The sequence below is a fragment of the Streptomyces sp. CB02980 genome (assembly GCF_014451325.2).
In the GTDB taxonomy this organism is placed as follows: domain Bacteria; phylum Actinomycetota; class Actinomycetes; order Streptomycetales; family Streptomycetaceae; genus Streptomyces.
On the sequence record NZ_JACSCH020000017.1, the window covers coordinates 56,709 to 170,483 of the forward strand.

Here is a 113,775-nt window from a genome sequence, read left to right on the forward strand (position 1 = left end):
CCCGAGGCGGGTCCCGAGCGGCCCGCGCTCGGCAGCTCCGTCGTCTTCGCGCCCGGCGTCCGCCCCGCCGGCCCCCGCGACTACTCCCCCGCCGAAGCGGACGACGCGCCCGGCGGCTCCGACGAGGGCCATTTCGTACCGCCGGAGCCGCCCCCGCTGCCCGAGGCGGACGTGACGACCAGGTTCGCCTGGCTGGCCGTGGTCGGCGGCCCGGTGCTGATGCTGGTCGCCGTGCTGCTCAGCTGGGACATGACCTGGTGGCTGACCACGCTGTGCATCGGCGGCTTCCTCGGCGGCTTCGCGACCCTGGTGGGCCGTATGAAGCACGACGACGATGACGACGGCTTCGACGACCCGGGCCGCGGCGCGGTCGTCTGACCGTCCTGACGCCGGACCCCGTCCGGCGTCAGGACGCCTTTCCCCCGGCCGACGGCGGTGCGGGCCTCAGGGCGCCGCGGGCACCCGCACCGCCGCCAGCACCGGAAGGTGATCGGTGGCGGCCCGCAGATCCGCCGGGTCGAGCTCCGTCGGCACCCCGCAGCCGAGGAACTCGACCCCCGGGGTGGCGAGGATCGCGTCGATCCGCTGGTGCGGATCGGCGGGGGTCGAGGTGTACGCGCCTCCCCAGGGGCTGACCTCCCAGCCGTCCCGGAGCTCCTTCGCCAGCCGCCGGAAGGCGGGCCCGTCGGGCCGCTCGTTGAGGTCCCCGGCGACCAGGGTGTACGGGGTCCCCAGGGCGGCGACCCGGTCGAGGACCATCCCGGCCTGGGCGTACCGCTCGTCCCTCCGCAGGCTCAGATGGCAGCTGATGAGACCGACCCGGGCCCCGGCGAAGCGGACGACGGCGGTCGCGAGACCGCGCCGGTGCAGGCCCGGGGTGAGCGGCAGCAGGACGTCCTCGGTGCGTTCCACCGTGGCCCGCAGGGAGCAGAGCAGCATCGGTCCGGCCGCGGTGGCACCGCCGCTCAGCATGACGAGCTCGCTCTTGGCCGCGAGCCGGGCGGCGTGTTTGCGCCAGCGGAAGAAGCGCGGGGCCTCCTGGACGAAGACGAGGTCCGGGTCGCAGGCCCGGATGACCCGGGCGAGGGCGTCCTCGTCGTCGCGCATCGAGCGCACGTTGTAGCTGAGGACCCGGAGGACGGCCGAACCGTCCTCCTCGGTGCGGGAGTTGGGCAGCTCACTGATCGCCATGACACGTAACGTACGACAACCGCCCGCCGCGTCCACAGGGACGCGACGGGCGGTTGCCGTACGAGGGACCGCTCAGCCCTGGCGGGCGAGGTCCGCCGCGCCGACCAGACCGGCCTTGTTGCCGAGCCGGGCCGCGAGGACCTGCGCGTGCGGGCGCCACTGGCCGCCGATCAGCCAGCGCCGGAAGGACTTCCGGATCGGGTCGAGGACCAGATCGCCCTCGTCCGAGACACCGCCGCCGACGATGAACGCCGAGGGGTCGAACAGCGAGGCCAGGTCCGCGAGGCCGGCACCGGCCCAGCGGGCCAGTTCGCGGAAGGAGTCGACGGCGACCGGGTCGCCGGCGCGGGCGGCCTGGCTGACGTGCCGGCCCTCGATGCCCTCGGGGGTGCCGTCGCCGAGCCCGAGGAGGACCTCGGCCCGCTCGGGGGTGGCGTTGGCGCGCTGCTTGGCGTAGCGGACGAGCGCGCGCCCGGAGGCGTACTGCTCCCAGCAGCCCTGGCTGCCGCAGCCGCACAGCAGACCGTCCGGGACGACCCGGATGTGACCGAACTCGGCGGCCACGCCGAAGCGTCCGCGGCGCAGCTTGTTGCCGATGATGATGCCGCCGCCGAGGCCGGTGCCGAGGGTGATGCAGATGACGTCCTCGTGGCCCTGGCCGGCGCCGAACTTGTACTCGCCCCAGGCCGCCGCGTTGGCGTCGTTCTCGACGACGACGGGCAGGCCGACCCGCTGCTCGACCTTGTCCTTGAGCGGCTCGTGCCGCCAGTCGATGTTCGGCGCGAAGAGGACGGTGGCGCGCTTGTCGTCGACGTAGCCCGCGGCACCGATGCCGACGGCCTCGATCGTGTGGCCCTTGCCGGCCTCGGACACGGCCGCGCAGATCGCGTCGACGATGCCTTCGGGGGTCGGCGGGGTGGGCACCTTGTGCGTGTCGAGGATGTTGCCCTCCTCGTCGACCACGCCGGCCGCGATCTTCGTGCCGCCGATGTCGACGCCGATGGTGAGTCCCATGTGTCCCTCAGTTTTCGGTCGAGCCCCGCTAAGGCCCACCGTACCCGAGGGGGACGGGCGTCCCGATCAGTCGAGGTCGATGTGCTGGCCGGTTCCCGGCCCCTCGTCGTCCTTGCGGTCCTCCGCACCGGCGTCGCCGTCGGTGCCCTTGTCCGCCTTGCCCCCCGCCCCGTCCGCGTCCCGGCGCGGGTCGCGCGGGTCGTCGGGGGTCACCTTCTCGTCGCGCGTCCACCGGGTCTCGTGGGACTCGACGGCGGAGCGGTAGGCGGCGAGCAGTTCGTTCCCGGCGGCGGCGAGGTGGTCGAAGACCTGCGGGTTGCGCTCGATGACGGGCTCGACGACCGACTTCGCCTGGTTGACGAGCTGCTGCACGGTCTGCGCGGCCTGGCCGGCGAGCAGCGGGTTCCCGAGGCCCCCGGAGACCTTGTCGGCGACGGCCTCGAAGAGCTTGCGGAACTCGTCGGCGGCGGAGCCGGTGTCCGCCCCGCGCTGCGCCCGACGGCGGGCCTTCTCCGCCTCCAGGTCCTCGGCGCACGCCTTGGCCCAGGCGTCCGAATCGCTCATGGCGTACTCCTCACTGGCTGGTACTTCGACGGTACACGCCCCCTCAGGGGGTACGGGGCCAGAGACCGGGGTCGGGGGTGAAGCGCACCCGGAGGTCCCCCTCGACGAGTCCCGCGCCAGTGACGGTGCAGCGGCGCAGGGCGGCCGGCAGGGGCACGTTGCGGCGGAAGGCGCCGACGGTCAGGAGCAGTTCGTCACCCCTGCGGACGAGGGACAGATCCTCCTTGACGGCCCCGGGGAGGCCGATGTGCCACACCAGGACGCCGTCCTCCTCCCGGCGGTCCTCGACGGACCACGCCGGTACGGGGTCGGGGACGGCCGCCGGGCGCCGGGCGGGCGCGAGCAGCACGAGGTCCTCGGGTCCGCGGGGGTCCCGGCCGAGGTGCGGTAGCACGTCGACCACGTCGAAGGCGGTACGGAGCTCCGCGAGGTGCCGGTGCTGCCGGGTGGTGAGTCCGGTGAGCCAGGGGTCCTCGGACTCGGCGGGCAGCAGCCGGTTGGCGACGACGGAGTCGAGGGCGAGGCGCTGGAGGGCGAGGCCGAGCCGGGCGGTGCGCAGGGCGCGGACGGCGGGGGGGCCGGGTTCGAGGACCAGCCGGACGCTGGTGGTGGGGGCGTCGACGACGGCCTGGACGGCGGCCAGCTCGGTCTCCCAGCGCCCGGTGGTCTCGTACAGCCACTGCGCGGGCATCGGGACCCCGGCGAGCTGGGCGAGCATCGGGCGCAGGGCGCGGGCGGCCTGCCGTTCCGGCGGCAGGAGGCGGCGCAGATAGCGGCGGAGCTGCTCGGGCAGGGCGAGGAGGGCGAGGGCCTCGGCGAGCGGCGGCAGGTCGACCACGGCGAGCTCGTGGTCGCCCTCGGCGGCGTCGCGCAGGGCGCGCAGCAGGGCGAACTGGCGGCTGCCGGGGAGTTCGGTGAGCTCGGCGTCCTCGAAGGGCGCGGCGCCCAGCAGGTCGAGGGCGGTGGATGAGCGGGCCTGGAGGGCGAGGAACTCACGGCGGAAGTCACCCGCCGGCCGGGGGCGCAGGACGCGGAGTCCGTCCTGGGCCGGCAGCGGCTCGACGTCCTCGGAGACGAGCAGGACCCGGCGGCCCGCCCGCGCCTCGGCGAGGGCGGTCGCGGCGGCGACGGTGGTGCGACCGGCGCCGCCGGACCCGGTGACAAGGATGATCCGCATGCGGAGGACGTTACCCGCGCCCTCCCGACGCTCGGACGGGAGGACGTGACCGGCCCCCTGCGGGGCTCACGCGCCGGATTCGACGCGCTTCTTCAGGCCCGCGAGCGCCCGGTCGATGATGACCTTCTCCGCCTTGCGCTTGATCATGCCGAGCATCGGGATCTTCACGTCGACCGTCAGCTGGTACGTGACCTCCGTGCGGTCACCGCCGCCCACCGCCGCCAGCCGGTACGACCCGTCGAGGGACCGCAGCATCTGGGACTTGACCAGCGTCCAGCTGACCTCGTCGCCTCCGGTCCAGGTGTACGCGAGGGTGTGGTCGTCCTTGATCGCGCCGGCGTCGAGGAGCAGCCGCACCTTCTCGGCGCGGCCGGCCTCGTCGGTCTCCAGGACCTCGGCCTCCTTCACCTCGCCCGTCCACTCGGGGTAGCGGGCGAAGTCGGCGATCACGCCCATGACGTCGGCCGGTGCCGCCTCGATGGTGATGCTCGAGCTGGTGTGTTCGGCCATCGTGGTGGCTCCTCCACTGTGCGGTCCGGCGGAAGTAAAAGGGGCACAAGCGTGCCGACGGAAGGCTATCGCGCTGTGACGCGGGGCCCGTCACCACTCCAGGGCGAAGGGCCTGCCCGTCGAGGCGAAGTGGCCGACGTTCACGCACTCGGTCGACGCGATCCGCATCCGCCGGGCCAGCGGCTGGTGGACGTGGCCGAACAGGGCGTAGCGGGGCCTGGTGCGCCGGATGGCGTCGAGCAGGGCGCGGCTGCCGCGCTCGAAGCGGCGGGCGACGGTGTCGTACGTCAGGTCCGGCACGTCGGGCGGGATGTGGGAGCAGAGCACGTCGACCTCGCCGAGCGCCTCGACCTTCGCCGCGTACTCCTCGTCGGAGATCTCGTACGGCGTGCGCATGGGGGTGCGCAGACCGCCGCCGACGAAGCCGAAGACGAGGCCGCCGACCTCGACCCGCTCGCCGTCGAGGACGGTCGTCCCGGGCCGGGCGAATTCGGGCCAGAAGCGGGGGATGTCGACGTTGCCGTAGGTGGCGTACGTCGGGGTGGGGAAGGCGGCGAAGAGTTCGGCGTACTGGCGGCGGACCGCGCCCTCGATCGCGGTCTCGCGGTCGACGTCGAGCTCGGCCCAGAGGCGACGTCCCAGGTCACGGGCCTCGTCGAAGCGTCGGGCAGTGCGCAGCTCGACCAGCCGGTCGGCGTTCTCGACGCCGAAGAGGTCGGGGAAGATCCCGCGGCTGTGGTCGGCGTAGTCGAGGAAGAGGACCAGGTCCCCCAGGCATATCAGGGCGTCGGCCCCGTCCCCCGCCCTGGCGAGGTCTCCGGCGTTGCCGTGCACGTCACTGACCACATGGACTCGCATGGGCCCACCTTAGGGGGTGTCACCTGCGGTTACTTCCGAGTCTGGAAACCTGTGGATTACTGTGCGGAGAGCACCGCCACACATGTGTGACGCACGGAACATCTGGCCGGAACCCCCTATCCGGAACCATGTACTGATGGGTAACGTCCGGGCAGTCCAGTCGTGCTCTCCCCCACGGAGCACCCGCCAGTTCTTGGACTTCACCGGTGCATCACACAGAGCCGTGGCGCCGGCGCCCGATGAGGAGCAGCAGTCTTGCGCGAGTTCAGCCTTCCGGCCCTGTACGAGGTCCCCGCGGACGGCAACCTGACGGATCTCATCCGCCGCAACGCCTCCCAGCACCCAGACGTCGCCGTCATGGGCCGCAAGGTCGACGGTGTGTGGACGGATGTGACCGCGACGCAGTTCCTCGCGGAGGTCCGCGGGGCCGCCAAGGGCCTGATCGCGGCCGGTGTCGAGCCGGGCGACCGGGTCGCACTGCTCTCCCGTACGCGATACGAGTGGGTCCTCCTCGACTTCGCGATCTGGAGTGCGGGCGGCGTGACCGTCCCCGTGTACGAGACCAGCTCGCCGGAGCAGATCCAGTGGATCCTCGGCGACTCGGGCGCGACCCTGGTGCTCGTCGAGAGCGGTGCGCACCAGGAGTCGGTGGAGTCCGTACGGGCGGACCTGCCGGAACTGAAGGGCATCTGGCAGATCGAGGACGACGCGGTCGCGCAGCTGACCGCGACCGGGCTCGACGTGTCCGACGAGCTGCTCGACGAGCGCATGTCGGCGGCGAACGCGGACGACCCGGCGACGATCGTCTACACCTCGGGCACCACGGGCCGCCCCAAGGGCTGCGTCCTGACCCACCGGGCCTTCTTCGCCGAGTGCGGCAACGTGGTGGCGCGGCTGAAGCCGCTGTTCCGTACCGGCGAGTGTTCGGTGCTGCTGTTCCTGCCGGCCGCGCACGTCTTCGGGCGCCTCGTCGAGATCGCGTCCGTGATGGCGCCGATCCGTCTCGGCTGCGTCCCCGACATCAAGAACCTCACGGACGAGCTGGCCTCGTTCCGGCCGACGCTGATCCTGGGCGTGCCCCGGGTCTTCGAGAAGGTCTACAACTCGGCGCGGGCCAAGGCTCAGGCCGACGGCAAGGGCAAGATCTTCGACAAGGCCGCGCACACGGCCATCGCGTACAGCAGGGCGCTGAGCACCCCGCAGGGCCCGTCCTTCGGCCTCAGGCTGAAGCACAAGATCTTCGACAAGCTGGTCTTCAGCAAGCTGCGGGCGGTGCTCGGCGGCCGCGGCGAGTACGCGATCTCGGGCGGCGCGCCGCTGGGTGAGCGGCTGGGCCACTTCTTCCGGGGCATCGGCTTCACGGTGCTGGAGGGCTACGGCCTGACGGAGTCGTGCGCGGCGACGGCGTTCAACCCCTGGGACCGGCAGAAGATCGGCACGGTCGGTCAGCCGCTGCCGGGTTCGGTGGTGCGGATCGCCGACGACGGCGAGGTGCTGCTGCACGGCGAGCACATCTTCTCGCGGTACTGGAACAACGAGGCGGCGACGGCCGAGGCGCTGGCGGACGGCTGGTTCCACACGGGCGACATCGGCACCCTCGACGAGGACGGCTACCTCGCGATCACCGGCCGGAAGAAGGAGATCCTGGTGACGGCGGGCGGCAAGAACGTCGCCCCGGCGGTCATCGAGGACCGGATCCGGGCGCACGCGCTGGTCGCGGAGTGCATGGTGGTCGGCGACGGCCGCCCGTTCGTGGGCGCGCTGGTCACGATCGACGAGGAGTTCCTGGGCCGCTGGGCCTCGGAGCACGGCAAGCCGGCGGGCTCGACGGCGGTCACCCTCCGGGACGACGCGGACCTGGTGGCGGAGGTCCAGCGCGCGATCGACGACGGCAACGCGGCGGTCTCCAAGGCGGAGTCGGTGCGCAAGTTCCGCATCCTCCCGGCGCAGTTCACGGAGGAGGCGGGCCACATCACCCCGTCCCTGAAGCTGAAGCGGAACGTGGTGGCGAAGGACTTCGCGGACGAGATCGAGGCGATCTACCGGGCCTGATGCGGTCCCTCGTACGTACGGCCGGAGGCCCGGGGCGATGTCGCCCCGGGCCTCCGGCCGTTTCCTCCGTCACACCCGGACGCTCGCTACAGAAGCTCCTTGAGACGCTCCGCGAGCAGGTCCCAGCGCCATTTCTCCTCGACCCAGGCGCGGCCCCGCTCGCCCATGCGGGCGCGGAGCTCGGGGTCGAGGAGGAGGGTGCTGACGCGGTCGGCGGTGTCCTCGGCGGACTCACCGCGGACGACCCAGCCGGTCTCGCCGTCGAGGACCGCGTCGGGGGCGCCGCCCGAGTCGCCCGCGACGACGGGAAGGCCGGTCGCGGAGGCCTCCAGGTAGACGATGCCGAGGCCCTCGACGTCGAGGCCGCCGCGCCGGGTGCGGCAGGGCATGGCGAAGACGTCGCCGGCGCCGTAGTGGGCGGGCAGCTCCGACCAGGGGACGGCGCCGGTGAAGCGTACGGATCCGGCCACCCCGGTCTCGGTGGCGAGGCGGTGCAGATCCTTCTCGTACGGGCCGCCGCCGACGATCAGGAGGACCGCGTCCGGCACCCGGCGCAGGATCTGCGGCATGGCCCTGATCAGGGTGTCCTGCCCCTTGCGCGGGACGAGCCGGGAGACGCAGACGACCACGGGGCGGTCGCTGAGCCCGAGGCGGGCGCGGACCTCGGCGCCGCCCGAGTCGGGGTGGAAGGTCTTCTCGTCGACGCCCGGCGGCAGCTGCCTCATGCGGTCCGCGGCGGCGGGCGTGAGGGCGGCCGCGATCCGGGAGCGGGTGTACTCGCCGAGGTAGGTGATGGTGTCCGTGCCCTCGCCGATCCGCCGGAGCAGCTGCCGGGAGGCGGGCAGCTGGGCCCAGCCGGCCTCGTGCCCGTGCGTGGTGGCGACGATTCGCCGTGCGCCGGCCCTGCGCAGCGCGGGGGCCATCAGGCCGAGGGGCGCGGCCGCGCCGAACCACACGGACTCACAGCCGTGCTCGCGCAGGAGCGCGGTGGCCCTGGCCGTGACCCGAGGTGTGGGCAACAGCACGGTGGTGCGATCCCGGACGACCGTGAAAGGCTGTTCGGCGTCGAACGCGGCCGTCGCCTCGATCCCTTCGCGGCTGCGCTTCCAGGTGGAGGCGTACACCACGATCTGGTCGGGATCCAGGCGGAGGGCCATGTTGTGCAGGAAGGCCTGGATTCCGCCCGGACGCGGCGGGAAGTCGTTGGTTACGATCAGGGTCTTGTGCATCGTGGCCGACAGTACCGCGAGCGCACCCACCGCCCAGCACCACCATCCCCCGCGGCAGCGGGCCGACAGGACAAGGAACAGGACAGGTATGACGGGCGCAGTGGGCACCGGATCACGCACGCGTCTCCGCCTCCCGCTGGGCCTCTGGGGCCTGACCCGGATCATCCTCCTGTTGTGTGTCTTCAAGGTCGTGGTGGTCCCCGGCCCGGACGCGACGCTCGAGGTCGAGCAGATCTACCAGAGCTGGTTCGACGTCCTGCGGACCGGCGAGTATCCCCGGGACGACGTGACCTGGCAGTACCCGCCGGCCGCCGCCCTCGCGATCCTCTCTCCCGTGCTGTTGCCCTTCCTCGGCTACGCGGCGGCCTTCTTCGTCCTGGCGCTCCTCTGTGACGCCTTCGTCATGGGCCTTCTCCTGCACACCGGCCGCCGCGCCGGCCGGTCGATGCGGGGCGCGTGGCTCTGGCTGGCCGCGGTGCCCCTGCTCGGCCCCACCGCGTACGCCCGCTACGACGTCATGGTGACGGCCGTCGCCGTGGCCGCCCTGCTGGCCGTCAGCCGCGACCCGCGCGTTCTCGGTGTGCTCGCCGGTTTCGGCGCCGTCCTCAAGGTGTGGCCGGCGCTGCTGCTCGCAGGCACCCCGAAGGGCGGGGCGACCTGGCGTTCCTGGCCCGTGGCGGCCGGCGCGGCGGCTGCGGTGCTGCTGCTCTGCGTGGCCTGGATGCCGGGGTCGCTGGCGTTCCTCTCGTACCAGAGCGAGCGGGGTACGGAGGTCGAGTCCCTGGGGGCGATGGTGTTCCACGTGGCCCGGCACTTCGGCTGGGAGGGCGAGGCCCGGATGAACTACGGCTCGATGGAGTTCCTCGGCCCCTACGTCTCGTGGGTGTCGTCCGGGGCGATGGCGCTGACGATCGCCGCGTTCGGATGGCTGGCGCTGTGGCGGTTCAAGGCGCGCCGGTTCTCCTCGTCGACGACGGCGGACGCGGCGTTCGTCGCCGTCCTGCTCTTCACCGTGACGAGCCGGGTGATCTCACCTCAGTACATGATCTGGCTGTTCGGTCTCGCCGCGGTCTGTCTCGCCTACCGCTCGACCGGCATGCGGCGCCCCGCCCATCTGGTGCTGTGGGCGACGGCCGTGACGCAGTTCGAGTACCCCGTCTGGTTCTCCCATGTGACGCAGAGCGATCCCCTGGGGATCGCTGTGCTGTTCCTGCGCAACGGTCTCCTGGTGGTCGCCGCCTTCTCCGCCTGCCGCGCCCTGTGGCGGCACACGGTGACCGAGGCCGGCGTCGTGCGCATCCCGGGGCAGACCCGCCGGCCCGAGCGGGAAAAGGTTCTGGCCGGTTCGGCCTGAGCCGTAGTGGCCCGAACACCGATACGCACTGGTGCTACCCTGGGGCACCTTTGCCTTCCCGTTAGGTTCTTCTGCTGACATGAACAACTCGATTCTCTCGGTCGACACGCTTCAGCGGCACGGGAAGAGCGGCGAAGGGGCCGCCGCGGAGGATGTACCGAAAGTCTCGGCGGGTATATCGGGGAAGTCTCTCCTCCTGGTTTCCTGCACTTTCTTCCTGATCTATCTCCTCCTGTCGGCACGGCGCCACGCGGCGAACCTCACGACAGGGTACGACCTGGGCATCTTCACCCAGATCGTGAGGTCCTACGCCGAGTTCTCCGCCCCGTACTCCGATCTCAAGGGGCCTGCATACAACACACTCGGGGATCATTTCCATCCGATCCTCGCGCTCCTTGCACCCCTTTACAAGGTATTCCCGTCCAGCTATACGCTGCTCGTCTGCCAGGCAGCACTCGTGGCGTTCTCCATAGTTCCCCTGATGAAGTGGGCGCACAAAGCCAGGGGACAGAACTTCGCCTATTGGGTCGGAATTTCCTACGGCGCTTCCTGGGGAATTGCCGCACTCATCTTCTTCGACTTCCACGAAGTCTCCTTCGCGGTGCCTCTCCTGTCCCTCTCGCTCTGTGCCGCCGGTCAGAAGAACTGGCGCGCGGCCGCCCTCTGGTCCCTGCCGCTGGTGCTGGTCAAGGAGGATCTGGGGCTCACGGTCGCCGCGATCGGCGCCTATGTGGCGTGGAAGGGGCCGCGGGTGACGGGGCTCGCCGTCGTCGCCTTCGGGGCCGGCGCGACGGCGCTGGAGATGCTGGTGATCCTTCCGTACTTCAATCCCCTCGGGCAGTTCGCCTATCTGCCGCCCGAGACCGCCGAAGAGGTCGGCATGCTGGCGCAGGCCGCCGGAGCCCTCTGGCCTCCGGTCAAGTGGCTGACCCTCTTCATGATCGTCGCCCCGACCGGCTTCCTGGCCCTCCGGTCGCCGATCCTGCTCGTCGCGCTGCCGACGCTGGCCTGGCGCTTCACGGGATCGAACCCCTTCTACTGGGGGATGGACTTCCACTACAGCGCGGTCCTCATGCCCATCGCCTTCGCCGCCGCCGTTCACGCGGTCGCGAACGGCGTGAGCGCGCGGAGAGTCATGCCCGCCTGCGTCGTCGGCGCGGTGGCCACGAGCGTCACGCTCTTCACCCATCCCCTGCACGAGGTCGTACTGCCACGGACATGGAGCGACTCCGCCTACGTCAGGACGTCGGACGCGCTGCTTGAGAAGATCCCCGACGGCGCGACCGTGGCCGCCTCGAACCGCCTGGCCGCCCAGCTCGCCGACCGGGCCTCCGTCAGCGAGATATGCCTGTTCCCCCGTTCCTTCCCCCCGAGGGAACGACCCGAGTGGCTGATATACGACGTCGCCGACAACTCCGACCCGGAGTGCCCGACCGGCAGGGCCTTGGAATCAGCCGACCCGGACGTCCCTGGATACCGCGTCGTCGAGGCGCGGAACGGCATAACCCTGCTCAGGCTGGCCGGCGACGAGAAGACCTCCCGGTAGCCCGCCCCCGGGAGGGCAGGTGAGACCGCCCCCGAGGGGGCAGGTGAGACCGCCCCCGGGAGGGCAGGTGCCGGATCATCCACATCGGCCGTCGGCTTCCGCCGGCGGCCGATGCGCGTGCGAGGAGTCCGCGCGGCCGGGCCGCTCCTGAGCGGCGCCGAGGGTGCGGCGGTACAGGAAGCCGAGGCCCGCGCACTGGGCCGCTGTCGCGAGGGCCATGGCCAGGCAGATGCCGGGCAGTCCGAGCCCCGAGAGACCGTGGGCGAGCGGCAGCTGGACGAGGACGCCCGCGATCGTGATCCGGGCGAGGTACGGGCTGCCGCCGGTGCCCTCGAAGACCCCCGCGAGCGCGATGAACCCGCCCGTCAGCAGCAGATGGGGGCCGAGGCAGCGCAGGAAGAGGGCGCCCGCCTCCGCCACCTCGGGTTCGGCGCCGAAGATCCGCATGACGGGTCCCGCGCCGAGGAACAGCAGCACGGCGGCACCCGCGCCGAGGACGCCCCCGAGCAACAGGGCCTGGCGTCCGACGGCACGGCGCTCGTCGCGGCCGGCGTCGGGGCGTGGCGCGTGCCCGAGCTCCTGAGCGGGTCCTCGCCCCGCCCCCTGCGCGCTCCCGAGCAGATGCGCGCTGTGGATGGCGGCGGCCTGCCGGACGGCGTAGAACGCCATGGTCGCGACGTACATGGCCTTGGTGGCGATGCCGTAGGCGGCGATCTCGGTGACGCCGAGCCGGGCCACGACGGAGACGAGCGCGAGAGCACCCGCCATCCGGACCGCGAAGTCGACGCCCATGGGGAGACCGGTTCCGACGGTGCGGCGCAGGGCGGCGGCCGTCCGCTCGGCCGGCCGGACCGCGCGGGCCGCCCTGACCAGCGGGTTGCGACGGAGGACGAGCAGCCCGACGGCGAGCGCGACGGCCCGGCCGGTGACGGTGGCGAGGGCGGCGCCCCGTACCCCGTACGCCTGGATGAGCAGCGGGTCGAGGACCAGGATCAGCCCGTTGGCGAGGAAGGCGAGCCGCATCGGGGTGCGGGTGTCGCCCGCGCCCTTGAGGATCCCGTCGAGGACGTTGACGGCGAAGAAGACGGCGGTGCCGGGGAGCGAGACGGCGAAGTAGGCGGTGGCCAGGGCGTGGGCGGGGTGGTCCTGGCCGCCGAGCAGCAGGGCGGCGAGCGGTTCGCGCAGCAGGTACCCGCCGACGGCCACGGGTGGCACGAGCAGGGCGCCGAGGGCGGCCCCGCCGCGGATGGCGGCGCGGACGGCGGCCGGGTCGTCCGCGCCCCGGGCGCGGGCGACGAGCACGGTGGTTCCGGAGCCCGCCACGAGGACGACGCCGAGGAGCAGGTTCTCGACGTTGGTGGCGACCGCGACGGCGGCGACGGCGTCCCCGCCGAGCCGGGCGACCCAGATGACGTTGATGACGCCGGCGGCGACGCCGGCGAGGAGTTCGAGATAGACCGGGCGGGCGAGCCGGACGAGCGTACGGCGGTGCGCGGACATGGACGACAGCCCCCTCTTTTCGATGTACCTCGATTCGAGGCACATCGAAAAGAGGTAACATGGCGACCGGTCCGAGGACAAGCACGGACGACGCGCACGAAGGAGGCCGCCCGGTGCTGGAGCTGTCGATCCTGGGCTTCCTGTACGAGAAGCCCCTGCACGGGTACGAGCTGAAGGAGCGCATCCACGGCCTCAGCGGTCATGTGCGCCCCGTCAGCGACGGCGCCCTCTACCCGGCGATCACCCGCCTGGTGAAGAACGGCCTGGTGGACAGCCGTACGGAACCGGGCGCGAGCGCGGCCCCGCGCCGGACCCTCTCGCTCACCGCCGACGGGCGCCGGGAGCTGCTCGCCCGGCTGCGCGCCCCCAAGGACGCCGAGATCACCGACGGCCAGCGCTTCTTCACGCTGCTCTCCTTCCTCGGCCGCCTGCCCGACCCGGCGGACCAGGCGGCCGTGCTGCGGCGCCGTCAGGAGTTCCTGAACACCCCGGCCAGCTTCTTCTACGAGGACGGGACCCCGGTCGTCGCCGAGCGGGAGCCGGACCTCTTCCGCCGGGGCATGCTGCGGATCGCCCGCGCGACGGGCACGGCCGAGAAGGCCTGGCTGACGGAGGCCCTGGCCGAACTCGAGGGCCGGGAGCCGCCGGCCCGCCCCTGATCCACCGGCCGGACCCCGACCACCCGATCCGCCCCTGATCCACCCGCCGGACCCCGACCACCCGATCCGCCCGATCCGACACACAGGCCCTACGCCAGCCGCTTCCCCAGGTACTCCCGCCAGTCGGCGGTGAACTCCTCCGGGGTGGTGTCGAGCACCTCCTGGAGGGCCTTCTCCACGGCACCCTCCCGGCCCGGGTGCGCGCCCACAGCCCGGTAGAAGTCGGTCAGCCTCGCCTCGCCCCAGCGGTCCGCGATCAGCTCGCAGGCCAGCCAGCCGCCCTCGTACGCCCTGGCCAGCGCCTCCGCGTCCCCACCGAAGGCGAAGTCGGGGTCGTCCGGGAGCCGGGCCGGGAGCTCACCCGCACGGACCGCGCGGCCCAGTTCGGGGGCGGCCTGGACGGCGGTGCGGTCGGCGTCCCGGTAGGCGACCCAGTCGGCGAAGCCCTCGGAGAGCCAGACCGGGGTCGACGGGGTGGTGGCGGCGCGGGTGGCGACATGGACGGTCTCGTGGGTGAGGACGAGCTGCCGGCCGAACTCGCCGAGGACCCCGTACGCCTCCGGGTTCACGATCACCCGGTCCGCGGGGGCGTCCGCGCCGCCCCGGGTCTCCCCCGTGGTGACGGCGGCGATGCCCCGGTAGGAGTTCCCGGGCGCCCCGAGGAGCTCGCCCATCCCCTCCAGCGACCCGGGGACGAGGACCACCACGTCACGGGCCCACGCGTCGGGCCAGGCGGCGGAGACGACGGGAACGGCCCGGTCGGCCGCCGCGGCGATCTCCCGGAGCCGCTCGGGCTTCTGGCCGACGCCGAGGACGAGCGAGCGGGCGCCCGGGACGCTCGCCACGTCGCCCTGCTCCCAGAGGTGCCGGGGCGCGCCCTGCGCCGGACGGTCACCGGTCATGTACCAGCGTCCGTCCCGCTCGGTCAGATCGAGGACCCGGGCCCCGGTGACGGGCCGCCTGTCGTGACCCGCGAGCCGGTAGCCGAGGTCGGCGCGGACGGTGACGCGGTCGGTGGCCGTGCGGTCGACACCGGTGAGCCGGTAGGTCCAGCCGTCGACGGGAACCTTCGCGAGCCGCCGGAAGACGGTGAGGGCGGTCGGGGCGTACGAGGGGTCGACGGCGGCGAGGTAGCCGGGCTGGTCGCGGTCGAGCAGCGCCCTGGCGTGCCGGTCGAGGAGCCCCTGTATCTCCCGGGTGGCCGTGTCGGCGGGCCGGTCGGCGCGCGCACCGCAGCCGACGAGCCCCACGAGCACGAGCAGCAGGGCCGTCAGGCAGGCCGTCGCCGGCCTCCGCGCTCCACACCCCTGACCTGCCACGCCTCCGATCGTACGGTCGGATCGGCGGGAACTGCTTCGGGTACGGTCCCGAACCGGGACCGGACCCGGCCGGAAGCGGGCTGGAACCAGGGCCGGACCCGCCGGAAGCGGGCTGGGAACCGGGCCGGACCCGGCCGGGGCCCTCCCGGGCCCGAGCCGGAATCCGCCTCAGACCCGGGTCACCGTCACGTGGGACATCATGTTCACCGGGTCGTAGCGGACCCGCGCGCCCGGGTAGGGGGCGTGGATGACCTGGCCGTTCCCGGCGTAGATCCCCACATGGCTGGCGTCGCCGCGGTACGTGACGAGGTCACCGGGCTGTGCCTGCGAGAGCGGCACCTGCCGGCCCGCGTACCGCTGCGCGGAGGAGGTCCGCGGCAGGCTGATCCCGGCCTTCCCGTACGACCAGACCATCAGGCCCGAGCAGTCGAAGGCGGAGGGTCCGGTCGCCCCCCACACGTACGGCTTGCCGACCGCGCTGCGGGCGGCGATCACCGCGGCGGCGGCCCGCGAGGAACCCGGGGCGGCCTCGGGCATCGGCGGCAGCTCCTCCGCGCGTCCGCCGGAGCGCGAGGCCCGGTCGAAGTCGGCGCGCTCCTCGGCGGTGAGGCCGGCGAGGACCCGGCGGGCCTCGGCGAGCTTGCCCTCGACGACGCGCTTGTGGCGGGCGACCTCGGCCCGGCTGCGCTCCAGCTCGACCAGGGCCGTCCGGGCCTCGGACCGCTTCTGGCTCAGCCGGCGCTGCTCCCGGCGGAGCTCGCCGAGCGCGGCCCCCTGACGGGCGGTGATCCGGTCGAGCGCGGAGGCCCGGTCGAGGTAGGTGTCCGGGTCGGAGGAGAGCAGCAGGGCGAGGGCGGGGTCGATGCCGCCGGAGCGGTACTGGGCGCCGGCGACCGAACCGAGCGCGCCCCGCATGTGGTTGATGCGCTCCTGGCCCCGGGCGAGGCTGTCCTGGGCCTGGGAGACCGTCCGGCGCAGCGCGTCCGCCTTCTCGTCCGCCCGGTTGTAGCCCTCGGTGGCCTTCTCGGCCTCCTCGAAGAGGCGGTCCACCGTGGCACGGGTGGCCGCGGACCCGGCACCGGGGTCGGCGCTCGCGGGGACGGCCCCGAGGGTCGCCGCGGCGGTGGCCGCGGCGGCGGTGAGGACGGTGACCCTGACGGGTCGGCGGTGGGACGCCACGAATCGCGCTCCGTTCGGCTCGACGCTGACTGGCGCGGCAGACAGTAGCCGCTGATCACTCCGCGTCCAACGAAGGCACCGGGCACACAAAGTGACGCCCCGCCGGAGATCACAGGTCACCGGCGGGGCGTCAGGTCAGCTCGCGTCGCGGCGAACCACCCGATTGGGCGGTACGGCTGCGCGGGTCGCGTCGCGGCGGGTCAGCCGCCGATGCGGACTCCGAACTGGAACGTGCCCATGTAGTTCATGGACTCGTAGCGGACGTAGGCGCCCGGCTTGGGGGCGTGGAGGATCGTGTTGTTGCCCGCGTACAGACCCACGTGCGACAGGCCGTTGAAGAAGACCAGGTCGCCCGGCCGGAGCTGGCTGCGGCCGATCTTCGTGCCGTCGTTCTGCTGGGTGTAGGTGGTGCGGGTGAGGTCGACGCCGGCCTTGCCGTAGGCCCACTGGGTCAGACCCGAGCAGTCGAACGAGCCGGGGCCCTCCGCGCCGGGGTCGTACGGCATGCCGATCCGGGTGGCGGCGGCGCTGAGCGCGGCGGCACCGAAGCCGGAGGCGGCGGCCTCGTTGCCGAGGTCGAGCCGCTCGCCGGCGGCGCGGCTGGCGCGCTGCTCCTTCGCCCGCTCCTCCTGCTCCACCTTGGCCCTCTCGGCCGCGGTGAGGGTGTTCAGGAGCTTCTTCGCGTCGGCCAGCTTGTTCTGGTAGCTCTTCTTCTTGGCGCCGAGGGCCTTGCGGACGTCCTCGAGGTCGGCGAGCTTCGTCGTGGCCTCGGCGCGCTGCTGCGCGAGGCTGCGCTGCTTGGACTGGATCGAGGTGAGGACGTCGGCCTGCTGGGCACTCAGCTGGTCGATCGCGGACGCCTTGTCGAGGTAGGTGTCCGGGTCGGCCGAGAGGAAGAGCTGGAGGGCAGGGTCGATGCCGCCGGAGCGGTACTGGGCGCTGGCCACCGAACCGATCTGGTCGCGCAGGGTGTTGAGCTCCTGCTGACCGCGGGCCACCTTGTCCTGGAGGTTGCCGACCTCCTGCTGCAGCTTCCCGCGGCGCTCCTCGGCCTGGTTGTACTGCTCGATGGCCTCTTCGGCCTCGTGATGCAGCTTGTCGACCTTCGACTTGACCTCGTCGATCTTGGGCTTGGCGGGGGCCGCCTGGGCGCCCGTCTGGGCGGTGAGCGCTACGGCGGCGGCCGCGGTCGCGGTGAGTACGGTCACGCGCATGCGGCTCGGCTGCTTGGGTCGACGGTGGGACGCCACGAAGGCGAGCTCCTTCTTCCTCAGAGCCGCCCAACCGGTAAGGGGCAGGCGGTTCCTCCGCCGCCACCCCGGATGGGTGATCAACCGCGCGAAGGTTCGAGCCCCGACCCTAGTGACCAACTTGTGATCAGTTCAAATCCCACTGGCAAAAATATCGCCCACGGACCACTTAATTTACACGCACCACACAGCCAGTGATGGGCACTTGACGGTCCGCCCTCCAGAATTCGGGCATAAGACTCAAGAGTTGCGATGTGTGGTGATGCCTCAGGAGAGCCGCGAAAGCCGCTTCAGCAACAAGGCGGACGCCACGGGGCGCGCCCCGGCCTTCGCCACCCCGTCGGCCACCTCGCGGTCGGTGGAGACCACCACGACCGGCCGGCCCGGCGGCTCGGCCCGCACCAGCTGACGGATCAACTCGTCGGCGGTCACACCCGGCTTGGAGAACAGCACCCGCACCCCGCGCGGCGGCGCGAGGAGCACCGGGGCCGCCAGCTCCGCCCCGTCGAAGACACAGGTGACCTCGGCGCCCGAACGGGCCGCGAGGGCCGACAGGCTGCCCAGCAGCCGCAGCCGCTGCTTCTCCAACGGCATCGTGGGATAGCCGGTCTTGGTGACGTTGTAGCCGTCGACGACCAGATGGGCCTGCGGCAGCGCGAGGAGCTGGTCCAGCAGCGCCGGGTCGGTCTCGGAGAGCGCCCGCGCCGCGATGTCCTTCGGGGACATCCGCCCCGGCTCCACCGCGTCCACGGTGTCCGCCGGATGCACCGACACGGGGGGCAGCGCGAGTTCGCGACGCAGCCCCTGGGCGGCGTCGAGCACGGTGTCGAGCAGCAGCCGCAGCCGCATGTCCTCCACCGAGCGCCCCTCACGGGCGGTCCTGCGGCTCGCCTCCAGGGCGGCCTCGACCTCGCCGAGCCGGGCCTTGAGCCGCCGGCTCTCGCTCTCGGCGGACGACACCTGGGCGGCCGCCTCCGCCTTCGCGGCGTCGATCTCGCTCTGGACGCGGCGCAGCGCCGCCTCGCCGCGCTTCACGTCGCTCTGGGCGCTGCGCAGCTTGCGGTGAAGCGATTCCGCTTCCTTCCGGGCCGCCTCCAGATCGTGGCGCAACTGCTCGGTCTCGCCGCGCGAGCGGTCCCGGGCGGCGACGAGTTCCTCGCGCAGCCGCTCCAGCTCGCGCCGGCCCGCCTCGTCGGCCCGCTCGGCGTCGACGCGCAGGGCCTCCTCGCCCGCGGCGGCCACCAGCTTGACCCAGCCCGGCGGGCGCAGCACATAGGCCGCGGCCGCCACGTCGACGGGGTCGGCCGCGGCGGGCGGGGTGCCGGTCTCGACGGCTCCGGCCAGCTCGGGCTGGCCCTGCTTGAAGCGCTCGCCGATCCGCTGCCGGAACAGCGGGTCGCTCTCCAGGGCCGCCGCCATGGCGTTCCCGGCGAACTTGGCGCGCCGGCTCGCGGTGAACCGGGCGTACTGCCTCAGGGGTGCGGGCAGCTCCGCGACGGTCAGCCCGCCGAAGGCGTCGGCGACCAGCGCGACGACCCGCCGCCGTACGCCTTCCGGCAGTGGGTGGTCGAGCGTCTCGGCAGCGTCACCTGCCGCGCCGGCCGGCTCTCCACCGTGCGCGGGCTGCTCCACGATCCGTCACCCCTATGTCGTCCGCGCCGTCCCTCAGGAGGCGGCGCCCGGCCTGTCCACCAGTTCGATCTGATCCACCGCGTTGCACCAGCGACAGCGGACCGACTCGATGGTCTCACTGACCACCTGCCGCTCCTCGACCGTCGGGTCACCCGCGAGGTCCAGATGGACGTACTCCACGACCTTGGAGGAGCGCGTCACGTCGAATCGGGTCAGGTTGCCGCAGAGCGTGCAGCGCCACCGGGTGTCGGCGGTCGGCAGGGGAACCGTCGTCATCGTGCCGTCCTTCTTCCTGTTGCGTGGTACCAGGTGCGGGAGCCGCGGTGCGCCGTCGAACTGCGGTCGTACTGCCCGTTACCCTACGGCCTCGCCGGTACGCGGGGGCACGGCGAGGCACTCTGTCCAGTTCGGCCCCGGTACGCCATGATCTGTCCATGATCGACTGGCGAGGTGCGGCCCGTGCTGTCCTGGGGTCCTGGCGGGTCACCCGCGGTGGCCCCACGGTGACGTACGGACTGATCGCCGCCTGCTGTCTGCTCTTCGTGATCGGCCCGGTCTCCGGACTCAACCCGGCGTACGGCACGGGGGACGAGCTCCTCGCGGCACAGGGCGAGTACTTCCGGCGCTGGGGTGTCCTCCCCACCGAGCTGATGAGCGGCGAGCCCCGCGCCCTGCTCACCCCGCTCACCGCGCTCTTCGTCCACGGCAGCTGGCTCCACCTGCTGGGAAACATGCTGTTCCTGTACGTCTTCGGGGCGATGGCCGAGGAGCGCATGGGTCCCGTCGAGTTCGCCCTCTTCTACCTGGGCACGGGCTACCTCGCGCTGCTCGGGTACGCGGTGGCGCACGCGAACAGCGAGCAGACCCTGGTCGGGGCGTCCGGGGCGATCTCCGGGGTGCTCGGGGCCTTTCTCTTCCTCTTCCCGCGCTCCCGGGTCACCAGTCTCTTCCCGTTCCTCTTCTTCCTGCCGCTGCGCTTCCCGGCCTGGATCGTGCTGATCTTCTGGTTCGTGCTCCAGTGGCTGGCCGCGCGGGCGGCGGGCGCCGGTCCCGGGGTCGCCTATCTGGCCCATGTGGTGGGCTTCTCCGTCGGCTTCCTCTACGCCTGGGGGCGCTACCGGGGTGGGGATAGAGTGAAAGCCCAAACCGCGGCGACCGAGGGAGAAAGCCAGCCGTGATCACCGCGATCGTGCTCATCAAGACCAGCGTGGACCGCATCCCCGAGATCGCCGAGTCGATCGCCGGGCTCGACAGCGTCAGCGAGGTCTTCTCGGTGACCGGCACCTACGACCTCATCGCCATGGTCCGCGTGCCCCGTCACGACGACCTGGCGGACGTCATCCCCGGCAGCATCAGCAAGATCCCGGGCGTCGAGGCCACGGACACGCATGTCGCCTTCCGTACGTACTCCCAGCACGATCTGGAGGCGGCCTTCGCCATCGGTCTGGAGTCCTGAGACCTCGTTCACGGCACGGGTGAAGGGGGCCTCCCGCTCGGGAGGCCCCCTTCACCCGTACGAGTGAGTGATCAGCCGCGGTCCGGGACGCAGCGACCGTCCTCGGTACGGTACTTCCACTGGGCGCCGTCGCGGACGAGCTCCTTCACCGCGCCGACGAACCGCTCCACGTGCTCGTCCGGCGTACCGGCGCCGAAGCTCACCCGGATGGCGTTGAGCGACCTCTCCCCCGGGGCCGCCTCGGGGGCGCCGCACTCGCCCGGGTCCTGCGGGTCGCTCCCGAGCAGCGTGCGGACCAGCGGGTGGGCGCAGAAGAGACCGTCGCGGACGCCGATGCCGTATTCGGCGGAGAGCGCGGCGGCGAAGTGGGAGCTGTTCCAGCCCTCCACGACGAAGGAGATGACGCCGACGCGCGGCGCGTCGTCGCCGAACAGCGAGAGCACCTTGACCTCGGGCACCTGGGCGAGGCCGGCGCGCACCGTGTCGATCAGGTGCTGCTCGCGGGCGACCAGCTGGTCGAAGCCGGCCTCGGTGAGCGCCTTGCAGGCGGAGGCGATGGAGTAGACGCCGATGACGTTCGGGGAACCGGCCTCGTGCCGGGCCGCGGTGGTGTGCCACTCCACGTCCACACCACCGTCGGCCCGACGGGCCACCTTGCGGGAGGCGCCGCCGCCCGCGAGGTAGGGCTCGGAGTCCTGCAGCCAGTCGGCGCGGCCCGCGAGGACGCCGGAGCCGAAGGGCGCGTACAGCTTGTGCCCGGAGAAGGCGATCCAGTCCACGTCGAGCTCCTGGACGGAGACCGGGTGGTGGGGCGCGAGCTGGGCGGCGTCGAGCACGATCCGGGCACCGTGGGCGTGCGCGGCGGCGGCGAGCTCCTTCACCGGCCACAGCTCACCGGTGACGTTGGAGGCGCCGGTGACGCAGACCAGTGCGGGACCGTAGGGGTCGCGGTCGGCGAGGGCCCGCTCCAGGCCGGCGACGGCCTGCTGCGGGGTGCGCGGCGCGTTGAGGTAGGTGACGCGGGCGTCCCGCCAGGGCAGCAGCGAGGCGTGGTGCTCGGTCTCGAAGACGAAGACCTGGCAGTCGGCCGGGAGCGTGGCGGCGAGCAGGTTGAGCGAGTCGGTGGTGGAGCGGGTGAAGACGACCTGGTCGCCGGGGCGGCAGTCGAGGAACTCGGCGACGGTGACGCGGCTGTTCTCGAAGAGGTCGGTGGAGAGCTGGGAGAGGTACCCGGCGCCGCGGTGGACGCTGCCGTAGTAGGGGGCGTACGCGGCGACGTCGTCCCACACCCGCTGGAGGGCCGGCGCGCTGGCCGCGTAGTCGAGCGCCGCGTAGGTCACCTCGCCGCCGGTGACGAGCGGGACGGTGACGTCCCGGCCGAGCACGGGGAGCGGGGCGGCGCAGCAGGGATCGGCGGACTCTGCGGCGGTCTCGGCCGCGGTGGTCTCGACGAGGGTGACGGCGGTCTCGACGGTGGCGACGGCGGCGTCAGGGCGTGCGGACATGGCGGTATCTCCCGGCGGGCGGTGCGGAATGGCTTCGGTGATCCCGTACGCGGCCGGAGACGGCGGGGTACGGGTGAGATGCCTCGGAAGACACGGGTGCACGGGGGCACGGGGAGACTCAGGGGTACACGGGGTACGCGGAAGTGACCCTGATCCGATGATCCGAGGGTGAAGAGGGGGCGTACTCGCCCTATCGCATTCGCTTGCTCACGGAAAAAGCTCCTCGAGAGACCAGGACCCCTGGTGTTCGAGGGGTCCGCGCTTGCCGTAGACCTCGCTGCCTACGGCCTGGTCATCACCCGGGGCACCCCGCCACGGACGGAGGGTTGCCGGACAGCAAGCCGGGGCCAAAACGCTGTCACTCGTGACCTGTAGAGCATCCTGCCACATGATCGCCGAAGCGCAAGACCCCGGTCCGCATGCTGGACCGGGGTCATGGGTGCACGACGTGCGAGGGTCAGGCGTTGCTGGCGGCGACCCAGCGTTCCAGGGCCCGGCGGGCCTCGCCGGAGTCGATCGCCTCCGCGGCCTTCTCGATGCCGGCGCGGATCTGCTCCACCAGGGTGCCGTCCCCCGGCGCGAGCGCGGTCAGCGCCGCCGCCGAGTTGAGCAGCACCGCGTCCCGTACCGGACCGGTCTCCCCCGCGAGCAGCCGGCGGGCCACGTCGGCGTTGTACGAGGCGTCCGCGCCGCGCAGCGCCTCCACGGGGACGAGGTCGATGCCGACGTCCCGGGGGTCGAAGGCCTCCTCCCGCACCGAACCGTCGCGGACCACCCAGACCCGTGAGGTGGCGGTGGTGGTCAGCTCGTCGAGGCCGTCGTCGCCGCGGAAGACGAGCGCGGAGGAGCCGCGCTCGGCGAGCACCCCGGCGACGATGGGCGCCACCCGGGCGTCGGCGACACCGGTCGCCTGGGACCGGACGCGGGCCGGATTGGTGAGCGGACCGAGGAAGTTGAAGACGGTCCGGATGCCGAGCTCCTTGCGGGCCGTCGCCACGTGGCGCAGCGCCGGGTGGAACTTCACGGCGAAGCAGAAGGTGATCCCGGCCTCTTCGGCGACCTCGACGACCCGCTTCGGGGTCAGGTTCAGATTGACGCCGAGCTTCTCCAGGACGTCGGAGGCACCGGAGGCGGAGGACGCGGCCCGGTTGCCGTGCTTGACGACCTTGGCGCCGGTGCCGGCCACGACGATCGCCGACATGGTGGAGATGTTGACGGTCTTGGCGCCGTCGCCGCCGGTGCCGACGATGTCGACGGTGGCGCCGGGCACCTCGATCGTGTTCGCGTGCTCGTACATGGTGCGGACGAGGCCGGTGATCTCCTCGACGGTCTCGCCCTTGGCGCGCAGGGCCACGACGAAGCCGGCGATCTGGGCGTCGGTGGCCTCGCCGCGCAGGATCCGGTCCATGGCCCAGGCGGTGTCCTCCGCGCTCTGGTCGCGGCCGGACAGCAGACCGTCCAGGACGACGGGCCAGGAGCGGCCCGCCGACGTAGGTCCTCCAGCGGGGGTCGCAGCGCTCATGGCAGCTCCTGGTCAGTCCGTAACGGCTAGGGCTCCACCCTATCGACCCCCGGGGACGGCAAAGAGCCCCGTCCATCGAATGGACGGGGCTCTCACCGTGGCGACTTGTCGAAAGTCAGGAGTTCAGGTGATCAGTGGTGGCCGTGGCCGCTCTGGATCTCCTTGTACTCCTCGACCGTGGGCTTGGCGATCTGGCTGTCGCCGCCGTAGTAGCCCTTGTTGAGCTTGACCCGGAGCTTCTCCATGCGCCCGATCTTGCGCTCCACGCCGTTCTCGTCGACGGCCGGCGGAAGCGCCGCCGCGTCGTACTGCTCGTGCGCGGTGAGACGGTGCAGCTCGCCCTGGCTGAGCGGCTCGTGGATCTCGACGAACTCACCGTGCGGCAGGCGCTTGATGATGCCGGACTCGCGACCGTGCAGCACCTTGTCCTTGTCGCGGCGCTGGAGGCCGAGGCAGATCCGCTTGGTGACGATGAACGCGATGACCGGACCGACGAAGAAGAAGATCCGCACGAACCAGGTGATCGAGTTGAGCGACAGGTGGAAGTGGGTCGCCCAGAGGTCGTTTCCACCACCCACGAGCATGATCATGTACGCGGTGATCCAGGCGACACCGAAACCGGTGCGCGTCGGAGCGTTGCGCGGGCGCTGCGCGATGTGGTGCTCGCGCTTGTCGCCGGTGATCCACGACTCGATGAACGGGTAGACCGCGATGGCCGCGAGGACCGCCGGGAAGATCGCCAGCGGGATCATCACGCCCAGGACGAGCGTGTGGCCCCAGAGGTTGATCTCCCAGCCCGGCATGACTCGGATCAGACCCTCGGCGAAGCCCATGTACCAGTCGGGCTGGGCGCCGGTGGACACCTGGTCCGGGCGGTACGGGCCGATGGCCCAGATCGGGTTGATCGAGGCGATCGCGGAGATGACCGCGATGACACCGAAGACCAGGAAGAAGAAGCCTCCGGCCTTGGCCATGTAGACCGGCAGCAGCGGCATGCCCACGACGTTCTTGTTCGTGCGGCCGGGGCCCTCGAACTGCGTGTGCTTGTGGAAGAACACCAGGATGAGGTGGGCCACCACGAGACCGAGCATGATGCCGGGCAGCAGCAGGATGTGGGCCGAGTAGAACCGGGCCACGAAGTCGCCGCCGGGGAACTCCCCGCCGAACAGGAACATCGACAGGTACGTGCCGATGACCGGCACGGACAGGATCGCGCCCTGCATGAAGCGGACACCGGTGCCGGAGAGCAGGTCGTCCGGGAGCGAGTAACCGGTGAAACCGGTGAACATGCCCAGGAAGAACAGCAGGAAGCCGAACAGCCAGTTGATCTCACGGGGCTTGCGGAACGCACCCGTGAAGAACACGCGCATCATGTGCACGAACATGCCGGCGAGGAAGATCAGCGCCGCCCAGTGGTGGATCTGCCGGATCAGCAGACCACCGCGCACCTCGAACGAGATGTGCATGGTCGAGTTGAACGCCTCGGACATCAGCTGTCCCTGGAGCGGGACGTACGGTCCGACGTACTCCACCTCGTTCATCGACGGGTGGAAGAACATCGTCAGATAGACGCCCGTCAGGATGATGATGAGGAAGCTGTAGAGGCAGATCTCGCCCAGCATGAAGGACCAGTGGTCCGGGAAGATCTTCCGCATGTTGGCCTTGGCCAGCGTGTAGATCCCCAGGCGACCGTCTGCCCAGTCGGCGACCCGCTCACCGGCGGGCGCTTTCTTCGTATCGGTCACGGTGCTCATCCGCGCTCCCAGAAGGAAGGACCGACGGGCTCGTCGAAGTCGCCGAGCGCCTCCAGGAAGCCCTTGTCGTTCACGCCGATCCGCAGCTGCGGGAGGGCGTGACCGGCCGGGCCGAAGATGACGCGGGCGCCGTCGGAGAGGTCGAAGGTGGACTGGTGGCACGGGCAGAGGACGTGGTGCGTCTGCTGCTCGTACAGGGAGATCGGGCAGCCCACGTGGGTGCAGATCTTCGAGAAGGCGACGATGCCCTCGTGCGACCACTCGAGCTCGCGCTTGTCCTTGATGTCCTCCGGCTGGATCCGGACGATCATCAGGGCGGCCTTGGCGATCTCGGTCTGGAAGTGGTGGTCGTGCTCCGAGAGGCCCTCGGGCATCGCGAAGGTCAGCGATCCGACCGCGACGTCCTCGGGACGCAGCGGCTCGTGCGTGTTCATGTTGATGAGCTGAAGCCCCTTGGCCCACATCGTGGTCCGGAGCTTCTTCTCGGGCAGCGGGCCCATGTCACGCAGCAGCACGATGCCGGAGAGCGGAACGAGCGACAGCGCGCCGAACATCGTGTTGCGGATGAGCTTGCGACGGCCCATGCCCGACTCGGCGGCACCGGCCGCGAAGTCCGACATGACCTTCGCCTTGGTCTCGGCGTCGGCCGCGATCGGGTGCCGCTCGTCCGCGATCTCGACGTCGGACATCAGGGTGCGGGCCCAGTGGACCGCGCCCGCGCCGATGAAGAAGAGCGCGAGACCCAGGGTCCAGCCCAGTGCGAAGTTGAGCGCGGACACCCGGCCGAAGGGCCAGATGTACACGATCTTGTCGACCGGGAAGATCACGTACGAGGCGATGAAGCCGATCGTGGCCAGCATCGACAGCGTGAACATGAACGCCACCGCGCGCTCGGACCGACGTGCGGCCCGCTCGTCGATGTCCTGGATGCGGGGCTTGTGGGGCGGGAGGCCCGGGTCGGCGAACGGGTCGTCGGCGACCTTCACCGCGCCGTGCGCGGTGTCCTGCCCTGCCGGCAGGTTCTCTTCTGGAATCTCTTGGCTACTCATGACTTCTTGGCCTTAGCGGTGTGGGCCGCGACCCAGACGGCAACTGCGATCAGCGCACCCAGGCCGAAGACCCAGGCGAACAGGCCCTCGGAGACGGGGCCGAGGCCACCGAGCGAGAGACCGCCCGGGCTGTCGGCCTTCTCGCCGTTGACGGCCTGGACGTACGCGATGATGTCCTTCTTCTCCTTCTCCGGCATGGTCGTGTCCGGGAAGGAGGGCATGTTCTGCGGGCCGGTCTGCATGGCCTCGTAGAGGTGCTTCGGGCTCACGCCTTCGAGGGTCGGGGCGTACTTGCCGTAGGTCAGCGCGCCACCCTCACCGGTGAAGTTGTGGCACTGGGCACAGTTGGTGCGGAACAACTCGCCACCCTTGGCGATGTCGGCACCGTCAGGGCTGTACTGGCTCTCGGTCGGCGTGATCGCACCGGCACCGAGAGAAGCGACGTACGCCGCGAGCTGATCGATCTCAGCCTGCGAGTAGATGGTCTTCTTCTTCGGGACCTGGGCGCCCGGCTGCTGGGCCGGCATGCGGCCCGTGCCGACCTGGAAGTCGACGGCGGCCGAACCGACGCCGACGAGGGAGGGGCCGTCAGTGGTGCCCTGACCGCCGGTTCCGTGGCAGCTGGCGCAGCCGACGGAGTAGAGCTTCTTCCCCTCCTCGATGGCGAGGGACTGGGCGGTTTCATCGGCCTTCGCCGTGCCCGCGGGCGCGAACGCGGCGTACAGCCCCCCAGTGGCCGCCAGCGCGAGAAGTAGGACGACGACCGCCGCCAGCGGATGGCGTCGTCGTGCGGAGAGCTTTTTCACGGATTACCCCGGTGTCAGGATCTTCTGCGTCGATGCTTGCTGGATGTCTCGGTCCGCCGTGTCGGCGGCGCCGACTACTTGATCATGTAGATCGTGGCGAAGAGGCCGATCCAGACGACATCGACGAAGTGCCAGTAGTAGGACACGACGATGGCGGCGGTTGCCTGCTCGTGAGTGAACCTCTTGGCGGCGTACGTCCGGCCGAGGACCAGCAGGAAGGCGATGAGACCGCCCGTCACGTGCAGGCCGTGGAAGCCGGTGGTCAGGTAGAACACGGAGCCGTACGGGTCCGACGAGAGCGAGAGGCCCTCGTGCTTCACCAGCTCGGTGTACTCGAAGACCTGTCCGCCGATGAAGATCGCACCCATCACGAACGTGATGATGAACCACGACCGGAGCTTCTTCACGTCGCCCCGCTCCGCGGCGAAGACGCCGAGCTGGCAGGTGAGTGAGGAGAGCACCAGGATCGTGGTGTTGGTCGCCGAGAACGGGAAGTTCAAGGCCGAGGCCTTTTCCGCCCAGAACTCTGCGCCCATCACCGATCGAAGGGTGAAGTACATCGCGAAGAGGGCCGCGAAGAACATCAGCTCGGAGCTCAACCAGATGATGGTTCCGACGCTGGTGAGGTTCGGTCGATTGACCGACGGGTGCGCGTGCCCTGTTTCTACTGTCGTTACTGTCGCCACGACCGACATTATGTCGGTCGCTTATCCCGCCCTCACTCCGGGGGGTGCCGTTCGGAGTGTCAGAGGGGTGTGTCCAGCCCGAACGGCCCAGTGCGCGGGCCCCCCGGCACCCTTCGAACAGGTGTTGAACGGGTGTTGACGGGGTGTGGACCGGAGTAGCATCCGCGCATCGGTCGACGACGACCCACCCGCCTTCCCAGCCGGAGGAACGATGCAGTCGAGTGCCACGGTCCTGGTCTACAGCGACGACGCGAACACCCGCGAGCAGGTACGGCTGGCGGCCGGGCGCAGGCCCGCGTCGGACGTCCCCCCGGTCGAGTTCGTGGAGTGCGCGACGCTGCCGGCGGTGCTGAAGCGCCTGGACGAGGGCGGCATCGACGTGTGTGTCCTGGACGGCGAGGCGGTGCCCGCGGGCGGCATGGGCGTCTGCCGGCAGATCAAGGACGAGGTCTTCCACTGCCCGCCGGTGCTGCTGCTCATCGGCCGCCCGCAGGACGCCTGGCTGGCCACCTGGAGCCGCGCGGACGCCGCGGTCACCCTTCCGGTGGAACCGGTCGAGTTCGCGGCGTCCTTGGCCTCCCTGATCCGCTCGCGCCTGTCGATCGACGCGTGAGCTGATCAGATCGAGGGCCTGAGGCGGGCCTTCTCCGTGGAGGCCACCGGGTTGCCGGCGGCCTCCACCAGGGCACTGCCCTCGCGCCACTTGGCCCACGGCAGGTTCCAGTCGCCGAAGCCGTTGCCGAAGGTGTCCATCGTGTTGCCGAAGCTGTTGACGACGCGGACGATGTCGCCGGGGCGGACGGTCTCGTAGAACCAGGCCGCGTTCCCCGTCGACATGCCGACACAGCCGTGGCTGACGTTCGCCACGCCCTGCGAGCCGACCGACCAGGGCGCGGCGTGGACGTACTCACCGCTCCAGGTGACCCGGGTGGCGTAGTAGACCGGCAGGTCGTACGACTCCGAGCTGCCCTCCGCGATGCCGATGCTGGTGCCCCGCATCCGGACGTAGTACTCCTTGCCGAGCACCACTTTGATGCCGTTTCGGGTGGAGAAGCCCGGCTTGCCGGTGGTCACCGGAATGGTATTGATCACTTCTCCGTTGCGCCGCACGGTCATGTAGTGCGACCCGGCGTCCGCGACGGCCTCGATCCGGTCGCCGATCGTGAGCTTCAGCGGCTTGGACGCGCCGCCGTAGAGCTTGTCGCCGACCTTGAGGCCGTCCAGGTTGCCGGTGACCGTGACGCTCGCGCCGGCCGGCCAGTACTCCTTCGGGCGGAAGTGCAGCTTCTTGTCGTCCACCCAGTACCAGGCGCCCTCGACGGACGGCGTGGAGCGGACCTTGAGCGCCCGCTCGACGACGGCACGCGCCTTGCGGTCCTTGACAGGGAGGCTGAGGTCGGCCGTGATGGGCTGTCCGACGCCGTATGTGCCCGTCTCCGGGCCGAAGGTCGCGGTCAGCGCCCGTTTGGCCGGGGCCGTCTCGAAGGTGAACGTACGGGCGCCTGGAGCGCCGTCCTCGTCCTCGGTGGCGACGCGGACCGTGTAGCGGGCGCCGGCCGCCAGGGCGGCCGTGGAGCGCCAGCGCTGCCCGTCCGCGGTGAGTTCGCCCGCCAGGTGGTGGCCGGACGCGTCTATGGCGGTGACGTCGGTGATCCTGCCGTCGTCGCCCTTGGTGGTGACCTCCAGGGCCTTCTCCGGGTCCGCCTTGGCGCCGTCCTCGGGGGCGCTGACCGCGAGCTGGTCCGCCGCGTCATACGCCCTCGCCGACAGCGGATGGCCGTCGGAGCCCGCACACGCCGAGGCGACTGCGGTGACGGTGACGGCCAGAAGAGTGCAACTCAGAACAGTCCGAATGCGCGGCGTGTCGTTCATGACTTCACGCTAAGGACAATCCTCGCTCCCAGCGCGCCGAGTGCTGCAAAAGAGGGGCCCGGACACTTCGGTGACGAAGTGTCCGGGCCCCTCGGGTGCTCCGGTGGGGAGCGGGGTACCGCTACTGGTTCTGGTTCTCGCCGCGGTAGAACTCGAAGACCCAGCCGAACAGGCCGACGAGGATCAGCGGGGCGGAGAAGTACAGGATCCACCAGCCCATCGCGATGGCGAGGAAGGCGAGCGCACCGCCGACGGCCAGCGACAGCGGCTGCCAGCTGTGCGGGGCGAAGAAGCCCACTTCACCGGCCTCGTCCGCGACGTCGGCCTCCTTGTCGTCCTGCGCCATCGCGTCGACACGCTTGGCCGTGAAGGCCAGGTAGTAGCCGATCATGATGGACAGGCCGAACGCCAGGAACAGCGCCGTCGTACCGACCGGCTCCTTCGACCACACGCCGTACAGGACGGCCATGGCAAGGATGAAGACGCTCAGCCAGATGAACATCTTGCCCTGGATCTTCACTTGCCGGCCTCCTTGCCGCCCGCGAGGGCCTCGGCCACGTGACCCTTGTTCTCGAGCTGGTCGAGAGCCGCGATCTCAGGGTGGTGCAGATCGAACGCCGGGGATTCCGAACGGATCCGCGGCAGGGTGAGGAAGTTGTGCCGCGGCGGCGGGCAGGACGTCGCCCATTCGAGCGAACGGCCGTAGCCCCACGGGTCGTCGACCTCGATCTTCTTGCCGTACTTGGCGGTCTTCCAGACGTTGTAGAGGAACGGCAGGATCGACAGACCGAGCAGGAAGGAGGAGATCGTCGAGATCGTGTTCAGCGCGGTGAAGCCGTCGGCGTCGAGGTAGTCCGCGTAACGACGCGGCATGCCCTCGGCACCGAGCCAGTGCTGCACGAGGAACGTGCCGTGGAAGCCGATGAACAGCGTCCAGAACGTCATCTTGCCGAGCCGCTCGTCCAGCATCTTGCCCGTGAACTTCGGCCACCAGAAGTGGAAGCCGGCGAACATCGCGAAGACCACGGTGCCGAAGACGACGTAGTGGAAGTGCGCGACGACGAAGTACGAGTCGGAGACGTGGAAGTCCATCGGCGGCGAGGCCAGGATGACACCGGTCAGACCACCGAAGGTGAAGGTGATCAGGAAGCCGATCGTCCACAGCATCGGTGTCTCGAAGGACAGTGAGCCCTTCCACATCGTTCCGATCCAGTTGAAGAACTTCACGCCTGTCGGTACGGCGATGAGGAACGTCATGAAGGAGAAGAACGGGAGGAGCACGCCACCGGTGACGTACATGTGGTGCGCCCACACGGTCACGGAGAGACCGGCGATCGCGATGGTCGCGGCCACCAGACCGATGTAGCCGAACATCGGCTTGCGGCTGAAGACCGGGATGACCTCGGAGATGATGCCGAAGAACGGCAGCGCGATGATGTACACCTCTGGGTGGCCGAAGAACCAGAAGAGGTGTTGCCAGAGCAACGCTCCACCGTTGGCCGCGTCGAAGACGTGTGCACCGAACTTGCGGTCCGCCTCCAGGGCGAACAGCGCGGCCGCGAGGACCGGGAAGGCGAGCAGGACCAGCACACCGGTCAGCAGCACGTTCCAGGTGAAGATCGGCATGCGGAACATCGTCATGCCCGGAGCGCGCATGCAGATGATCGTGGTGATGAAGTTGACCGAACCGAGGATCGTGCCGAAGCCGGAGAAGGCCAGACCCATGATCCACATGTCGGCGCCGACACCCGGCGAGCGGACGGCGTCCGACAGCGGGGAGTAGGCGAACCAGCCGAAGTCGGCCGCACCCTGCGGGGTGAGGAAGCCGGCCACCGCGATGATCGAGCCGAAGAGGTACAGCCAGTACGCGAACATGTTCAGCCGCGGGAACGCCACGTCGGGCGCGCCGATCTGCAGCGGCATGATCCAGTTGGCGAATCCGGCGAACAGCGGCGTCGCGAACATCAGCAGCATGATCGTGCCGTGCATCGTGAACGCCTGGTTGAACTGCTCGTTCGACATGATCTGCGTACCCGGACGGGCCAGCTCGGCGCGCATGAAGAGCGCCATGAGTCCGCCGATGCAGAAGAAGACGAACGACGTGACCAGGTACATCGTCCCGATCGTCTTGTGATCGGTGGTGGTCAGCCACTTGATCACGACGTTGCCGGGCTGCTTGCGCCGTACGGGCAGCTCGTTCTCGTACGAGTCCTCAGCTGCGGCGGCACCCTGGGTTTCGTTGTGGATGCTCACAGTTGGTTCTTCTCCGCATTCCTGGCCGGGTCCGTCTGCTCGATGCCAGACGGGATGTAGCCGGTCTGCCCCTTCTCGGCCAGCTCCTTCAGGTGCTGCTGGTAGCGCTCCGGGGAGACCACCTTGACGTTGAAGAGCATCCGGGAGTGGTCGACACCGCACAGCTCGGCGCACTTGCCGAGGAAGGTGCCTTCCTGCGTCGGGGTGACCTCGAAGGAGTTCGTGTGACCCGGGATGACGTCCTGCTTCATGAGGAAGGGGACCACCCAGAAGGAGTGGATGACGTCACGGGAGGTCAGGACGAACCGGACCTTCTCGCCCTTCGGCAGCCACAAGGTCGGGCCCGGGTTGCCGGTCTGCGGGTTGCGGTCACCGGGGATACCGGCGTCGTAGACGCCGCCGGCGTTGTCCGGGAACTGGTCCAGGAACTTGTCCGGAATGGCCGCAAGGTTCTTGTCCGTCTTGGCGTCGCCCTTCACACCGGGCACGTTCTCGACGTAGTTGAAGCCCCAGCTCCACTGGTAGCCGACCACGTTGACCGTGTGGGCCGGCTTCGGGGAGAGCTCGAGGAGCTTCGACTCGTCGCGCGCGGTGAAGTAGAAGAGCACCGAGACGATGATGAGCGGGGTGACCGTGTACAGCGCCTCGATGGGCATGTTGTAACGGGTCTGCGGAGGTACCTCGACCTTGGTCCTGCTCCGCCGGTGGAAGATGGCGGACCAGATGATCAGGCCCCACACCAGGATTCCGGTGATGAGCGCGGCCGCCCACGAGCCCTGCCACAGGGAGAGGATCCGAGGAGCCTCTTCCGTGACGGGGGTGGGCATACCAAGGCGGGGGAAGTCTTCCCAGTTGTACGAGCAGCCCGTGGCTGTCGCCAGGATCAGGCCCGCAGTCAGCACCTGCGGCAGCTTCCGCCGCATCGGGCGCCGCGACGAGCGGTCGGAGCCGTTGGGACTCACGTAGCGCCTTCCCGAGAGTCTCGGCCCGCGTTGGTCGGCCACGGCCGTCCGTCTCGCTGGTCGGTCGCCGCCCCGGCCGCGGGCAGGGGTTTGGATGTTTATGCGGACCAAACCCTACTGGACGCTATTTGGGGTCGCGCGGGGAGGGTGCCCAACGCGCCGTCCGAGTCCCCGAAGGGGTGGACTCCGGGGTTCCGGAGGGGGGCCGGACGCGTCCGTTCGGCGGTCTGCCGGTGTACGGCGACGCGGTTCTGACGAGGGCTCACGGAGGCGGGTGAGCAGGTGGGGCGGGGAGCGGTGGCGGCCGAGCGGGGGCATGCGGCGGACGGACCGGGGGTGCGCTGCGGGCGTGCGGCGGACGGGCCGAGGGGTGCGCTGCGGGCGCGCGGCGGACGGGCCGGGGGGCTCGCGACGGGCCCGGCCCGGGTCGGCCGCGGGCCCACTCCGGACCGGCCATGGGCTCGCCCCGGACCGGCCACGGACGTGCTGCGGCCTGGCCCCGGACGCACTGCGAGCCTGGCCGCGGGCGCGCTGTGAGCCTGGCCGCGGCCTGCCCCCGGCCGCGCAGGGGACTGAATCGGCGACCCGTCGCGGAGCTCTCCCCGGGTGGTCGAAGGGCGGCCGCGCCCAGGCCCTACCGTGGGCGGATGCCGTACTTCGACGCCGCGTCCGCCGCCCCGTTGCACCCCGTCGCCCGCCAGGCGCTGCTCGCCTCCCTCGACGAGGGCTGGGCCGATCCGGCCCGACTGTACCGGGAGGGGCGGCGCGCCAGGCTGCTGCTCGACGCCGCGCGGGAGGCCGCGGCGGAGGCCGTGGGCTGTCGCCCCGACGAGCTCGTATTCACTCCTTCGGGGACGCGCGCGGTTCACGCGGGAATCTCGGGAGCTCTCGCGGGGCGTCGGCGTGTCGGAAACCGGCTCGTGGTCTCCGCGGTCGAACACTCCTCCGTACTGCACGCGGCCGAGAGTCACGCGTCGGCGGGCGGAGCGGTGACGGAGGTTCCGGTGGCGCGGACGGGGGCGGTGGACGCGGACGTGTTCGCGGCCGCGCTCGACTCCGGGGACGCGGGCCAGGCCGCCCTGGCGTGTCTCCAGTCGGCCAACCACGAGGTGGGGACCGAGCAGCCGGTGGCGTTGGCGGCCGAGGCCTGCCGGGCGGCGGGCGTGCCGCTGCTCGTGGACGCGGCCCAGTCGCTGGGCTGGGGGCCGGTGGAGGGCGGCTGGTCGCTGCTCGCGGCGAGCGCGCACAAGTGGGGCGGGCCGGCGGGGGTGGGGCTGCTCGCCGTACGGAAGGGGGTGCGGTTCGCGCCTCAAGGCCCGTCGGACGAGCGGGAGTCGGGCCGGGCGCCCGGCTTCGAGAACCTGCCGGGGATCGTGGCGGCGGCGGCCTCGCTGCGGGCGGTACGGGCGGAGGCGGCGGCCGAGGGGGCGCGGCTGCGGGCCCTGGTGGACCGGATCCGGGCGCGGGTGCCGGAGCTGGTCCCGGACGTGGAGGTGGTGGGCGACCCGGTGCGGCGGCTGCCCCACCTGGTGACCTTCTCCTGTCTGTACGTGGACGGGGAGACGTTGTTGCACGAGCTGGACCGGGAGGGATTCTCCGTTTCGTCCGGTTCGTCGTGTACGAGCTCGACGCTGACGCCCAGCCATGTGCTGCGCGCGATGGGGGTGCTGAGCGAGGGGAACGTCCGGGTGTCGCTGCCGGTCGGCACGGCGGAGGAGGACGTGGACCGCTTCCTGGATGTGCTGCCGGTGGTGGTGGCGGGGGTACGGGAGCGGCTCGGCGCGCCGGCGACGTCGCCGGCGGCCGCGCCGGGGCCGGACTCCTTGGTGGTGGACGCGCTCGGCCGGCGCTGCCCGATCCCGGTGATCGAACTGGCGAAGGTCATCGGGGACGTGCCGGTGGGCGGGACGGTGACGGTCCTGGCGGACGACGCGGCGGCGCGGCTGGACATTCCGGCGTGGTGCGAGATGCGGGGGCAGGAGTATGTGGGCGAGTCGCCTGCGGCGGGGGGTGGGGTGGCGTACGTGGTGCGACGCGTGAGCTGACACGCCGCCCGCCCACCGCCCCGTGCCGGTTACTTGCCCCCGCCGCTTGCGGCGCCCCGCGCGCGCCGGTTGCTTGCCCGCCCGCCTGCGGCGCCCCGTGCGCTTCGCGGGGTGCTGCCCCCGCCACGCCGGGCCGCCCGTGCGGGCTGCGCCCGCGCCACCCCCACCCGCCGTGCGGGCACACGCCCCGCCTCGCCACCCGCCGTGCGGGCTGCGCCCGCCGCCCTCGCCACCCCCGTGTGGGCAATCGTCCCGCTGGGCGGGACGGGTGGGCACACGGGACGGCGCGCTCGGCGGCGCCTCCGCCCCTTGTGCCTGGACCCGCACCCCCTGTGCGCCGCACCTGTGGTGCGGGTTCAGGCGCGGAAGCCTAGGCCCGGCAAAGGGGCGCCGTTCCGTTGTGCCCACCCGTTCCGCCCCAGCGGAACGACTGCCCACAACGGGGTGGGCGGCGGGCGGTGCCCACCGTCCCGGGACGGTGGGCACCCCGGCAGGTGAGCTCCGCCTCGGCGGGGACGAACGCCCACAACGAGGTGGGCGGCGGGCGGGGGCGCGCGCCCGGCGGGTGGGCACCGCCTGGGGGTCCCCCGGGCGGAGTCTGGGGGAGGAACGAAGGCCCACAACGAGGGGCGGCTGAGGGCACCGCTCCGGCGGAGCGCGTGGCCGCAGCCGGGCGGGGCGCCCGGGTGCCGGCCGGCAGTGGGCGGGCGCGGGCCGGTGGGCGGCAGGCCCGCGCCCGGCCGGGGGCGTCAGGCCAGGTGGGACTGGACTTCCGTCGCCGCCTCTTCGCCGTACGCCTTCTTGAAGCGGTCCATGAAGTTCGTGCGCCGCAGCGTGTACTCCTGCGTGCCCAGCGTCTCGATGACCAGCGTCGCCAGCATGCAGCCCACCTGAGCCGCACGCTCCAGCCCCACACCCCACGACAGACCCGTCAGGAAGCCCGCGCGGAACGCGTCGCCGACGCCCGTCGGGTCGACCTTCGCCGTCTCCTCCGCGCAGGCGACCTCGATCGGCGTGTCGCCGACGCGCTCGATGCGCACACCGCGCGAGCCGAGCGTGGTGACGCGGTGGCCGACGCGGGAGAGGATCTCGGCGTCGGTCCAGCCCGTCTTGGACTCGATGAGGCCCTTCTCGTACTCGTTGGAGAAGAGGTACGTGGCGCCGTCCAGGAGCGTGCGGATCTCGTCGCCGTCCATCCGCGCGATCTGCTGCGAGAAGTCCGCGGCGAAGGGGATGCCCCGCGTCTTGCACTCCTCCGTGTGGCGGAGCATCGCCTCGGGGTCGTCGGCGCCGATGAGGACGAGGTCGAGCCCGCCCACCCGGTCGGCGACGGCCTTGAGCTCGATCAGCCGGGCCTCGCTCATCGCGCCCGTGTAGAAGGAGCCGATCTGGTTGTGGTCCTTGTCCGTGGTGCAGACGAAGCGGGCCGTGTGCAGGACCTCGGAGATGCGGACCGAGCCGGTGTCGACGCCGTGGCGGTCGAGCCAGCCGCGGTACTCGTCGAAGTCGTAGCCGGCCGCGCCCACCAGGATCGGGGTGCCGCCGAGCTGGCCCATGCCGAAGCAGATGTTGGGGCCGACGCCGCCGCGCCGGACGTCGAGGTTGTCGACGAGGAAGGAGAGGGACACCGTGTGCAGCTGGTCGGCCACCAGCTGGTCGGCGAACCGGCCGGGGAAGGTCATGAGGTGGTCGGTGGCGATGGAGCCGGTGACTGCGATACGCACGGCGGGGTGCTCCTGCGGGAAGGCGGCAATGACGGACATTCACGCTACCGGCTGGTGGCCTCACTGCCGAACAGTGGAAACTACCCCAGAGTAGGCCTTTTCCCCGGGGGCGTGCGGTGCATACGGTGCGCCCATGACCATCTACCCCGCTTCACGTGAGCGACACGAGTCCGAGCCGAGCCTCGCCGACCTGCGGGGCGACGGCGCACGGATGGCTCCGCACTGGGTGACTCCGGTCGCCCCCGCGCCCGCTCCGGTCTCCCCCGCGCTGATCCACGGGGTCGTCGTCCCGGCGGCCTCGGCACGGCTCATCGAGGCGACCACCGAATACGGCGGCTGACGGACGGAACCGTCCGCGCACCCGCTCCGTCCCATCGGCGTCCGGTCGAGACGAGGGAGCGTTGCGGTGAGCGGTACGGAGAACGTACGGAGGCGGCGGAGCGTCATCGCCGCCTCGGTGGCGGCGGGTGTGCTGCTCGCCGGGGGCGGTGGCGTCTACCTCGCCACCACGGCATCCGGTGACGGCACCGGCGCGGGCGCGGCCGCCAAGGCCGCCGACGCCGGTCCGCCGGCCCCGCTGCGCCTGGAGGGCGGCAGCGGCGACGCCACCGACGGTGGCGACACACGGGGCGGCCCGGGCATCGCGCCCGGCGAGCCTGACCCCGGGGGCGGCCCGAACGGGACCGTCTACACAGCCAAGGGCCCACTCCCCCAAGGGCCCTCCTCGGCCGCGGTCCACCGGCCCGAGGGCCTGGTCACCTCGGCGGAGGTGACCAGGCTGGCCGAAGCGCTGGGCATCTCCGGGAGTCCCTCGCTGGTGGGCGAGGTCTGGACGATCCGGCCCGAGAAGGACGGTTCGGGAGCCCGCCTCGACGTGGCGCGGAAGGCGCCCGGGAACTGGACGTACTCCTGGTACGACGGCGGTCCGGCCGGCGACGCCTGCCTCAAGGGCAAGGCCTGCCCGCCGCCGGGCGAGTCGAAGCCCGCGCCGGGCGGTACGCCGCTGAGCGAGGCGGCGGCGAAGGCGGCGGCCGCGCCGATCCTGAAGGCGCTCGGCCAGGACGACGCCAAGGTCACCGCGACCGGTGTGGTGAACGGTTCGGTACGGGTGGTCAACGCCGATCCGGTGGTGGGCGGACTGCCGACGTACGGCTGGTCGACGGGGCTGCACATCGCGCGGGACGGCCGGGCGGTCGCCGGGAGCGGGACGCTCAAGGATCCGGCCGAGGGCGCCGCGTACCCGGTGATCGGGGCGGCGAAGGCGCTCGCCGCGCTGAACGAGGACGCGAAGGGCACCGGCCCGATCGGCATCGGGCACTGCCCCACGGCCCCGCCCGGTGTGGACGGGAACGGGAAGACCGAGGACACCCGGACCGGCGGAAAGCCGGCGCCCGGGCACGTCGAGCCCACTCCGCCCTGCCAGACGATCGTGGACAGGGCCGCGCCCGACCAGGTGCCGGTGACCGCCGCGGTGTTCGGTCTGGCCGCGCGGGACGTGGACGGTGAGCGGCTGCTCGTACCGTCGTGGCTGTTCACCGCGGACCCGGCGGACGGCGCGCCGTACACGGTGGTGCGGACGGCGGTGGCCCCGGAGTACCTGGCGCCGCCGGCGAAGCCCTCGCCGGAGCCGACGCCCACGCCCACACCCCCTCCCGGGGACGGTACGGAGGCCGCGCGGGTCGTCGAGTCCGTCCGCGTCCAGGGGGACGGCAGGGAGCTGGCTGTCACCTTCTGGGGCGGGGTGTGCAGCACGTACACCGTGAAGGCCGACGAGCAGCCGGACCGGGTGACGGTGCGGATCGTCGAGAAGACCGACCCCGAGCGGATCTGCATCATGATCGCCAAGGACTTCACGAAGACCGTGACGCTGAAGAGTCCGCTGGGCGACCGGCCGGTGATCGACGCGGCGAGCGGGGAGGCGGTGCCGCGCCGCTGAGTCCGGCGGGCGGGCACGACCGAGGGCGGCGGCCCGGGATCTCTCCCGGGCCGCCGCCCTCAGGCACGTACAGCCGTGTGCGGCTTAGCTGAACGAGTCGCCGCAGGCGCAGGAACCCGTGGCGTTCGGGTTGTCGATGGTGAAGCCCTGCTTCTCGATGGTGTCGACGAAGTCGATCGAGGCGCCGCCCAGGTACGGGGCGCTCATGCGGTCGGTGACGACCTTGACGCCGTCGAAGTCCTTCACGACATCGCCGTCGAGCGAACGCTCGTCGAAGAACAGCTGGTAACGCAGGCCGGAGCAGCCGCCGGGCTGAACGGCGACGCGCAGGGCCAGGTCCTCGCGGCCTTCCTGGTCGAGGAGGGCCTTGACCTTGGCCGCGGCGGCGTCGGACAGGAGGATGCCGTCGCTGACAGTGGTCTTCTCGTCCGATACGGACATCTGCTTCTCTCCCGGTGTGTACGGAGACTGCTTGCCGACGGTTGCAACCGACGGTGCCCCGGATTCATTCCGGGCCGTGTGGGTCTTTCTCTCTTCATGCTCGCACACCCTGTCCAACTGCGGGGACGGCGAAGTCCAGCGACGGCGACGGCGAATTCGTCACATCGACACTATGGACATCGTCAACGTGACGTGAAGCGGTTATGATAGATAGCGTCATTTCGACGAAAAGGTTCCCCGAAGAAAGGGTGCGTGACGTGACCACGGCCCAAGCCCGTCATGATCTCGACGTCCAGCCGTCGCCGCTCGCCCTGCTTCTGCTCGGTCGCGAGGCCGACCCGAAGAGCGAGCGCGGCGTGGAGTGTCCCGGCGATCTGCCGTCACCCTCCGACCCTGACCTGGTGGAGCGCGCCCGCGCGGCCAAGGAGAAGCTCGGGGACAAGGTCTTCGTGCTCGGCCACCACTACCAGCGCGACGAGGTCATCCAGTTCGCCGACGTCACCGGCGACTCCTTCAAGCTCGCGCGTGACGCGGCGGCCAAGCCCGAGGCCGAGTACATCGTCTTCTGCGGTGTGCACTTCATGGCGGAGTCGGCCGACATCCTGACCGGCGACGAGCAGAAGGTCGTCCTGCCCGACCTCGCGGCCGGCTGCTCGATGGCCGACATGGCCACCGCCGAGCAGGTCGCCGAGTGCTGGGACGTGCTGACCGAGGCCGGCATCGCCGAGCAGGTCGTGCCCGTCTCGTACATGAACTCCTCGGCCGACATCAAGGCCTTCACCGGCAAGCACGGGGGCACGATCTGCACCTCGTCGAATGCCGAACGCGCCCTGAACTGGGCCTTCGAGCAGGGGGAGCCCGGCACGACGAAGGTGCTGTTCCTGCCGGACCAGCACCTGGGCCGCAACACGGCCGTCCGCGACATGGGCATGTCCCTCGACGACTGCGTTCTGTACAACCCGCACAAGCCGAACGGCGGGCTGACCGTCGAGGAGCTGCGCGCCGCCAAGATGATCCTGTGGCGGGGTCACTGCTCGGTGCACGGCCGCTTCTCGCTGGACTCGGTCAACGACGTCCGCGAGCGCATCCCGGGCGTGAACGTGCTCGTCCACCCCGAGTGCCGGCACGAGGTCGTCGCCGCCGCGGACTACGTGGGCTCGACCGAGTACATCATCAACACCCTGGAGGCGGCCCCGGCCGGTTCCAAGTGGGCGATCGGCACCGAGCTGAACCTGGTCCGCCGCCTGGCGAACCGGTTCGCCGACCAGGACAAGGAGATCGTCTTCCTCGACAAGACGGTCTGCTTCTGCTCGACGATGAACCGCATCGACCTGCCGCACCTGGTGTGGACCCTGGAGTCGCTGGCCGAGGGCAACCTCATCAACCAGATCCGGGTCGACAAGGAGACGGAGAGCTTCGCGAAGCTCGCGCTGGAGCGGATGCTCGCTCTGCCGTAACGGTTCTCCGTACACCTGCGTGTTCTCCGTACACCTGCGTACGGAAAGGGGCGCCCCGCCATCGAGCGGGGCGCCCCTTCCTTCTGCCGTACGGATCAGACCGCGGCCGGCTCCTTCGCCTGCGGCGGGACCGGCGCGTCGCCGGCCTTCGCGTCCCTCTTCGCCGCCTTCTTCTTCGCGCGGCGCTCCTTGCGGAGCTCCACCATCGCGTAGAGCGTCGGGACGAGGAGCAGCGTCAGCAGCGTCGACGTGATCAGACCGCCGATCACCACCACGGCCAGCGGCTGGGCGATGAAGCCGCCCTCGCCGGTGATGCCGAGCGCCATCGGCAGCAGGGCGAAGATGGTCGCCAGGGCGGTCATCAGGATCGGGCGGAGCCGGTGCCGGCCACCCTCGACCACCGCTTCGACGACGCCCAGGCCCTGCGCCCGGTACTGGTTGATCAGGTCGATCAGGACGATCGCGTTGGTGACGACGATGCCGATGAGCATCAGCATGCCGATCATCGCCGGGACGCCCATCGCGGTGTCGGTGACCACGAGGAGACCGATCGCGCCGGTCGCCGCGAACGGGATCGAGACCAGCAGGATCAGCGGCTGGATCAGCGACCGGAAGGTCGCGACGAGCAGCATGAAGACGATCGCGACGGCCGCGAGCATCGCCAGGAACAGGTTGAGGAAGGCCTCGGACTGGTCCTCGGAGACACCGCCGATGCTGGCGGTGGCGCCCTCGGGCAGGTCGAGCGCGTCGATCTTCTGCTGCAGGGTGGCGCTCACGGCGCCGGTGTTGTCGCCGACCGGCTTGGCCGTGATCGTCGCGGCGCGGGCGCCGTCGATCCGGGTCATGGACACCGGGCCGGGGACGAGCTCGACCGTGGCGATGTCGCCCAGCTTCACCGGGCCGAGGGGCAGCGCCTTGAGACCGGCCAGAGTGGTGACCGGCTTCGCCGAGGTGATGAGGACGTCCCGCTCGCTGTCGTCGAGGATCGCCTTGGCGGTCGGGGTGCCCCGGACGGCCTGGCCGACGATCATGCCGAGCGAGGCGGAGTCGAAGCCGGCATCGGCCGCCGCGGGCTTCGCCTTGACCGAGATGCGCGGGACGGACTGCGAGAGGTCGCTCTGGACGTCGGTGACGTCCTTGATGCCGGCGATCGCGGCCCGGACCTGCTCGGAGGCCTTCTGGAGGACCTCGGCGTCGGTGGCCTTGACGACCACGCTCAGGTCCTGGCTGCCGAAGCCGTCACCGGCGGCGAGCTTGGTGTCGCCGACGCCGTCGAGGGCCGCGAGGCCCTTCTCGATGGCGTCACGGGTCTTCTCGAAGTCGGCGGACTCCTCCAGGCTGACCTGGTAGGTGGCCTGGTTGGTGCCGGTGCCGCCGCCGAAGGCCGCCATGAAGCCGGACGAGCCGACGTTGACCTGGTAGTCCTTGACGCCGTCGGTGTCCGCAAGGAGCTTCTCGATCTTCTTCGCGGCCGCGTCGGAGGCGTCGAGGGCGGTGCCGGGCGCCAGCTCCTGCTGGATGCTGAGCACCTCCTGCTCGCCCTGGTCGAAGAAGTTCGTCTTCAGGAGCGGGGCCATGCCGAAGGTGACGATCAGGACGACGAACGCGATGGCGAGGCTGGTCAGCCGACGCCGGGTCGCGAACTTCAGGACCGGCACGTAGAGGCGCTGGAGACGGCTCTTCTCCTCCTTCTCCTCGGCCAGCCTGCGGGCCTCGGCCAGGTCCTCCGGGGTGCCCTTGGGGGCGCGCAGGAACCAGTACGAGAGGACCGGGACGACCGTCAGGGAGACGAGCAGCGAGGCCAGCAGGGCCGCCGTGACCGTCAGCGAGAACGAGCCGAACAGCTCGCCGATCATGCCGCCGGTCAGACCGATCGGCAGGAAGACGGCGACGGTCGTGAGCGTCGAGGAGGTGACGGCGCCCGCCACCTCGCGGACCGCGGTGAGGATGGCGGTCTGCCGCTCCTCGCCGTAGCCGAGGTGACGCTTGATGTTCTCCAGGACCACGATCGAGTCGTCGACGACCCGGCCGATGGCGATGGTGAGCGCGCCGAGCGTCAGCATGTTGAGCGAGAGGTCACGGGTCCACAGCACGATGAGCGCGAGGACGACCGAGAGCGGGATGGAGACCGCGGTGACCAGGGTGGAGCGGATCGACGCGAGGAAGACCAGGATCACCAGGACGGCCATGACGAGGCCGAGGGCGCCCTCGGTGGTCAGGCCGGAGACGGCCTTGGCGACGGCCGGGCCCTGGTCGGAGACCACGGTCAGCTCGGCGCCCGCGCCGAGGTCGGCGCGCAGCTCGGGCAGCTTCTCCTTGACGGCGTCGGAGATCGCGACGGCGCTGCCGTCCTTGTCCATGGTGGCCATGACGGCGAGGCTGGGCTTGCCGTTGGTCCGGGTGAGGGAGACGCGCGGCGACTCCTCCTGGCGGACGGTGGCCACGTCACCGAGGCGGACCGCCTTGCCCTTGCCGGGGGTGGCCGCCGGGATGCGGAGGTCCTCGATCTGCTTCAGCGAGGTGTAGCCGCCGCCGACCTGGATGGTGCGGCTCTTGCCCGTCTCGGAGAAGGAGCCGGCCGGGAGAACGCCGCCGCCGGAGCGGAGGGCCTCACCGAGCTTCATCGTCGTGAGACCGGCCGCGGCGAGCTTGCGGTCGTCCGGGGTGACGGAGACCTGGAGGTCCTGGACACCCGTGACGGAGACCTGGCCGACGCCCTCGATGTCCTCCAGGGCGGGCACGACGGTGCGGTCCAGCAGGTCGGCGAGCGCCTGCGCGTCCTGGCCGGAGGAGGCGGCGAGGACGACGGTCGGGATGTCGTCCGTGGAGCCGGCCACGACCTGCGGGTCGACGGCGTCGGGCAGTTCGGCGCGGGCCCGGTTGACGGCCTGCTGGACGTCGGCGACGAGCTGCTTCGTCGATTCGTCGCCGTAGTCGAAGGAGGCCATGATGAGCGCCATGCCCTCGGAGGCCGTGGAGGTGACCGACTTCAGGCCGTCGACGGCCTTGAGGTTGTTCTCCAGGGGCTCGACGACCTGCTTCTCGACCACATCGGGAGAGGCACCCTGGTAGGGGGCGAGGACCGAGACCATGGGCAGCTCGATCGAGGGGAACAGCTGCTGCTTCAGCTGCGGTATCGCAATCGCCCCGAACACCAGGGCGACGATGGAGATCAGCCCGATCAGGGCCCTTTGCGCGAGGCTGAATCTGGACAGCCAGGACATGGGGTCTCTCTTCTGTGGCGTACTCGTCGACAGGCGGGAGCAGCCAAGACCCCGGCCCGGATCCGCGGGATCCGCCGGAGGTGCCCCCCGTCTATACGATCTGCCATCGAGGACCGGAAGTCCTCGCCCCCCGGGTCCAGATCCTTATCCCGCGCATACCGCGTCTGGAGTACGCCGGAGCCCCTGGTCACTCCACCCTTGGACGTACCAGTCCCGATTCGTAGGCGGTGACGACCAGCTGGGCCCGGTCGCGGGCGCCCAGCTTGGCCATGGCCCGGTTGACGTGGGTCTTCACGGTGAGCGGGCTGACGTCGAGCCGCTCGGCGATCTCGTCGTTGGAGAGACCGCCGGCGACGAGGACGAGGACCTCGCGCTCCCGGGCGGTGAGCGCGGCTAGCCGCTCGGTACGGCCCCGGCCGCCGTCGCCCACGGCGTCCGTGCCGGGGCCCTGGGCCAGGAACGTGGCGATCAGGCCCTTGGTGGCGGCCGGGGAGAGCAGCGCCTCGCCGGCGTGGGCGATCCGGATCGCGCCGAGCAGCTCCTCGGGTTCGGCACCCTTGCCGAGGAAGCCGGAGGCCCCGGCGCGCAGCGACTGCACGACGTACTCGTCGACCTCGAAGGTGGTCAGCATGACGATCCGTACGTCGGAGAGCTCCGGATCCGCGGTGATCATGCGGGTGGCCGCGAGGCCGTCCGTGCCCGGCATCCGGATGTCCATCAGGACCACGTCGGCCCGCTCGGAGCGGGCCAGGGCCACGGCCTGGGCGCCGTCGGCGGCCTCGCCGACGACCTCCATGTCCGGTTCGGAGTTCACCAGGACCTTGAAGGCGCTGCGGAGCAGGGCCTGGTCGTCGGCCAGCAGTACCCGGATCGTCATGTGTCCTCCCCCGTACGGGACGTCACCGGCAGTATCGCCTGGACGCGGAACCCGCCGCCGTACCGGGGGGCCGCGGTCAGGGTGCCGCCGAGCGCGCCGACCCGCTCGCGCATGCCGAGCAGACCGTGGCCGCCGTTGGGCACGGGGTCGGGGGCGGGGGCGGACGTGCCGTTGTCGAGGACGGTGATCTCGACCGTGCGGCCCACCCGGACGACGCTCACCTCCGCCTTGGCGTCCGGGCCCGCGTGCTTGCGCACATTGGTCAGCGCCTCCTGCACGATCCGGTACGCGGCCAGGTCGACGGTCGCGGGCAGCGGCCGCTCCCCGTCGGTGCGGGCCAGGGCGACCGGGAGCCCGGCGTTGCGGAAGCTGTCGAGCAGCCCGTCGAGGACGGCGAGGCCGGGGGCCGGCTCGGTGGGGGCCTCCGGGTCGCCGGACTGGCGCAGCAGGCCGACGGTGGCGCGCAGCTCGTCGAGCGCGGACCGGCTCGCGTCCCGGACGTGCGCGAGGGCCTCCTTGGCCTGGTCGGGGCGCTTGTCCATGACGTGCGCGGCGACGCCGGCCTGCACGTTCACCAGGGCGATGTGGTGGGCGACGACGTCGTGGAGGTCGCGGGCGATCCGCAGCCGCTCCTCCGCGACCCGGCGGCCCGCCTCCTCCTCGCGGGTGCGCTCGGCCCGCTCGGCACGCTCCCTGATGGCGTCGACGAAGGCCCGGCGGCTGCGGACGGCGTCTCCCGCGGCCGCCGCCATGCCGGTCCAGGCGAAAAGGCCGACGTTCTCCTGGGCGTACCAGTGGGTGGGGCCGAAGGCCATGGCCGCGGCCGTCAGCACCGCCATGGTGACGAGGCCGACCCGCCAGGTGGTGGGCCGGTCGGTGCGGGAGGCGACCGTGTAGAGCGCGATGACGGCACTCATGGCGATGGTGGCGGGCCGGGTGTCGTTGACCAGCTCCAGGAGGCTGACCGCCACCGTGAAGCAGAGCACGTGGAAGGGGTAGCGCCGGCGCAGCACCAGGGCGGCGGCCGCCAGCACCATGAACAGCACGTTCGCCGCGCTGGGCACGCGGTCGCCGAAGGTCAGCCCGCCCGGGCTGCCGTGCGGGGCGGTGAAGGACCCGGCGATCATCGAGACGAGCACGCCGAACGCGAGCGTCGCGTCGAAGGCGAGCGGATGCGCGCGGAACCAGTCGCGGAGACGGGCGAAGAGCGTGCCGGTGGCGGGTCCGGTGTGGGTCACGGGCAACAACGGTACGGGGCGGGACGGGGCGGCCGTTCCCGCTCCGACGCGGCCCCGGCGGGAAACACACGGTCCCGCCCACCCCTAGGGGTGGGCGGGACCGTCGTTCAGGGTCGTCAGCCGGGGATGAGGCCGTCGTCGGAGAGCATCTCCTTGACCTCGTCCAGGCCCGCGTCCGGAGCGGGGAGGATCAGCTCCGAGGGTTCCAGCGCGTCGTCCGGCAGTGGCGCACCGAGCCGCCGGACCGCGTCCAGGAGGGCGTTCAGCGTGCGCCGAAAACCTTCCTCGTCCCCCGACTCCAGCTCCTTGAGCAGCTCGTCGTCGAGTCTGTTCAGCTCGGCGAGGTGGCTGTCGGCCAGCTTCCACTGGCCCTCCCCCATGATCCGTACGATCATGACGCGTCCTGTCTGTTCGCGGGCTGTCGCCTACGTGACGTCGGCGACGTGTCGCCGCCGACGTGTGCCGTCGCCTACTTCTCGAAGCGCGGGTGGGACTGCGGCTGCTGGTGCGGAGTGGCGTCCTGCGGCGCGGCCGCGCCGCCGCCCTCGATCGCCTGCTGCTGCGCCGACGGGCCGCCGGCCAGCTCCGCCTTCATGCGCTGGAGCTCCAGCTCGACGTCCGTACCGCCCGAGAGCCGGTCGAGCTCCGCCTGGATGTCGTCCTTCGCGAGCCCGGACTGGTCGTCCAGGGCGCCCGAGGCGAGCAGCTCGTCGATCGCGCCGGCGCGCGCCTGGAGCTGGGCGGTCTTGTCCTCGGCCCGCTGGATCGCGAGGCCGACGTCGCTCATCTCCTCCGAGATGCCGGAGAAGGACTCGGCGATCCGGGTCTGCGCCTGGGCCGCCGTGTAGGTCGCCTTGATGGTCTCCTTCTTGGTACGGAAGGCGTCCACCTTGGCCTGAAGACGCTGGGCGGCGAGGGTGAGCTTCTCCTCCTCGCCCTGCAGCGTCTGGTGCTGCACCTCCAGGTCGCTGACCTGCTGCTGGAGCGCGGCACGCCGGGACAGCGCCTCGCGCGCCAGGTCCTCGCGGCCGAGCGCCAGCGCCTTGCGGCCCTGGTCCTCCAGCTTGGCCGACTGGCCCTGCAGCTGGTTCAGCTGGAGTTCGAGCCGCTTGCGGGAGGTGGCGACGTCGGCGACGCCCCGTCGCACCTTCTGCAGCAGCTCCAACTGCTTCTGGTAGGAGTAATCGAGCGTCTCGCGCGGATCCTCGGCCCGGTCAAGGGCCTTGTTCGCCTTCGCGCGGAAGATCATCCCCATACGCTTCATGACACCGCTCATGGGCTTCGCGCGCCCCCTTCTGACGGACTTCGGCTCCAGCTTTTCGACAGGATCCACAGTACGGGCCCTGTCTCCATTACCGCACTGTTCGGAGCCGGATGCGCTCCTCCCAAAGGACGACTGCGCCCGGCGTCCCCTCCCGCGCAGGGAGTAGATGGATCTAGGGGATACCGCGCCTGTCCTGCGTACGTACCGCCGTAGACGCACTCTGTTAGCGGATCGTTCCCGCCCGGCATGGGGTTCATGCCCGCCACCCCGTACCCTTGGGTTTTGTGTTCCGTAGCCGTTCGAAGGACGAGAAGGCCCCCACCGACAAGGTGACGGCGGACCTTTCCAAGCAGCCCCGCGACCCCGAGGCCCCCAAGGGCCGCCCGACCCCGAAGCGGAGTGAGGCGCAGACCCAGCGCCGTCGCGCCGCGACGGTGCCGACCGACCGCAAGGAGGCCGCCAAGCGCCAGCGCGAGGCACGCCGCTCGGACCTGGCCCGTCAGCGCGAGGCGCTGGCCAGTGGCGACGACCGTTACCTGCCGGCCCGCGACAAGGGTCCGGTCCGCCGCTTCGTGCGCGACTTCGTCGACTCGCGGTTCGCGATCGCCGAGTTCTTCCTTCCGATGGCCGTGGTGATCCTCGTGCTGTCGCTGTTCGGCAACGCCAACCGGTCGCTGCAGAACATCTCGCTGCTGCTCTGGCTCGGTGTGATCATCCTGATCGTCATCGACTCGGTCGGCATCTGGATCCGGCTCCGGAAGCAGCTCAACGAGCGCTTCCCGAACGAGCCGAAGCGCGGCGCCATCGCCTACGGTCTGATGCGTACGCTCCAGATGCGCCGACTGCGACTGCCGAAGCCGCAGGTCAAGCGCGGAGAGCGGCCCTGAGCGCCGACAGTTCGGAGCCCGTCGAGCGCACTTTCGGCGCCGCGACGTCGGAGTCGGGCGGTCCCGTGCTGCCCGTCGTCGTGCACTGGCCCGCCGGTTCCGGCGGGCTGCGCGACACCATCCGTCAGGAGATCGTCGCCCGCCAGCTCGACGAGCAGATATCCGGCCGCTATCCCGTGGGACAGCGACTCCGGATCCTCGACGCCGGCATGGGCCAGGGCACGCAGGCGCTGCGCCTGGCCCGCGCGGGCCACACGGTGACCGGCCTCGAAGCCGATCCCGATCTTCTGAAAGCCGCCCGTGAATCGCTGGCGACCGAGCCCGCCGGGATCCGTGAGCGGGTCCGGCTGATCGAGGGCGACGGTCGCGAGACCGGGGTGCACTTCCTCCCCGGCAGCTTCGACGTGGTCCTCTGCCACGGCGTCCTCATGTACGCGGACGAGCCCGACGCGCTGCTCGCCGGCCTGGCCCGGATGCTCGCCCCCGGGGGGCTCCTCTCGCTGGTCGTACGGAACGCCGAGGCCCTCTCCATGCGGCCGGGGCTCGCCGGGGACTGGTCCGGCGCGCTGGCCGGGTTCGACTCGGACGTCTACACCGACGACAACGGCGTGAAGGTGCGGGCCGACCGCCTCGACGCGCTGACCGCGACGCTCGCCGGGATCGCGGCACCGCTGCACGCCTGGTACGGGGTACGGGTCTTCACCGACAGCGTCCCGGCCGAGGCGGGCCTGCCGGCCGCCGAGGAACTGGAGCGGCTGCTCGCCGCCGAGGACCGGGCGGGGCGGACGGAACCGTACCGGCGGGTGGCAGCGCTGCTGCATCTGTGCGGGGTACGGGGCTGACGGCCTCTGCTTTCCTCTGTCGTCCCTCTGCTTCCGCTCCCGGTGGTCGCGCACCCCTGATCGGGTGCGCTCGCCGGGCTCGGGGCGGGGCTGAAACGGATACTCCGGACATGGATGTATCGCGTGCCCGCACTCTCGGTCTCCTTCTGACCCTGGCCGCCGCCGCGTGCGCCGCCGCGCTCGTCGGCGGCTGCTCCGGCGGCGGAGGCACGCCCGCGCCGGAGCGCTCCACGCAGGCGGCGGCGCTCGCCGCCAACGACCTCGAGGACGACTACAAGGCCGTCATCAAGAACGTGCTGCCCTCGGTCGTGCAGATCGACGCGACCGAGAGCCTCGGGTCCGGGGTCGTCTACGACGGCAAGGGCCACATCGTCACCAACGCGCATGTGGTGGGCCGGGAGAAGTCCTTCAAGGTGACCGCCGCGACGGGTGGGCAGCCGGTCACCGCCCGGCTCGTCTCCTCGTACCCCGAGCAGGACCTCGCGGTGCTCAAGATGGATTCGCTGCCGCAGGGTCTGAAGCCGGCCAGGTTCGGCGATTCGGCGTCCGTCGACATGGGGCAGATCGTGCTCGCGATGGGCTCGCCGCTGGGTCTGTCCGGCAGCGTGACCCAGGGCATCGTCTCGGCGACGGGCCGCACGGTCAGCGAGGGGCAGACGGGCGGCGGCACGGGCGCGACCATCGCGAACATGGTCCAGACCTCGGCCGCGATCAACCCCGGCAACAGCGGGGGCGCGCTGGTGAACCTGGACAGCGAGGTGATCGGCATCCCGACGCTCGCGGCGATCGACCCGGAGATGGGCGGCGGTTCGGCCGCCGGCATCGGGTTCGCGATCCCCGCGTCGATGGTGCGGACGATCGCGGACCAGATCGTCAAGGACGGTAGGGTCACGGACTCGGGCCGGGCGGCGCTGAACATCACCGGCCGTACGGTCCTGAACGACGACTACGAGCCGGCGGGCGTGGCGGTGGTCGAGGCGCCGGCAAACGGGGCGGCGGGTGAGGCGGGGCTGAAGCCCGGGGATGTGATCACCCGGCTGGGCGACACGGAGGTCACGACGATCACGTCGCTGTCGGAGGCGTTGGCTTCGCTGCGGCCGGGGGACGAGGTGACGGTGACGTATGTGCGGGGGACGGCGACGGAGAAGACGCAGGTGACGCTGGGCGAGATGTAGGCCCTGAGCGCCTCCGCTGCGGCCCGCGCGTACCGCCCGTGCGGGCCCGGGGGCGGATCGGGGCGCGGGGGCTGGGCCCCCGCACCCCCGCCCACTGGCGGGCGCTCTAGCTCTCCGCGTTCAGGGGCATCGGGCCGTAGATCTTCGCCCCGTCCTCCGAGAGCGTCACCTGGTCCGCGCCGCCGCCCAGCAGGTCGCGCCAGTTTTCGCCGATCCAGCTCTCCGCGTCTCCCTGGGTGGTGAACTCCTCAGGCGTCACCACCGGCTCGACCTCCGTGCCGTCGGACTTCTCGAACCGCCACGTCCATGCCATGTCCGCCTCCTGGCGCTCACCGGATGATCGGTTTCCTGCCCGCAGAGTAGCCGGGCGCGCACGGCTCGCGGTGGCGCGGGAGGATCTGAGAGTGGAACTGACTCTGCTCGGCACCGGCGCCCCGCTCGGAATGCCCCGTCCCGACTGCTCCTGCGCCGTGTGCGCGCTCTCCCGTGGGCCACGGGTGCGCGCCGCGACGGCGCTGCTCGTGGACGGGGCCCTGCTGCTCGATCTGACCCCGGGGGCCGCTCTCGCCGCCGCGCGGTCCGGGCATTCGCTGGTGGGCGTGCGGCAGGTGCTGCTGACCCATCCGCACGACGGACCCCCGGTGGAGGTGCCCGCGGGGCTGCCCACCGCCGGGAGGGTGCCGGACGGACGGGAGTTGACGCTGATCTCCGGGCACCGGGTGCGGGCGGTGCCGATGGACTCCCCCGGTACCGGGTACGAGGTGACCTCGGCCGAGGGCGAGACGCTGCTCTATCTGCCGCCGGGCGGGTCCCCGGCCGGGCTTCCGGACGATCACCGGGTGCCGTACGACATGGTGGTCGCCGATGTGACGGGTCGGCCGGACGCGCTGGCCCGGCTGCGGGCGACCGGGGCCGTCGGGCCCGCGACCGATGTCGTCGCCGTCCACCTGGACCACGACGCGCCGACCGGCGCCGAGCTGGACCGGCGGCTCGCGGCGGCGGGCGCACGGGCGGTGCCGGACGGGACGACGCTGTACGTGGGCGAGTACCACGAGGTCCCGGACGTGCCCCGGCGGACCCTGGTGACCGGCGGGGCCCGGTCGGGGAAGTCCGTGGAGGCCGAGCGGCGTCTGGAGACCTTCCCCGAGGTGCTGTACGTGGCGACGGGCGGGAGCCGGGAGGGCGATCCGGAGTGGGCGGAGCGGGTGGGCCTGCACCGGGAGCGCCGGCCGGGGTCCTGGCGTACCGCCGAGACCTGTGACCTCGTACCGCTGCTCGAAGGGGACGGTCCGGCGCTCCTCGTCGACTGTCTGTCGCTGTGGCTGACCGATGCCATGGACCGGGTGGGTGCCTGGGACGACGAGACGTGGGCGGCCGGCGGGCAGAGCGCGCTGCGCGAGCGGACCGCCGAGCTCGTGGCGGCGGTGCGGGCGACCCGTCGTACGGTCGTCGCCGTGACGAACGAGGTCGGCTCGGGCGTGGTGCCGGCGACGGCGGCGGGGCGCCGCTTCCGTGACGAGCTGGGCCGGCTGAACGCGGCCTTCGCGGACGAGTGCGAGGAGGTCCTCCTCGTGGTCGCCGGTCAGGCGCTCGTGCTGCGCGGGTAGGGTGCGAGCACCGATGGCCCTCGCTGATTCACAAGGCGGAAACCCGTGAACCTGGACGACTTCTCCGATCTGATCGAGCGCCCCGACGGGGGGATCCGGCGTGACGCCGAGGAGCGCCGTGAGCGGCTGACCGTGCCGCCGGGGGCGCTCGGTCGGCTCGACGAACTCGGTGAGTGGCTGTCGGCCGCACAGGCCTCGGTCAAGGTGCGGGCGATCGAGCAGCCGAAGGTGGTGCTCTTCGCGGGCGACCACGGGGTGGCCTCGCTCGATGTGTCGGGGCGCCCGGCGGGCACCGCGCACGAGCTGGTGCGCGCGGTCCTGGACGGGGCGAGCCCGATCGCGGTGCTTGCCCGGTCGACGGACGTGCCGGTCCGGGTCGTGGACGCGGGTCTGGACTGCGATCCGGAGCTGCTCCCCGCCGAGGTGGTACGCCACCGGGTGCGGCGCGGCAGCGGCCGGATCGACGTCGAGAACGCGCTGACGGTCGAGGAGACCGAGGCGGCGGTCCGGCTCGGGATCGCGATCGCCGACGAGGAGGCGGACTCGGGCACCGATCTGGTGGTGCTCGGGGATCTGAGCGTCGGCGGGACGACGCCGGCCGCCACGCTGATCGCGGCGCTCTGCGGGACGGACGCCTCCGTGGTGACGGGCCGGGGCGGCGCCGGGATCGACGATCTGGCGTGGATGCGGAAGTGCGCGGCGATCCGGGACTCACTGCGGCGGGCCCGGCCGGTCCTGGGCGATCAGCTGGAGCTGCTCGCGGCGGTCGGCGGGGCGGATCTGGCGGCGATGACCGGCTTCCTGCTGCAGGCCTCGGTGCGGCGGATGCCGGTGATCCTGGACGGTGTGGTGGGCGCGGCGTGCGCGCTGGTGGCGCAGCGGGCGGCGTTCCGGGCGCCGGACTGGTGGCTCGCGGGTCAGGTGAGCGGGGAGCCGGCGCAGGCGAAGGCGCTGGACAGGATGGCGCTCAACCCTCTGCTCGACCACGGCGTCCATGTGGGTGAGGGAACCGGGGCATTGCTCGCACTCCCCCTCGTCAAGGCCGCGGCGGCGTTCGCCGCGGAGCTGCCCGAGCGTCCGGATCCGACCACTCCGGACGACGAGGGCGCTGCGGAGGCCTGAGAGCGGGGGACGGGAACGACCGACTCCGAGGCGGTCACGCGCGACGCGCGTGGCCGTCTCCGGCGTCTCCGCACAGCAAGCACTGCCCCATATGATCGCTTTTCATGGGAGAAGTTCGCTTGTCTGCCGAAGTAGCACCCCGGGGCACGACCGCCCGTTCACGGCGCAGCGCCGCGTTCGCCGTCTGGTACCTGCGGGTCGTCACGTTCATCAACTTCCTGAGTGCCGTCTGGGTCTCCTTCGGACAGGACCTGCGCCGCCACAACGAGGACAACTACTTCACCCCGTACATGCTCACGGCGGGCTTCGCCTCGGGGGTCTTCACCCTCTTCCTGGCGATCACCATGCGGCGGCGCAAGCGGGCCGCGTGGATCCTCAACATGGTGCTCGGCGGGCTCTTCCTGCTGCTCTTCGCGCTGGTGATGTTCTTCCCCGAGATCCGGCAGCACGCGCAGAACTGGATCTCGCTGGTCCTGACCGCGGCGTTCGTGCTCGCGCTGCTGCTGGGCCGCAAGGAGTTCTACGCGAAGGGCGACCGCTCCAACCCGTGGCTCGCCGCGATCGTCGCGGTCGGCGGACTGCTCGTCACCTCGCTGCTCGCGGCCGTCCTGGTCACCGTCACCAACACCTCCACCACCCACTCCACCTTCCTGGAGCGCTGGCGGTACGGCGTGATGCGGCTGATCACCCTGGCATCGGACGACTCGCGGTTCGCCGGGATCACCACCCCCGGCTGGGTCGACGTCACCATCAACGTCCTGTCCACGCTGCTGCTGTTCGCGGTGCTCTTCGCCGCCTTCCGCTCCCGCCGGGCCACCGACCCGCTGACCGAGGAGGACGAGGAGCGGCTGCGGGCCCTGCTCGACAAGCAGGGGGACCGCGACTCGCTCGGCTACTTCGCGCTGCGCCGCGAGAAGAGCGTCGTCTGGTCGCCGAGCGAGAAGGCCGCCGTCACCTACCGGGTGGTCGGCGGGGTCTCGCTCGCCTCGGGCGACCCGATCGGCGACCCCGAGGCCTGGCCCGGGGCCATCGAGCCGTGGCTGGCGGAGGCGCGCGAGCACGGCTGGATCCCGGCGGTGATGGGCGCGAGCGAGGAGGCCGGGGTCATCTACGCCCGGCACGGTCTGGACGCCCTGGAGCTGGGCGACGAGGCGATCGTGGAGACCGACGAGTTCACCCTGGACGGTCGGGCCATGCGAACGGTCCGGCAGGCCTTCAACCGGGTCAAGCGGGCCGGGTACGAGGTCCGGATCCGGCGCCACGAGGACATCCCGGCCGAGGAGATGGCCGAGCTGCTGCGGAAGGCCGACGACTGGCGGGACGGGGCCACCGAGCGCGGCTTCTCGATGGCGCTCGGCCGGCTCGGCGACCCGCGGGACGGGCGGTGCGTGATGCTGGAGTGCACCGATGGGCAGGGTGAGTTGCGGGCGGTGCTGTCCTTCGTCCCGTGGGGGCCGAAGGGACTCTCGCTCGACCTGATGCGCCGGGACCGCGAGTCGGAGAACGGCCTGATGGAGTTCATGGTCATCGAACTCCTCCAGCGCGCCAAGGAGATCGGGATCACTCAGGTCTCGCTGAACTTCGCGATGTTCCGGTCCGTCTTCGAACGTGGCTCGAAGCTCGGGGCGGGACCCGTGCTGCGCATGTGGCGTTCACTGCTCAGCTTCTTCTCCCGCTGGTGGCAGATCGAGTCGCTGTACCGCGCCAACGCCAAGTACCGACCGATCTGGGAGCCCCGATTCATGCTCTTCGAGAAGAGTGCGGACCTGCTGCGCATCGGCCTCGCGGCCGGTCGCGCGGAGGGGTTCCTGGAGGCCCCGGGGCTGCCGAAGTGGATGCACCGGCGGCATCTGGAGAGCGGCCGTTGACCCGCGCACTCCGGGAGTTCGCCCGCCGCGAGTGGGGCCCGCTGTTCTTCACCGTACGGACGGCGCTCCTCACGAAGAAGTGGAGGGCGGTCCCGATGACGCTCGCCGCCGTCTGTCTCACCGCTCTCTTCCAGCTGGTGCAGAACCAGGACTGGGGCTATCAGCCGGTCCAGAACATCGGCTCCGTACGGGCCGAGGACCCGTTCTGGCTGGCGCTGCTCCGGACCCCGCTCTCGCTGTTCGTGCCCGCGCTCGACCTGCCCGTGTGGGGCGCCCTCGCGCAGGTGCTGCTGGTCTTCGGGATCGCCGAGATCTGCCTGGGCCGCTGGCGCACCCTCGCCGTCGCCTATCTGGCGACCCTCTGCGGGACGCTGTACGCGCGCGTGGGCATCGCCCTCGGCCCGGACAACCCGTTCGGGCTGCCCGCCACCGACGCGCAGGTTCACGACACCGGGCCGTCGGCGGCCGTGGTGGGCCTCGCCGTCTACGTCTGCTGGCGGTACGGGGCCCGGTGGACGGGCACGCTCGTGGTCGTGGCGATGGTCGTCGAGGTGATCATCAAGCCGAACCTGGCGGGCAAGGAGCATCTGGCGGCCATCGCCGGCGTCCTCGTCCTGATGGCGGTCCAGGCCTGGCGCGAGCGCGGTCAGGAGGGCGTGGAGCCGCCCCGCCCGGGGACCCGCTCCTGGAAGCCGCCGATCAAGTCCTGAGCCCGGCGCCGGATCTTGGTCCAGCGCTTGTCGTGGCGGTACGTACGGATCCGGGAGCGGGCCCGGGCCCGGTGGCGGCGCCCGTAGAACCGGCGGGCCCACCAGGAGCCGGGGCGGGCGAGCCGGACGGCGCCGACGATCGCCACGAACGGGATCAGGGTCCCGATCACCGCCATCCGGAACTTCCCCTTCACCAGGGTGATCAGGATGAGGAGGAAGTTCAGCGCGAGGGTCAGGATGAAGGTGAACCGGTCCTGGCGTTCGTCGGCGGTCATGTCGTCGACACCCAGCGGCGAGAAGCCGCTCAGGGTGAGCCCGACCAGGGCGGCGGTGAGGACGACCACCTCGACGCTCTTGCGGCCCTCGTCGGACCAGTACACGTCGTCGAGATGGAGGATCAGCGCGAACTCGTCCAGGACGAGCCCCGCGCCGATCCCGAAGACCACGGCGAAGAGGGCGGCGCCGAATCCGTGCCGGTCGCTGCCCACCGCGCCGAAACCGCCGATGACGGTGAGGACCACGCCCGGTACGACGTGATGGATGTGGAGCCCGCCCGAGGAGACGTTCCCGAAGGGCCCCTTCCCCGCCCGGATGAGACGGACGATGGTCCTCGTGACCAGGAACGTCACGATGAACGAGGTCAGCGCGAGAAGCATCGGGAGCTTGCCCGGCTCGACGATGTTGCGGGAGAACCAGTGACCCATGCCACCCCGTTCCGATTTGCGCGGTATGCGCAATCTACCGTCCGGAGGCGGCGATTACCCTGCCCGGATGGACGGCCTGCGTTTCGCCTTCGGCACCCTCACCGTGTTCCCCGCCCGCATCACCCGCTGGGACCGGGACGCGGCACGCGCCGGCATGCTCTGCGCCCCGCTGGCAGGGCTGGTCGTCGGACTCTTCGCCGCCGGGCTCGGCGGCGCGTTCCTCGCACTCGGCTCGGGCCCGCTGCTCGCCGCCGTCGTCTCCACCGCCGTACCCGCCGTCCTCACCCGCGGCCTCCACCTCGACGGCCTCGCCGACACCGCCGACGGCCTCGGCAGCGCCAAGCCCGCCGAGGACGCGCTGCGCATCATGAAGCAGTCGGACGTCGGCCCGTTCGGCGTCATCGTGCTGCTCCTCGTCCTGTTCGCCCAGGTCGCCGCACTCTTCGAGCTGTACGGGGAGAGCTGGGCGCACGGCGCGGCCGGCGCCGTCCTCGCCGCGACCGTCGCCCGCCTCGCCCTCACCCACGCCTCCCGCCACGGCGTCCCCGCGGCCCGCCCCGAGGGCCTCGGCGCGATCGTCGCCGCGACCGTCCCGGTCCGGTCCGCGACCCTCTCGACGGCGGTCGTCCTGGTCCTCTGCGCCGCGTCCGGCCTGTTGTTCTCCCCGTACGACGCGATCCACAACGTCCTGGCGGCGGGTGCGGCCCTGGGCGCGGCGGCGGCGCTTCTGCGCCGGTGCGTACGGCGGTTCGGCGGCGTGACGGGAGACGTGTTCGGGGCGGTGGAGGAGACGGCGACGGCGACGGCGCTGGTGGCACTCGCCCTGGGGTGACACGGTGCCGTGCCCCGTCGCGTCCCAGCCGGTTCAGCGAGCCGGCTCCGGGAGGTGCGGCAGGGTGCCCCAGGGGTGCGCGCCCGTGCCGGGGACGGCACAGTGCACCGGGGTGACCGGGCGGACGCCGGGCGGAGCCGCGTACACGAGGTGGCAGTAGTGGGCGGCGACCGGCAGGTCGAGCGTCCGGTACGTGTCCCAGGGGCCCTCGAAGGTGACGAGGAGGTCGGCGAACTCCTCGTAGCCCGGGTCCGGATGGGCGCCGTGGTTGAGCACCAGGGTCGCCGCCCCGGCGGACCGGGCCGCGACCGCGACCCGGCGGTAGTGGGCGAGGGCGCCGGGCGCGGTGGACACCTGGTCGAGGAAGGCGCCGTCGGTGCCGTACCAGTCGCGGTGGCGGAGCAGGTCGGTGACGACCTCGGCGTGCGGGCGGCGACCGTAGGCGGTGTCCACGTAGCCGAGGAGCCGTACCCCGGCCCCCCGCAGCCGGTCGGCGGCCTCCGCGAACGCCGCGTCGGGGGCCTCGCCCGCGCCGCTCGCCGGGTTGACGACGACGCCGTACAGGGACGGCGCCGCGTCGACGAGGGCCGACCAGGCCTCGGGCCGGTCGGCCGGGTGCTCGTAGAACGGCACCAGGAGGAAACGATTCACGGGCCGAGTCCCCTAGACGCGGTGGGCGGTCGGTCGTACCAGCAGGACACCGGTGAGGACGGCGAGCACGGCCGCCGCTCCCCCGGCCGCCACCGGGCCCGCCGCGGGTTCCAGCGACTGCGCCGCCGCCGCGAACAGACAGACGGCGGCCGCGCTGAGCACCGCCCCGAAGGCCTGGAGCAGCAGCCCCAGCCAGAGCACGGTCCCGATCAGGAGCAGGGTGACGAGCCGCGGCGGCGTCGGCCAGGGCGCCCCGGGCCAGGCCAGCGTCACGGCGACGGTGAGCGTGACGAGGACGCCGAGGTAGCCGCCGAGACAGAGCACGAGGGTGCCGGTGACCGCGCGGCGGAACTCGCGCGCGGTGGCCAGGGTCCGCAGCCGGGTCAGGCTCTCGCCCCGGAAGCGGTGCAGCAGCCACTCGGCGGGCCCCATGGAGAGGGTGAGCGCGATGACGGCGCCCGCACCGCTCACCAGGGTGTCGCCGATGCCCGCGTGGAGCACGAGCAGACCGCTGCCGAGGCCGAAGAGGCCGTACGGGAGGGACCCCGCGCGCGGGGGTCCGCCGCGTCCCGCCGCGCCACGCCGGGCGCCCGGCCGGAGAACGAGCCCGGCGAAGGCGACGCTCGCGGTGAGCGCGGTGAGGAGGAGGCCGGCGCGCAGGAGGTCGGGCAGGTCCCAGCGGAAGGCGGGGACGGCTCCGGCGAGCGGCGCCAGCGCGTAGAGCAGGGCCCGTTCGCGGCCGAGGACCAGGAGCACGGTCGCGGCGGCGAGGTAGACCGACTGCCCGGCGGCGAACAGGGCCGCCGGGGTCTCGCCGGGAGCGGCCGCCGCGAGGGCGACGACCGTACCGGCGAGGGCGCCCGCCGGGGCCCCGAGGAGCAGGGCGCGGGCGGCGGCGGGCCGGTCGCCGAGGCCCAGCCAGGTGTACGCGCGGTGGGCGAGGGTCTGGTTCCAGACCCAGCCGGTGACGGCGCCGGCGAGCAGCGGAACCGTTCCGCCCGGGAGCCCGAACCGGCCCTGCTCCCCGGCGAGCAGGGGCGCGGCGAGGACGTACGCGAGGCCGGGCAGGGCGAAGACGAGCCCGCGCAGGAGACAGCCCGCGAGCCCGGTGTGCCAGGCGCCTCCGGGCGGCGCCTCCGGGGCGGGGTGGCGGCGCTCCACGCGCGCGTAGAGGTCCTCGGCGAGCTCGAAGGAGTCGGCGCGGCCGTAGGTGAGCCGGATGTGGTCGTCGGTCATGCCGTCGGACTCGAGGACGGCGGCGATCTCGTCGGGGTGCACGGCGACGGCGACGAGCCCCCCGAGCCGTTCGACGAGCTCGTCGAGCGGATCGTCGGCGAGTTCGCCTACGGCGGGGGCGGTCGGCCCCGCCGGGCGGGCGCCGGGGGCCACGGACGCGTCCCCGGCGGCACCGACCGGGGGCGGCGCCCCGGCGGAGCCGTCGGTCGGCGGGGTCGTGGCGCGCCCCGCACGGTCCTGACGGCGGGGCCGCGGGATCGCGGGGAGAGCGGCCTCCGTGGTCGGGGGCTTGAGCCAGAGCGAGCCGCTCATGCCGGGGTGCCTCCTGGTACGAGGGCCGTGGAGGTACGGCGCGGGGCGGGGATGCTCAGGCGGAGGGGCGTGGGGGCGAAGGCCGGGGCCGGGCGCGGCGCCGGGAGTACCCGGTCGCCGGCCAGTTCGCGGTAGATCTGGCGGAATCCGTCCACCGAGCGGTGCAGGGTGAACCGGTCGATGACCCGCTGCCGGGCCCGGCGGCCGAGTTCGGCGCGGCGGGCCCCGTCGCGGAGGAGTTCGGTGACGGCGGCGGCCATGACGGCCGGTTCGCGGGGCGGGACGACGATCCCGGTGTCGCCGACGGCCTCCCGTACCCCGCCGACGTCGGTGGAGACGGTGGCGCGGCCGCAGGACATGGCCTCGATGAGGGAGAACGGGAAGCCCTCGCTGATGGAGGAGAGCATCACCACGCTGCCGGCCGCGTAGGCGCTGGGAACGTCGGAGATCCGGCCCTCGAACGCGATCCCGTCGGTGACGCCGAGTTCGGCGGCGAGCTTCTCCAGGCGGGTGAGGTAGTCCTCGTTCCCGGCGGGGACCGGGCCGAACAACCGGAGCCGCAGCGCGGGCAGTTCGGCACGGCAGATGGCGTACGCCCTGATCAGGGTTTCGAGGTCCTTGATGGGGTCGACGCGGCCGCACCAGCTGAGCGTGGGGGTCTCGGGTTCGGGCCCGGCCTCGGGGAAGAGGGCCGGGTCGACGCCGTTGTAGACGGTGCGGATGCGGTCGGCGGGGGCGCCGCCGCGCTCCTCCCAGCGCCGGTTGTACTGGTTGCAGGGGGTGATGAGGTCGGCCTTGCGGTAGCCGAGGGTGTTGAGCTCACGGTAGAAGCCGAGCATGAGGGCCTTGACGGGCCAGCGTTGCGCCTCGGTGCGGTAGCCGAGATAGCGCTCGCGGAGGTAGATGCCGTGTTCGGTGAGCAGGAAGGGCACCCCTTCGAAGTGCTGTGCGACGAGCGCCGGAAGGGTGGCGAGGCCGCTGGAGACGGCGTGGGCGACGCCGTCGGCGGATATCCGGGCGGCCAGCGGCCGCAGGGCGTGTTCGAGCAGGTCGGTGGCGGTGAGCGCGTCGTGGACGGTGGGCCTTGCCGCGAGCGTCGGCAGATGCGGCATGGTCCAGATCCACATCAGGGAGCGCAGGGCGGCCTCGGAGCGCAGGGCGTTGGTCAGGCGACCCTGCCGGGCGAGTTCGGCGAGTCCGTACAGGCCGGCGCCGAAGTCGTAGCCCGCCTCCGGGTCGAGGAGGGCGAGGAGCAGGCTCTCGTAGGTGTCGAGGAAGCGGCGGCGCTCACGCCCCCGCAGGGGCCGGCGCGCTCCGGCGAACAGGCCGGGCGCGGTCGGCCCCTGCGGGAGTCCCCAGAGGGGGTAGGCGGTGTGCCGGGTGACGTTGGACGGCAGCTCCCAGGTGACGGGTTCGCGGCCGCTGCCGGTGAGGGCGAGGATCTCGAAGTCGACCTCGGGCATGCCGCGGACGAGCTGGTCGCACCAGGTGCTGACGCCGCCGTGGACATGCGGGTAGGTGCCTTCGGTGAGCATGGTGACATGACGGCCACTGCTCGGCATGTGCGGTTCCCCCCAGAACGTGCTGGTCAGGCGGTCGGGAGCGTGAGTGTGACGCTGGTCTGGAGCAGTTCGGGCGCGGTCCAGGCGGAGCGGGTCCCGGCGTACGGCGTGCCGAAGACGGCGGTGCCGAGGAGGAGGCGCTTGCGGGTGCCCTCGGGGGCGGTGACGGGCACGGTGAGGCCGGCGGGGGCCTTGACGGTGACCGCGGTGCCGATGCGGTAGGCGGTGACCTTTCCGGCGGCGAGTGCCTGGTCCCAGGCGGCGCGGCGGGTCAGTTCGGTGCCGACGTCCCGCTGGGCCGGGTTCACCAGGGGCGCGCCGGGTGCGAACAGGCCCCGGTAGTCGGCGAGTACCCGGTCGAGGACGGGGTAGAGCAGACGCTCCTCGGCGAGGTTCGACTGGTGCACGTAGTGCGGCCGGGGGTCGTTGCCGAGGACGTGGGAGAGGGCGGTGCGGGCTTCCTGCGGCACGATGTGGTCGGCGTAGCCGGTGGCCGTGGGGAGCGGGGCGGGCAGGCAGGTGGAGGCCGGGTTGGACTCGCAGATGCCGCTGCCGCCGTCGGCGCGGGAGGTGTAGATCCAGTTGTACTCGTCGGCCATCTCGGCGGCGGTGCCCACGTTGTAGTACACGTTCATGGGGTGGCGGGGCACGGTCTTCGCGGCGCCGGACGCGGTGCCGATCGAGCGCTGCTGGGGCTCGCGGGAGTTGTCGCTGCCGGTCCACTTGACGCCGTTGTCGGCGAGGGCGCCGGCCAGGTTCGGGTTGTCGACGGGCTGCTGGGGCAGGGTCCTGAGGCCGGAGTGCTCGCCGGTGACGAGTTCGGAGCGGTCGACGGAGATGCCCTTGCGGACGGCCCAGTTGTGGTTGTCGCGGATCTGGGCGGACAGCTCGGCGCGGCTGACCCAGAGGGTGTTGCCCTTGGTGTCCTTGGCGCACTGCCAGGGGACGACGGCGTTGTCCTGGACGCAGCCGAGGAAGGGATGGGTGTACGTGTGGTTGATCCACCGGTACTGGGCGCGGTCGGCGACGAGCCGGTCGGTGAGCGGGTCGGAGCCGGCGTGCTCGGTCTTCCACTGCTCGCCCTGGCCGCCGTTGTAGACCATGTCGAGGGTGAAGCCGGAGGACTTCTGCCAGGCGGCGGCGTACTGGGCGTCGGCGACCGTCATCCGGATCGGGTTGGCGCCCTCGCCGTCGTCGCCGACGCAGTCGAAGTCGCCGGGCGTGCAGTCGAGTCCGGTGTCCCAGCGGGCGTCGGGGGCGAAGACGTCGTCGACGTGCACGGAGAGGTAGTTGCGGCTCTGGCCGAGGTGGACGCCCTGGGTGAGCCATTCGACGATGCCGCGGGCGAGGGCCCGGAACTGCCGCTGGTACTGGTTGTACGCGAAGGTGACGACCAGTTCGCGGCGCCCGTCGGCGGTGTACTCGCCGACGAGGCTGGCCCGGCCGCCGTCGGCTCCGGCTCCGCCGATGGGGACGTCCACGTAGCTGGTGTAGCCGGCCCGGGGGCGGCCCGCGTAGCCGTAACTCTCGGCGATCGAGGGGTCGTTGTCCTCGAAGGTGAGCGCCCCGGCCAGGTACTGGAAGGGGCCCGCCTTCCCGGCGGGCGTGATGCCCGCGGTGGTCCCGTCGAGGACGCCGGACCAGCCGCCCTCGTTCGTGTAGTCGAGGCCGACGCCGGGGTGCGACCAGGTGTAGGCGTCGACCTGCGGGATCCCGAAGGTCCGTTCGTACGTCTGGAGGGCGGTGTGCTCGGCCGAGTCGGGGCCGAAGGCGCTCTCGTGGGGCAGGACGACGCCCTGGTACTTGGCGCGGGGGCGGCCGTCGAGCGTGTCGCTGAGGAAGGCCGTGTCGAGAACCGGCCGGTTCGGGTCGTTCAGGTCGATCCTGCGGTACGGGACGCCGGAACCCTTCAGCTCGGCGGTGATCGCCCCGACCGCGCTGCCGCCGTCGTCCACGACCAGGACGGTGAGGTCGACCCGGGGCACGGGGGCCGCGAGGGCCTGCGCGGACGGGACGACGGTGGCGAGCAGCGCGGCGGCGGCGAGGGCCGCGACGCGGGCGGTACCGGACGCGGTGCGGGCGCCGCCACGGGTGCGGAGCGCACTTCTGGGCGTACGGATTCGGCCGGAGTCCATCAGGTGGTGTCCCCCCTCTGCAGGTCCCCGCGCACCGGGGGCCGGGGCGGCGAACCTGTGGAGATGTTGCAGATGATGCGAAGACGAGTGGGTCGTCCTTGCGTGGCTGAGGCGAGTGTGAACGAGCGCTCCGAGCCTGAACGGTAAACATGAAAGAGACACCACGGATGAGTGAATCAACGCCGCCGTGAGCGAACCGGGTGAGCGAGCGTAGGCTCGTTCTCGGCGCTCTCCGGGCCGAAATACGATGCGGCGGGCACGGTCGGCCCATCCCTCGACCGCCACAGAACTCAATGGAAGCGAGATTTCACCACCGTGACTGCTCTCACTCTCAGCACTGCCGGCGCGGCGACGCTCCGTGCCGACGCCCTCGTCATCGGCGTCGCGAAGTCCGGGAAGACGCTCGTCGTCGCTCCGGGCGCCGAGGCCGTCGACAAGGCCTTCGACGGTCGGCTCGCCGCCGTCCTGGAGACGCTGGGTGCCTCGGGTGCCGAGGGTGAGGCGACCAAGCTGCCCGCCCCCGCCGGCCTCAAGGCCCCCGTCGTCCTGGCCGTCGGCCTGGGCTCCACCCCCGAGGACGGCGCGTCCTTCGCCGCGGAGACCCTCCGCCGGGCCGCCGGTGTCGCCGCCCGCACCCTGACCGGCTCGAAGAAGGCCGCGTTCGCGCTGCCGATCGACGACGCCGAGGACGCCGCCGCCATCGCGGAGGGCGCCCTGCTCGGCGCGTACGCCTTCACTCAGTACCAGGAGAACGGCAAGGACGCGAAGAAGCCGCTGGGCGAGGTCGCCCTGCTCGGCGCCAAGCCGCGCGACAAGGCCCACAAGGCCGCCGCCGAGCGCGCCCAGGCCGTCGCCGAGGAGATCAACCGCGCCCGCGACCTGATCAACATGCCGCCGAACGACCTGACCCCGGCCGCCTTCGCCGCCGCCGCCCAGGCCGCCGGCAAGGAGCACGGCCTCAAGGTCCAGGTCCTCGACGAGAAGGCGCTCGCCAAGGGCGGCTTCGGCGGCATCCTCGGTGTCGGCGTCGGCTCGGAGAACCCGCCGCGCCTGGTCCGCATCGGCTACACCCACCCGAAGGCGGAGAAGACCCTCGCCCTGGTCGGCAAGGGCATCACCTACGACTCGGGCGGCATCTCCCTGAAGCCGGCCGGCCACAACGAGACGATGAAGTGCGACATGAGCGGCGCCGCCGCCGTGTTCTCCACCGTCGTCGCCGCGGCCCGCCTCGGCCTCGAGGTCAACGTCACGGGCTGGCTCGCCCTCGCCGAGAACATGCCGTCCGGCTCCGCCACCCGCCCGGGTGACGTGCTGCGCATGTACAGCGGCAAGACCGTCGAGGTCCTGAACACCGACGCCGAGGGCCGGCTCGTCCTGGCCGACGCGCTGACCAGGGCCTCCGAGGAGCACCCGGACGCGATCGTCGACGTGGCGACCCTGACCGGCGCGATGGTCCTGGCGCTGGGCAACCGCACCTTCGGCATCATGGCCAACGACGACGACTACCGCTCCGCGATCCACGAGATCGCGGAGGAGGTCGGCGAGGCGTCCTGGCCGATGCCGCTCCCCGCGGACCTGCGCAAGGGCATGGACTCCCCCACCGCCGACATCGCCAACATGGGTGAGCGGATGGGCGGCGGCCTGGTCGCCGGTCTCTTCCTCCAGGAGTTCGTGGGCGAGGGCATCACCTGGGCCCACCTGGACATCGCGGGCCCGGCCTTCCACGAGGGCGCCCCGTACGGCTACACCCCCAAGGGCGGCACCGGCTCCTCGGTCCGCACCCTGGTGAAGCTGGCCGAGCGCACGGCGGCCGGCGAGCTCTGAGCAGGCGCGTGACGGCGACGGCCCCGGGCTGCGTGCCCGGGGCCTTCGTCGTCCGCCCGCGACGAAATCCGTAGGTTCGTACGCCCTGGTCCGCCCGCCGTACGGACGATCGGCCGTCTCAGAGCACGGCCCCGCGTCCCGCCATCCGTCAACAAGTGCGAAGATGGGTTCTCGGCAGGACAGGGCCCCCACCACAGGGCCGAAAATAAGCGGCCGAACACCAGCCGCCGCCCGGTCATCGAGGACCGGCGACGAGCGCACATGCATGGAGGACGTGACGTGGCGAACGACGCCAGCACCGTTTTCGACCTAGTGATCCTCGGCGGCGGTAGCGGCGGTTACGCCGCGGCGCTGCGCGGAGCGCAGCTGGGCCTGGACGTCGCACTGATCGAGAAGAACAAGCTCGGCGGCACCTGCCTGCACAACGGCTGCATCCCGACGAAGGCCCTGCTCCACGCCGGCGAGGTCGCCGACCAGACCCGCGAGGCGGAGCAGTTCGGTGTCAAGGCCTCCTTCGAGGGCATCGACATCAAGGCCGTGCACAAGTACAAGGACGACGTGATCTCGGGCCTGTACAAGGGTCTGCAGGGTCTCGTCGCCTCCCGCAAGGTGACCTACATCGAGGGCACCGGTCACCTGTCCTCCCCGACCTCCGTCGACGTCGACGGTCGTCGCGTCGAGGGCCGTCACATCCTCCTGGCCACCGGTTCCGTGCCGAAGTCCCTCCCCGGCCTGGAGATCGACGGCAACCGGATCATCACTTCGGACCACGCGCTGACCCTGGACCGGGTCCCGGAGTCCGCGATCATCCTGGGCGGCGGCGTCATCGGCGTCGAGTTCGCCTCCGCGTGGAAGTCCTTCGGCACCGACGTCACGGTGATCGAGGGCATGAAGCACCTGGTCCCGGTCGAGGACGAGAACAGCTCGAAGCTTCTTGAGCGCGCGTTCCGCAAGCGCGGCATCAAGTTCAACCTCGGCACCTTCTTCCAGTCCGCCGAGTACACCGACAACGGCGTCAAGGTCACCCTGGCCGACGGCAAGACCTTCGAGGCCGAGGTGCTGCTGGTCGCCATCGGCCGCGGCCCGGTCTCCGCCGGTCTCGGTTACGAGCAGCAGGGCGTCGCGATGGACCGCGGCTACGTCCTGGTCGACGAGTACATGCGCACCAACGTGCCGACGATCTCGGCCGTGGGCGACCTCGTCCCGACGCTCCAGCTCGCGCACGTCGGCTTCGCCGAGGGCATCCTCGTCGCGGAGCGCCTGGCCGGCCTGAAGGCCGTCCCGATCGACTACGACGGCGTGCCCCGGGTGACGTACTGCCACCCCGAGGTCGCCTCCGTCGGCATCACCGAGGCCAAGGCCAAGGAGATCTACGGCGCGGACAAGGTCGTCGCCCTCAAGTACAACCTGGCGGGCAACGGCAAGAGCAAGATCCTCAAGACCGCGGGCGAGATCAAGCTCGTCCAGGTCAAGGACGGTGCCGTGGTCGGCGTCCACATGGTCGGTGACCGCATGGGCGAGCAGGTCGGCGAAGCGCAGCTGATCTACAACTGGGAGGCGCTGCCGGCCGAGGTCGCGCAGCTCATCCACGCCCACCCGACGCAGAACGAGGCGCTCGGCGAGGCCCACCTGGCCCTGGCCGGCAAGCCTCTGCACTCCCACGACTGACGCTCACGTCATCACAGGGCGCGACGACCACTTCCCGCAATTCGTTAGGAGCAACTGAAACCATGTCGGTTTCCGTAACCCTGCCGGCGCTCGGCGAGAGCGTCACCGAGGGCACCGTCACCCGCTGGCTCAAGGCCGAGGGTGAGCGTGTCGAGGCCGACGAGCCGCTGCTCGAGGTCTCGACCGACAAGGTCGACACCGAGATCCCCGCCCCCGCCTCGGGCATCCTGGCCTCCATCAAGGTCGCCGAGGACGAGACGGTCGAGGTCGGCGCCGAGCTGGCCATCATCGACGACGGCACGGGCGCCCCGGCCGCCGCCGCGGCTCCGGCCGCCGAGCCCGCCGCGGCCCCTGCGCCGGTCGCCGAGGCTCCGGCCGCTCCGGCCCCCGTGGCCGAGGCCCCGGCCGCTCCGGCCGCCCCGGCCGGCGGTGCCACCGGCACCGACGTCGTGCTGCCCGCGCTCGGCGAGTCCGTCACCGAGGGCACCGTGACCCGCTGGCTGAAGTCGGTCGGCGAGACCGTCGAGGCCGACGAGCCGCTGCTCGAGGTCTCCACGGACAAGGTCGACACCGAGATCCCGGCCCCGGTCTCGGGTGTCCTCCTGGAGATCGTCGTCGCCGAGGACGAGTCCGCCGAGGTCGGCGCCAAGCTCGCCGTCATCGGTGCCGCGGGTGCGGCTCCGGCCGCCGCCCCGGCTCCGGCCCCGGCCGCCCCCGCCGCCGCTCCGGCCCCGGCCGCTCCGGCCCCCGCGCCGGTCGCCCCGGCTGCCCCGGTCGCCGCTCCGGCTCCGGTCGCCCAGGCCCCGTCGATCGCTCCGGCCGTCGTCACCCCGGTTCCGGCGGCGCCCGCGGCTGCTCCGGCCGCGCCCGCGGAGGACGGCGCGTACGTGACCCCGCTGGTCCGCAAGCTCGCCACCGAGAACGGTGTCGACCTCGCGGCCGTCAAGGGTTCGGGCGTCGGTGGCCGCATCCGCAAGCAGGACGTCCTCGCGGCCGCCGAGGCCAAGAAGGCGGCCGCCGCCGCCCCCGCCGCGGCTGCTCCGGCCGCCGCCGCCAAGGCTCCGGCCCTGGAGGTCTCCCCGCTGCGCGGTCAGACCGTCAAGATGACCCGGATGCGCAAGGTCATCGGCGACAACATGATGAAGGCGCTGCACGGCCAGGCCCAGCTGACCTCGGTCGTCGAGGTCGACATCACCAAGCTGATGAAGCTGCGCGGCCGCGCCAAGGACGCCTTCGCCGCCCGTGAGGGCGTCAAGCTCTCCCCGATGCCGTTCTTCGTGAAGGCGGCGGCCCAGGCGCTGAAGGCCCACCCGGTCATCAACGCCCGGATCAACGAGGACGAGGGCACGATCACCTACTTCGACACCGAGAACATCGGTATCGCGGTGGACTCCGAGAAGGGTCTGATGACCCCGGTCATCAAGGGTGCGGGCGACCTCAACATCGCCGGTATCTCGAAGAAGACCGCGGAGCTGGCCGGCGCCGTGCGCGCCAGCAAGATCACCCCGGACGACCTGGCCGGTGCGACCTTCACCATCTCCAACACCGGTTCGCGCGGCGCGCTCTTCGACACGATCATCGTGCCCCCGAACCAGGTCGCCATCCTGGGCATCGGCGCCACCGTGCGCCGTCCGGTCGTCATCAACCACCCGGACCTGGGTGAGACGATCGCGATCCGCGACATGACGTACGTCGCGCTGTCCTACGACCACCGTCTGGTGGACGGCGCCGACGCCGCCCGCTACCTGACCTCGGTCAAGACGATCCTCGAGGCCGGCGAGTTCGAGGTCGACCTCGGCCTGTAAGCCGTACGCCGAAAGGCATACGCCGAGGCAACGTAACGAGCCTCACCTGCGGCGCCCTCGTCCGGAAGTGTTTCCGGACGGGGGCGCCGCCGTATTGTCTTTAGAGTCAACACTCCCCGAGGAGCCGCTTCATGACCGTCCCCGTCGTCCACTCGCTGCGCGAGCAGATCCGCGAGCACATCGTGGAGGGGATCGTCAGCGGCCGCTGGAAGCCGGGCGAGCGGATCGTGGAGCGCCGGATCGCGACCGAGCTCGAGGTCAGCCAGACGCCCGTGCGCGAGGCGCTGCGCGAGCTGGAGTCGCTGCGGCTGATCGAGTCGGCGCCCAACAAGGGCGTCCGGGTCCGCAATCTGACCGCGGCCGACCTGGAGGAGAGCTACCCCGTACGAGCCGGTCTCGAGCAGATCGCGGCCGAGCTGGCGGCCGGCCGGCTCGCGGCCGACTGCTCGGCCCTGGAGCCGCACGTGGCGGCCCTGTACGAGGCGGACGCCACCTCCGACGGCACGGCCCAGGTGCGGCACACGGTGGCCTTCCACCGGGAGCTGGTGAAGGCCGCGGGGAACGCCGTCCTGCTGCACACCTGGGAGACGCTCGGCATCGAGGTCTTCACGGCCCTGTCGATCCGCTGGCTGGGCACGGTCCAGAAGTCCTACGCGGAGGAGCACCAGGAGCTGGTGGAGGCCTTCCGGCGGGGCGATCCGAACATCGGCGCGCTGGTGAAGGCGCATGTGCTGGGCTGCGCGCCGCGCGCCTGACCCCTTTTCTCGTCACGGACAGTGAGCGGGTCCACCTTCCGGTGGGCCCGCTCATTCGTGCGCGCACCCCCTCAGAAAGCGGCCCCTCCCCGCTCTCACCTGCGAAAACAAGGCACCGGGTGCCCCATTTCACGGCACCCTGTGCCGACTTTCTCGATCTGAAGAGGTTTTCCCCTTCAACCCTTTGATCGATCATCGATCGTCGGTTTAGAGTCTTCGGCGGGCCGCTACCCGGCCCTTCGCCCTGTCCTGCCAGACAAGGCACCCCTTCTCCACCCCCACCTGTCCGGAAGGCGGCGATCATGACCGATCCCGTAGGCAAGATTCCGAGCGAGCTCGACCAGCTCCCGGACCGTGACACCGAGGAGACCGCCGAGTGGGCGGCCTCCCTGGACGCCGTCACCAAGGCCGCCGGCCCCCACCGGGCCGCCTACCTGATGCGCCGCACGCTCCAGCACGCCGAGGGCGCGGGCCTCGCCCTGCCCAAGCTGCTGGAGACGGACTACGTCAACACCATCCCGACCTCCGCCGAGCCGACGGGCGCCGACTTCGACGGCGACGAGGCCATGGAGCGCCGGATCACCGCCTGGAACCGCTGGAACGCGGCCGCGATGGTCACCCGCGGCTCGAAGTACGGCGTCGGCGGTCACATCGCCACGTTCGCGTCGGCCGCCTGGCTGTACGAGACCGGCTTCAACCACTTCTTCAAGGGCAAGGAAGCCGACGGTTCCGGCGACCAGCTCTACATCCAGGGTCACGCCGCGCCCGGCATCTACGCCCGCGCGTTCCTGGACGGGCGCCTGAACGAGGCCCACCTCGACAACTTCCGGCAGGAGTCCGGCGGCAACGGTCTGCCCTCCTACCCGCACCCGCGCCGGCTGCCCTGGCTCTGGGAGTTCCCGACCGTCTCCATGGGTCTGGGCCCGCTCTCCGCGATCTACCAGGCGCGCTTCAACCGTTACCTGACCAACCGCGCCATCAAGGACGTCTCCGCCTCGCACGTGTGGGCGTTCCTCGGTGACGGCGAGATGGACGAGCCCGAGTCGACCGCGGCCCTCGCCCTGGCCGCCCGCGAGGGTCTGGACAACCTGACCTTCGTCATCAACTGCAACCTGCAGCGCCTCGACGGCCCGGTCCGCGCCAACTTCAAGATCGTGCAGGAGCTGGAGGCCCAGTTCCGCGGCGCCGGCTGGAACGTCGTGAAGTCGCTGTGGGGCAACGCCTGGGACGAGCTGTTCGCGCTCGACACCACCGGTGCCCTCGTCCGCCGCCTCCGCGAGGTGCCGGACGCGCAGGTCCAGACGTACCAGACCCGCGACGCCGCCTACATCCGCCAGGACTTCTTCGGCAAGGACCCGGCGCTCGTCGCGATGGCTCAGCTGCTGAGCGACGACAAGATCCTGGAGTGCTTCCACCTCTCGCGCGGTGGCCACGAGCCGCGCAAGGTGTATGCCGCGTACAAGGCCGCCGTGGAGTTCAAGGGCGCGCCGACGGTCATCCTCGCGCAGACCGTCAAGGGCTTCACCCTCGGTGAGGGCTTCGCGTCGAAGAACGCGAACCACCAGATGAAGAAGCTCTCGAACGACGAGTTCAAGAACATGCGTGACCTTCTTGAACTGCCCATCTCGGACGCGCAGTTCGCCGACGGCCAGGTGCCGTACGGCCACCCCGGCACCGACTCCCCCGAGGTCCGCTACCTGCAGGAGCGCCGCGCGGCGCTCGGCGGTCCGGCCCCGGCCCGTCGTACCCACGCGCTGGCCCCGCTGCCGGCCCCGGCCGAGAAGGCCTTCACCGCCTTCGACAAGGGCTCCGGCTCCCAGTCGATGGCCACGACGATGGCCTTCGTCCGTCTGATCAAGGACCTCATCCGTGACAAGGAGACCGGCAAGCGCTGGGTCCCGATCGTCCCGGACGAGGCCCGCACCTTCGGTATGGAGTCGCTGTTCCCGTCGCTCGGCATCTACTCGCCGAAGGGCCAGACGTACGAGCCGGTCGACCGCGACCAGCTGATGTACTACAAGGAGGCCGTCAACGGCCAGATCCTCAACGAGGGGATCACCGAGGCCGGTTCGATGGCCGACTTCATCGCCGCTTCCACCGCGTACTCCACGCACGGCGAGGCGATGATCCCGTTCTACATCTTCTACTCGATGTTCGGCTGGCAGCGGACCGCCGACCAGATGTGGCAGCTCGGCGACCAGCTCGGGCGCGGCTTCCTCGTCGGCGCCACCGCGGGCCGTACGACCCTGACCGGTGAGGGCCTGCAGCACGCCGACGGCCACTCGCCGGTGATCGCGGCGACCAACCCGGCGGCGCTGACGTACGACCCGGCGTTCGCCTACGAGGTCGCGGCCATCGTCAAGGAGGGTCTGCGCCGGATGTACGGCGAGGCCGCCGAGGGCGAGGACCAGAACGTCTTCTACTACCTCACCGTCTACAACGAGCCGATGCCGCAGCCCGCCAAGCCGGCCGGCATCGACGAGGGCATCGTCAAGGGCCTCTACCGGTTCAACACCGCCGAGTCGGCCGGTCTCGACCTGCCCTCCCCCAAGCTCTCGGCTTCGCTCGAGCAGGGAGGTGCCCCCACCGCCCCGCGCATCCAGCTCCTCTCCTCCGGTACGGCCATCCACTGGGCCCTGGAGGCGCAGAAGCTGCTCGCCGCCGAGTGGGGCGTGGGCGCCGACGTGTGGTCCGCGACCTCCTGGACGGAGCTGCGGCGCGACGCGCTCGAGGCCGACGCGGCGCTGCTGCGCGGCGAGGAGCAGGTGCCGTACATCCGCAAGGCCCTGGAGGGCGTCGAGTCCCCCGTCCTCGCGGTCTCCGACTACATGCGCCAGGTCCCCGACCAGATCGCGCAGTGGGTCGAGCAGGACTGGTCCTCGCTCGGTGCCGACGGCTTCGGCCTCTCGGACACCCGTGACGCGGCCCGCCGCCACTTCGGCGTCGACGCCCAGTCGATCGTCGTCGCGGCCCTCGCGCAGCTCGCCCGCCGCGGCGAGGTCCCGGCCTCGGCCGTGAAGGAGGCGCGCGAGCGCTACGGCCTGTAGGCCCTGCCAGGTTGTCGGTGCGGGCGCGCATGATGGGTTCATGCGCGCCGCCCGGCTGATCAAGATGGTCCTTCTCCTCCAGTCCCGTCCTTCGATGACGGCGGCCGAACTCGCCGCCGAGCTGGAGGTGTCGGAGCGCACCATCACCCGCGATGCCCTCGCCCTCTCGGAGGCGGGGGTTCCGGTGTATGCGGACCGGGGCAGGGCCGGTGGGTACCGGCTCGTCGGCGGCTACCGCACACGGCTCACGGGCCTGGCCCGCGGCGAGGCCGAGGCACTGTTCCTGTCCGGACTGCCCGGCGCGCTGCGGGACATGGGCCTGGAGGACGCGGCCTCGGCGGCCCGGCTGAAGGTGTCCGCGGCGCTGCTGCCTTCGCTGCGGGACGCCCCGGACTCGGTGGCACAGCGCTTTCTGCTCGACGCGCCCGGCTGGTACCAGGAGCCGGAGACCCCTGAGCTGCTGCCGCCGATCGCGGAGGCGGTCTGGGACGACCGGATGATCTCGGCCCGCTACCGGCGCGGTGACCGTGAGGTGGAGCGCGAGCTCGCCCCGTACGGCCTCGTCCTGAAGGCGGGCGTCTGGTACCTGTGCGCGCGGTCGGGTACGGCGTTCCGCACCTACCGGGTGGACCGCTTCGCCTCCGTCGCCCTCGCCGTGGAGCGCTTCGAGCGGGACGAGAGCTTCGATCTGTCCGCCTTCTGGGCCGAGCGCGCGGCGGAGTTCGCCCGGTCGATCCTGCGCGCCGAGATCGTCGTACGGCTCACGGAGGCGGGCGCCCGCCGGCTGCCGTACGTGACGGACCGCGCGGCGGCCGCGGAGGCCCTCGCGGCGGCGGTGTCCGAGGACGGCGGGCTCCGGGTGGTCCTCCCGGTGGAGAGCGAGGAGGTCGCGTTCTCCCAGCTGCTCACGCTCGGCCCGGAGGCCGAGGTGCTCGCCCCGGTCTCCTTGCGCGAGCGCTTCGGTGCGGCCGCCCGCGCGATGGCCTCGCGGTACGCCTGAGGGTCACCGGTAGTCGTTCACGTCCGGGCTGCCCTTCTCGTCGGCGAGCATGAAGCCCCAGGCGTCCGGCCGTGAGCCGTCCGCGTCGGTGAAGCCGTACTCCCCCGCGAGCTGACCGCTCGACAGCGACCGGCCGTTCCAGCGGTGCCGTTCGGGGTCGGCCGCGAGCGCCGCGATCGCCCTGCCCACGTACACCGGGGACTCGGCGATCGCGAAGCCGGGGATCTTCTCGACGGCGTCGCGCCAGTTCTCCTCCGTGACGCCGAACGCGGTGAGCATCTGCTCGGACCTGAGCCAGCCGGGGGTGACGGAGACCGCCGTGCCGCCGTACTCCGCGAGTTCCTTGCCGAGGCCGAAGGCCATCCGGATGGGCGCGTTCTTGGCGAGGTCGTAGAAGAGGTTCTCGCGGTAGCGGGTGCCGTTGTACTCGGACGTGCCGTCGGTGACCTCGACGACGAGGCCGCCCCGGTTCCGGATGAGCAGCGGGATCGCCGTGTGGGAGGTGATGGCGTGGGTCCGCACCCCGAGTTCCAGCATCCGCAGACCGCCGGCGAGGTCGTTCTCCCAGGTCTTCTTGCCGAAGACGAGGAGGTGCTCGCCGCCCCACACGTCGTTCACGAGGACGTCGAGCCGCCCGTGCTCCCGGTCGATCCGGTCGACCAGCGCCTTCACCTGTTCGACCTCCAGGTGGTCGGTGGGGACGGCGACGCCCTCGCCGCCGGCGGCCGTCACCAGTTCGGCGGTCTCCTCGATGGTCTCGGTGGCCCGGCCGACCTCGCTGAGCTTCGCGCGGGTGGTCCGCCCGGTGACGTACACCGTCGCCCCGGCCGCGCCGAGCTGGACGGCGATGCCGCGTCCGGCGCCCCGGGTGGCCCCGGCGACCAGGCAGACCCGTCCGCGCAGGCTGTTCGTCTGGTTCGTCTCGTTCGTCTCGTTCGTCTCCGTCGTCATGCGCATCAGACTCGCAGGAAAGTACGACATCTTCTGTCCGGATTCATTTCGGGCTTTCCGGGTGCGTCGCACCTCCCGAACCAGGATGCTGGTCCCGTGATGGACGAGACGGAGTTCTGGGAGATCATCGACGCCAGCCGCGAGGACGCCGAGGGCGACCCCGAGGAACAGGCCGACCTGCTCGTGGAACGGCTGACCCGGCTGGACCCCGACTCCGTGCTCGACTACGCACGCCATTTCGAGGCCCGCTACAACCGCGCGTACCTCTGGGATCTGTGGGGCGCGGCGGCGGTGCTCTTCGACGGGGCCGGCGACGAGACCTTCGATTCGTTCCGCTGCTGGCTCATCGGCCAGGGCCGTGAGGTGTACGAGGGCGCGGTGCACGATCCCGACGCGCTCGCGGAACTGCTCGGCGACTTCGACGTGGAGATCGACGGGGACGGCGAGGAGATCGGTTTCGCGGCGGACGAGGCCTACGAGCAGCTGACCGGCGCGGAGACTCCGGACCTGGGCATCCCGATGCCGGGCGGGGAGCCGCTGGGAGCCCCGTTCGACCTGGAGGACGACAAGGTCCTCGCGACCCGTTTCCCCCGGCTGTGGGAGCGCTTCGGGACGGTGTAGCGCGAACCCCGGGGGAAGGCCCCCGGGATCCGGTCCCGATCGGCGGCGCGACGCCGACCGAGGACGCCTTCGCCGCTCAGAAGTGCGTGCCGCCGTCGATGCGGACCTCGGTGCCGGTGATGAACCTCCCGTCCTCGGACGCCAGCATCGCGACGACGCCCGCGACGGTCTCGGGACCGGCGAAGCCCTGGCCGAGGGCGGGGGCGAGCTTCCCGAAGAGGGACCAGTCGGCGTCCTCGGGGATGCCGGGGCCGACGCTCTGACGGCTGGCGCCGGTGCCGTCGGTCATGCCGGAGGAGATGGAGCCGGGCTGGACGGCGGTGAAGCGGATGCCCTGCTTGGCGTACTCGGCGGCGAGCGCGTGGGTCATGGACTGGATGCCGCCCTTGCTGGCCGCGTAGGCCGCCATGTAGGGGTGCGCGAACATCGCGGAGGTGGAGGAGAAGTTCACGACGGCGGAGCCTTCGCCCTCCAGCAGCGCGGGGATCGACTCGCGGATCATCAGGAACGTGCCGGTGAGGTTGATCCGTATCACCTGCTCGAAGGAGTCGAGGCTCGTCTCGTGGGTGTGCGAGGAGCGCAGGATGCCGGCCGCGTTGACCAGGACGTCCAGGCCGCCGAGCGCCTCGACGGCGGCGGCGACGCCGGCGCGTACGGAGGCCTCGTCGGCGACGTTCAGGACGACGGTGGTGAGGCGGTCGGCGGCGTCGCCGGCCTTGGCGACGGTGTCCTTGAGGCCGTCCTCGCTGATGTCGGCGGCGACGACCCGGCCGCCCTCGGCGAGCACGCGCAGGACGGTGGCCTGGCCGATGCCGGAGCCGCCGCCGGTGATGAGCGCGCGGCGTCCTTCGTAACGGGTCAGCTGGTTCATGGCGGCAACCTCTCGATGTCGAGCTTCCGGGAATCCTGTTTCCGGGACGTCGAGGTTCCCGGGGAATGGTGCCACCGTACGCCTGAGTGGCACGTTTTGCCATAGCTGCACGATGTGCACCGTCGGCAGTCGCAGGCGTACGCTTCGTACGGTGAGCACCAAGCCCGCGGGCGCCACGCCCCCCACCCCGACGCTGACGGAGCGCCGCAAGGCCGCGACCCAGCTGGACATCGCGCGCGCCGCCGCCGAGCTCTTCACCGAGCACGGCCCCGACGGCACCACGGCCGAGGACATCGCCCTGCGGGCCGGGGTCGCGCTGCGCACCTTCTACCGGTACTTCCGCTCGAAGCAGGACGCCGTGGCCCCGCTGCTCGCGGGCGGCGGCGACCGCTGGCGCGCACTCCTCGCCGCGACGGCCACGACGGCCGCGGGTGCGGCCGCGGGTGCCGCTTCGGAACCGGGCGCGGGGCTGCCCGACGCCTTGGAACGCTCGATCGCCGCCTCGCTGACCCCCGCGGACGCGGCGGCCGAGGAAGGGCTGCGCTGGACGCGCGGGCTGCTGCGCGCGGCCGCCGAGGACCCGGCGCTGCGGGCCGTCTGGTACCGGGTCAACCAGGAGTCGGAGGAGCGGCTGCGCGAGGTCGTCGCCGGCCTCGCGGGGCCGGGCGCGGACCCGCTGGAGGTACGGCTCGCGGCCGCGGCGGCCACGGACGCGATCCGGATCGCCCTGGAGAGCTGGGCGGAGACGGACGCGCCGGTACGGGGCGAGGGCGCCCCCGCGGAGCTCGCGGTCCGGTGCCTGCGCGAACTGATGGGCGGGATGCGGCTGCTGAACCCGGACGTCAGCGGTGGGTCAGCGACCGGCCCATGAGGACGTCGTCCACGTACTCCCCGGCCAGGAACAGCTCCCCCGGCAGCACGCCCTCCACCGCGAAGCCCTCGGAGGCGTAGAGCGCGCGGGCCGGGGCGTTGTGACCGAGCACCCGCAGGGTCATGCGTACGGCGCCGTCCGCCCGGGCCTTCTCCATCGCGGCCCGCAGCAGCGCCCGCGCCACCCCGTGGCCCCGCGCGGCCTCGGCGACCACGAGGCCCTGGATCTGCCGCACATGGGCGGTGGCGGCGAGCCGGGTCGGGGGCACCAGCCGGAGGTAGCCGACGATCACGCCCTCGCGCACGGCGAGGAGATAGTCCCCGGGCAGGTGGCGGTCGTCGAAGAAGGGCTCGTACGGCGGGACCGGGGCGGGCAGCACCGCGTGCAGGGTCGACCAGGCGGCCCGGTCGAGCTCGGCGAGGGCGGCGTCGTCCGCGCGTTCGGCGGTACGTATCAGCGTCTCCGGCACGATCATGACCGCCACTGTGCCACGCGCCCGCCCGGGAGGGCAGGATGGTGCCCATGCAGCGTTCCGCCACTCGCAAGCGTGTCGCCGTCACCGGTGCCTCCGGGCTCATCGGCACCGCCCTCGTCCGCTCCCTGCGCGCCGACGGCCATGACGTCGTCCGGCTCGTCCGCCGGCCCGCCCGGACCGCCGACGAGGTCGAGTGGGACCCGAAGCGGCTGTACGTGGACGCCGCCGGGCTCGTCGGCGTGGACTCCGTCGTGCACCTGGCGGGCGCCGGGGTCGGCGAGCGCCGCTGGAACGAGGCGTACAAGCAGGAGATCCGCGACAGCCGCGTACTCGGCACGACGGCCATCGCCCAGGCCCTCGCCTCCCTCGCGGAGCCGCCGGAGAGCCTGGTGTGCGGCACGGCGCTCGGCTGGTACGGGGACACCGGCAGCCGTGCGGTCGACGAGAGCGCCCCGGCGGGTACGGGCTTCCTGCCCGAGATCTGCGTGGAGTGGGAGGCCGCCGCGGCCCCCGCCGAGGAGGCCGGCATCCGGGTCGCCTACGCCCGTACGGGCCTGGTGGTGGCGCGCGAGGGAGGGGCGTGGGGACGGCTGTTCCCGGTCTTCCGGGCCGGACTCGGCGGACGGATGGGCGACGGCCGCCAGTACTGGTCGTTCATCTCCCTCCACGACGAGGTGGCCGCCCTGCGCCATCTCCTCGACACCCCGGCGCTCTCGGGCCCGGTGAACCTGACCGCCCCCGACCCCGTCACCAACCGCGAGGTGACGGCGGCGATGGGCCGGGTACTGCGCCGGCCGACCCTCGTCACCGTGCCCGCGCCCGTGCTGAAGGTGGTGCTCGGGGACTTCGCGCAGGATGTGCTGGGGAGTCAGCGGGTGCTGCCGGGGCGGCTGTTGGAGACCGGATTCGACTTCGCGTTCCCGACGATCGACGACTCGATCAGGGCGGCCGCGCGCTGAACTCCGCGCCACTCCCCCTCCTTCGCTCCCCCCCTTGTGCTCCCCCGTGCCGCACGCACCCCGGTGCGCGCGGCTGGCACCCGTGGGAGCGCTGCCTAGGCTCGACGAGAACGGCGAACTCGGGCATTCCGGAGGCTCGTTGGGGGCATAGGCCTCCCACTGGCCGCGCCGACCTGGGGAGGGGCACGTGCTCAACAGCGCAGACAGCGCAAGGAACGCACAGCGTACGAACGTCGACGTCGATGTCGACGTCGACCTCGGCATCGCGCAAACCGTCGACGTCGTCATCGTCGGAGCCGGGGTCGCGGGACTCGCCGCGGCCCGTCGGCTGACCGACGCCGGGCTCTCCGTGGTCGTCCTGGAGGCGGAACCCCGCATCGGGGGCCGGATGGCGACCGAGGCCGTCGACGGCTTCCTGCTCGACCGGGTGGGACCGCTGCTCACCCTGTCGTACGAGGAACTCCGGGCCGTCCCGGGGCTCGACGGCCTGGTGCTGCGGCCGTTCGCCCCCGGGGTGCTCGTGCACAGCGACGGCCGGTACGCGCGGTGGGGCGCCCCGCACCCGCGCCGGACGGCCGGCGCGCCCCGGAGCGCGGGGCACCGGAGCGTGGGGGGAGCGTTCAGCGTGGCGCGCGCCCTCGCGAGCGCCCCCCGACATCCGGCCGCCTCGCTCGACCAGGCGCGGCTCGGCGCGTCCCTCGTCCGGCTCGCGGCGACCCCGACGCAGCGGATCCTGGCCCGCCCCGAGCGGACCGCGCGCGAGGCGCTGACCGCGCGGCTGCCCGCCAGGACCGTCCAGGGCGTCCTGCGGCCGCTGCTCGCGGCGCTCCTCGGCGACCCGGACCTCGGCATGTCGAGCCGCCGCGCGGACCTGGCGCTGCGCGCCTTCGCCCGGGGCAGGCTCGCGGTGCCCGAGGGCGGGGCGGCCGCGCTCCCGGAGCGGCTCGCGGCGACGCTGCCGCCGGGCACGGTCCGGACGGGGGTCCGGGTCACGGAGGCGTCGATCTCGCGGGTGACGACGGCGGAGCACGGGGTGTTCCGGTGCCGGTCGGTCGTCCTCGCGACGGGAGCCCGGACGGCCGCCGAGCTGCTGCCCGGTCTGCGCCGGCCGGCCTTCCACTCCGTGACGGTGCTGCACCACACGGCGCCGGTGGCGCCCACGGCGGACCCGACGCTGCTCCTGGAGGCGGACCCGGGCGGGCCGGTGGCCCACACGGCGGTGATGAGCGCGGTGGACCCGGGGCGGGCGCCGGAGGGCCGGACGCTGATCACCTCGACGGTGCTCGGAACGCCGCCGGACGACACGGAACGGCGGGTCCGCAAGCACCTCGCGACGCTGTACGGCACGTCGACGGACGAGTGGGAGCTGCTGGCCCTGCGTCACACGCCGGACGCGGTCCCCTCGATGCCCCCACCCCACGACGCGCACCGCTCGGTCCGCCTCCTCGCGGGCCTGTACGTCTGCGGCGACCACCGCGCGACGAGCACCCCTCAGGGCGCCCTGGCATCGGGCCACCGAGCGGCATCGTCCCTCCTGACGGACCTGGGGCTGCGACGGGGGGTGGACGAAGGGGGGGAGGAGGCGGCGTAGGGGCTCACGGGGCCCCGGCGGCGGGGCGGGGCGGGGCGGGACGGACCGCACGGCGGGGGGGCAGGCGCGGCGCGGGGGCAGGCGCGGCGGGGGGCAGACACGGCGCCCCCGCGCGGGCGCCGTGCGCGGGGTCCTGGACGCCGCCCGGTCCCGGGTGCCGGGTGGGGGTCAGCCGATGGCCGCTACTCGGTCTCTGTAGGTGCGGGCCGCCGCCGCGTCCCGGTACGGCTCCAGGCGGCGTTCGAAGTCGCGTACGTACTCCACCGCCCTCGCCGACCGCATCTCCGAGGCCTGCTGCGCGGCCTCCGCACCGAGTGCGCACGCCTGGTCCAGTTCCCCCAGGGCCAGGCGTGACGTCGCCAGGACCACCCGGCAGAAGAGGCGGCTGCGGGCGAAGCCGGGGGCCCGGAGCTGGAGGGCGCGTTCCGCGTGCTGGGCGGCCGGCCGGTACTGCTGGAGGTCGCGGTGGCAGTGTCCGAGCTCGTCGGCGAGCTGGGCCTCGTCGAACATCCGGGCCCAGTACGGCACCTCGTCGCCCGGCCGCGCCGCCTCAAGGGCCCGCTCGGCCCGCACGAGCGAGGCGCTGCACGCCCGCGCCTCGCCGAGGACCGCGTGTCCCCGCGCCTCCACCGCGTGCAGCATCGCCTGGACGACCGGCGGCGCGGCCGGCCCGACGCCCTGCTGGGCGACCCGGGCGAGCTGCACGGCCTCCCGCCCGTGGCCGAGGTAGACGGCCTGGCAGCTCATGGTGAGGAGCACGTACGAGCCGTACGCCCGGTCCCCGGCGGCCTGGGCGAGCCGCAGCGCCTGGACGAAGTAGCGCTGGGCGAGGCCGTGCGCGGCGATGTCGTACGACGTCCAGCCGGCGAGCCGGGTCAGGTCGGCGGCCGCGGCGAAGAGGCGCCGGCCCACGGACTCGCCGTACGTGCCGCGCAGCATCGGCTCGGCCTCGTGCTCCAGGTAGCGGACGAGGGCCTGCCGGGCGTGCCCGCCGCCGTAGGCGTGGTCGAGCGTGCGGAAGAGCTCGCCGACCGAGCGCAGGGCCGCGATGTCCCCGCTGGAGACCCGCTGGCCGGGCCCCCGGTCCGTACCGCGCTGCCGGGGCACGGAGAAGCGGCCCTGGGGCGGCACCCGGGGATCGTGCGCGAGCCGGGGGTCGTGGGCCAGGCGCGGGTCGTGCGCCAGGCGGGCCTCGGCCGTGGCCGCGGCGGTGACCGCGGCCGCCGACGAAGGCCGGGCGCCCTGCGGCGCGTCCCCCCGCGCCACCCGGTCGTCCGCACGGCCGATCAGCCAGTCGCGGCTGGGCACGACCAGACCCGCCGGGGTGAAGGCGATCTTGCGGAGTTCGGCGTGGCTGCCGGAGTCCTTCCGCCAGAGCCCGCTGACGATGTCGACCGCCTCTTCGGGGGTCGCCGCGAACTCCAGGCCCGCGTAGACCGGAGCGCAGGCGTCGAGGCCGAGGTCCTGGGCGGAGAGCCGGCGGCCGAGTCGACGGGTGAAGACCTCGGCGATCAGCGCGGGCGTGGTGCCGCGCGGCTGCTGGCCGCGGAGCCAGCGGGTCACCGAGGTCTTGTCGTACCGCAGGTCGAGACCGTGTTCCAGACCGAGCTGGTCCACCCGTCTCGCCAGGCCCGCATGGGAGAACCCGGCTTCGGCGATGAGCGCGGCGAGCTGGCGGTTCGGGATGCGCTGCGGTGGTCGTTCCGTCATCAGCTGTGCGGTCTCCTGCCTTCCGGGTCCGGGCGGCAGCCCCGTCGGACCCTCATGGAACGGCGCGAATTTAGCGGTCCTCACGGCCTGTACCGCCACCTTCGCCCCACATTCATCCGATCGTGTGAGGATTGACGGCATCGCTGACGTAGGTGCTCCCAGCCACCTGCCGGACGCGGTCCCCGTCCACCTGCCGGAGGTCCGTCCCCGGCACCGCCGTACAGTGGCATGGGCGCGAATGACGCATGGTGCCGCACCGGCCCGGGATGATCCCCGGATTCCGGACCCCGGCACCCAGGAGGAGGCATGGCCGTGAGTGAGCTGCGATTCGTCCGCCTTGGGTTCGGCGAGGAAGCCGTCGACTACCAGGTGGCCTGGGACAAGCAGCGCGAAGTGCACGCCGCGCGGTTCGCCGACGAGATCGACGACACCTGTCTGCTCCTCGAGCACCCGCCGGTCTACACGGCCGGCCGGCGTACGGCGGAGAACGAGCGCCCGCTCGACGGGACGCCCGTGGTGGACGTCGACCGCGGGGGCAAGATCACCTGGCACGGCCCCGGCCAGCTCGTCGGCTACCCGATCATGAAGCTGCCCCGCCCGGTGGACGTCGTCGCGCACGTCCGCCGGCTCGAGGAGGCGCTGATCCTCACCGCCGCCGAGTTCGGCGTGGAGACGAGCCGGGTCGAGGGCCGCAGCGGGGTGTGGGTGCTCGGCGAACCGCGACAGGCGGCAGAGCAGCGGCCGTCGCTGGGCGGCCTGTCGCTGGACTTCGACCCGCGTCTGAACGACGAGGAGTTCGACCCGCGCCTGAACGGCCCCGAGTACGCCCCCTCCAACGCCGGCCAGCGCCGCGAGGACCGCAAGCTCGCCGCGATCGGCATCCGGGTCGCCAAGGGCGTCACGATGCACGGCTTCGCCCTCAACGTGAACCCGGACAACGCCTGGTTCGACCGGATCATCCCGTGCGGCATCCGCGACGCGGGCGTGACCTCGCTCGCCAACGAGCTGGGCCGCGACGTCACGATCGAGGAGGTGCTGCCGGTGGCGGAGAAGCACCTGCGGGCGGTCCTTGAGCAGGCGGTGCTGAAGCCGCGCGAGATCGAGCGTCCGGTGGAGACGGCCTCGGTCTGAGGAGTGCCCGCAGGAATGCAGGGCGCTGGCCAGAGGTTGGCCAGACGTAGTAAGGCATGGGAAGCAACGGCGTACCCTGGTGTGCGCCGAAGAATCGAAGCTACAGGAGCCGATGTGTCCGCAGTCGCACCCGACGGACGCAAGATGCTGCGCCTGGAGGTCCGGAACGCCCAGACCCCCATCGAGCGCAAGCCCGAGTGGATCAAGACGCGGGCGAAGATGGGGCCCGAGTACACGAAGATGCAGAGCCTCGTGAAGAGCGAGGGGCTGCACACGGTCTGCCAGGAGGCGGGCTGTCCCAACATCTTCGAGTGCTGGGAGGATCGCGAGGCGACCTTCCTCATCGGCGGTGACCAGTGCACCCGGCGCTGCGACTTCTGCCAGATCGACACGGGCAAGCCCGAGGCGCTGGACCGGGACGAGCCGCGCCGCGTGGGCGAGTCCGTCGTCACGATGGACCTGAACTACGCCACCATCACCGGCGTCGCGCGCGACGACCTGGAGGACGGCGGCGCCTGGCTGTACGCGGAGACCGTGCGCCAGATCCACCAGCAGACGGCGGAGCGCGCCGACGGCCGCACCAAGGTCGAGCTGCTCGCGCCCGACTTCAACGCGGTGCCGGAGCTCCTGGCGGAGGTCTTCGCCTCCCGCCCCGAGGTCTTCGCGCACAACGTGGAGACCGTGCCGCGGATCTTCAAGCGGATCCGTCCGGGATTCCGTTACGAGCGTTCGCTCGACGTCATCACGCAGGCCCGTGACTACGGTCTGGTCACGAAGTCGAACCTGATCCTCGGCATGGGCGAGACCCGTGAGGAGATCAGCGAGGCGCTCCAGCAGCTGCACGACGCGGGCTGTGAGCTGATCACGATCACGCAGTACCTGCGCCCCTCCGTCCGGCACCACCCCGTGGAGCGCTGGGTGAAGCCGCAGGAGTTCGTGGAGCTCAAGGAGGAGGCCGACGAGATCGGCTTCTCCGGTGTCATGTCGGGCCCGCTGGTCCGTTCGTCGTACCGCGCGGGGCGCCTCTTCCAGCAGGCGATCGAGAAGCGCGGCGCGGTGGACAACGCCACACAGGCTGTGTGAATCGGAGCACAAGCAGTTACTGGTCAGTAATGGCCGGATTGGACGCGGCCCGTACGGCCCCGCAGCTCAGCGGGGATGTACGGGCCGCGTCGGCGTTTCCCGTGCCCTCCACATGGCCGCATCAACGTTTCATCAGTGTTTGACCACCGGGTCACGCCCTGGTAACACCAGTCTGTGAGCTTGGATTCACTCACCGCCACGACTCGCTCACATCCCCGCTCGCACCCCCCGCCTCGTCTCATCCGCAATCGAGGGAGGACCCCGACATGCCGGCCGCATCGACGCACGTCCGCGTCACCGCGATCCCGTCCGTCACCGACGCCCTGAAGGCCGTGGAGGCACTGCTCCTCGGCGCCGGGCAGCGAACCGCCCGGCGCAACGCCTGGAACTCCGTCCTGGAGGACCGCCGCCGCGCCAAGGACCGGGTCGAGGCCCAGCACGTGATGGAGGTCGCGTCGGGCCGGACTTCCCGGGCCACGTAAACTTCAGGACATGGCGAGGAAGGCAAACACGGGCAGCGCTGACGCTGCGAACCAGGGGCGGCTCAAGCAGATCGCCCTCACGTACAAGATGACCCGAAAGGCTGACCCGAAGGTCGGACTTGTCGTCGCAGGCGTGGGCATCGTCGTACTCGGTGTCCTCCTCGCGATCGGCTTCCTGATCGGTCACCCGGTCTACCTGGGCATCCTGGGCTTCGTCCTGGCGCTCCTGGCGGCGGCCATCGTGTTCGGGCGGCGCGCCGAGCGCGCGGCCTTCGGGCAGATGGAGGGCCAGCCGGGCGCGGCCGCGGCGGTGCTGCAGAACGTCGGGCGAGGCTGGACGACGACCCCCGCGGTCGCGATGAACCGCAGCCAGGACGTCGTGCACCGGGCGGTCGGCCGGGCCGGCATCGTGCTGGTGGCGGAGGGCAACCCGAACCGGGTGAAGCCTCTGCTCGCAGCCGAGAAGAAGCGGATGAACCGCGTCGTGGTGGACGTGCCGGTGACCGACATCATCGTCGGCGACGGCGAGGGCCAGGTGCCGCTCAAGAAGGTCCGTACGACCATGCTCAAGCTGCCTCGGGTGCTCACCGGCCCGCAGGTGACGGTGGCCAACGACCGGCTGCGGGCGATGGGTGACCTGATGAGCAACATGCCGCTGCCGAAGGGTCCGATGCCCAAGGGCATGCGGATGCCGCGGGGCGGAAAGATGCGCTGACGCGCCCGACCGGAAGCGATTGTTTCCAGAACTGCTTCATGAGGAAGGCCCCGGACCGTGTGACGGTCCGGGGCCTTCCTCATGAGGTTCTACGGTGAGGTTCTACGGGTTGCCCGGTGCCCGCGAGGGCCACAGGCGCCGCCAGGCGGGCCGCAGAGGGGCGCAGCCGGTCAGATGCGGACCTGTACGGCGCCGGCGAGGCGGTCGTGGAGGCCGCGGCCGTCACGGTCCCAGATGAGGGCCGGGATCGCCAGGCAGACGAGCAGGGAGCGGAGCGCCACGCGCAGGAGGCCGAGGCGGCCGCCGTTCACGGAGACGACCCCGAGGCCGAAGAGGCGCTTGCCGGGGGTCGAGCCGACGGTGCCGACGGTCAGCACGCTCAGGACGAGCAGGATGACGAGGGCCCAGTTGCCGGTGGCCTGGTTGTAGCCGTCGGTGATCAGGCCGTATGCGATCAGCGTGCAGAGGGCCCAGTCGACGGCGAGGGCGCCGAGACGCCGCCCGGGGCGGGCGATCGAACCGGGGCCCTCCTCGGGCAGCCCCAGCTGCTGACCGCGGTAGCCGAAGTCGACGCCTGCGTCCTCGGCCGCCGCGCGGGGGCCGGAGAGCCAAGATCCGAGTGCTTGCCTGTTGTCCACGCGACCACGGTACTGCGCCCGTTTTTGATCACTTCGGCCCGGGTCGGCGAAGGGTGTCGGCAGGCCGGGCGACACCCACCTCGGTTAACTTCGACGAAACAATTGGGTCATGCTTGAGAAATCCCGTCTGCCTATGGTCGGGTCCAGCGTGTGCCACCGCACTGGCCGCACGAACCAGCTGCAAACCCCGCCCCTCCCCGGGCCGGGAGTAGGAGGAGTGGGATGTCCGAGACGCACGGGTTCCAGAACGCCGACGAGGTCAAGAAGTACATCAAGGACAACGACGTCAAGATGGTCGACGTCCGTTTCTGCGACCTTCCGGGCGTGATGCAGCACTTCACGATCCCGGCGACGGCGTTCGACCCGTCGGAGGAGCTCGCCTTCGACGGTTCGTCGATCCGCGGCTTCCAGGCGATCCACGAGTCCGACATGGCGCTCCGCGCCGACCTGTCGACCGCCCGCGTGGACCCCTTCCGCCGCGACAAGACGCTGAACATCAACTTCTTCATCCACGACCCGATCACGGGCGAGCAGTACAGCCGTGACCCGCGGAACATCGCGAAGAAGGCCGAGGCGTACCTCGCGTCCACCGGCATCGCCGACACCGCGTACTTCGGCCCCGAGGCCGAGTTCTACGTGTTCGACTCGGTGCGCTTCGAGACCTCGGCGAACCAGGGCTTCTACCACATCGACTCCGAGGCCGGCGCCTGGAACACCGGTTCCGAGGAGAACAACCGCGGCTACAAGGTCCGCTACAAGGGCGGCTACTTCCCGGCCCCGCCGGTCGACCACTTCGCCGACCTGCGCTCGGAGATCTCCCTGGAGCTGGAGAACGTCGGCCTGCAGGTCGAGCGCCAGCACCACGAGGTCGGCACCGCCGGCCAGGCCGAGATCAACTACAAGTTCAACACGCTGCTCGCCGCGGCCGACGACCTGATGCTCTTCAAGTACATCGTGAAGAACGTCGCCTGGCGCAACGGCAAGACCGCGACCTTCATGCCGAAGCCGATCTTCGGTGACAACGGCTCGGGCATGCACGTCCACCAGTCGCTGTGGGCGAACGGCGACCCGCTGTTCTACGACGAGACGGGCTACGCGGGCCTCTCGGACACCGCCCGCTACTACATCGGCGGCATCCTCAAGCACGCCCCGTCGCTGCTCGCCTTCACCAACCCGACGGTGAACTCGTACCACCGCCTGGTCCCGGGCTTCGAGGCCCCGGTCAACATGGTGTACTCGCAGCGCAACCGCTCCGCCGCCATGCGCATCCCGATCACGGGCTCGAACCCGAAGGCCAAGCGCGTCGAGTTCCGCGCGCCGGACCCGTCCTCGAACCCGTACCTCGCCTTCTCGGCGCTGCTCCTCGCGGGCCTCGACGGCATCAAGAACAAGATCGAGCCGGCGGAGCCGATCGACAAGGACCTCTACGAGCTCGCTCCCGAGGAGCACGCGAACGTCCAGCAGGTCCCGACCAACCTGGAAGCCGTCCTCCACGCCCTCGAGGACGACAACGAGTACCTGCAGGCCGGCGGCGTCTTCACGTCCGACCTGATCGAGACCTGGATCGACTACAAGCGCACCCACGAGATCGCCCCGATCCAGCTGCGCCCGCACCCGCACGAGTTCGAGCTCTACTTCGACCTCTAAGCCGTACCGCGCGAGCGAGGTTCTCCCGAGGCCCGTCGTCCCCCTTCGAGGGGGCGGCGGGCCTCGCCGTGTCCGGCCGAGATCACAGGAATGCGAACAGGTGACGAACTCTCGTGCGTACCTACGAGTAGGGGGTTCACGCTCCGCGACTGATCGATAGCGTGTGGTCGTCGCCGCCGCCACACCCGGAGCACAGGGCTCCGCTGGGACTAGCTGGCGCGATGAGGACTGCCGACGTGACTCAGGCGGCTTTCGCCCCTGCAGAGACGCTCCGACTCCAGCCGTACACCGATCACTGCCGCGTCATCGCCGACGAAGGCGCGCACGTGGTCATCGGCGTCTCTCCGGGAAACAGTTATTTCACCGCCCAGCGGCTGCGCGAGCTGACGCGCTGGGGCTTGGACCACTTCGACCAGGTCGATCTCGTCTACACCGATCTGCATGTCTCCGACATGTACGAGGCACTGGGGTACGGGAGCGACGAGGCGCGACGGAAGGCCGTCAAGAACCTGCGGGGGGTGCGGGCGAAGGTCGGGGCGGCCGTGGCCGAGGCCGATCCCACGGGGGTACGGGTACGGGCCCGCGGGATGTCGGAGTTCCAGGCCCTCCCCGCGTACCAGGAGCTGCACCGCCAGGTCGTGACCGCCGTCGACGGGGATCCGGTGGTACGGGAGACCTGCGACGCGCTCACCGGGATCTTCCTGGCCGGGAAGCTGACACCGGGGCAGGAGGCGAGCGGGCTCCAGAAGGAGGTGTGCCGCGCGTACATCTGCGCCGAGGTGCCGCTGTTCCTGGACACCCCCGCGATCCTCGGGGTGCCGTCGTCGCTCAACTGCTACCACCAGGCCCTGCCCCTCGCCGATCTGCTCTACGCCCGGGGCACCGGGCTGCGTGCCTCCCGCAACCAGGGGCACGGCATCATCACGCCTGTCGAAGGAGATTCGCGATGACCGTGGTCACGACGAACGAACTGCCCGCGTTCCCCTTCGACTGGGACGGGACCCGGCTGCCCGCGGAGGTCGAGGCGCTCCGCGCCGAACCCGTACGGCGTGTGCGGACGATCGCCGGGGCCGAGGCCTGGCTGGTCTCCTCGTACGAGCTGTGCCGACAGGTCCTGGAGGACCCGCGGTTCAGCCTCAAGGACACCTCGGCGCCGGGCGCCCCGCGGCAGTACGCGCTGACGATCCCGCCGCACGTGGTGAACAACATGGGCAACATCACCGGGGCCGGACTGCGCAAGGCCGTGATGAAGGCGATCAACCCGAAGGCGCCCGGTCTGGAGGAGTGGCTGCGGGCGCGGGCCGGGGCCCTGGTGGACGCGCTGGTCGCCGAGGGGGCGCCCGGGGAGCTGCGGGGCGCCTACGCCGATCCGTACTCGGCGGGGCTGCACTGCCGGATGCTGGGCATCCCGGAGGAGGACGGGCCTCGGCTGCTGCGCAGTCTGGACGTGGCCTTCATGAACGCCCCGCACGAGATCGAGGCGGCCCGGCTCCACTGGGACCGGGACATCGCGTACATGGCCGGGCGCCTCGACGATCCGGCGACGGGTGGGCTGATGGCGGAGCTCGCGGCGCTGCGCGAGGATCCCGACTACGCCCATCTGACGGACGAGATGCTGGCGACGGTGGGCGTGACGCTGTTCGGTGCCGGGGTGATCTCCACCGCCGGGTTCCTGACGATGGCGCTCGTGTCGGTGCTGACCCGGCCGGACGTGCGGGAGGCGCTGACCGCCGGCGAGCAAGGGGTGGCCGGGGCGATGGACGAACTGCTGCGGGTGAACCTGTCGATCGGCGACGGGCTGCCCCGGCTGGCCCTGGAGGACGTGCGGCTCGGCGAGGTCGAGGTGCGGGCCGGTGAACTGATCCTGGTGCTGGTGGAGGCCGCGAACCACGATCCGGAGCACTTCCCGGACCCGCTGGCCTTCCGGCCGGACCGGGAGAACGCCGCCGAGCACCTCTCCTTCGGCGGCGGGCGGCACTACTGCCCGGCGACGGCGCTCGGCAAAAGGCACGCCGAGATCGCCCTGGAGACGCTCCTCGACCGGCTGCCGGGGCTGCGGCTCGCGGTGCCGGTCGAACAGCTGGTGTGGCGCACCAACTTCATGAAGCGGCTCCCCGAGCGGTTGCCGGTGGCCTGGTAGCGGGCGGGAATCCGACGACGGCGCTGCCCGGCCCTGGCCGGGCAGCGCCCCTCCGCGGTCAGCGGCCGTAGCGGATCATGGCTCGCACCATGCGGCAGGTGGTGTCCGAGGGCGGGTGGATGCCGATGTGGTGGGCCGTGCTGCGTATCGTCGCGTTCGTGGCCTTCGACGGGACGTAGACGCCGGCGTCGAGGAGGGCGATCGCGAGGCGCATGGCCTTCAGCCGGCGGTTGTGCGTCACGTACCACTCGCGGGGGCGGCCCGCGGGGAGCGGCTTCTTCCGGAGCGGCTTCCAGGGTTCGAGGGACGGTGTCCGGATCACGGCGAGAGCCATGGGCTACCTCCTGGCGAACGGCGGGATGCGGGCCCTCCCCGGGACCCTCACCTTCACCCCCCATTTTAGTGGCCCCCACTGACAATCGCCCCTGGCCAGAGGGGGTTTGGGGGGTGGTGGAGGGGGCTCTGGGGGGTACCGTGGGGGCATGGAGATCTGGATCAATCCCGCCTGTTCCAAGTGCCGCAGCGCCCTCACCCTTCTCGACGCCGAGGGCGCCGACTACACCGTGCGCCGATACCTGGAGGACGTGCCCTCCCCCGACGAGATCCGGCAGGTGCTCGACCGGCTCGGGCTCGAGCCGTGGGACATCACGCGGACACAGGAGGCCGTCGCCAAGGAGCTCGGGGTGACGGAGTGGGCCCGCGACGCCGAGAGCCGCGAGCGGTGGATCGAGGCCCTCTCCGCGCATCCCAAGCTCATCCAGCGGCCGATCATCACCGCCGAGGACGGCACGGCCGTCGTCGGCCGGTCCGAGGAGGCCGTGCGGGACGCGCTCTCCCGCTAGGAGCCTCGGCCCGGGCCCGATCGACACCCCCTAGGACACCAGGAAGCTCGTGAGGGCGGTCAGGGTCGCGGGCGGCAGAGTGGCCGGGAGGGTGTGGTGGGTCGCCTCCGGGACGAGCTCCGTTCGCAGGCCCAGAGCCGTCGCCCGCTTCGCCGCCCCGCGCGCGTCGTGCGGCCGGCTGCCCTCCGCAAGGAGGACCAGGGCCGGCGGGCGCAGGGCCGCGAGTTCGGTGGCGGTCGGGCAGGGGCCGGTGACCGGGCGGAGGCGCGGGAGTTCCGCCGCCAGGGTGTCCAGGCGGCGTACCCGGGGGTCGTGTTCCGCGCCGCCCGTCTCCCACGCCAGGAACGCCGCCGTCCGCGCGGCCGTCGGGCGCAGCAGCGTCGGGAGCGCCCGCAGCAGATAGCCCGGGCGGAAGCCGGCGAAACATCCGGTCGGGTCGAGCAGGACGAGGCGGTCCGTCCGGTCCGGGGCCGCCAGCGCGTACCGGAGCGCGATCCACCCTCCGTACGAGTGGCCGCAGAAGGCCGCCGAGGTCAGTCCGAGGCCGTCGAGCACGGCGTCCAGCCAGGCCGTCAGGTCGGCGGCCGTACGGATCGGGCGGCCGTCCGTCCGGCTGCGGCCCGGGCCGCCGACGAGGTCGACGGCGTGCACCCGGTGCGTCGCGCCGAGCGCCGCGGCCGTGGTGCGCCAGGAGCCGGCGGCCGACCCGCCGCCCGGCAGGAGGAGGACCGGCGGGCCGTCCTCGGCGCCGTGGTGCAGGAGGTGCGTGGTGCCGTAGGGGGTGGGGAGTTCCGAGGCCGTCGTGGGGTGCGGCCAGGCCGCGAGGAGTTCGTCGTACGCGGAATCGAAGGCGAGCGCGGAGTCGAAGGCGGAGTCGAAGGTTCGGGACGCGGGCATCTCCTGGTCCTCTCGTTCGGCGATACTCTCGCTCAGCGAGATAATAGGAGGACGCGGTGGCCGAGTCACCCGAGCTGCTCACCTTTCACCTGCTCCGCGAGGTCACCGTCGAATACGGCCTCCGGCAGGGCGAGTTCGCCGCCCGCAACGGCATGCACCCCACCGACGTACGCGCCCTGATCTGTCTCCTCGACGCCGAGCGCGCCGGCACCGACGCCACCGCCGGGTGGCTCGGCGAGCGGCTCGGACTCAACTCGGCCGGCACGACCGCCGTCGTCGACCGGCTCGAACGCCTCGGCCACGTGGCCCGCGTCCGCGACACCCGCGACCGGCGGCGGGTGCTCCTCACCGTGGAGGACCGGGCGAAGGAACTGGGGCGAGCCCACTTCGGGCCCCTCGTCGAAGGGGCCGTGGCCCTGCTCGACGGGTTCGAGGAGGGCGAGAAGGAGGCCGTACGGCGCTTCCTGACCGGCGTACGGGACCTCATGAGCGACGGTGAGGAGTCGTGACCGCATCGGACGACGGGCTCGGGGTCGATCTGCACCTGGAGCTGAGCGCCGCCGGCGGGCGGCGGGCCGTGCTCATCGCCGCCCTGCGCGAGGCCGTACGCGGCGGGCGACTGGCCCCGGGTACCCGGCTGCCGCCCTATCGGTCGCTCGCCGCCGACCTCGGCATCGCCCGGAACACCGTCGCCGACGCGTACGCCGAGCTCGTCGCCGAAGGCTGGCTCACCTCCCGCCAGGGCTCCGGGACCCGCGTCGCCGACCGGGTCGCCGCCCCCGCCCCCCGGCCCGTACGGACGACAGCGCCGCCCCCGCTCCCGTACGACCTCGTCCAGGGCAGGCCCGACCCCGGCGCCTTCCCCCGCGCCGCCTGGCTGGCGGCGGCCCGGCGGGCCCTGACCGCCGCGCCGCACGAGGCCTTCGGGATCGGCGACCCGCACGGCCGGATCGAACTGCGCCTGGCGCTCGCCGAGTACCTCGCGCGCGTGCGGGGCGTCCGCACCACCCCGGACCGGATCGTGGTCTGCTCCGGCGCCGCACACGCGCTGCGGCTCCTCGCGCGCGTGCTCGGCCCCGCGGACCCCTGGGCGGTCGAGGCGTACGGGCTGCCCTTCCACCGCGGGCTCCTCGCCGAGGCCGGAGTCACCACCCTGCCGGTGACCGTCGACGAGGACGGTGCGCGGGTCGCCGAAATCCCGGACCACGCGCGCGCGGTGCTGCTCACCCCCGCCCACCAGTTCCCCACCGGCGGGCCGCTGCACCCCGAGCGCCGGGCCGGGGTCCTGGAGTGGGCGCGGGCCTCCGGCGGTCTGGTGATCGAGGACGACTACGACGGGGAGTTCCGCTACGACCGGCGGCCCGTGGGCGCCGTCCAGGGCCTCGACCCCGAACGGACCGTCCTCATCGGCTCCGTCAGCAAGAGCCTCTCCCCCACCCTGCGGATCGGCTGGATGTGCCTGCCGTCCGCGCTGGTGGACCCGGTGGTCGCGGCGAAGGGCCAACGCGAGCCGTACGCCTCCGCGACGGACCAGCTCACCCTCGCGGACTTCCTCGCCTCCGGCGCGTACGACCGGCACGTCCGGCGGATGCGCCAGCGGCACCGCGGGCGGCGCGACCGGCTGACGGCGCTGCTCGCCGAACGGGTCCCGGCGGTACGGGTGACGGGCATCGCCGCCGGGCTGCACGCCGTCCTGGAGCTGCCCGCCGGCACGGAACGGGCAGCCCTCGCCGCGACGGCCCGACGCGGGGTCGCGGTGGAGGGCCTGGCCCCCTATCGCCATCCCGACGCCGGAGACCCGGCCCATCCGGACGACCCGGGTGACCCGGACAGCCCGGCACCCCCGGACAGCCCGGCACCCCCGGACTGTCCGGCACCTCCGGACGGCCCGGCACCTCCGGACGGCCTGGTCGTCGGCTACGCCACGCCGCCGGAGCGGTTGTACCCGCGTGCGCTGGAGGCGCTGTGCGAGGGACTGTCCGAGGCGCTCGGGTCCTGAAGGGCACCCTCCGTCGCCCTCGCCTCCGCCTTCGCTTCGGCCATCGCCTCCGCCGCCGTCAGGATCTCCGTGAGGCGGAGGCCGAAGCGGGCGTCACAGGCATCGGGTCCGCCCGTGCGGGCCGAGCCGATCAGGGCGTCCACCGCCGCGCCGAACGCCCCCACAGCCCCGTCCCAGCGGGGCAGTTCGGCCCGGCCCCCGGTGCCGTACAGGGTGAGGGCCGCCTCCGCCGCCTCCGGCGGCGCGCCGAGGGTGAGGGTGGCGGTGCTGCTCGCGCCCGAGGTGTGGCGGAGCACCAGGTGGTGGGTGTCCGCCGGGCCCCGCGCCGCGGTGATCTCCGTGACGTCTCCGAGGACCGGGAGGAGGACCGACAGGACGTGCGGGCCCACGTCCCACAGGCCGCCCTTCTCACGGCGCCAGGGCGAGGCCGCGTACTCGCTGGTCGACCCGGTCCCGTAGAGCGAGCCCAGCCAGTGCGCCTCGCCCAGGAACCAGCCGCCGACCGCCTCCTGTTCCTCGATCCAGCGGGCCGTCGGCTCCGCGAAGCGGAGCGTGCAGAAGACGACCGAGGCCACTCCCGCGGCCTCCACCGCCCCGGCCACCTCCCGCGCCCCGGCGACCGTCGTCGCGACCGGCTTGTCGAGGAGGACGTGGCAGCCGGCCTCGGCGGCCCGGACCGCCAGCGGGGCCTGGACGTCCGGCGGAAGCGCGAACGCGACGGCGTCGCTGGCCGCGAAGAGCGCGTCCACGTCGTCGTACGCGCGCGTGCCCGACGCGGCGGCGAGCGCGGCCGCCGCCTCGGGGCGTCTGCCCCACACCCCGCTGAACTCGATCCCCGGATGCCCTGCCAACGCGGGCGCGTGCGTGCGACCGGCCCAGGGGCCGGTGCCGAGGAGTCCGATACGGGGCTTCGCGCCCAGCTGCTTCGCCATGCCCCCAGTGTGCCGGGTGACTCCGACAACGGGCCTCCGCGGGATCCCGCCCGTGGCCCTCCCCGAAATCCGCTCGCGGCCCTCCCCCCGCCCGGTGCTAGCGTTTCCTGGCCGGCCGCGGGACTTCGGTGCGACTTCCGGAACCTGCCTCTGAAGCAACGTCTTCGCTGTTCGTGCCCTCATTCCCCGGCCGGCACCCACGCGGTACGAGAAGGAGAGACCCGTGTCCGAGCTCGTCGCCGCCGAGGACGTGCTCCTCTTCGTCAACGCCGCCGTGACCGCCACCGGCCAGCGCGAGTTCCGTTCCTCCGCCGCCGAGCAGCGGTTCTCGCTCCGCTTCGTCCACGAGTACGTACGGGTCAACTACCGGCCCGTGTACGCCGCTGCCCTCGCGCTCGACATCAACCACCACAACGCCGCCCTCATCGTCGAGCAGCTCCTGCGCACCGCCGACGAGGCGGGCGGACCCGAGGAGAAGCGGGCCGAGGGACGGCTGATCGGGGCGCGGCTCGCACTGCTGCCGCCGCAGCGGGTCTACCGGCTGTTCCGTACGCTGCGCGCCGCCGGCGTCAACAACCGGCGTACGCGCGCGATCGTGCGCGCGTGGCTCGCGGCCCGCCCCGATCCCGCCCTGGACGCGGTGAAGTACCGGAGCGGTCTGAAGGCCACCCTCCGGCACGTCCACGGGCGGCTGCCCGACCCCGAGACCGGGGACTTCCTCTTCGCGCCGGGGCGCCGGGTCCGGTACGAGAACCCGACGCTCGACGCCTTCCGCCGCGCCCGTTACGAGCAGGGCGCGCTGTACGAGCTGCCGTTCACCGTCGCCGAGGGTTTCGCCGCCAAGCACGGCGTACCGCGCGCGGTGTTCCTTGAGCGGATCGCGCCCCGGATGACCCGGCTCGAACAGCTCAGGACCGAGCGGGCCGCCGACCTGTCCGTGATGCCGCTGACCCGGCTCGCCCTGTACGTCCTCTCGCTGCCGTTCGGCGAGCGCGTGCAGCGGCGGGCCGAGCTGACGGGAGCGCTGCGGGCCGCGGCCCGGCGCGCGGCGGGGCCGTACGCGGGGAGCTGGGGGCGGGTCACGGCCGTGCTCGACGACAGCTTCTCCTCCTCGGGCTCGGCGGTGAAGCGGCGCCGCCCGCTGGCCGTCGCGCTCGGCTCCCACCACCTCCTGGAGGCCCTCGCGGCGCCGGGGGCGTACACCCCGCTCTGGACCTCGGGCGGCGACGACCCGCTGCTCGTCCGGCCGTACGGGCCGACCCCGCTGGGCCTGCGGATCCTGGACGGTCTGGAGACCGGCCCGGACCGGCTCGTGATCGTCTCGGACGGCTGGGACAACGCCCCGCCGGGGCTCGCGGGCGAGGTGCTGCGGGTGTGGCGGTCGCGTCTTGATCCGGAGCGCCGGACGAGCGTGGTGCACCTGAACCCCGTATACGACGCGCAGGGTTTCGACGTACGCCGGCTCGCCCCGAGCGTGCCCGCCGCCGGCATCCGGGACGCGGAGGATCTGGCGGCACTGGTGGAGATCGCGCAGTTCGCCGAGGGGCGGACGGGGTTCGCGGAGCTGCGGGCCTATCTGGACCGACGGGTGGAGCTGTTCCTGAAGGCGGCGGAGGAAGGGGGACGGGGATGACCCGGATCGATCTGACCGGGCTCGACGTCCGGCCCGCGCAGGTGTGGGGCGGGGTGCGGCTGGTGCCGCTGGTACGGGCCGAGCCGGTACCCGGGCTGCGGCTGCACCGGGAGGTGTACGGCGGCCTCGGCGCGGTGGACCTGCCCGACCGCACTACTTACACCTCGTACGTCCCGCACGGGTTCGTCGCCGACTGGACGCGGGCGGGGACGGGGTCCGAGCCGGACCCGGCGCCGGGGGCGGGCCGGGAGTCCGCCGCGTACGGGACCCGGCTCGGCGGCGGAGGCGGCGGGCGAGGAGACGGTGGCCGCGACGAGGCGCCGGACTGCGTGCCCGTGCGCCGGATCCACCGGATGGCCAAGCGGCGGCGCGACAAGGACGGGCGCGCCGGGTCGCGGCTCCGTTTCCTGCCGCTGCACCTCGCCCTGGAGGGCTATCTCGCGCTGCACTTCGGCGGTCCCTCGATCGTCTGGGACGAGTGGTCCCGCGAGGCGGTCCGGCACGGCCTCTCCCCGCGCGCCGAGGCGGCGTACGCGGGGTGGAGCGTGTCCGGGCTCACGGAGGCGCTGCGGATCTTCGAGGTCCACCCGGGCCAGTGCGGGCTGCTCCTGTACGTGGCCGACGCGCTGGCCGCCGCCTTCGTGGTGCCGCACCCGGACGACTACCGCCTGCTGCACCCGACGCTCGTCGAGGACCTGTACGGGGAGCTGGTCCACCAGTACGCGTACTACGGCGGCCCGGTGCCCGAGTTCACGGCACGGATCCGGGACGGGGCCGGTGGCATCCGTACCCTCGCGGACCTGCGGGCGGCGGCCCGGGAGCAGGAGCGGGCCTGGGCAGTGGCGCACGACGGGATCATGGCGCGGGACCTGCTGGAGACCTCGTACGCCTTCGAGCGGGCCTACCGGGCCGGGCCGTTCGATCTGCACCGGTTCCTGCCGCCGTTCGAGCGGGGCGGGCGGGAGCAGCACATCGGGGAGCTGATCACCGACCGCAAGGGACGGACGGCCTATCTGAAGACGTTCCGGCTCTCGGAGAACCAGATCCGGAAGGGGTACCTGCTGCGGCGGCTGGCCGACTGCGACTGGCACCTGGGGCGGACGGCGGAGGCCCTGGGGACCTCGTACGCGGAGGTCGTACGGCGTGTCCGGAGCGCGGGTCTCGGCACGTTCCTGAACGAGCACTCCGTCGCACAGCGGCTCCGCGAAGATCGGGAAAGCTGAGTAACACGGGGTTCACATTCGGGCAACCGACGGGAAATCCCGTGTTGCGAAGCTGCGACCGGACACAGACACCGCAGCTTCTCGCAGCGCCGCGAGCCGCCGCGACACCCGCAGCAGCACGCCCAAAGGATGAGGCCAGTGACCTTCAAGGCTGAGTACATCTGGATCGACGGCACCGAGCCGACCGCGAAGCTTCGTTCCAAGACGAAGATCATCGTGGGCGGGGGCGCCACGCTCGGCGAGCTGCCGATCTGGGGCTTCGACGGTTCCAGCACGAACCAGGCCAAGGGCCACGCCTCGGACCGTGTCCTCAAGCCGGTCTTCGTCTGCCCGGACCCGATCCGCGGCGGCGACGACGTCCTGGTGCTGTGCGAGGTCCTCAACACGGACATGACGCCGCACGAGTCCAACACGCGTGCCGCGCTGGCCGAGGTCGCCGCGAAGTTCGCCGCTCAGGAGCCGATCTTCGGCATCGAGCAGGAGTACACGTTCTTCGAGGGCACCCGCCCGCTCGGCTTCCCGGTCAACGGCTTCCCGGCCGCTCAGGGCGGCTACTACTGCGGTGTCGGCGCGGACGAGATCTTCGGCCGCCCGATCGTCGAGGCGCACCTGGAGAACTGCCTCAAGGCCGGTCTCGGCATCTCCGGCATCAACGCCGAGGTCATGCCGGGCCAGTGGGAGTTCCAGGTCGGCCCGCTGGCGCCGCTCGAGGTCTCGGACCAGCTGTGGATCGCCCGCTGGCTGCTGTACCGCACGGCCGAGGACTTCAACGTCTCCGCGACGCTGGACCCGAAGCCGGTGAAGGGCGACTGGAACGGCGCGGGCGCGCACACCAACTTCTCGACGAAGGCGATGCGCGAGGGCTACGACGCGATCATCACCGCCGCCGAGTCCCTCGGCGAGGGCTCGAAGCCGCTCGACCACGTCAAGAACTACGGCGCCGGCATCGACGACCGCCTGACGGGCCTGCACGAGACCGCCCCGTGGGACCAGTACTCCTACGGCGTCTCGGACCGCGGCGCGTCGGTCCGCATCCCGTGGCAGGTCGAGCAGGACCAGAAGGGCTACATCGAGGACCGCCGCCCGAACGCCAACGTGGACCCGTACACGGTGACCCGCCTCCTGGTGGACACCTGCTGCGAGGCCCTGGCGAAGGCCGGCCAGGTCTGATCCGCACGTCTTCACGTCGAGAGGCGCCCACCCTTCCCGGTGGGCGCCTCTCGGCGTTCGTGCCGGGCTCCTCCCGGCGCGAGAGGGGGCTCCTCACGGCGTACGGACCGGGGTGCCTCTCCCGGCATGTGGGAAGCACGACACGGGGTTTGGCCGACGAAGGGGTCGTCGGGGGCATTCCCTTCTGGTTCAATAGGGATATGGCCATCACACAGAACGACACCGCGACGGGTCGTCACGACCTCGAGCCGTTCTGGCCTTCCCGGCAGCATCACGACTTCGACCGGGTGTGTTGCCGCGCGAGGAACGCGTCGGCCCTCTAAAGCCCTGATCGGTTCGGTCCGATCCACGGCCTTCGGCCGACGCGCACGACGTATGACGTACGACTCCTGTCCGTCCGTTCCTCCGCGCGAAAGAGCTGACCTCCCATGGCCCAGACCGCTCACAGCACCCCCACCGCCGTTCGTCCCGGCCGTCACCGACTGCGTGCCGTCGATCCCAACGAGGTCGTCGACTTCGCGCAGGTCGCCGACTTCCTGCCGCCCGGTGCCACCCTGCTGCCCGCTCCCCCGCACACGCTGCCGACGCTGCCGGGCCGGCCGCCGATGGTCGGGTACCTCGTGCTCGTACCGGCCGATCAGCAGCCGCGGCTGCCCGTCGCCGCTCCCGCGCCCGCGCCCGTCGCCGCCGCGGTGGAGGACCAGGGGCCCGTGGTCATCGACGGCGTCCAGCGGATCGCCGTCGTGGACGGTCAGGCGCTCGACCTGACATATCTCGAGTTCGAATTGCTCGCCCATCTGGTGGCGCACCCCCACCGGGTCCACACCCGCGACCAGTTGGTCACCACCGTGTGGGGGTACGGCCACGTCGGCGACGGACGTACCGTCGACGTGCACGTGGCCCGGCTGCGGCGGAAGCTGGGCGCCGAGCACCGCCACACGATCCAGACCGTGCGGCGGGTCGGCTACAAGTACACGCCCTGACGGGCTGGTTCGGTCAGCTCGCCCGTGCCCTGCTCCTCGCCCTGGACACCAGTCCCAGGGCGAGGTCCACGGTCAGGAACAGCAGCAGGCTGATGCCGAGCAGCGGGACGAACCACCCCACAACGGCCGTCACCGCGAGGAGCGGGAGCAGCATCGTCACCGGGACCTTCCGCCAGGCCCCGCGGGCCGCCGGGCGGCCCGGGCGGCGCAGCCACCACATCCGGTAGCCCCACAGGATCAGCAGGATCAGCGCGAGCGCCAGGGCCGCGAGGGCCAGCTGGTTGAACAGGCCCAGGAACACGCCCGTGTGCGCGTCGATGCCTATCCGGGTGAGCTTCGCGAGGAGCGGGTAGTCGGCGAAGTGAAGCCGGTCGATGACCGCGCCGTCCGCCGGGTTCACCGCCACCGAGTCCAGCTGGAGCGGGAACTGCGCGTCCGTCTCCTTGACCACGTACCCCTTGCCCTCGCTCGGCAGGATCACCGAGATCTTCGGGCTGTCGATGCCGGCCGCCCGGGCCGACTCCAGGGCCTTGTCGAGGCCGATGTCCGGGCCCTGGGCGGTGGTGCCGCCGGTGTGGCCGCCGCCGTGGCCCTCGTGTTCGGAGGAGCCGCCGGCCGCGCCGCCGACGGTCGCCGTGAGCGTGGGCGTCGCTCCGCCGAGGCCGTCCTGGACGACGCCGATGTTCTCGCCCGCGTACCGCGACCAGGTCAGGCCCGTCGCCGACAGCAGGACGAGTCCGGTCACCGCCCACAGACCGACCGAGCCGTGCCAGGACAGCGTGCGGCGGCGCGAGGCCGGGCCGCCCTCCGGTACGAACAGGGCGCGGCGGTTCTTCCGGCGCCGGCCGAGCCACAGCAGGAGACCGCCGAGGGCGATGACCCAGAGCCAGCTCGCCGCCAGCTCGCTGTAGTTGCGGCCGGTCTCCCCGAGGTGCAGATCACGGTGCAGTCCGTCGATCCAGGTGCGCAGCGGGAGGGCTCCGGAGCTTCCGTAGCTGGGCAGCTGCCCGCGGACGTCCCCGGTGTACGGGTCCACGAAGACGGCCAGTGAGGTGCCCTCGGGGACGTCGGGGTCGGCCATCAGGACGCGGGTGGTCGCGCCGGGTTCGGCGCCCGGCCAGACGGCGGTGACGGTGCCGTTCGGGTTGACCTTGCGGGCGATGTTCACCTGCTGGGAGAGCGGCAGGGTCGTTTCGCCGACGGGGACTTCGAGCTCGTGTGCGTACACGACCTTCTCGGCCTGGAAGGAGAGCGCGTAGAGCAGACCGCTCGCGGCGGCCACGAGGAGGAACGGGGCGACGAGCACGCCCGCGTAGAAGTGGAGGCGGAGGACGAGGGGGCGGAGGGCGCTCCAGGTTCCCGCCTTCTGCGGGGTGGAAGGGGTGGAAGGGGTGGAAGGGGTCGCGGGGGAGACGGAGGTGGCGGGGGCTTCCGTGGTGGCCGCCGGGGCCGGGGCGGCCTGGATGGCCGTCGCGGCCGGGGTGGCCTGGATGGCCGTCGCGGCCGGGGTGGCCTGGGTGGCCGTCGCGGCCTGGGTGGCCTGGGTGGCCGTCGCGGCCTGGGTGGCCTGGGTGCGTTCCGACGGTGGCGCCTCGGGCGTTTCCGGGCGTGCGGGATCGTCGATGGTCATCGCTGTGACTGTCCTTGGAGTCGGTGCAGACAGGGGGAAGGGACCCCCGGGTCAGACGTGTGCTCCGAGGGTCGTGGCGCGGGGTACGGACAGCCGGGGCGGGCCGCGCCGGGACAGGGTGTGGGCGAGGACGACGGTGTGCGGGCGGTGGGCGCTCCGCCGGGCCCGCCGGACGGGGCGAGACGGCGCGTCGGGGACCTGCACGCGCGCGAAGAGCAGCCGCAGGGGGGTGAAGGCGTACGCGAGGGCGGCTCGGGCGAGCGTGAAGAACGCGGCCTCGCCGTGCGCGAGCCAGAGGCCGCAGAGGAGCGCGGCGAGGAGGTGGGCGGCGAGCATGCCGGTGCTCATGTCCATGAACATCGCGGTGGCGTCGCTCATGTCGTGCGGGCCGGTCATGCCGGCCGCACCGTCGGCGCCCGTCATCCCGTGCATCGCGGGCATGCCGTGCGCCGTGCGCGTGCCGTGCATGCCGGTCATGCCGTGCGGGGCCGTCGCCGCCGGGTGACCCGTGTCCCCCGCCAGGGAACCGGCCAGTGAGAAGAGCAGGTGCAGTGCGCCCTGGAGGACGAACAGTGCGCCCGCGATCGTCGGGGCGCCCCGGCGCCGGCCCGCGCCGGCCCACGCGGCGGTGGCCGTGACGGCGAAGGCGCCGAGCAGCGCGAGTGCCGGAAGCTGGTGCGCAGACATGGACGAATGCCCCACAGCTGCCAAGGTCACGCACACCACCGCGAAAAGGGCGGCTCGCAACGCGCGCAGGGGCGACCGGGCATTCGTCATCGCCCGTCATGGTGCCACCCCGCCCGAAGGCGCACGAGACCCCCTCCCCGATCGATGACGTTCCTCCCGCGCCGATGGCCTTCCTCCCTCGGCGGAATCCTCCGGCAGCGAAAAGCCCTGGTCCCGTGCCGCGCCGCGCGGCACGCTCCGATCATGAAACTGTTGATGCTCGGAGGTACGGAATTCGTCGGCCGCGCGGTCGTCGAGGCGGCGCTCGCCCGGGGTTGGGAGGTGACCGTCTTCCATCGCGGCCGGCACGCGGCACCGGCGGGGGTCACCTCGCTCATCGGCGACCGCACGACCGGCCCCGACGGTCTCGCCGCGCTCGCCTCGGGCTCCTGGGACGCCGTCGTGGACACCTGGTCGGCCGCGCCGTCCGCGGTGCGGGACGTGGCGCGGCTGCTCGCCGACCGGGTCGGGCGGTACGCGTACGTGTCGAGCCGTTCGGTGTACGCGTGGCCGGCGGCGGCCGGACTCGACGAGGACGGCCCGCTGGTGGAGGGTTCGGCCGACGACGGGGACGTGCCGTACGCCGAGGCCAAGCGGGGCGGCGAGCTCGCCGCCACCGCCGCGTTCGGCGCGGACCGGACGCTGCTCGTCCGCGCGGGTCTCATCCTCGGCCCGTACGAGAACGTGGGCCGACTCCCCTGGTGGCTGGGCCGGATCGCGCGCGGCGGCCCGGTCCTCGCCCCCGGGCCCGCCGCCCTCTCGGTCCAGTACGTCGACGCCCGCGACCTCGCCGAGTGGACGCTGGACGCGGTGGCCGCGGGGCTCTCGGGGCCGTACAACCTCGTCTCACCGCCCGGGCACGTGACGATGGGCGATCTGCTCGACGCGTGCGTACGGGTCACCGGCTCCGCTGCCGAACTCCGCTGGACCGAGCCGGAGGCACTGGTCAAGGCCGGGGTGGCGCCGTGGTCGGAGCTGCCCGTGTGGCTGCCGCCGGGCGAGATGTACGACGCGATGCACGCCGCCGACGTCTCCCGCGCCCTCGCGGCGGGGCTGCGCTGCCGGTCGGCGGCCGAGACGGTCGCGGACACGTGGGCGTGGCTGGAGTCGGTCGGCGGCACGGCACCTCAGCGCCCGGACCGGCCGCAGGTCGGCCTCTCGCCCGAGCGTGAGGCGGAGGTGCTGGCGGCGCTCGCGGAGGGGTGAGGCGGGTGCGGGGGTGAGACGGGGCGGGGGGCGGCGGGGGTCTGGGTGGAGGGCCGGAGCGGGGGCCGGGGTGGGGAGCCTGGGTGAGGAGCCTGGGTGAGGAGCCTGGGTGAGGGGACCCGGGCGTGGCCGCGCGAAACGTCTGGAACTGCTCGTATCGGGGCGATCCACTACCGTCGACACGAACGCGTACGTACCGGAGGAGTCGACGTCATGCCCGCCATCCCCGCGACCTCCGTCGCCAACCTCCGTGACCTGGGCGGTCTGCCGCTCGCTGCCGGGCGTTCCGTCCGTCCGGGCCTCGTCCTGCGTTCCGCCCAGCTCGACCGGCTCGACCCGGCCGAGCCGGTCGTGGCCGCGCTGGGCATCCGTACGGTCGTCGACTTCCGTACGGAGACCGAGCGCGCCGACCGGCCCGACCGGCTTCCCTCCGGCGCCCGGGGCCTCGTCGCGGACGTGCTCGCCGACCATCTGGCCACCAGCGGGCTGCCGCCCGCCGCCCGCCTCAAGGCGCTGCTCGCCGACCCCGCGCTCGCCGAGGAGCACCTCGGCGGGGGCCAGGTCCGGACGGCCTTCGCCCGGACGTACCGGACCTTCGTCTCCGGCGAGTCCGCCCGCGCGGCCTACGGGACCCTCCTCACCGAGCTGGGCGCTCCGGGCGCCGGTCCGCTGCTCTTCCACTGTTCGGCGGGGAAGGACCGGACGGGGTGGGCGGCGACCGTCGTCCTGTCGCTGCTCGGCGCGGACGAAGAGACCGTGCGGGAGGAGTACCTGTCGGTCAACACGGCCGTACGGCAGGCGTTCGCGCCGATGATCGAGGGGTTCACGGCGCAGGGCGGCAACCCTGATCTCGCGCTCGATCTGATCGGGGTCCTGCCGCAGTACCTGGACGCGGCGCTCGACGAAGTGGCGGTCCGGCACGGGTCGATGGAGCGGTACGTACGGGAGCGGCTCGGGGTCCCGGACCAGGTGACGGAGCGGATCCGTGAGCGGCTGACGATCCGAACGGGGTGAGCCGCGGGGGGAGTCGGACGGGGAGCAGGCCGCGGAGCCGGCCGCAACGTCTCCGTCCGGGCCGCCGGGGTGACCATCGGAAGAATCGCTCGTTCTGCTGAATGTGAGCACCAAGGATCTCGTTCCCCCGCCCGTGGGCCCCGTCGACGTCGAGCAGGCCGAGGCCGCGCTCGTCGAGCGCTATCCGCGTCTCGTCCGCATCGCCTACCTCGTGCTGCCGCCGTCGCTCGGCCGCAACCGCCGGGTGCTGACCGCGCACGCGCTCGTCCAGCGTTCGCTGCCGCGCCGCCGGGTCGCGGGTCCGGCCGCGCCGGAGCCGCGGCTCGCGGAGGACGCGGTCGATCCCGGGTACGCGTACGTACGGGGTGAGGTGCTGCGGCAGGCGCTCGTCGCGGGACTGCCGTTGCGGCGCCTCGCGCTGCCGCGCCGGGCGCAGTTCCCGCCGCTGCTGCCGCACGTGTGGGGGCTGCGGTTGTTCCCCCGGGTGGGGGGCGCGGACGAACTCGCCCTGGACCAGCGGCTGTCCCGGCTCTCCGGGCCGGGCCGTGCGGCGTACGTCCTGCGGGGCCTGGAGCGCCAGGGCGACGCGGAGGTCCTGCGGGTGCTGGCGGCGGCGGGGGTGGAGGACCCGACGTCGGCGCTGGCGGAGGCGGACGCGCTGGAGGCGGACGCGCTGGAGGAGGGGCCGGAGACGCCGGGTGACGGACCGGACGGGACGCTTCCCCCGGCCCCGGCCGGGGGCGGGGGCGGGGCCGGCGCTGCGGGCAGGGCCGGCGAGCAGGGGGGACCAGGCCGGGGCGGGACCGGTGGCCGCGAGGGCTTGCGGTCGGGTGCGGGACCGGGGGGCCCGGCCGGCACCCGTTCCGACGGCGGTGCCGGGTCCGCGAACCGCGCCGACGCCGCAGGTGCGGGGCCGCACGGCCGCAGCGACCGAGTGGGCGAACAGCCCGACCGGAGCGGAGCCGGAGGCGCGGGAGCAGGAGCAGGAGCAGGCGCGGGCACGGGCACGGGCGGAGGAGCAGGCACGCGCGGAGGCGCGGGCGCAGGAGCAGGCACGCGCGGAAGCGCGGGCGCAGGAGCAGGCACGCGCGGAGGCGCGGGCGGAGGCACCACGGGTCGCGGCACCGAACCCGCAGTCGGCAAGCGCCCCCAGGCCGTCCCGCCGGCCCGGCACGCCTTCGGTCCCGGTCGTCGCCGCAGTGGTGTCGCCCTGCTCGAGTCCGACGAGTTCGATCCCTGTGCGCTGCAGGCGCGGCCCACCGATCTGTTGCGGCGGCGGCAGCACGCGCGGGCCGGGATCGTCGCCGTCGCCGCGTTGCTCGTGTGCGGGGCGCTGCTCGGGTTGCCCGGGGACGGGTGGGGCAGAAACGGTGCTGCTGCGCCCTCGTACGCCCGTAACCCCGCCGCCGAGGCCGCGCTCGACCCCGGGGCCCTCAGGCGGGTCGGTCCGGCCGTCTGGCCCGGTTCCACCCGGCAGGACTTCTCCGTGTGGCCCGCGCGCGGTGCGCTCACCGGGGACCGCGCGCTGCTGCGGCGGGCGCTCGCCGTGTGGGCCCGGCCCGGTGCGTCCGTGCGGTCCTCGGCCACGCCGGGGACGCCGGTCGGGCCGCCCATGGGGCCGCCCCAGTTGCTGTTCGCCGGGGTGGTCGACGGGGCCCGGGTGGTGCTCCTCCACGACGGGCTGCGGGCCGTGCGGTACGCGGAGCCCGTCGGGGGTACGGCCGGTGCCGCGCTCGACTTCGCGCGGACCGACGGGGCCGACACCGTCGGCTCGGCCGCGCTCGTCCTGTCCCGCGCGGCCGGGAACGTCCGCTATCTGACGGCTCCTTGGGTGAGGGAGACCGCCGTACGGGATCTCCTCTCGCCCGGCGAGGACGCGAGGCCGCTGGGCCGCGACGCCGGCGGGGTGACCGAGCCGATGACCAGTCCCGCGCTCGCGAAGGGCTGCACCCGCTGGAACACCCTTCAGGTGCGGGACGGTTCCGGGCTCCGGATGCTCGCCGACCTCGGGGAGCTCACGCCCGCCCGGCTCCTCTGGGGGCCGCCCGCCGCACCCGCCGACGCCACGAACCCCGAGGCGCGCGAGGCCTGGGCGCGGACCGCGTGCCAGCTGTCGGCGGTACGGGCCCACGGCGTCCGGTCCGTGAACGCCTGGCGGTTCGCCCGGCAGCCCCTGCCCGAGGGCGCCGGGCGCGGCACCTGGCTGTGCACCCGCGCGGAGACCTGGCGCGGGACGGGCAGCCGGGTCCTCGCCCAGTTCCTGGTCCCGTCGCCCACCGTGCCCGCGGCGCTCGCGGCCCGTTCCGAGGGGTCGCCCGCCTGCGGTGTGCGCGACCCCAGGGTTCTGGCCGGGGTGCTCTGGCAGGCGCCCGGCGGTGGCTGGTACGTGCTGGCCGCCGGGAGTCCGGACTTCGCCGCCCTGGAGACCTCCGGCGGGGTGAAGGGCCGGTCCGACGGGCCGCTGCTGGCGGTGAAGGCCGCGGCCGGGGCCCGCGCCGACCTCGACGGCACCCTGCCGGACGGGACGCGGGTGCGCGCTCTGAGGTGATGCGTGAGCCGGGTGGGGGAGGTGCGGGCGCGTCTCCTCCCCCGCGGGCAGAAAGACCGTGCACACCTCTGTCGCCACCGCGCTACCCCTCAGTACATTGACGCCATGTCTAATACGCAGCCTGCACCGGTGGCGTCGGAGCACGTCGAGCTCAAGGCCCGAAAGGTCTCCTTCGACTGGGAGGAGACTCCGCTCCACTGGGTACCCGGCGATCCCTTCACCACGCACACCATCAACGTGCTGCACCTGCTGCTCCCGGCCGGCGAGCGCTGGTTCGTGCACGTCTACAAGCAGGCGCTGCCGTACATCACCGACGACCGGCTGCGCGCGGACGTCATCGGCTTCATCGGCCAGGAGGCCATCCACTCCCAGGCCCACGACGACGTCCTGCCCCATCTCCGGGAGCAGGGCCTCGACCCGACCCCGTACACCGCACAGGTCGACTGGTTCTTCGAGAAGCTCCTCGGGGACCGGACCCTGCCGCCGGGCCGGCCGCGCCGCTGGTGGCTGATGGAGCGGGTCGCGATGATCGCCGCGATCGAGCACTACACGGCCTTCCTCGGCAACTGGGTGCTCAACGCCGACGAGCTCGACCGGGTCGGCGCCGACCCCACCATGCTCGACCTGCTGCGCTGGCACGGCGCGGAGGAGGTCGAGCACCGCTCGGTCGCCTTCGAGCTGTTCATGCACCTCGACGGCGGCTACCGGCGCCGCGCCCGCACCTGGGCGCTCGCGTTCTCCGCGCTCGTCTTCCTGTGGCAGCGGGGCGTCCGCTTCTTCATGGAGAACGACCCCACCCTCCTCGACGGCAAGGCCTCCTTGGGCCAGTTCGTCCGCAAGGGCCGGCAGGGCGTGCTGCCCTCCACCCCGGACATGCTGCGCTCGATACCCCGCTACCTGAGCCGCGCCTACCACCCCTCCCAGGAGGGTGACACCGCGCAGGCGATGGCCTACCTGGCCTCCTCCCCCGGCGCCAACGGAGGCCACTGATGCCCCGGTTCACCACCGTCGCCCTCGTCGCCGGGGCCGCGCTGCTCGTCCGCCGCGCCGTCCGCAGCCGGATGACGACCGCCCCGCTGTGGCCGATGCCCGCCCTCGACGAGCCCGTGTCCGGCTACGGCCGGGGCAGCACCGTCCCCCGCAAGGTCCTCGTCGCCTCGCGCGCCACACCGGCCGACGGGGTCGTCGAACTGCGCCTGGCGGGACGCGGGTTGCCCGCCTGGCAGCCCGGCGCGCACATCGACCTCGTCCTGCCCTCCGGGCTCGTCCGGCAGTACTCGCTCTGCGGCGACCCGGCCGACCCCACCACGTACACCGTCGCGACCCGGCTGATCGGGACCGGTCAGGGCGGCCGGGGCGGCTCGCGCGAGGTCCACGAGCAGCTCCACGAGGGCGTGGAGATCGAGATCCGGGGCCCGCGCAACCGCTTCCCGCTCGTGGACTCCCCCGCGTACGTCTTCGTCGCCGGCGGCATCGGCATCACGCCGGTCCTGCCGATGCTGCGCGCCGCCGAGGCGGCCGGGGCGGACTGGCGGCTCGTGTACTGCGGGCGCAGCCGCGCCACCATGCCGTACCTGGCGGAGATCGAGGCGCTGGGCGCTGCCGGGGACCGGGTGACCGTCGTCGCCGAGGACGAGTCCGGCCTCCCCGACCTGGGCTTCCTCGCCGGCGTACCGGCCGGGACCCCCGTCTACTGCTGCGGCCCCGACGGGCTCATGGACGCCGTGACGGCGGCGATGCCGGAGGGCGTGACCCCGCGCCTCGAACGCTTCTCGGCCGCCGCGACGACCGGCGGCACGGCCTTCGAGGTCGAGCTGCGCCGCTCCGGACGCACCGTGCGGGTGGCGGCGGACCAGTCGGTCCTCGCGGCGGTCCGCGAGGAGGTCCCGGGCCTCATGTACTCCTGCCGGCAGGGCTTCTGCGGGACCTGCCGACAGCGGGTCCTGGAGGGCGAGATCGACCACCGGGACGAGCTGCTCACCGACGCCGAGCGGGACGACTCGATGCTGATCTGCGTCTCGCGCTGCGCGGGAAAGCGGCTCGTCCTCGACCTCTGAGAGCCAGGGGTTAGGGCAGGACCAGCCAGTCGAGGGCCAGCGCGGCGAGGAGGCCTCCCACCAGGAGCCAGGTGCCGAGCCGCGTACGGCCGTTGCGGGAGAGCTCGATCACGATCCCGCAGAGGATCATCGCGAGTCCGTACACCCCGACGACCAGGACGGACGTCCGGCTCGCGAGCCGGATCACCAGGACGACGGCCATCGCGACGAGCAGCACGGAGGCGACGGCGACGCGGATGCGCCGGGCCTGCTTGGGCGTGAGGCCGTCCACGGCGGCGTCGTCGTCCTCGTCGAGTTCGTCGTCCTCGTCGAGTTCGTCGTCCGCGTCGACCTCGTCGGCCTCGTCCGCCTCGTCCGCCTCGTCGAGTTCATCCGCCGCGTCCGCCGCGTCCGCCGCGTCCACCGCGTCCGCCGCGTCCGCCGCGTCCGCCGCGTCCGCCGCGGCCTCGTCGGCCGCGGCCGCCTTCGGGCCCTCGGCGGAGGTCTCCTCGCGTATGGTGTCGGCCTCTTCGGCCTCGGGGGCCTCCGGGGCCTCGGTGGCCTTGACGGCCGGGGTGTCCTGGTCGGAAGCGCTCATGGGGCAGGAGCGTATCGGACGACGTTAGGCTGTTCGTATGACGACCGGGGTACGCCGCAGGATGGGCGTCGAGGAGCGCAAGCAGCAGTTGATCGGGGTGGCCCTCGAACTCTTCAGCCACCGCTCTCCCGACGAGGTGTCCATCGACGAGATCGCCGCGGCCGCGGGGATCTCGCGGCCGCTGGTCTACCACTACTTCCCCGGCAAGCAGAGCCTCTACGAGGCGGCCCTCCGGCGCGCGGCCGACGAGTTGGCGGCCAGGTTCGTGGAGCCGCCGCAGGGGCCGCTGGGGGCGCGGCTGTTGCGGGTGATGGGCCGGTTCTTCGACTTCGTCGACGACCACGGGCCGGGGTTCGCGGCGCTGATGCGGGGCGGGCCCGCGGTGGGTTCCTCCACGACGAACGCGATGATCGACGAGGTGCGGCACGCCGCGTACGTGCAGATCCTCGCCCATCTCGGGGTCGAGAAGCCCTCGGCCAGGCTCGAGTTGATCGTGCGTTCCTGGGTGTCGCTCGCCGAGTCGACGGCGCTGATCTGGCTGGACGGCCGCCGGGTCCCGCGTGCCGAACTGGAGTTGCAGCTCGTGCACGACTTCGCGGCGCTCGCCGCGGTGAGCGCCGCGTACGACGCGGACATGGCGGAGATCCTGGTCGGCATCCTCGCGGACGAGCCGGCCGACGGCCCCTTCGGGGAGCTGGTGGCCCGGCTCGTCGCGCTGGTGCCCGCGGTCTCCCCCGAGGCGCCCTCCGTACCCGATCAGCGCTTGCGGTAGGACGCTTCCAGGTCGCGGATCTCGACCGAGAGGCGGACCCCGTCGGTCGCCTTGAGGTACTCCGGGAGGAGGGCGAGGACCGCCTCCGCGAGGCGCCCCTTGAGCTCGTCCGGGCGCCCCGGCAGCAGGGCGATCTCGACGTGGACGAGGACGTCCTCGGCCGAGCCGTCCCCGACGACCGTCTCGTCGACCTCGCGGAACCGGGTCTTGCAGGCGTCGAGCGTCGTGTCGACCGTCTTCACGACGAGCGGGTGCAGGGCGAGCGCGAAGCCGCGCCGGTCGAGGGGCGCGGAGTGGTCGACGGTGATCTGCGGCATGGGGCACTCCCGGCCAGAGGGATACGGCTGTCGGATGTCTGGCCACACCTTTACGGTGATCGTCATGACGGCACAAGTGACCTTCCGGCAGGCGGACACCCGCGACGTGGACCTTCTGGCGGGAATGTACGACGGCGCGGCCCGTTGGATGCTGCGGAGCGGGATCGACCAGTGGAAGCCCGGTGGGAAGAGCGCCGATCACTTCCGCGAGCGGGTCGCCGTCGGTGAGGTGTGGCTGGCGTCCCACGACGGCCTTGCCGTCGGCGCGTACGAGCTGTGGTGGGAGGACGAGCAGGCCTGGGGCCCGCAGCCACCGGTGGCCGGGTACGTCCACCGGCTGATGACGGACCGGGGATCAGCGCCCGCCGGGACCGGGCGGGCGCTGCTCGCGCACGCCGAGGGCCGTGTCGCGGCCGGCGGGCGGTCGGTCGCGCGGCTGGACTGTCTGTCGAACAACCCGCGGCTCCGTACGTACTACGAGGCCGCGGGTTACCGTGCCGTCGGCGAGGAGCCGGGAAAGCTCGCCGCCGACGGCACGCGCTACGGGGTGACCCTGATGGAGCGGTCGCTCGCCCCGGGTCCGACGGGTGGGGGCGTCACTTCGCCGTGAAGACCGCCACCGTCCGCGCCGGGACCGTGAAGGTGCCCGAACCCGGCGCGTAGGACGACGCCTTCACGACCGTGTCGGAACCGTTCGCCTGTACCGGGTGCAGAACGTACGACGTCCCGGCCAGGCCGGAGACGCGCTGCGTCTGCTGCCGCGTGCTCGCGTTGAAGACCACCACCAGGTCGCCCAGGCGCATCGTGATCACGCCCGGAGTCTCCTCGTGGCCCGAGAGCGGGAAGGACAGGGCGTCCTGCACCTGGCCCGCGGTCGCGAGGGAGAAGGCCGGCTCGGTGGTACGGATCTTCTGGAGGTCGCGGTACGCGGCGGAGGCGCCGTCGATCTGCGCGCAGCCGACGCTCAGGGCCGGGTTCACCAGGAGCGGCTTTCCGTAGCCCCACTTGGCCTTGTTGTCGGGGGCCGGCGGGAGGCCGCGGCCGAAGCCGTTGCCGTCGCCGCAGTCCCAGTGGATCGCGTTGAACCAGTCGCCGCTGTCGTAGGAGTTGCGGTCGAGGGACTTGGAGCGCAGCAGGTCCGAGCCCGCCTGGGAGAGCGCCGGGCCCTGCGAGAGGGTCGCGGTGGCCATGGCGAGGACCTGCATACGGGCCCGGTCCGCGGCCGGCGTGCCCGCCGGGAGCTTGAAGGCGAGCGCGTCGTAGAGGGTCTCGTTGTCGTGGGCGTCGGCGTAGGCGAGGGCCTCGCCGGGGGCGGCGGCGTATCCGGCGGGGGCGCCGTTGTAGTCGACCTGGCTGCCCTTGACCGTACGGCCGGAGGTGTCGGTGAAGGAGTAGTCGGCGAGGTTGCCGGTCAGGCCGACCTTGATGAGGTCCTGGTAGTGGAGGAGCCGGGCCTTCTGCTGCTCCGGGGTGCCGTTGGCGGTGGACGTGTTGGGGTCGGTGAAGAGGCCGGAGGCGAAGCCCTGGACGCCGGGGTCCTCGTCGAAGGGGCCGCCGCCGCGGACGGCGTCGCGGGCCCGGTCGGAGAAGGTCGCGATGCCGGTGCCGGCCATGTTCTTCTGGGTGGCCTGGACGAAGCGGGCGTCGTCGGCGATCTCGCCGAAGTTCCAGCCCTCGCCGTAGAGGATGATCGCCTTGCCGTCGACGCCGTCCTCGGCGAGGGTCAGCTCGTCGAGTGCCTTGCGCACGGCGAGGATGTTGGCCTTGGGGTGGTGGCCCATGAGGTCGAAGCGGAAGCCGTCGACCTTGTAGTCCTTGGCCCAGGTGACGAGGGAGTCGACGACGAGCTTGCCCATCATCGCGTTCTCGGGTGCGGTGTTGGCGCAGCAGGTGGAGGTGGCGACGGTGCCGTCGGCCTGGAGGCGCTGGTAGTAGCCGGGGACGATCCGGTCGAGGACGGACTTGTCGGACTGTCCGGCGGCGACGGTGTGGTTGTAGACGACGTCCATGACGGTGCGCAGGCCGTTGCCGTTGAGGGCCTGGACCATCTGCCGGAACTCGACCGTGCGGCGGGTGCCTTCGGGGTCGGTGCTGTAGGAGCCCTCGGGGACGGTGTAGTGCAGCGGGTCGTAGCCCCAGTTGTAGGCGTCCTTGGCCGCGGCGGCGGCCACGCAGGCCTGCTGCTCCTCGGAGTCGGGGGCGTAGACCTTCAGGTCGCAGGCGGGCTCGGTCCGGTCGGACTTCTTCTCGGGGATGGTGCCGATGTCGAAGGCCGGGAGGAGGTGGACGTAGGAGGTGCCGGAGGCGGCGAGGTCGCGCAGGTGCTTCGAGCCCTTGCTCGTCCTGTCCGTGAAGGCGAGGTAGGTGCCCCGGTGGTCGGCCTTCGCCGTCGGGTCCGCGACGGAGAAGTCACGGATGTGGAGTTCCTGGATCTGGGCGTCGCGCAGCGGCACGGCGGCCGGCTTCTTCAGGCCGCGCCAGCCGGCCGGGGCGAGCTTCGGGTCGGTGAGGTCGACGGCGAGGCTGCGGGCGGAGTCGGTGGTGAGGGCGGTGGAGTAGGGGTCGGTGACCTTGTTGGTGACGACCTTCTGGACGGTGGGGGCCCAGACCTTCACCACGTAGCGGTACGGCTTGCCGGTCCAGGACGTGGGGCCGGTGACGGACCAGACGCCGGAGGTGTCGTCGCGCCGCATGGGCACGGTCCGGCCGTCGAGTTCGAGGGCCACGGACTGCGCGGTGGGGGCCCACACGGAGAGCCCGACCTTTCCGCCGCGGAAGACGGGGCCGAGGGCGGCGCCGGTGGCCTTCTTCGCGTACAGGTCGTCGAGGACTCCGGCGGTCTGCACGCCGGTGGCGGCGAGCAGGGCGCCGTTGGCGGCGCGCTGGGTGGCGACGAGCTGTCCGCGCAGGGAGTCGCGGACCCGGTCGGTGTCGCGCGGGTCGACGGTGAAGGCCGGGTACTCCTTGAGGTGCGGGTACTTCGCCTTCTGGGCGTCGGTGAGGGCGGTCTGGTTGAGCCGGAGCCACTGGCCCTCGGTGTTCAGGGCGCCGTCGGTGACGGTGATCCCGCCGTCCTTCGCGTACACGAGCTGCTGGCTGGTGGCCTCGGTGGCCTTGACCTTCCAGACGACGGTGTTCCGGTCGAGCCACTGGGCCTCGGCCTTGCCGAGGTCGAGGTTCGGGGCGCCGCCGACGGTCGGGAGCAGGTACTTGGGCTGTCCGGAGAGTGCCCAGATCTCGTGGCCGTAGGTGGCGAGGTCGAGGGACTGGTCGGTGGGCAGGTCCTTCTCGTCGCCCTTGTGGAGGATGTACGAGAGGGAGGTCGCGCCCTCGGTGAGCGGCACCTCGTAGACGGCGCCGTACGCGTCGACGCGGACCGGCAGGAGGGGCTTGGACCAGTCGGTGGGCTGGGCGGCGCCGGTCCAGGTGTGCAGGCCCCAGCCGTCGTAGTCGCCGTCGGGCCGCTGGTAGTGGATGACGGCCTTGGTCTTGTCCTGCGGGGCGGGTGCGGGGGCGGTGTCGGACTGGCCGTCCTGGCCCTGTGTGATCCAGACCTCGCCGGTGCGGCCGAGGGTGATGCTCCGCTGGGGGCCGTCGGCGGCGCCGTCCTTCTCGACGGTGTACGCGACGGTGGAGGCGCCTTCGGGGACCTTGACCCAGGCGAAGGCGCCGTGGGCGTCGCGGCCGGTGAACGCGGCCTCCTGGCCCGCGGCCTTCAGGGTCCAGCCGTCGTAGTTCCCGTCCTCGCGCTTGTAGTGCACGACGGCGTACGTCCGCTCGACGGCGACGGGCTTCTCGGGTGCGGGGACCTGTCCGGCGGTGGTGGTGGCGGTGGCGCTCGCGGTGCGGCCGGCGCTGTCGACGGCGACGGCCTTGTAGCGCAGGGCGGTTCCGGCGGCGGCGGTCACGTGCTGGGTGACCTTGTAGGGGGCGTGGTCGGCGGTGCCGAGGGTCTGCCAGCGGCCGTTGCCGACCTGGGCGGCGAAGACGACCCGGTTGAGGCCGCCGCCGGTGACGTCGGCGCTGAGCTCGACGGTGCCGGTGGCGCCGGCGGCCGGGGCGTCCAGGGACAGGGTGGGTCCGGTGGCCGGGGCCGGGAGGGCGCGGTCGGCCTTGAGGACCAGGGAGGAGAGGGCGGGGACGGTGACGGTGACCTTGCCGTCCTTCGCGGCGACGGCGCCCTGACCCCCGTACAGGGCACGGAAGTCCGCGGAGTCGACGGGGACGGTGACGGTCTTGTCCGTGGTGGCGCTGTTGGTGGCGACGAGGTACTCGGTCCGCGTCTTCGCGTCCGTGCGGGAGAAGGCGTAGACGGAGCCCTCGGCGAGCCGCTCCTGCTGGATGCCGTCGCGGAGGGCCGGGTGGGCCTTCGTGAGGCGGGACAGTTCGGCGACGGAGGCGTAGACGGGGTGCTTCGTGTCGTACGCGTCGGTGGCGTGGGTGCGGTCGGTGCCGAGCTGGTCGTCGTCGAGGTAGTCGGCGGTCTTGGAGGCGAAGAGGGTCTGGCGGGCGTCCTT

100 protein-coding genes and 1 riboswitch (2 of these 101 running past the window's edge) are annotated in these 113,775 nt (G+C 72.2%); of the genes, 51 read left to right on the plus strand and 49 right to left on the minus strand.

From position 1 onward, the window contains the following. A protein-coding gene (locus tag E0F75_RS29960) for a hypothetical protein (RefSeq protein ID WP_229314084.1) crosses the window boundary here: on the plus strand, positions 1-378 show its 3' portion. Its footprint begins 312 nt before the window's first position; 378 of the gene's 690 nt are visible here — the last part of the coding sequence; its start codon lies off the left edge, out of view; the stop codon is at positions 376-378. Between the two features lie 66 nt (positions 379-444). On the opposite strand, the gene E0F75_RS29965 is transcribed toward E0F75_RS29960, so the two are convergent. The 6 genes from E0F75_RS29965 to E0F75_RS29990 all read right to left on the minus strand — a co-directional run bounded on the left by E0F75_RS29965 (position 445) and on the right by E0F75_RS29990 (position 5,314). Next, complete coding sequence (locus E0F75_RS29965; protein ID WP_229314085.1) at positions 445-1,191, minus strand: endonuclease/exonuclease/phosphatase family protein; 747 nt, start codon at positions 1,189-1,191, stop codon at positions 445-447. A 72-nt stretch (positions 1,192-1,263) separates the two neighbouring features. Further along, entirely contained in the window at positions 1,264-2,205 is a 942-nt protein-coding gene (locus E0F75_RS29970) for an ROK family glucokinase (protein WP_229314086.1), read from the minus strand. A gap of 66 nt (positions 2,206-2,271) precedes the next feature. Then, complete coding sequence (locus E0F75_RS29975; RefSeq protein ID WP_229314087.1) at positions 2,272-2,769, minus strand: DUF5304 domain-containing protein; 498 nt, start codon at positions 2,767-2,769, stop codon at positions 2,272-2,274. A 43-nt stretch (positions 2,770-2,812) separates the two neighbouring features. Further along, entirely contained in the window at positions 2,813-3,946 is a 1,134-nt protein-coding gene (locus E0F75_RS29980; RefSeq protein WP_229314088.1) for an ArsA-related P-loop ATPase, read from the minus strand. A gap of 66 nt (positions 3,947-4,012) precedes the next feature. Further along, entirely contained in the window at positions 4,013-4,456 is a 444-nt protein-coding gene (locus E0F75_RS29985) for an SRPBCC family protein (RefSeq protein ID WP_229314089.1), read from the minus strand. 90 nt (positions 4,457-4,546) lie between these two features. After that, on the minus strand, positions 4,547-5,314 hold the full coding sequence (locus tag E0F75_RS29990) for a metallophosphoesterase (RefSeq protein WP_229314090.1): 768 nt from the start codon (positions 5,312-5,314) through the stop codon (positions 4,547-4,549). A 255-nt stretch (positions 5,315-5,569) separates the two neighbouring features. Between E0F75_RS29990 and E0F75_RS29995 the strand changes: the two genes are divergently transcribed. After that, a complete protein-coding gene (locus E0F75_RS29995; RefSeq protein ID WP_229314091.1) occupies positions 5,570-7,366 on the plus strand; it encodes a long-chain fatty acid--CoA ligase in 1,797 nt (598 codons plus the stop codon). 86 nt (positions 7,367-7,452) lie between these two features. Here E0F75_RS29995 and E0F75_RS30000 read toward each other — a convergent pair whose 3' ends face one another. After that, positions 7,453-8,595: a glycosyltransferase family 4 protein gene (locus tag E0F75_RS30000; RefSeq protein ID WP_229314092.1), complete on the minus strand. Its 1,143-nt coding sequence runs from the start codon at positions 8,593-8,595 to the stop codon at positions 7,453-7,455. A gap of 88 nt (positions 8,596-8,683) precedes the next feature. Here E0F75_RS30000 and E0F75_RS30005 point away from each other — a divergent pair, with 88 nt between their 5' ends. Continuing rightward, on the plus strand, positions 8,684-9,949 hold the full coding sequence (locus E0F75_RS30005; RefSeq protein WP_229314093.1) for a glycosyltransferase family 87 protein: 1,266 nt from the start codon (positions 8,684-8,686) through the stop codon (positions 9,947-9,949). A gap of 79 nt (positions 9,950-10,028) precedes the next feature. Next, positions 10,029-11,495 (plus strand): DUF2079 domain-containing protein, encoded by a 1,467-nt coding sequence (locus E0F75_RS30010; RefSeq protein ID WP_229314094.1) that lies wholly within the window; start codon positions 10,029-10,031, stop codon positions 11,493-11,495. Positions 11,496-11,570: 75 nt separating this feature from the next. Here the strand turns inward: E0F75_RS30010 and E0F75_RS30015 are convergent, their stop codons facing one another. Next, complete coding sequence (locus E0F75_RS30015; protein WP_229314095.1) at positions 11,571-12,995, minus strand: MATE family efflux transporter; 1,425 nt, start codon at positions 12,993-12,995, stop codon at positions 11,571-11,573. Positions 12,996-13,108: 113 nt separating this feature from the next. Here E0F75_RS30015 and E0F75_RS30020 point away from each other — a divergent pair, with 113 nt between their 5' ends. Beyond that, positions 13,109-13,654, plus strand: coding sequence for a PadR family transcriptional regulator (locus E0F75_RS30020; protein WP_229314191.1), 546 nt, complete (start codon positions 13,109-13,111; stop codon positions 13,652-13,654). Positions 13,655-13,743: 89 nt separating this feature from the next. Here the strand turns inward: E0F75_RS30020 and E0F75_RS30025 are convergent, their stop codons facing one another. From E0F75_RS30025 to E0F75_RS30045, 5 genes are all read right to left on the minus strand, one after another. Then, positions 13,744-14,973, minus strand: a complete 1,230-nt coding sequence (locus tag E0F75_RS30025) for a hypothetical protein (RefSeq protein ID WP_229314096.1) — start codon at positions 14,971-14,973, stop codon at positions 13,744-13,746. 168 nt (positions 14,974-15,141) lie between these two features. Further along, positions 15,142-16,152 (minus strand): NlpC/P60 family protein, encoded by a 1,011-nt coding sequence (locus tag E0F75_RS30030; RefSeq protein ID WP_229314097.1) that lies wholly within the window; start codon positions 16,150-16,152, stop codon positions 15,142-15,144. 200 nt (positions 16,153-16,352) lie between these two features. After that, on the minus strand, positions 16,353-17,402 hold the full coding sequence (locus E0F75_RS30035) for a C40 family peptidase (protein ID WP_229314098.1): 1,050 nt from the start codon (positions 17,400-17,402) through the stop codon (positions 16,353-16,355). A gap of 267 nt (positions 17,403-17,669) precedes the next feature. Next, positions 17,670-19,034: an NYN domain-containing protein gene (locus E0F75_RS30040; RefSeq protein ID WP_229314099.1), complete on the minus strand. Its 1,365-nt coding sequence runs from the start codon at positions 19,032-19,034 to the stop codon at positions 17,670-17,672. A gap of 33 nt (positions 19,035-19,067) precedes the next feature. Then, entirely contained in the window at positions 19,068-19,310 is a 243-nt protein-coding gene (locus tag E0F75_RS30045) for a hypothetical protein (protein WP_030314394.1), read from the minus strand. 158 nt (positions 19,311-19,468) lie between these two features. Between E0F75_RS30045 and E0F75_RS30050 the strand changes: the two genes are divergently transcribed. Both E0F75_RS30050 and E0F75_RS30055 read left to right on the plus strand, forming a co-directional pair. Then, positions 19,469-20,212 (plus strand): rhomboid family intramembrane serine protease, encoded by a 744-nt coding sequence (locus E0F75_RS30050; protein WP_229314100.1) that lies wholly within the window; start codon positions 19,469-19,471, stop codon positions 20,210-20,212. Then, entirely contained in the window at positions 20,209-20,490 is a 282-nt protein-coding gene (locus tag E0F75_RS30055) for an Lrp/AsnC family transcriptional regulator (RefSeq protein ID WP_015033007.1), read from the plus strand. Before E0F75_RS30050 ends, E0F75_RS30055 begins: the two co-directional genes overlap by 4 nt. Positions 20,491-20,561: 71 nt before the next feature. On the opposite strand, the gene E0F75_RS30060 is transcribed toward E0F75_RS30055, so the two are convergent. From E0F75_RS30060 to E0F75_RS30085, 6 genes are all read right to left on the minus strand, one after another. Next, entirely contained in the window at positions 20,562-21,995 is a 1,434-nt protein-coding gene (locus tag E0F75_RS30060) for an aminotransferase class V-fold PLP-dependent enzyme (RefSeq protein WP_229314101.1), read from the minus strand. Between the two features lie 253 nt (positions 21,996-22,248). After that, positions 22,249-22,365, minus strand: a riboswitch (SAM riboswitch). 87 nt (positions 22,366-22,452) lie between these two features. Next, complete coding sequence (gene trpD, locus E0F75_RS30065) at positions 22,453-23,517, minus strand: anthranilate phosphoribosyltransferase (RefSeq protein WP_229314102.1); 1,065 nt, start codon at positions 23,515-23,517, stop codon at positions 22,453-22,455. A 131-nt stretch (positions 23,518-23,648) separates the two neighbouring features. Further along, positions 23,649-25,271, minus strand: coding sequence for a cytochrome bc complex cytochrome b subunit (locus E0F75_RS30070; protein ID WP_229314103.1), 1,623 nt, complete (start codon positions 25,269-25,271; stop codon positions 23,649-23,651). After that, positions 25,268-26,320, minus strand: coding sequence for a ubiquinol-cytochrome c reductase iron-sulfur subunit (locus E0F75_RS30075; RefSeq protein WP_073916679.1), 1,053 nt, complete (start codon positions 26,318-26,320; stop codon positions 25,268-25,270). Before E0F75_RS30075 ends, E0F75_RS30070 begins: the two co-directional genes overlap by 4 nt. Then, positions 26,317-27,126: a c-type cytochrome gene (locus E0F75_RS30080; RefSeq protein ID WP_229314104.1), complete on the minus strand. Its 810-nt coding sequence runs from the start codon at positions 27,124-27,126 to the stop codon at positions 26,317-26,319. Before E0F75_RS30080 ends, E0F75_RS30075 begins: the two co-directional genes overlap by 4 nt. A 74-nt stretch (positions 27,127-27,200) precedes the next feature. Further along, complete coding sequence (locus E0F75_RS30085; RefSeq protein ID WP_229314105.1) at positions 27,201-27,821, minus strand: heme-copper oxidase subunit III; 621 nt, start codon at positions 27,819-27,821, stop codon at positions 27,201-27,203. Positions 27,822-28,023: 202 nt separating this feature from the next. On the opposite strand from E0F75_RS30085, the gene E0F75_RS30090 reads away from it, so the two are divergent. After that, positions 28,024-28,425, plus strand: a complete 402-nt coding sequence (locus tag E0F75_RS30090) for a hypothetical protein (protein ID WP_030314377.1) — start codon at positions 28,024-28,026, stop codon at positions 28,423-28,425. A 5-nt stretch (positions 28,426-28,430) separates the two neighbouring features. On the opposite strand, the gene E0F75_RS30095 is transcribed toward E0F75_RS30090, so the two are convergent. The 4 genes from E0F75_RS30095 to coxB all read right to left on the minus strand — a co-directional run bounded on the left by E0F75_RS30095 (position 28,431) and on the right by coxB (position 32,899). Beyond that, on the minus strand, positions 28,431-29,684 hold the full coding sequence (locus tag E0F75_RS30095) for an Ig-like domain-containing protein (protein WP_229314106.1): 1,254 nt from the start codon (positions 29,682-29,684) through the stop codon (positions 28,431-28,433). 121 nt (positions 29,685-29,805) lie between these two features. After that, positions 29,806-30,204, minus strand: coding sequence for a cytochrome c oxidase subunit 4 (locus tag E0F75_RS30100; RefSeq protein ID WP_017238857.1), 399 nt, complete (start codon positions 30,202-30,204; stop codon positions 29,806-29,808). After that, the gene (gene ctaD / locus E0F75_RS30105) at positions 30,201-31,937 is read right to left on the minus strand and encodes a cytochrome c oxidase subunit I (protein ID WP_229314107.1); all 1,737 of its coding nucleotides are present in this window, start codon (positions 31,935-31,937) and stop codon (positions 30,201-30,203) included. The genes E0F75_RS30100 and ctaD overlap by 4 nt, the downstream gene beginning before the upstream one ends. Further along, complete coding sequence (gene coxB / locus E0F75_RS30110; RefSeq protein WP_229314108.1) at positions 31,934-32,899, minus strand: cytochrome c oxidase subunit II; 966 nt, start codon at positions 32,897-32,899, stop codon at positions 31,934-31,936. Before coxB ends, ctaD begins: the two co-directional genes overlap by 4 nt. Before the next feature lie 647 nt (positions 32,900-33,546). On the opposite strand from coxB, the gene E0F75_RS30115 reads away from it, so the two are divergent. Continuing rightward, positions 33,547-34,944, plus strand: coding sequence for a cysteine desulfurase/sulfurtransferase TusA family protein (locus E0F75_RS30115; protein ID WP_229314109.1), 1,398 nt, complete (start codon positions 33,547-33,549; stop codon positions 34,942-34,944). A gap of 749 nt (positions 34,945-35,693) precedes the next feature. On the opposite strand, the gene E0F75_RS30120 is transcribed toward E0F75_RS30115, so the two are convergent. After that, a complete protein-coding gene (locus tag E0F75_RS30120) occupies positions 35,694-36,668 on the minus strand; it encodes a carbohydrate kinase family protein (protein ID WP_030314366.1) in 975 nt (324 codons plus the stop codon). A gap of 133 nt (positions 36,669-36,801) precedes the next feature. Between E0F75_RS30120 and E0F75_RS30125 the strand changes: the two genes are divergently transcribed. Both E0F75_RS30125 and E0F75_RS30130 read left to right on the plus strand, forming a co-directional pair. After that, the gene (locus tag E0F75_RS30125; RefSeq protein WP_229314110.1) at positions 36,802-37,008 is read left to right on the plus strand and encodes a hypothetical protein; all 207 of its coding nucleotides are present in this window, start codon (positions 36,802-36,804) and stop codon (positions 37,006-37,008) included. A 66-nt stretch (positions 37,009-37,074) separates the two neighbouring features. Next, complete coding sequence (locus tag E0F75_RS30130) at positions 37,075-38,604, plus strand: hypothetical protein (RefSeq protein ID WP_229314111.1); 1,530 nt, start codon at positions 37,075-37,077, stop codon at positions 38,602-38,604. Between the two features lie 84 nt (positions 38,605-38,688). On the opposite strand, the gene E0F75_RS30135 is transcribed toward E0F75_RS30130, so the two are convergent. Beyond that, positions 38,689-39,045, minus strand: a complete 357-nt coding sequence (locus E0F75_RS30135; RefSeq protein WP_015033024.1) for an iron-sulfur cluster assembly accessory protein — start codon at positions 39,043-39,045, stop codon at positions 38,689-38,691. A 248-nt stretch (positions 39,046-39,293) separates the two neighbouring features. On the opposite strand from E0F75_RS30135, the gene nadA reads away from it, so the two are divergent. Further along, complete coding sequence (gene nadA / locus E0F75_RS30140; RefSeq protein WP_229314112.1) at positions 39,294-40,502, plus strand: quinolinate synthase NadA; 1,209 nt, start codon at positions 39,294-39,296, stop codon at positions 40,500-40,502. Between the two features lie 95 nt (positions 40,503-40,597). Here nadA and E0F75_RS30145 read toward each other — a convergent pair whose 3' ends face one another. The 5 genes from E0F75_RS30145 to E0F75_RS30165 all read right to left on the minus strand — a co-directional run bounded on the left by E0F75_RS30145 (position 40,598) and on the right by E0F75_RS30165 (position 47,117). Then, on the minus strand, positions 40,598-43,726 hold the full coding sequence (locus E0F75_RS30145; RefSeq protein ID WP_229314113.1) for an efflux RND transporter permease subunit: 3,129 nt from the start codon (positions 43,724-43,726) through the stop codon (positions 40,598-40,600). A gap of 187 nt (positions 43,727-43,913) precedes the next feature. Then, positions 43,914-44,603 (minus strand): response regulator transcription factor, encoded by a 690-nt coding sequence (locus E0F75_RS30150; protein ID WP_229314114.1) that lies wholly within the window; start codon positions 44,601-44,603, stop codon positions 43,914-43,916. Next, positions 44,600-45,841 carry a sensor histidine kinase gene (locus E0F75_RS30155; RefSeq protein ID WP_229314115.1) on the minus strand — a complete coding sequence of 414 codons (1,242 nt, stop codon included), beginning with the start codon at positions 45,839-45,841 and terminating at the stop codon, positions 44,600-44,602. Before E0F75_RS30155 ends, E0F75_RS30150 begins: the two co-directional genes overlap by 4 nt. A gap of 116 nt (positions 45,842-45,957) precedes the next feature. Beyond that, the gene (locus E0F75_RS30160; protein WP_229314116.1) at positions 45,958-46,236 is read right to left on the minus strand and encodes a hypothetical protein; all 279 of its coding nucleotides are present in this window, start codon (positions 46,234-46,236) and stop codon (positions 45,958-45,960) included. A gap of 74 nt (positions 46,237-46,310) precedes the next feature. After that, positions 46,311-47,117, minus strand: coding sequence for a PspA/IM30 family protein (locus tag E0F75_RS30165; RefSeq protein ID WP_229314117.1), 807 nt, complete (start codon positions 47,115-47,117; stop codon positions 46,311-46,313). 272 nt (positions 47,118-47,389) lie between these two features. On the opposite strand from E0F75_RS30165, the gene E0F75_RS30170 reads away from it, so the two are divergent. The 3 genes from E0F75_RS30170 to E0F75_RS30180 all read left to right on the plus strand — a co-directional run bounded on the left by E0F75_RS30170 (position 47,390) and on the right by E0F75_RS30180 (position 50,009). Then, complete coding sequence (locus E0F75_RS30170; protein ID WP_229314118.1) at positions 47,390-47,992, plus strand: DUF3043 domain-containing protein; 603 nt, start codon at positions 47,390-47,392, stop codon at positions 47,990-47,992. Positions 47,993-48,057: 65 nt separating this feature from the next. Continuing rightward, on the plus strand, positions 48,058-48,834 hold the full coding sequence (locus E0F75_RS30175) for a bifunctional 2-polyprenyl-6-hydroxyphenol methylase/3-demethylubiquinol 3-O-methyltransferase UbiG (RefSeq protein WP_229314119.1): 777 nt from the start codon (positions 48,058-48,060) through the stop codon (positions 48,832-48,834). 110 nt (positions 48,835-48,944) lie between these two features. Next, positions 48,945-50,009 carry a S1C family serine protease gene (locus E0F75_RS30180; protein ID WP_229314120.1) on the plus strand — a complete coding sequence of 355 codons (1,065 nt, stop codon included), beginning with the start codon at positions 48,945-48,947 and terminating at the stop codon, positions 50,007-50,009. Between the two features lie 106 nt (positions 50,010-50,115). Here the strand turns inward: E0F75_RS30180 and E0F75_RS30185 are convergent, their stop codons facing one another. Beyond that, a complete protein-coding gene (locus E0F75_RS30185; RefSeq protein WP_229314121.1) occupies positions 50,116-50,322 on the minus strand; it encodes a hypothetical protein in 207 nt (68 codons plus the stop codon). 91 nt (positions 50,323-50,413) lie between these two features. On the opposite strand from E0F75_RS30185, the gene E0F75_RS30190 reads away from it, so the two are divergent. The 4 genes from E0F75_RS30190 to E0F75_RS30205 all read left to right on the plus strand — a co-directional run bounded on the left by E0F75_RS30190 (position 50,414) and on the right by E0F75_RS30205 (position 55,316). Further along, on the plus strand, positions 50,414-51,616 hold the full coding sequence (locus tag E0F75_RS30190) for a bifunctional adenosylcobinamide kinase/adenosylcobinamide-phosphate guanylyltransferase (protein ID WP_229314122.1): 1,203 nt from the start codon (positions 50,414-50,416) through the stop codon (positions 51,614-51,616). Positions 51,617-51,661: 45 nt separating this feature from the next. After that, positions 51,662-52,738, plus strand: a complete 1,077-nt coding sequence (gene cobT / locus E0F75_RS30195; RefSeq protein ID WP_229314123.1) for a nicotinate-nucleotide--dimethylbenzimidazole phosphoribosyltransferase — start codon at positions 51,662-51,664, stop codon at positions 52,736-52,738. A 104-nt stretch (positions 52,739-52,842) separates the two neighbouring features. After that, positions 52,843-54,606 (plus strand): phosphatidylglycerol lysyltransferase domain-containing protein, encoded by a 1,764-nt coding sequence (locus tag E0F75_RS30200; RefSeq protein WP_229314124.1) that lies wholly within the window; start codon positions 52,843-52,845, stop codon positions 54,604-54,606. Next, a complete protein-coding gene (locus E0F75_RS30205; protein WP_229314125.1) occupies positions 54,603-55,316 on the plus strand; it encodes a hypothetical protein in 714 nt (237 codons plus the stop codon). The genes E0F75_RS30200 and E0F75_RS30205 overlap by 4 nt, the downstream gene beginning before the upstream one ends. Here E0F75_RS30205 and E0F75_RS30210 read toward each other — a convergent pair. After that, positions 55,253-56,020, minus strand: a complete 768-nt coding sequence (locus tag E0F75_RS30210; protein WP_229314126.1) for a hypothetical protein — start codon at positions 56,018-56,020, stop codon at positions 55,253-55,255. The two genes, E0F75_RS30205 and E0F75_RS30210, sit on opposite strands and share 64 nt — an antisense overlap. A gap of 67 nt (positions 56,021-56,087) precedes the next feature. Between E0F75_RS30210 and E0F75_RS30215 the strand changes: the two genes are divergently transcribed. Next, positions 56,088-56,852, plus strand: a complete 765-nt coding sequence (locus tag E0F75_RS30215; RefSeq protein ID WP_229314127.1) for an adenosylcobinamide-GDP ribazoletransferase — start codon at positions 56,088-56,090, stop codon at positions 56,850-56,852. Positions 56,853-56,885: 33 nt separating this feature from the next. Here E0F75_RS30215 and E0F75_RS30220 read toward each other — a convergent pair whose 3' ends face one another. From E0F75_RS30220 to E0F75_RS30235, 4 genes are read right to left on the minus strand one after another with little or no spacing between them, the layout of a single operon-like run. After that, positions 56,886-57,503, minus strand: coding sequence for a spherulation-specific family 4 protein (locus E0F75_RS30220; protein WP_229314128.1), 618 nt, complete (start codon positions 57,501-57,503; stop codon positions 56,886-56,888). A 12-nt stretch (positions 57,504-57,515) separates the two neighbouring features. Continuing rightward, positions 57,516-59,051, minus strand: coding sequence for an alanine and proline-rich secreted protein Apa (locus E0F75_RS30225; RefSeq protein ID WP_229314129.1), 1,536 nt, complete (start codon positions 59,049-59,051; stop codon positions 57,516-57,518). Then, positions 59,048-60,613 (minus strand): GT4 family glycosyltransferase PelF, encoded by a 1,566-nt coding sequence (pelF, locus tag E0F75_RS30230; RefSeq protein ID WP_229314130.1) that lies wholly within the window; start codon positions 60,611-60,613, stop codon positions 59,048-59,050. The genes E0F75_RS30225 and pelF overlap by 4 nt, the downstream gene beginning before the upstream one ends. 26 nt (positions 60,614-60,639) lie before the next feature. Beyond that, positions 60,640-62,748, minus strand: coding sequence for a hypothetical protein (locus tag E0F75_RS30235; protein WP_229314131.1), 2,109 nt, complete (start codon positions 62,746-62,748; stop codon positions 60,640-60,642). A 315-nt stretch (positions 62,749-63,063) separates the two neighbouring features. On the opposite strand from E0F75_RS30235, the gene E0F75_RS30240 reads away from it, so the two are divergent. The 6 genes from E0F75_RS30240 (at position 63,064) to E0F75_RS30265 (ending at position 72,847) form a co-directional block, all read left to right on the plus strand. Continuing rightward, positions 63,064-64,572 carry a leucyl aminopeptidase gene (locus tag E0F75_RS30240; protein WP_229314132.1) on the plus strand — a complete coding sequence of 503 codons (1,509 nt, stop codon included), beginning with the start codon at positions 63,064-63,066 and terminating at the stop codon, positions 64,570-64,572. A gap of 279 nt (positions 64,573-64,851) precedes the next feature. After that, entirely contained in the window at positions 64,852-66,240 is a 1,389-nt protein-coding gene (gene lpdA / locus E0F75_RS30245) for a dihydrolipoyl dehydrogenase (protein WP_229314133.1), read from the plus strand. 62 nt (positions 66,241-66,302) lie between these two features. Continuing rightward, positions 66,303-68,045: a 2-oxoglutarate dehydrogenase, E2 component, dihydrolipoamide succinyltransferase gene (gene sucB, locus E0F75_RS30250; RefSeq protein WP_229314134.1), complete on the plus strand. Its 1,743-nt coding sequence runs from the start codon at positions 66,303-66,305 to the stop codon at positions 68,043-68,045. 131 nt (positions 68,046-68,176) lie between these two features. Beyond that, complete coding sequence (locus tag E0F75_RS30255) at positions 68,177-68,800, plus strand: GntR family transcriptional regulator (RefSeq protein WP_030314321.1); 624 nt, start codon at positions 68,177-68,179, stop codon at positions 68,798-68,800. 302 nt (positions 68,801-69,102) lie between these two features. Next, the gene (aceE, locus tag E0F75_RS30260) at positions 69,103-71,847 is read left to right on the plus strand and encodes a pyruvate dehydrogenase (acetyl-transferring), homodimeric type (protein ID WP_229314135.1); all 2,745 of its coding nucleotides are present in this window, start codon (positions 69,103-69,105) and stop codon (positions 71,845-71,847) included. A gap of 40 nt (positions 71,848-71,887) precedes the next feature. After that, entirely contained in the window at positions 71,888-72,847 is a 960-nt protein-coding gene (locus E0F75_RS30265; protein WP_229314136.1) for a YafY family protein, read from the plus strand. Between the two features lie 3 nt (positions 72,848-72,850). Here the strand turns inward: E0F75_RS30265 and E0F75_RS30270 are convergent, their stop codons facing one another. Then, on the minus strand, positions 72,851-73,798 hold the full coding sequence (locus E0F75_RS30270; RefSeq protein ID WP_229314137.1) for an SDR family oxidoreductase: 948 nt from the start codon (positions 73,796-73,798) through the stop codon (positions 72,851-72,853). A 99-nt stretch (positions 73,799-73,897) separates the two neighbouring features. Here E0F75_RS30270 and E0F75_RS30275 point away from each other — a divergent pair, with 99 nt between their 5' ends. Next, positions 73,898-74,419 carry a DUF4240 domain-containing protein gene (locus E0F75_RS30275; protein WP_030314312.1) on the plus strand — a complete coding sequence of 174 codons (522 nt, stop codon included), beginning with the start codon at positions 73,898-73,900 and terminating at the stop codon, positions 74,417-74,419. Positions 74,420-74,495: 76 nt separating this feature from the next. Here the strand turns inward: E0F75_RS30275 and E0F75_RS30280 are convergent, their stop codons facing one another. Continuing rightward, positions 74,496-75,290: an SDR family NAD(P)-dependent oxidoreductase gene (locus E0F75_RS30280; protein ID WP_229314138.1), complete on the minus strand. Its 795-nt coding sequence runs from the start codon at positions 75,288-75,290 to the stop codon at positions 74,496-74,498. 112 nt (positions 75,291-75,402) lie between these two features. Here E0F75_RS30280 and E0F75_RS30285 point away from each other — a divergent pair, with 112 nt between their 5' ends. Further along, positions 75,403-76,161, plus strand: a complete 759-nt coding sequence (locus E0F75_RS30285; RefSeq protein WP_229314139.1) for a TetR/AcrR family transcriptional regulator — start codon at positions 75,403-75,405, stop codon at positions 76,159-76,161. Here E0F75_RS30285 and E0F75_RS30290 read toward each other — a convergent pair. Next, positions 76,133-76,636 (minus strand): GNAT family N-acetyltransferase, encoded by a 504-nt coding sequence (locus E0F75_RS30290; RefSeq protein WP_229314140.1) that lies wholly within the window; start codon positions 76,634-76,636, stop codon positions 76,133-76,135. The two genes, E0F75_RS30285 and E0F75_RS30290, sit on opposite strands and share 29 nt — an antisense overlap. Positions 76,637-76,674: 38 nt before the next feature. Here E0F75_RS30290 and E0F75_RS30295 point away from each other — a divergent pair, with 38 nt between their 5' ends. Both E0F75_RS30295 and E0F75_RS30300 read left to right on the plus strand, forming a co-directional pair. Then, complete coding sequence (locus E0F75_RS30295; RefSeq protein WP_229314141.1) at positions 76,675-77,595, plus strand: TIGR01777 family oxidoreductase; 921 nt, start codon at positions 76,675-76,677, stop codon at positions 77,593-77,595. Positions 77,596-77,782: 187 nt separating this feature from the next. After that, the gene (locus E0F75_RS30300; RefSeq protein ID WP_229314142.1) at positions 77,783-79,186 is read left to right on the plus strand and encodes an NAD(P)/FAD-dependent oxidoreductase; all 1,404 of its coding nucleotides are present in this window, start codon (positions 77,783-77,785) and stop codon (positions 79,184-79,186) included. Between the two features lie 168 nt (positions 79,187-79,354). Here the strand turns inward: E0F75_RS30300 and E0F75_RS30305 are convergent, their stop codons facing one another. After that, positions 79,355-80,896 (minus strand): regulator, encoded by a 1,542-nt coding sequence (locus E0F75_RS30305; RefSeq protein ID WP_229314143.1) that lies wholly within the window; start codon positions 80,894-80,896, stop codon positions 79,355-79,357. A gap of 312 nt (positions 80,897-81,208) precedes the next feature. On the opposite strand from E0F75_RS30305, the gene lipB reads away from it, so the two are divergent. The 4 genes from lipB to E0F75_RS30325 all read left to right on the plus strand — a co-directional run bounded on the left by lipB (position 81,209) and on the right by E0F75_RS30325 (position 84,307). Then, positions 81,209-82,027 carry a lipoyl(octanoyl) transferase LipB gene (lipB, locus tag E0F75_RS30310; RefSeq protein WP_229314144.1) on the plus strand — a complete coding sequence of 273 codons (819 nt, stop codon included), beginning with the start codon at positions 81,209-81,211 and terminating at the stop codon, positions 82,025-82,027. Positions 82,028-82,141: 114 nt separating this feature from the next. Beyond that, positions 82,142-83,110 (plus strand): lipoyl synthase, encoded by a 969-nt coding sequence (gene lipA, locus E0F75_RS30315; protein ID WP_209494434.1) that lies wholly within the window; start codon positions 82,142-82,144, stop codon positions 83,108-83,110. Positions 83,111-83,376: 266 nt separating this feature from the next. Next, a complete protein-coding gene (locus E0F75_RS30320) occupies positions 83,377-83,592 on the plus strand; it encodes a hypothetical protein (RefSeq protein WP_030208220.1) in 216 nt (71 codons plus the stop codon). 10 nt (positions 83,593-83,602) lie between these two features. Continuing rightward, on the plus strand, positions 83,603-84,307 hold the full coding sequence (locus tag E0F75_RS30325) for a DUF4191 domain-containing protein (RefSeq protein WP_229314145.1): 705 nt from the start codon (positions 83,603-83,605) through the stop codon (positions 84,305-84,307). Positions 84,308-84,477: 170 nt separating this feature from the next. Here E0F75_RS30325 and E0F75_RS30330 read toward each other — a convergent pair whose 3' ends face one another. After that, positions 84,478-84,945 (minus strand): RDD family protein, encoded by a 468-nt coding sequence (locus E0F75_RS30330; RefSeq protein ID WP_229314146.1) that lies wholly within the window; start codon positions 84,943-84,945, stop codon positions 84,478-84,480. Between the two features lie 222 nt (positions 84,946-85,167). On the opposite strand from E0F75_RS30330, the gene glnA reads away from it, so the two are divergent. The 3 genes from glnA (at position 85,168) to E0F75_RS30345 (ending at position 88,732) form a co-directional block, all read left to right on the plus strand. Continuing rightward, entirely contained in the window at positions 85,168-86,592 is a 1,425-nt protein-coding gene (gene glnA, locus E0F75_RS30335) for a type I glutamate--ammonia ligase (protein ID WP_229314147.1), read from the plus strand. A 236-nt stretch (positions 86,593-86,828) separates the two neighbouring features. Beyond that, a complete protein-coding gene (locus tag E0F75_RS30340) occupies positions 86,829-87,542 on the plus strand; it encodes a tRNA-dependent cyclodipeptide synthase (RefSeq protein WP_229314148.1) in 714 nt (237 codons plus the stop codon). Continuing rightward, on the plus strand, positions 87,539-88,732 hold the full coding sequence (locus E0F75_RS30345; protein ID WP_229314149.1) for a cytochrome P450: 1,194 nt from the start codon (positions 87,539-87,541) through the stop codon (positions 88,730-88,732). The genes E0F75_RS30340 and E0F75_RS30345 overlap by 4 nt, the downstream gene beginning before the upstream one ends. A gap of 58 nt (positions 88,733-88,790) precedes the next feature. On the opposite strand, the gene E0F75_RS30350 is transcribed toward E0F75_RS30345, so the two are convergent. Continuing rightward, positions 88,791-89,066 (minus strand): hypothetical protein, encoded by a 276-nt coding sequence (locus tag E0F75_RS30350; protein WP_229314150.1) that lies wholly within the window; start codon positions 89,064-89,066, stop codon positions 88,791-88,793. A gap of 148 nt (positions 89,067-89,214) precedes the next feature. Here E0F75_RS30350 and E0F75_RS30355 point away from each other — a divergent pair, with 148 nt between their 5' ends. Next, on the plus strand, positions 89,215-89,574 hold the full coding sequence (locus E0F75_RS30355) for an arsenate reductase family protein (protein ID WP_229314151.1): 360 nt from the start codon (positions 89,215-89,217) through the stop codon (positions 89,572-89,574). A 30-nt stretch (positions 89,575-89,604) separates the two neighbouring features. Here E0F75_RS30355 and E0F75_RS30360 read toward each other — a convergent pair whose 3' ends face one another. Then, the gene (locus tag E0F75_RS30360; RefSeq protein WP_229314152.1) at positions 89,605-90,471 is read right to left on the minus strand and encodes an alpha/beta fold hydrolase; all 867 of its coding nucleotides are present in this window, start codon (positions 90,469-90,471) and stop codon (positions 89,605-89,607) included. 56 nt (positions 90,472-90,527) lie between these two features. Between E0F75_RS30360 and E0F75_RS30365 the strand changes: the two genes are divergently transcribed. Both E0F75_RS30365 and E0F75_RS30370 read left to right on the plus strand, forming a co-directional pair. Further along, a complete protein-coding gene (locus E0F75_RS30365; protein WP_229314153.1) occupies positions 90,528-90,980 on the plus strand; it encodes a MarR family winged helix-turn-helix transcriptional regulator in 453 nt (150 codons plus the stop codon). After that, entirely contained in the window at positions 90,977-92,470 is a 1,494-nt protein-coding gene (locus E0F75_RS30370; RefSeq protein WP_229314154.1) for a PLP-dependent aminotransferase family protein, read from the plus strand. Before E0F75_RS30365 ends, E0F75_RS30370 begins: the two co-directional genes overlap by 4 nt. On the opposite strand, the gene E0F75_RS30375 is transcribed toward E0F75_RS30370, so the two are convergent. After that, a complete protein-coding gene (locus tag E0F75_RS30375) occupies positions 92,389-93,402 on the minus strand; it encodes a Gfo/Idh/MocA family protein (protein ID WP_229314155.1) in 1,014 nt (337 codons plus the stop codon). The two genes, E0F75_RS30370 and E0F75_RS30375, sit on opposite strands and share 82 nt — an antisense overlap. A gap of 223 nt (positions 93,403-93,625) precedes the next feature. Between E0F75_RS30375 and E0F75_RS30380 the strand changes: the two genes are divergently transcribed. From E0F75_RS30380 to E0F75_RS30395, 4 genes are all read left to right on the plus strand, one after another. Continuing rightward, the gene (locus E0F75_RS30380; RefSeq protein ID WP_229314156.1) at positions 93,626-95,035 is read left to right on the plus strand and encodes a hypothetical protein; all 1,410 of its coding nucleotides are present in this window, start codon (positions 93,626-93,628) and stop codon (positions 95,033-95,035) included. Continuing rightward, positions 95,032-96,258 carry a hypothetical protein gene (locus tag E0F75_RS30385; RefSeq protein WP_229314157.1) on the plus strand — a complete coding sequence of 409 codons (1,227 nt, stop codon included), beginning with the start codon at positions 95,032-95,034 and terminating at the stop codon, positions 96,256-96,258. Before E0F75_RS30380 ends, E0F75_RS30385 begins: the two co-directional genes overlap by 4 nt. A gap of 138 nt (positions 96,259-96,396) precedes the next feature. Next, entirely contained in the window at positions 96,397-97,428 is a 1,032-nt protein-coding gene (gene glnII / locus E0F75_RS30390) for a glutamine synthetase (protein ID WP_229314158.1), read from the plus strand. A 428-nt stretch (positions 97,429-97,856) separates the two neighbouring features. Next, a complete protein-coding gene (locus tag E0F75_RS30395; protein WP_229314159.1) occupies positions 97,857-98,411 on the plus strand; it encodes a winged helix-turn-helix domain-containing protein in 555 nt (184 codons plus the stop codon). A 13-nt stretch (positions 98,412-98,424) separates the two neighbouring features. Here E0F75_RS30395 and E0F75_RS30400 read toward each other — a convergent pair whose 3' ends face one another. Next, positions 98,425-100,041 carry a PepSY domain-containing protein gene (locus E0F75_RS30400; RefSeq protein ID WP_229314160.1) on the minus strand — a complete coding sequence of 539 codons (1,617 nt, stop codon included), beginning with the start codon at positions 100,039-100,041 and terminating at the stop codon, positions 98,425-98,427. A 51-nt stretch (positions 100,042-100,092) separates the two neighbouring features. After that, complete coding sequence (locus E0F75_RS30405) at positions 100,093-100,728, minus strand: hypothetical protein (protein ID WP_229314161.1); 636 nt, start codon at positions 100,726-100,728, stop codon at positions 100,093-100,095. A 243-nt stretch (positions 100,729-100,971) separates the two neighbouring features. Between E0F75_RS30405 and E0F75_RS30410 the strand changes: the two genes are divergently transcribed. The 5 genes from E0F75_RS30410 (at position 100,972) to E0F75_RS30430 (ending at position 107,592) form a co-directional block, all read left to right on the plus strand. Continuing rightward, complete coding sequence (locus tag E0F75_RS30410) at positions 100,972-101,973, plus strand: NAD-dependent epimerase/dehydratase family protein (RefSeq protein ID WP_229314162.1); 1,002 nt, start codon at positions 100,972-100,974, stop codon at positions 101,971-101,973. Between the two features lie 213 nt (positions 101,974-102,186). Then, the gene (locus E0F75_RS30415; RefSeq protein ID WP_229314163.1) at positions 102,187-102,987 is read left to right on the plus strand and encodes a tyrosine-protein phosphatase; all 801 of its coding nucleotides are present in this window, start codon (positions 102,187-102,189) and stop codon (positions 102,985-102,987) included. Positions 102,988-103,090: 103 nt separating this feature from the next. Further along, positions 103,091-105,535 carry a hypothetical protein gene (locus tag E0F75_RS30420; protein ID WP_229314164.1) on the plus strand — a complete coding sequence of 815 codons (2,445 nt, stop codon included), beginning with the start codon at positions 103,091-103,093 and terminating at the stop codon, positions 105,533-105,535. A gap of 105 nt (positions 105,536-105,640) precedes the next feature. Then, positions 105,641-106,525 (plus strand): metal-dependent hydrolase, encoded by an 885-nt coding sequence (locus tag E0F75_RS30425; protein ID WP_229314165.1) that lies wholly within the window; start codon positions 105,641-105,643, stop codon positions 106,523-106,525. Then, on the plus strand, positions 106,525-107,592 hold the full coding sequence (locus E0F75_RS30430; protein ID WP_229314166.1) for a PDR/VanB family oxidoreductase: 1,068 nt from the start codon (positions 106,525-106,527) through the stop codon (positions 107,590-107,592). The genes E0F75_RS30425 and E0F75_RS30430 overlap by 1 nt, the downstream gene beginning before the upstream one ends. 10 nt (positions 107,593-107,602) lie before the next feature. On the opposite strand, the gene E0F75_RS30435 is transcribed toward E0F75_RS30430, so the two are convergent. Next, positions 107,603-108,169 (minus strand): hypothetical protein, encoded by a 567-nt coding sequence (locus E0F75_RS30435; RefSeq protein WP_229314167.1) that lies wholly within the window; start codon positions 108,167-108,169, stop codon positions 107,603-107,605. A 37-nt stretch (positions 108,170-108,206) separates the two neighbouring features. On the opposite strand from E0F75_RS30435, the gene E0F75_RS30440 reads away from it, so the two are divergent. After that, complete coding sequence (locus E0F75_RS30440; RefSeq protein WP_229314168.1) at positions 108,207-108,941, plus strand: TetR/AcrR family transcriptional regulator; 735 nt, start codon at positions 108,207-108,209, stop codon at positions 108,939-108,941. Here E0F75_RS30440 and E0F75_RS30445 read toward each other — a convergent pair. Further along, positions 108,926-109,258 (minus strand): 5-carboxymethyl-2-hydroxymuconate Delta-isomerase, encoded by a 333-nt coding sequence (locus E0F75_RS30445; RefSeq protein WP_229314169.1) that lies wholly within the window; start codon positions 109,256-109,258, stop codon positions 108,926-108,928. The two genes, E0F75_RS30440 and E0F75_RS30445, sit on opposite strands and share 16 nt — an antisense overlap. Positions 109,259-109,322: 64 nt before the next feature. Between E0F75_RS30445 and E0F75_RS30450 the strand changes: the two genes are divergently transcribed. Then, a complete protein-coding gene (locus tag E0F75_RS30450) occupies positions 109,323-109,868 on the plus strand; it encodes a GNAT family N-acetyltransferase (protein WP_229314170.1) in 546 nt (181 codons plus the stop codon). Here the strand turns inward: E0F75_RS30450 and pulA are convergent. Further along, positions 109,855-113,775: the 3' portion of a pullulanase-type alpha-1,6-glucosidase gene (gene pulA, locus E0F75_RS30455; protein WP_229314171.1), read on the minus strand. 1,380 nt of this gene lie beyond the right edge of the window; the window shows 3,921 of its 5,301 coding nt (coding positions 1,381-5,301); the start codon falls outside the window, past its right edge; its stop codon occupies positions 109,855-109,857. The genes E0F75_RS30450 and pulA overlap by 14 nt on opposite strands.

Bases quoted from the DNA above. Each gene is read 5' to 3' on its own strand.
- E0F75_RS29965 (WP_229314085.1), bottom strand. From the start codon at position 1,191: ATGGCGATCAGTGAGCTGCCCAACTCCCGCACCGAGGAGGACGGTTCG.
- E0F75_RS29970 (WP_229314086.1), bottom strand. From the start codon at position 2,205: ATGGGACTCACCATCGGCGTCGACATCGGCGGCACGAAGATCGCGGCC.
- E0F75_RS29975 (WP_229314087.1), bottom strand. From the start codon at position 2,769: ATGAGCGATTCGGACGCCTGGGCCAAGGCGTGCGCCGAGGACCTGGAG.
- E0F75_RS29980 (WP_229314088.1), bottom strand. From the start codon at position 3,946: ATGCGGATCATCCTTGTCACCGGGTCCGGCGGCGCCGGTCGCACCACC.
- E0F75_RS29985 (WP_229314089.1), bottom strand. From the start codon at position 4,456: ATGGCCGAACACACCAGCTCGAGCATCACCATCGAGGCGGCACCGGCC.
- E0F75_RS29990 (WP_229314090.1), bottom strand. From the start codon at position 5,314: ATGCGAGTCCATGTGGTCAGTGACGTGCACGGCAACGCCGGAGACCTC.
- E0F75_RS30000 (WP_229314092.1), bottom strand. From the start codon at position 8,595: ATGCACAAGACCCTGATCGTAACCAACGACTTCCCGCCGCGTCCGGGC.
- E0F75_RS30005 (WP_229314093.1), top strand. From the start codon at position 8,684: ATGACGGGCGCAGTGGGCACCGGATCACGCACGCGTCTCCGCCTCCCG.
- E0F75_RS30010 (WP_229314094.1), top strand. From the start codon at position 10,029: ATGAACAACTCGATTCTCTCGGTCGACACGCTTCAGCGGCACGGGAAG.
- E0F75_RS30015 (WP_229314095.1), bottom strand. From the start codon at position 12,995: ATGTCCGCGCACCGCCGTACGCTCGTCCGGCTCGCCCGCCCGGTCTAT.
- E0F75_RS30045 (WP_030314394.1), bottom strand. From the start codon at position 19,310: ATGACGACGGTTCCCCTGCCGACCGCCGACACCCGGTGGCGCTGCACG.
- E0F75_RS30050 (WP_229314100.1), top strand. From the start codon at position 19,469: ATGATCGACTGGCGAGGTGCGGCCCGTGCTGTCCTGGGGTCCTGGCGG.
- E0F75_RS30060 (WP_229314101.1), bottom strand. From the start codon at position 21,995: ATGTCCGCACGCCCTGACGCCGCCGTCGCCACCGTCGAGACCGCCGTC.
- trpD (WP_229314102.1), bottom strand. From the start codon at position 23,517: ATGAGCGCTGCGACCCCCGCTGGAGGACCTACGTCGGCGGGCCGCTCC.
- E0F75_RS30070 (WP_229314103.1), bottom strand. From the start codon at position 25,271: ATGAGCACCGTGACCGATACGAAGAAAGCGCCCGCCGGTGAGCGGGTC.
- E0F75_RS30075 (WP_073916679.1), bottom strand. From the start codon at position 26,320: ATGAGTAGCCAAGAGATTCCAGAAGAGAACCTGCCGGCAGGGCAGGAC.
- E0F75_RS30085 (WP_229314105.1), bottom strand. From the start codon at position 27,821: ATGTCGGTCGTGGCGACAGTAACGACAGTAGAAACAGGGCACGCGCAC.
- E0F75_RS30090 (WP_030314377.1), top strand. From the start codon at position 28,024: ATGCAGTCGAGTGCCACGGTCCTGGTCTACAGCGACGACGCGAACACC.
- E0F75_RS30095 (WP_229314106.1), bottom strand. From the start codon at position 29,684: ATGAACGACACGCCGCGCATTCGGACTGTTCTGAGTTGCACTCTTCTG.
- E0F75_RS30115 (WP_229314109.1), top strand. From the start codon at position 33,547: ATGCCGTACTTCGACGCCGCGTCCGCCGCCCCGTTGCACCCCGTCGCC.
- E0F75_RS30125 (WP_229314110.1), top strand. From the start codon at position 36,802: ATGACCATCTACCCCGCTTCACGTGAGCGACACGAGTCCGAGCCGAGC.
- E0F75_RS30135 (WP_015033024.1), bottom strand. From the start codon at position 39,045: ATGTCCGTATCGGACGAGAAGACCACTGTCAGCGACGGCATCCTCCTG.
- E0F75_RS30145 (WP_229314113.1), bottom strand. From the start codon at position 43,726: ATGTCCTGGCTGTCCAGATTCAGCCTCGCGCAAAGGGCCCTGATCGGG.
- E0F75_RS30150 (WP_229314114.1), bottom strand. From the start codon at position 44,603: ATGACGATCCGGGTACTGCTGGCCGACGACCAGGCCCTGCTCCGCAGC.
- E0F75_RS30160 (WP_229314116.1), bottom strand. From the start codon at position 46,236: ATGATCGTACGGATCATGGGGGAGGGCCAGTGGAAGCTGGCCGACAGC.
- E0F75_RS30165 (WP_229314117.1), bottom strand. From the start codon at position 47,117: ATGAGCGGTGTCATGAAGCGTATGGGGATGATCTTCCGCGCGAAGGCG.
- E0F75_RS30180 (WP_229314120.1), top strand. From the start codon at position 48,945: ATGGATGTATCGCGTGCCCGCACTCTCGGTCTCCTTCTGACCCTGGCC.
- E0F75_RS30185 (WP_229314121.1), bottom strand. From the start codon at position 50,322: ATGGCATGGACGTGGCGGTTCGAGAAGTCCGACGGCACGGAGGTCGAG.
- E0F75_RS30200 (WP_229314124.1), top strand. From the start codon at position 52,843: ATGGGAGAAGTTCGCTTGTCTGCCGAAGTAGCACCCCGGGGCACGACC.
- E0F75_RS30210 (WP_229314126.1), bottom strand. From the start codon at position 56,020: ATGGGTCACTGGTTCTCCCGCAACATCGTCGAGCCGGGCAAGCTCCCG.
- E0F75_RS30215 (WP_229314127.1), top strand. From the start codon at position 56,088: ATGGACGGCCTGCGTTTCGCCTTCGGCACCCTCACCGTGTTCCCCGCC.
- E0F75_RS30225 (WP_229314129.1), bottom strand. From the start codon at position 59,051: ATGAGCGGCTCGCTCTGGCTCAAGCCCCCGACCACGGAGGCCGCTCTC.
- pelF (WP_229314130.1), bottom strand. From the start codon at position 60,613: ATGCCGAGCAGTGGCCGTCATGTCACCATGCTCACCGAAGGCACCTAC.
- E0F75_RS30235 (WP_229314131.1), bottom strand. From the start codon at position 62,748: ATGGACTCCGGCCGAATCCGTACGCCCAGAAGTGCGCTCCGCACCCGT.
- sucB (WP_229314134.1), top strand. From the start codon at position 66,303: ATGTCGGTTTCCGTAACCCTGCCGGCGCTCGGCGAGAGCGTCACCGAG.
- E0F75_RS30255 (WP_030314321.1), top strand. From the start codon at position 68,177: ATGACCGTCCCCGTCGTCCACTCGCTGCGCGAGCAGATCCGCGAGCAC.
- aceE (WP_229314135.1), top strand. From the start codon at position 69,103: ATGACCGATCCCGTAGGCAAGATTCCGAGCGAGCTCGACCAGCTCCCG.
- E0F75_RS30265 (WP_229314136.1), top strand. From the start codon at position 71,888: ATGCGCGCCGCCCGGCTGATCAAGATGGTCCTTCTCCTCCAGTCCCGT.
- E0F75_RS30270 (WP_229314137.1), bottom strand. From the start codon at position 73,798: ATGACGACGGAGACGAACGAGACGAACGAGACGAACCAGACGAACAGC.
- E0F75_RS30275 (WP_030314312.1), top strand. From the start codon at position 73,898: ATGGACGAGACGGAGTTCTGGGAGATCATCGACGCCAGCCGCGAGGAC.
- E0F75_RS30280 (WP_229314138.1), bottom strand. From the start codon at position 75,290: ATGAACCAGCTGACCCGTTACGAAGGACGCCGCGCGCTCATCACCGGC.
- E0F75_RS30285 (WP_229314139.1), top strand. From the start codon at position 75,403: ATGTGCACCGTCGGCAGTCGCAGGCGTACGCTTCGTACGGTGAGCACC.
- E0F75_RS30290 (WP_229314140.1), bottom strand. From the start codon at position 76,636: ATGATCGTGCCGGAGACGCTGATACGTACCGCCGAACGCGCGGACGAC.
- E0F75_RS30295 (WP_229314141.1), top strand. From the start codon at position 76,675: ATGGTGCCCATGCAGCGTTCCGCCACTCGCAAGCGTGTCGCCGTCACC.
- E0F75_RS30305 (WP_229314143.1), bottom strand. From the start codon at position 80,896: ATGACGGAACGACCACCGCAGCGCATCCCGAACCGCCAGCTCGCCGCG.
- E0F75_RS30320 (WP_030208220.1), top strand. From the start codon at position 83,377: ATGCCGGCCGCATCGACGCACGTCCGCGTCACCGCGATCCCGTCCGTC.
- E0F75_RS30325 (WP_229314145.1), top strand. From the start codon at position 83,603: ATGGCGAGGAAGGCAAACACGGGCAGCGCTGACGCTGCGAACCAGGGG.
- glnA (WP_229314147.1), top strand. From the start codon at position 85,168: ATGTCCGAGACGCACGGGTTCCAGAACGCCGACGAGGTCAAGAAGTAC.
- E0F75_RS30345 (WP_229314149.1), top strand. From the start codon at position 87,539: ATGACCGTGGTCACGACGAACGAACTGCCCGCGTTCCCCTTCGACTGG.
- E0F75_RS30350 (WP_229314150.1), bottom strand. From the start codon at position 89,066: ATGGCTCTCGCCGTGATCCGGACACCGTCCCTCGAACCCTGGAAGCCG.
- E0F75_RS30355 (WP_229314151.1), top strand. From the start codon at position 89,215: ATGGAGATCTGGATCAATCCCGCCTGTTCCAAGTGCCGCAGCGCCCTC.
- E0F75_RS30360 (WP_229314152.1), bottom strand. From the start codon at position 90,471: ATGCCCGCGTCCCGAACCTTCGACTCCGCCTTCGACTCCGCGCTCGCC.
- E0F75_RS30375 (WP_229314155.1), bottom strand. From the start codon at position 93,402: ATGGCGAAGCAGCTGGGCGCGAAGCCCCGTATCGGACTCCTCGGCACC.
- E0F75_RS30385 (WP_229314157.1), top strand. From the start codon at position 95,032: ATGACCCGGATCGATCTGACCGGGCTCGACGTCCGGCCCGCGCAGGTG.
- E0F75_RS30395 (WP_229314159.1), top strand. From the start codon at position 97,857: ATGGCCCAGACCGCTCACAGCACCCCCACCGCCGTTCGTCCCGGCCGT.
- E0F75_RS30400 (WP_229314160.1), bottom strand. From the start codon at position 100,041: ATGACCATCGACGATCCCGCACGCCCGGAAACGCCCGAGGCGCCACCG.
- E0F75_RS30405 (WP_229314161.1), bottom strand. From the start codon at position 100,728: ATGTCTGCGCACCAGCTTCCGGCACTCGCGCTGCTCGGCGCCTTCGCC.
- E0F75_RS30410 (WP_229314162.1), top strand. From the start codon at position 100,972: ATGAAACTGTTGATGCTCGGAGGTACGGAATTCGTCGGCCGCGCGGTC.
- E0F75_RS30415 (WP_229314163.1), top strand. From the start codon at position 102,187: ATGCCCGCCATCCCCGCGACCTCCGTCGCCAACCTCCGTGACCTGGGC.
- E0F75_RS30425 (WP_229314165.1), top strand. From the start codon at position 105,641: ATGTCTAATACGCAGCCTGCACCGGTGGCGTCGGAGCACGTCGAGCTC.
- E0F75_RS30430 (WP_229314166.1), top strand. From the start codon at position 106,525: ATGCCCCGGTTCACCACCGTCGCCCTCGTCGCCGGGGCCGCGCTGCTC.
- E0F75_RS30435 (WP_229314167.1), bottom strand. From the start codon at position 108,169: ATGAGCGCTTCCGACCAGGACACCCCGGCCGTCAAGGCCACCGAGGCC.
- E0F75_RS30440 (WP_229314168.1), top strand. From the start codon at position 108,207: ATGACGACCGGGGTACGCCGCAGGATGGGCGTCGAGGAGCGCAAGCAG.
- E0F75_RS30445 (WP_229314169.1), bottom strand. From the start codon at position 109,258: ATGCCGCAGATCACCGTCGACCACTCCGCGCCCCTCGACCGGCGCGGC.
- E0F75_RS30450 (WP_229314170.1), top strand. From the start codon at position 109,323: ATGACGGCACAAGTGACCTTCCGGCAGGCGGACACCCGCGACGTGGAC.